General features: G+C 62.0%; 122 protein-coding genes and 1 pseudogene (2 of these 123 only partly in view). 73 read left to right on the forward strand and 50 right to left on the reverse strand.

The genetic code is table 11. The features are described from left to right. On the reverse strand, positions 1–101 hold the 5' end (the start) of the coding sequence (locus J2X76_RS05725) for a class I SAM-dependent methyltransferase (RefSeq protein WP_310213962.1). It extends 1,006 nt beyond the left edge of the window; 101 of the gene's 1,107 nt are visible here — the first part of the coding sequence; its start codon is at positions 99–101; its stop codon lies beyond the left edge, outside the window. A 194-nt stretch (positions 102–295) separates the two neighbouring features. Here J2X76_RS05725 and J2X76_RS05730 point away from each other — a divergent pair, with 194 nt between their 5' ends. Continuing rightward, positions 296–751 carry a carbon monoxide dehydrogenase subunit G gene (locus J2X76_RS05730; RefSeq protein ID WP_113125547.1) on the forward strand — a complete coding sequence of 152 codons (456 nt, stop codon included), beginning with the start codon at positions 296–298 and terminating at the stop codon, positions 749–751. Positions 752–756: 5 nt separating this feature from the next. Here the strand turns inward: J2X76_RS05730 and J2X76_RS05735 are convergent, their stop codons facing one another. The 3 genes from J2X76_RS05735 to sppA all read right to left on the reverse strand — a co-directional run bounded on the left by J2X76_RS05735 (position 757) and on the right by sppA (position 2,478). Next, on the reverse strand, positions 757–1,092 hold the full coding sequence (locus J2X76_RS05735) for a lipopolysaccharide assembly protein LapA domain-containing protein (protein ID WP_113125546.1): 336 nt from the start codon (positions 1,090–1,092) through the stop codon (positions 757–759). A gap of 103 nt (positions 1,093–1,195) precedes the next feature. Further along, positions 1,196–1,513: an integration host factor subunit beta gene (locus tag J2X76_RS05740; RefSeq protein WP_162732048.1), complete on the reverse strand. Its 318-nt coding sequence runs from the start codon at positions 1,511–1,513 to the stop codon at positions 1,196–1,198. An 8-nt stretch (positions 1,514–1,521) separates the two neighbouring features. After that, complete coding sequence (sppA, locus tag J2X76_RS05745; protein ID WP_113125544.1) at positions 1,522–2,478, reverse strand: signal peptide peptidase SppA; 957 nt, start codon at positions 2,476–2,478, stop codon at positions 1,522–1,524. Between the two features lie 204 nt (positions 2,479–2,682). Here sppA and lptC point away from each other — a divergent pair, with 204 nt between their 5' ends. The 6 genes from lptC to ptsN all read left to right on the forward strand — a co-directional run bounded on the left by lptC (position 2,683) and on the right by ptsN (position 7,845). Beyond that, complete coding sequence (lptC, locus tag J2X76_RS05750; RefSeq protein ID WP_310213964.1) at positions 2,683–3,351, forward strand: LPS export ABC transporter periplasmic protein LptC; 669 nt, start codon at positions 2,683–2,685, stop codon at positions 3,349–3,351. 12 nt (positions 3,352–3,363) lie between these two features. After that, entirely contained in the window at positions 3,364–3,918 is a 555-nt protein-coding gene (locus tag J2X76_RS05755; protein ID WP_113284935.1) for an LptA/OstA family protein, read from the forward strand. Positions 3,919–3,954: 36 nt separating this feature from the next. Continuing rightward, complete coding sequence (gene lptB / locus J2X76_RS05760) at positions 3,955–4,737, forward strand: LPS export ABC transporter ATP-binding protein (protein WP_113125679.1); 783 nt, start codon at positions 3,955–3,957, stop codon at positions 4,735–4,737. 186 nt (positions 4,738–4,923) lie between these two features. After that, positions 4,924–6,480 carry an RNA polymerase factor sigma-54 gene (gene rpoN / locus J2X76_RS05765; protein ID WP_310213966.1) on the forward strand — a complete coding sequence of 519 codons (1,557 nt, stop codon included), beginning with the start codon at positions 4,924–4,926 and terminating at the stop codon, positions 6,478–6,480. Positions 6,481–6,727: 247 nt separating this feature from the next. Further along, positions 6,728–7,303 carry a ribosome hibernation-promoting factor, HPF/YfiA family gene (gene hpf, locus J2X76_RS05770; RefSeq protein WP_113125540.1) on the forward strand — a complete coding sequence of 192 codons (576 nt, stop codon included), beginning with the start codon at positions 6,728–6,730 and terminating at the stop codon, positions 7,301–7,303. A gap of 77 nt (positions 7,304–7,380) precedes the next feature. Further along, the gene (gene ptsN / locus J2X76_RS05775) at positions 7,381–7,845 is read left to right on the forward strand and encodes a PTS IIA-like nitrogen regulatory protein PtsN (protein ID WP_113125539.1); all 465 of its coding nucleotides are present in this window, start codon (positions 7,381–7,383) and stop codon (positions 7,843–7,845) included. 131 nt (positions 7,846–7,976) lie between these two features. Here the strand turns inward: ptsN and grpE are convergent, their stop codons facing one another. Then, positions 7,977–8,618: a nucleotide exchange factor GrpE gene (grpE, locus tag J2X76_RS05780; RefSeq protein WP_113125538.1), complete on the reverse strand. Its 642-nt coding sequence runs from the start codon at positions 8,616–8,618 to the stop codon at positions 7,977–7,979. A 116-nt stretch (positions 8,619–8,734) separates the two neighbouring features. Next, on the reverse strand, positions 8,735–9,814 hold the full coding sequence (hrcA, locus tag J2X76_RS05785) for a heat-inducible transcriptional repressor HrcA (protein ID WP_113125537.1): 1,080 nt from the start codon (positions 9,812–9,814) through the stop codon (positions 8,735–8,737). Positions 9,815–9,992: 178 nt separating this feature from the next. Between hrcA and rph the strand changes: the two genes are divergently transcribed. Genes rph through hemW form a run of 4 tightly spaced genes read left to right on the forward strand, consistent with a single transcriptional unit; the run spans position 9,993 to position 12,988 of the window. Next, positions 9,993–10,709, forward strand: a complete 717-nt coding sequence (rph, locus tag J2X76_RS05790) for a ribonuclease PH (protein ID WP_113125536.1) — start codon at positions 9,993–9,995, stop codon at positions 10,707–10,709. Between the two features lie 18 nt (positions 10,710–10,727). After that, positions 10,728–11,135 (forward strand): VOC family protein, encoded by a 408-nt coding sequence (locus tag J2X76_RS05795; protein WP_113125535.1) that lies wholly within the window; start codon positions 10,728–10,730, stop codon positions 11,133–11,135. A gap of 8 nt (positions 11,136–11,143) precedes the next feature. Further along, positions 11,144–11,788: an RdgB/HAM1 family non-canonical purine NTP pyrophosphatase gene (rdgB, locus tag J2X76_RS05800; RefSeq protein WP_113125534.1), complete on the forward strand. Its 645-nt coding sequence runs from the start codon at positions 11,144–11,146 to the stop codon at positions 11,786–11,788. Between the two features lie 6 nt (positions 11,789–11,794). Beyond that, positions 11,795–12,988 (forward strand): radical SAM family heme chaperone HemW, encoded by a 1,194-nt coding sequence (gene hemW / locus J2X76_RS05805; RefSeq protein ID WP_310213975.1) that lies wholly within the window; start codon positions 11,795–11,797, stop codon positions 12,986–12,988. A gap of 6 nt (positions 12,989–12,994) precedes the next feature. Here the strand turns inward: hemW and J2X76_RS05810 are convergent, their stop codons facing one another. The 3 genes from J2X76_RS05810 to dnaA are packed head-to-tail and all read right to left on the reverse strand — an operon-like array spanning position 12,995 to position 15,787. Further along, complete coding sequence (locus tag J2X76_RS05810; RefSeq protein WP_310213977.1) at positions 12,995–13,588, reverse strand: class I SAM-dependent methyltransferase; 594 nt, start codon at positions 13,586–13,588, stop codon at positions 12,995–12,997. A 9-nt stretch (positions 13,589–13,597) separates the two neighbouring features. Beyond that, positions 13,598–14,182, reverse strand: coding sequence for a LysE family transporter (locus tag J2X76_RS05815; RefSeq protein WP_310213979.1), 585 nt, complete (start codon positions 14,180–14,182; stop codon positions 13,598–13,600). A 39-nt stretch (positions 14,183–14,221) separates the two neighbouring features. After that, complete coding sequence (gene dnaA / locus J2X76_RS05820; RefSeq protein WP_113284941.1) at positions 14,222–15,787, reverse strand: chromosomal replication initiator protein DnaA; 1,566 nt, start codon at positions 15,785–15,787, stop codon at positions 14,222–14,224. 215 nt (positions 15,788–16,002) lie between these two features. Between dnaA and J2X76_RS05825 the strand changes: the two genes are divergently transcribed. Next, entirely contained in the window at positions 16,003–16,227 is a 225-nt protein-coding gene (locus J2X76_RS05825) for a hypothetical protein (RefSeq protein ID WP_162732040.1), read from the forward strand. A 417-nt stretch (positions 16,228–16,644) separates the two neighbouring features. Here the strand turns inward: J2X76_RS05825 and rpsT are convergent, their stop codons facing one another. From rpsT to mutM, 3 genes are all read right to left on the reverse strand, one after another. Further along, on the reverse strand, positions 16,645–16,911 hold the full coding sequence (gene rpsT / locus J2X76_RS05830; RefSeq protein ID WP_007763374.1) for a 30S ribosomal protein S20: 267 nt from the start codon (positions 16,909–16,911) through the stop codon (positions 16,645–16,647). A gap of 189 nt (positions 16,912–17,100) precedes the next feature. Continuing rightward, positions 17,101–17,874, reverse strand: coding sequence for an enoyl-CoA hydratase (locus J2X76_RS05835; protein ID WP_310213985.1), 774 nt, complete (start codon positions 17,872–17,874; stop codon positions 17,101–17,103). Positions 17,875–17,920: 46 nt separating this feature from the next. Continuing rightward, positions 17,921–18,799: a bifunctional DNA-formamidopyrimidine glycosylase/DNA-(apurinic or apyrimidinic site) lyase gene (gene mutM, locus J2X76_RS05840; RefSeq protein ID WP_310213987.1), complete on the reverse strand. Its 879-nt coding sequence runs from the start codon at positions 18,797–18,799 to the stop codon at positions 17,921–17,923. A gap of 152 nt (positions 18,800–18,951) precedes the next feature. Between mutM and ubiE the strand changes: the two genes are divergently transcribed. The 4 genes from ubiE to J2X76_RS05860 all read left to right on the forward strand — a co-directional run bounded on the left by ubiE (position 18,952) and on the right by J2X76_RS05860 (position 23,581). Then, positions 18,952–19,743, forward strand: coding sequence for a bifunctional demethylmenaquinone methyltransferase/2-methoxy-6-polyprenyl-1,4-benzoquinol methylase UbiE (gene ubiE / locus J2X76_RS05845; protein WP_310213989.1), 792 nt, complete (start codon positions 18,952–18,954; stop codon positions 19,741–19,743). Between the two features lie 4 nt (positions 19,744–19,747). After that, complete coding sequence (gene ubiB, locus J2X76_RS05850; protein WP_113125525.1) at positions 19,748–21,310, forward strand: 2-polyprenylphenol 6-hydroxylase; 1,563 nt, start codon at positions 19,748–19,750, stop codon at positions 21,308–21,310. 158 nt (positions 21,311–21,468) lie between these two features. After that, entirely contained in the window at positions 21,469–22,818 is a 1,350-nt protein-coding gene (locus tag J2X76_RS05855) for a hypothetical protein (RefSeq protein WP_310213991.1), read from the forward strand. Beyond that, on the forward strand, positions 22,805–23,581 hold the full coding sequence (locus J2X76_RS05860) for a hypothetical protein (protein ID WP_113125523.1): 777 nt from the start codon (positions 22,805–22,807) through the stop codon (positions 23,579–23,581). The genes J2X76_RS05855 and J2X76_RS05860 overlap by 14 nt, the downstream gene beginning before the upstream one ends. Before the next feature lie 119 nt (positions 23,582–23,700). On the opposite strand, the gene J2X76_RS05865 is transcribed toward J2X76_RS05860, so the two are convergent. Continuing rightward, positions 23,701–24,261: a glyoxalase superfamily protein gene (locus tag J2X76_RS05865; RefSeq protein ID WP_113125522.1), complete on the reverse strand. Its 561-nt coding sequence runs from the start codon at positions 24,259–24,261 to the stop codon at positions 23,701–23,703. Positions 24,262–24,480: 219 nt separating this feature from the next. Beyond that, positions 24,481–24,840 (reverse strand): hypothetical protein, encoded by a 360-nt coding sequence (locus tag J2X76_RS05870; protein WP_310213994.1) that lies wholly within the window; start codon positions 24,838–24,840, stop codon positions 24,481–24,483. A 145-nt stretch (positions 24,841–24,985) separates the two neighbouring features. Between J2X76_RS05870 and coaBC the strand changes: the two genes are divergently transcribed. Then, the gene (gene coaBC, locus J2X76_RS05875) at positions 24,986–26,191 is read left to right on the forward strand and encodes a bifunctional phosphopantothenoylcysteine decarboxylase/phosphopantothenate--cysteine ligase CoaBC (protein ID WP_310213996.1); all 1,206 of its coding nucleotides are present in this window, start codon (positions 24,986–24,988) and stop codon (positions 26,189–26,191) included. Positions 26,192–26,194: 3 nt separating this feature from the next. Here the strand turns inward: coaBC and J2X76_RS05880 are convergent, their stop codons facing one another. After that, the gene (locus J2X76_RS05880; protein WP_113284950.1) at positions 26,195–26,989 is read right to left on the reverse strand and encodes a class II glutamine amidotransferase; all 795 of its coding nucleotides are present in this window, start codon (positions 26,987–26,989) and stop codon (positions 26,195–26,197) included. A 195-nt stretch (positions 26,990–27,184) separates the two neighbouring features. Here J2X76_RS05880 and otsB point away from each other — a divergent pair, with 195 nt between their 5' ends. Beyond that, entirely contained in the window at positions 27,185–28,000 is an 816-nt protein-coding gene (gene otsB / locus J2X76_RS05885) for a trehalose-phosphatase (RefSeq protein WP_310213999.1), read from the forward strand. A gap of 17 nt (positions 28,001–28,017) precedes the next feature. Then, the gene (otsA, locus tag J2X76_RS05890) at positions 28,018–29,394 is read left to right on the forward strand and encodes an alpha,alpha-trehalose-phosphate synthase (UDP-forming) (RefSeq protein WP_310214001.1); all 1,377 of its coding nucleotides are present in this window, start codon (positions 28,018–28,020) and stop codon (positions 29,392–29,394) included. Positions 29,395–29,479: 85 nt separating this feature from the next. Here the strand turns inward: otsA and J2X76_RS05895 are convergent, their stop codons facing one another. Then, positions 29,480–30,187, reverse strand: coding sequence for a glutathione S-transferase family protein (locus tag J2X76_RS05895; RefSeq protein ID WP_310214003.1), 708 nt, complete (start codon positions 30,185–30,187; stop codon positions 29,480–29,482). Positions 30,188–30,296: 109 nt separating this feature from the next. On the opposite strand from J2X76_RS05895, the gene J2X76_RS05900 reads away from it, so the two are divergent. Both J2X76_RS05900 and J2X76_RS05905 read left to right on the forward strand, forming a co-directional pair. Beyond that, positions 30,297–31,190 (forward strand): LysR substrate-binding domain-containing protein, encoded by an 894-nt coding sequence (locus J2X76_RS05900; RefSeq protein ID WP_310214005.1) that lies wholly within the window; start codon positions 30,297–30,299, stop codon positions 31,188–31,190. 62 nt (positions 31,191–31,252) lie between these two features. Continuing rightward, the gene (locus J2X76_RS05905; protein WP_113284954.1) at positions 31,253–32,197 is read left to right on the forward strand and encodes a threonine/serine dehydratase; all 945 of its coding nucleotides are present in this window, start codon (positions 31,253–31,255) and stop codon (positions 32,195–32,197) included. Positions 32,198–32,212: 15 nt separating this feature from the next. Here J2X76_RS05905 and J2X76_RS05910 read toward each other — a convergent pair whose 3' ends face one another. Next, entirely contained in the window at positions 32,213–33,796 is a 1,584-nt protein-coding gene (locus J2X76_RS05910; protein ID WP_310214007.1) for a peptide chain release factor 3, read from the reverse strand. Between the two features lie 98 nt (positions 33,797–33,894). Here J2X76_RS05910 and dut point away from each other — a divergent pair, with 98 nt between their 5' ends. Together dut and cysK are read left to right on the forward strand one after the other, a co-directional pair. Continuing rightward, positions 33,895–34,365, forward strand: a complete 471-nt coding sequence (gene dut / locus J2X76_RS05915; RefSeq protein WP_113125514.1) for a dUTP diphosphatase — start codon at positions 33,895–33,897, stop codon at positions 34,363–34,365. A 130-nt stretch (positions 34,366–34,495) separates the two neighbouring features. After that, positions 34,496–35,464, forward strand: a complete 969-nt coding sequence (gene cysK / locus J2X76_RS05920) for a cysteine synthase A (protein ID WP_113125513.1) — start codon at positions 34,496–34,498, stop codon at positions 35,462–35,464. A gap of 262 nt (positions 35,465–35,726) precedes the next feature. Here cysK and J2X76_RS05925 read toward each other — a convergent pair whose 3' ends face one another. From J2X76_RS05925 to rsmI, 9 genes are all read right to left on the reverse strand, one after another. After that, positions 35,727–37,262, reverse strand: a complete 1,536-nt coding sequence (locus J2X76_RS05925) for a YifB family Mg chelatase-like AAA ATPase (RefSeq protein ID WP_113284956.1) — start codon at positions 37,260–37,262, stop codon at positions 35,727–35,729. A gap of 206 nt (positions 37,263–37,468) precedes the next feature. After that, positions 37,469–38,419: a glutathione synthase gene (gshB, locus tag J2X76_RS05930; RefSeq protein WP_310214012.1), complete on the reverse strand. Its 951-nt coding sequence runs from the start codon at positions 38,417–38,419 to the stop codon at positions 37,469–37,471. 75 nt (positions 38,420–38,494) lie between these two features. Continuing rightward, positions 38,495–38,998, reverse strand: coding sequence for a cupin domain-containing protein (locus J2X76_RS05935; RefSeq protein WP_113284957.1), 504 nt, complete (start codon positions 38,996–38,998; stop codon positions 38,495–38,497). A gap of 112 nt (positions 38,999–39,110) precedes the next feature. Then, positions 39,111–40,211, reverse strand: coding sequence for a sn-glycerol-3-phosphate ABC transporter ATP-binding protein UgpC (gene ugpC / locus J2X76_RS05940; protein ID WP_310214017.1), 1,101 nt, complete (start codon positions 40,209–40,211; stop codon positions 39,111–39,113). 2 nt (positions 40,212–40,213) lie between these two features. Then, positions 40,214–41,062 carry a sn-glycerol-3-phosphate ABC transporter permease UgpE gene (ugpE, locus tag J2X76_RS05945; RefSeq protein ID WP_113125508.1) on the reverse strand — a complete coding sequence of 283 codons (849 nt, stop codon included), beginning with the start codon at positions 41,060–41,062 and terminating at the stop codon, positions 40,214–40,216. 9 nt (positions 41,063–41,071) lie between these two features. Next, positions 41,072–41,956, reverse strand: coding sequence for a sn-glycerol-3-phosphate ABC transporter permease UgpA (gene ugpA, locus J2X76_RS05950; RefSeq protein WP_113125507.1), 885 nt, complete (start codon positions 41,954–41,956; stop codon positions 41,072–41,074). Between the two features lie 66 nt (positions 41,957–42,022). Continuing rightward, a complete protein-coding gene (gene ugpB, locus J2X76_RS05955) occupies positions 42,023–43,351 on the reverse strand; it encodes a sn-glycerol-3-phosphate ABC transporter substrate-binding protein UgpB (RefSeq protein WP_113125506.1) in 1,329 nt (442 codons plus the stop codon). 123 nt (positions 43,352–43,474) lie between these two features. Continuing rightward, entirely contained in the window at positions 43,475–43,873 is a 399-nt protein-coding gene (locus J2X76_RS05960) for a YraN family protein (RefSeq protein ID WP_113125505.1), read from the reverse strand. Then, positions 43,860–44,777 carry a 16S rRNA (cytidine(1402)-2'-O)-methyltransferase gene (rsmI, locus tag J2X76_RS05965; RefSeq protein ID WP_310214022.1) on the reverse strand — a complete coding sequence of 306 codons (918 nt, stop codon included), beginning with the start codon at positions 44,775–44,777 and terminating at the stop codon, positions 43,860–43,862. Before rsmI ends, J2X76_RS05960 begins: the two co-directional genes overlap by 14 nt. Before the next feature lie 270 nt (positions 44,778–45,047). On the opposite strand from rsmI, the gene dnaN reads away from it, so the two are divergent. The 7 genes from dnaN to J2X76_RS06000 all read left to right on the forward strand — a co-directional run bounded on the left by dnaN (position 45,048) and on the right by J2X76_RS06000 (position 50,051). Continuing rightward, positions 45,048–46,166 carry a DNA polymerase III subunit beta gene (dnaN, locus tag J2X76_RS05970; protein ID WP_113125503.1) on the forward strand — a complete coding sequence of 373 codons (1,119 nt, stop codon included), beginning with the start codon at positions 45,048–45,050 and terminating at the stop codon, positions 46,164–46,166. A 117-nt stretch (positions 46,167–46,283) separates the two neighbouring features. Continuing rightward, positions 46,284–46,877: a phospholipid N-methyltransferase PmtA gene (pmtA, locus tag J2X76_RS05975; protein ID WP_113284961.1), complete on the forward strand. Its 594-nt coding sequence runs from the start codon at positions 46,284–46,286 to the stop codon at positions 46,875–46,877. Between the two features lie 2 nt (positions 46,878–46,879). Further along, a complete protein-coding gene (locus J2X76_RS05980; RefSeq protein WP_310214025.1) occupies positions 46,880–47,473 on the forward strand; it encodes a histidine phosphatase family protein in 594 nt (197 codons plus the stop codon). After that, positions 47,470–48,162 carry an orotidine-5'-phosphate decarboxylase gene (gene pyrF, locus J2X76_RS05985; RefSeq protein WP_113125500.1) on the forward strand — a complete coding sequence of 231 codons (693 nt, stop codon included), beginning with the start codon at positions 47,470–47,472 and terminating at the stop codon, positions 48,160–48,162. Before J2X76_RS05980 ends, pyrF begins: the two co-directional genes overlap by 4 nt. 105 nt (positions 48,163–48,267) lie before the next feature. Continuing rightward, positions 48,268–48,555 carry a DUF1330 domain-containing protein gene (locus tag J2X76_RS05990; RefSeq protein WP_037079589.1) on the forward strand — a complete coding sequence of 96 codons (288 nt, stop codon included), beginning with the start codon at positions 48,268–48,270 and terminating at the stop codon, positions 48,553–48,555. Positions 48,556–48,657: 102 nt separating this feature from the next. Further along, positions 48,658–49,638, forward strand: coding sequence for a complex I NDUFA9 subunit family protein (locus J2X76_RS05995; RefSeq protein ID WP_310214032.1), 981 nt, complete (start codon positions 48,658–48,660; stop codon positions 49,636–49,638). Positions 49,639–49,898: 260 nt separating this feature from the next. After that, a complete protein-coding gene (locus J2X76_RS06000) occupies positions 49,899–50,051 on the forward strand; it encodes a hypothetical protein (RefSeq protein WP_113125498.1) in 153 nt (50 codons plus the stop codon). Positions 50,052–50,201: 150 nt separating this feature from the next. Here the strand turns inward: J2X76_RS06000 and J2X76_RS06005 are convergent. Further along, a pseudogene (locus tag J2X76_RS06005) lies at positions 50,202–51,002 on the reverse strand (undecaprenyl-diphosphate phosphatase); the annotation flags it as partial. A gap of 156 nt (positions 51,003–51,158) precedes the next feature. On the opposite strand from J2X76_RS06005, the gene J2X76_RS06010 reads away from it, so the two are divergent. The 14 genes from J2X76_RS06010 to J2X76_RS06075 all read left to right on the forward strand — a co-directional run bounded on the left by J2X76_RS06010 (position 51,159) and on the right by J2X76_RS06075 (position 65,211). Continuing rightward, complete coding sequence (locus J2X76_RS06010; RefSeq protein ID WP_113125496.1) at positions 51,159–51,851, forward strand: glutathione S-transferase family protein; 693 nt, start codon at positions 51,159–51,161, stop codon at positions 51,849–51,851. Continuing rightward, positions 51,832–53,007, forward strand: coding sequence for a tRNA epoxyqueuosine(34) reductase QueG (gene queG / locus J2X76_RS06015; protein WP_310214036.1), 1,176 nt, complete (start codon positions 51,832–51,834; stop codon positions 53,005–53,007). Before J2X76_RS06010 ends, queG begins: the two co-directional genes overlap by 20 nt. Further along, on the forward strand, positions 53,007–53,879 hold the full coding sequence (locus J2X76_RS06020) for an SDR family oxidoreductase (protein ID WP_310214038.1): 873 nt from the start codon (positions 53,007–53,009) through the stop codon (positions 53,877–53,879). The genes queG and J2X76_RS06020 overlap by 1 nt, the downstream gene beginning before the upstream one ends. 382 nt (positions 53,880–54,261) lie before the next feature. Further along, positions 54,262–54,672 (forward strand): septal ring lytic transglycosylase RlpA family protein, encoded by a 411-nt coding sequence (locus tag J2X76_RS06025; RefSeq protein WP_113284965.1) that lies wholly within the window; start codon positions 54,262–54,264, stop codon positions 54,670–54,672. A 97-nt stretch (positions 54,673–54,769) separates the two neighbouring features. Continuing rightward, positions 54,770–56,059 (forward strand): RsmB/NOP family class I SAM-dependent RNA methyltransferase, encoded by a 1,290-nt coding sequence (locus J2X76_RS06030; RefSeq protein WP_310214040.1) that lies wholly within the window; start codon positions 54,770–54,772, stop codon positions 56,057–56,059. A gap of 134 nt (positions 56,060–56,193) precedes the next feature. Beyond that, positions 56,194–57,471: an imelysin family protein gene (locus J2X76_RS06035; protein WP_310214042.1), complete on the forward strand. Its 1,278-nt coding sequence runs from the start codon at positions 56,194–56,196 to the stop codon at positions 57,469–57,471. 120 nt (positions 57,472–57,591) lie between these two features. Beyond that, entirely contained in the window at positions 57,592–59,061 is a 1,470-nt protein-coding gene (locus J2X76_RS06040) for a di-heme oxidoredictase family protein (RefSeq protein WP_310214731.1), read from the forward strand. Beyond that, positions 59,061–60,164 carry an imelysin family protein gene (locus tag J2X76_RS06045; protein ID WP_310214044.1) on the forward strand — a complete coding sequence of 368 codons (1,104 nt, stop codon included), beginning with the start codon at positions 59,061–59,063 and terminating at the stop codon, positions 60,162–60,164. Before J2X76_RS06040 ends, J2X76_RS06045 begins: the two co-directional genes overlap by 1 nt. A gap of 4 nt (positions 60,165–60,168) precedes the next feature. Then, entirely contained in the window at positions 60,169–61,251 is a 1,083-nt protein-coding gene (locus J2X76_RS06050; RefSeq protein ID WP_310214734.1) for a DUF1513 domain-containing protein, read from the forward strand. Between the two features lie 37 nt (positions 61,252–61,288). Beyond that, positions 61,289–61,741: a TspO/MBR family protein gene (locus tag J2X76_RS06055; RefSeq protein ID WP_310214045.1), complete on the forward strand. Its 453-nt coding sequence runs from the start codon at positions 61,289–61,291 to the stop codon at positions 61,739–61,741. Between the two features lie 71 nt (positions 61,742–61,812). Next, positions 61,813–62,262: a PaaI family thioesterase gene (locus J2X76_RS06060; RefSeq protein ID WP_113125487.1), complete on the forward strand. Its 450-nt coding sequence runs from the start codon at positions 61,813–61,815 to the stop codon at positions 62,260–62,262. After that, on the forward strand, positions 62,259–62,912 hold the full coding sequence (locus tag J2X76_RS06065; RefSeq protein WP_113284972.1) for a 5'-methylthioadenosine/S-adenosylhomocysteine nucleosidase: 654 nt from the start codon (positions 62,259–62,261) through the stop codon (positions 62,910–62,912). Before J2X76_RS06060 ends, J2X76_RS06065 begins: the two co-directional genes overlap by 4 nt. Positions 62,913–62,973: 61 nt before the next feature. Then, positions 62,974–64,551 carry a glutamine-hydrolyzing GMP synthase gene (gene guaA, locus J2X76_RS06070; RefSeq protein ID WP_113125485.1) on the forward strand — a complete coding sequence of 526 codons (1,578 nt, stop codon included), beginning with the start codon at positions 62,974–62,976 and terminating at the stop codon, positions 64,549–64,551. A 69-nt stretch (positions 64,552–64,620) separates the two neighbouring features. Then, positions 64,621–65,211: a YqaA family protein gene (locus J2X76_RS06075; protein ID WP_113125484.1), complete on the forward strand. Its 591-nt coding sequence runs from the start codon at positions 64,621–64,623 to the stop codon at positions 65,209–65,211. Positions 65,212–65,216: 5 nt separating this feature from the next. On the opposite strand, the gene J2X76_RS06080 is transcribed toward J2X76_RS06075, so the two are convergent. Continuing rightward, entirely contained in the window at positions 65,217–65,774 is a 558-nt protein-coding gene (locus J2X76_RS06080; protein ID WP_310214049.1) for a methylated-DNA--[protein]-cysteine S-methyltransferase, read from the reverse strand. 275 nt (positions 65,775–66,049) lie between these two features. Between J2X76_RS06080 and J2X76_RS06085 the strand changes: the two genes are divergently transcribed. Beyond that, positions 66,050–66,709 carry a 2'-5' RNA ligase family protein gene (locus J2X76_RS06085; RefSeq protein WP_162732037.1) on the forward strand — a complete coding sequence of 220 codons (660 nt, stop codon included), beginning with the start codon at positions 66,050–66,052 and terminating at the stop codon, positions 66,707–66,709. 12 nt (positions 66,710–66,721) lie between these two features. Here the strand turns inward: J2X76_RS06085 and J2X76_RS06090 are convergent, their stop codons facing one another. Then, the gene (locus J2X76_RS06090) at positions 66,722–68,158 is read right to left on the reverse strand and encodes a methyl-accepting chemotaxis protein (protein ID WP_405029976.1); all 1,437 of its coding nucleotides are present in this window, start codon (positions 68,156–68,158) and stop codon (positions 66,722–66,724) included. A gap of 138 nt (positions 68,159–68,296) precedes the next feature. Further along, positions 68,297–68,461 carry a hypothetical protein gene (locus tag J2X76_RS06095; RefSeq protein WP_310214053.1) on the reverse strand — a complete coding sequence of 55 codons (165 nt, stop codon included), beginning with the start codon at positions 68,459–68,461 and terminating at the stop codon, positions 68,297–68,299. A gap of 176 nt (positions 68,462–68,637) precedes the next feature. Between J2X76_RS06095 and J2X76_RS06100 the strand changes: the two genes are divergently transcribed. Genes J2X76_RS06100 through J2X76_RS06110 form a run of 3 tightly spaced genes read left to right on the forward strand, consistent with a single transcriptional unit; the run spans position 68,638 to position 70,374 of the window. Beyond that, positions 68,638–68,991 carry an ArsC family reductase gene (locus J2X76_RS06100; RefSeq protein ID WP_310214055.1) on the forward strand — a complete coding sequence of 118 codons (354 nt, stop codon included), beginning with the start codon at positions 68,638–68,640 and terminating at the stop codon, positions 68,989–68,991. A gap of 14 nt (positions 68,992–69,005) precedes the next feature. After that, positions 69,006–69,479 carry a Cys-tRNA(Pro) deacylase gene (gene ybaK, locus J2X76_RS06105; protein WP_310214056.1) on the forward strand — a complete coding sequence of 158 codons (474 nt, stop codon included), beginning with the start codon at positions 69,006–69,008 and terminating at the stop codon, positions 69,477–69,479. Positions 69,480–69,486: 7 nt separating this feature from the next. Continuing rightward, complete coding sequence (locus J2X76_RS06110; RefSeq protein ID WP_310214058.1) at positions 69,487–70,374, forward strand: MBL fold metallo-hydrolase; 888 nt, start codon at positions 69,487–69,489, stop codon at positions 70,372–70,374. A gap of 28 nt (positions 70,375–70,402) precedes the next feature. On the opposite strand, the gene J2X76_RS06115 is transcribed toward J2X76_RS06110, so the two are convergent. After that, positions 70,403–71,215 (reverse strand): hypothetical protein, encoded by an 813-nt coding sequence (locus J2X76_RS06115; protein WP_310214060.1) that lies wholly within the window; start codon positions 71,213–71,215, stop codon positions 70,403–70,405. Positions 71,216–71,294: 79 nt separating this feature from the next. Here J2X76_RS06115 and J2X76_RS06120 point away from each other — a divergent pair, with 79 nt between their 5' ends. Then, complete coding sequence (locus tag J2X76_RS06120; protein WP_310214061.1) at positions 71,295–72,548, forward strand: aminopeptidase; 1,254 nt, start codon at positions 71,295–71,297, stop codon at positions 72,546–72,548. A gap of 3 nt (positions 72,549–72,551) precedes the next feature. Here J2X76_RS06120 and J2X76_RS06125 read toward each other — a convergent pair whose 3' ends face one another. From J2X76_RS06125 to J2X76_RS06135, 3 genes are read right to left on the reverse strand one after another with little or no spacing between them, the layout of a single operon-like run. Beyond that, the gene (locus tag J2X76_RS06125) at positions 72,552–73,145 is read right to left on the reverse strand and encodes an NAD(P)H-dependent oxidoreductase (protein WP_310214063.1); all 594 of its coding nucleotides are present in this window, start codon (positions 73,143–73,145) and stop codon (positions 72,552–72,554) included. Then, complete coding sequence (gene xseA / locus J2X76_RS06130) at positions 73,145–74,752, reverse strand: exodeoxyribonuclease VII large subunit (protein ID WP_310214066.1); 1,608 nt, start codon at positions 74,750–74,752, stop codon at positions 73,145–73,147. Before xseA ends, J2X76_RS06125 begins: the two co-directional genes overlap by 1 nt. Positions 74,753–74,761: 9 nt before the next feature. Further along, on the reverse strand, positions 74,762–75,058 hold the full coding sequence (locus J2X76_RS06135; RefSeq protein ID WP_310214068.1) for a hypothetical protein: 297 nt from the start codon (positions 75,056–75,058) through the stop codon (positions 74,762–74,764). Here J2X76_RS06135 and J2X76_RS06140 point away from each other — a divergent pair. The 3 genes from J2X76_RS06140 to J2X76_RS06150 all read left to right on the forward strand — a co-directional run bounded on the left by J2X76_RS06140 (position 75,057) and on the right by J2X76_RS06150 (position 75,980). Next, the gene (locus J2X76_RS06140) at positions 75,057–75,320 is read left to right on the forward strand and encodes a hypothetical protein (RefSeq protein WP_113125472.1); all 264 of its coding nucleotides are present in this window, start codon (positions 75,057–75,059) and stop codon (positions 75,318–75,320) included. The genes J2X76_RS06135 and J2X76_RS06140 overlap by 2 nt on opposite strands. Before the next feature lie 18 nt (positions 75,321–75,338). After that, positions 75,339–75,611 (forward strand): hypothetical protein, encoded by a 273-nt coding sequence (locus tag J2X76_RS06145; protein ID WP_310214071.1) that lies wholly within the window; start codon positions 75,339–75,341, stop codon positions 75,609–75,611. 138 nt (positions 75,612–75,749) lie between these two features. Next, positions 75,750–75,980: a hypothetical protein gene (locus J2X76_RS06150; protein ID WP_310214073.1), complete on the forward strand. Its 231-nt coding sequence runs from the start codon at positions 75,750–75,752 to the stop codon at positions 75,978–75,980. 15 nt (positions 75,981–75,995) lie between these two features. On the opposite strand, the gene J2X76_RS06155 is transcribed toward J2X76_RS06150, so the two are convergent. Next, positions 75,996–77,837, reverse strand: coding sequence for a hypothetical protein (locus J2X76_RS06155; RefSeq protein WP_310214075.1), 1,842 nt, complete (start codon positions 77,835–77,837; stop codon positions 75,996–75,998). Between the two features lie 138 nt (positions 77,838–77,975). Here J2X76_RS06155 and J2X76_RS06160 point away from each other — a divergent pair, with 138 nt between their 5' ends. Genes J2X76_RS06160 through J2X76_RS06175 form a run of 4 tightly spaced genes read left to right on the forward strand, consistent with a single transcriptional unit; the run spans position 77,976 to position 80,423 of the window. Next, complete coding sequence (locus J2X76_RS06160) at positions 77,976–78,983, forward strand: glycosyltransferase (protein WP_113125468.1); 1,008 nt, start codon at positions 77,976–77,978, stop codon at positions 78,981–78,983. Continuing rightward, positions 78,980–79,678 carry a bifunctional 2-polyprenyl-6-hydroxyphenol methylase/3-demethylubiquinol 3-O-methyltransferase UbiG gene (locus tag J2X76_RS06165; protein WP_113284984.1) on the forward strand — a complete coding sequence of 233 codons (699 nt, stop codon included), beginning with the start codon at positions 78,980–78,982 and terminating at the stop codon, positions 79,676–79,678. The genes J2X76_RS06160 and J2X76_RS06165 overlap by 4 nt, the downstream gene beginning before the upstream one ends. A 9-nt stretch (positions 79,679–79,687) precedes the next feature. After that, on the forward strand, positions 79,688–80,050 hold the full coding sequence (locus J2X76_RS06170) for a transporter (protein WP_113125466.1): 363 nt from the start codon (positions 79,688–79,690) through the stop codon (positions 80,048–80,050). 7 nt (positions 80,051–80,057) lie between these two features. Continuing rightward, positions 80,058–80,423, forward strand: coding sequence for a hypothetical protein (locus J2X76_RS06175; RefSeq protein ID WP_310214080.1), 366 nt, complete (start codon positions 80,058–80,060; stop codon positions 80,421–80,423). Here the strand turns inward: J2X76_RS06175 and J2X76_RS06180 are convergent. Beyond that, entirely contained in the window at positions 80,420–81,406 is a 987-nt protein-coding gene (locus J2X76_RS06180) for a Gfo/Idh/MocA family oxidoreductase (protein ID WP_310214082.1), read from the reverse strand. The two genes, J2X76_RS06175 and J2X76_RS06180, sit on opposite strands and share 4 nt — an antisense overlap. A gap of 192 nt (positions 81,407–81,598) precedes the next feature. Here J2X76_RS06180 and J2X76_RS06185 point away from each other — a divergent pair, with 192 nt between their 5' ends. The 3 genes from J2X76_RS06185 to J2X76_RS06195 all read left to right on the forward strand — a co-directional run bounded on the left by J2X76_RS06185 (position 81,599) and on the right by J2X76_RS06195 (position 84,042). Continuing rightward, entirely contained in the window at positions 81,599–82,549 is a 951-nt protein-coding gene (locus J2X76_RS06185) for an aldo/keto reductase (protein ID WP_310214084.1), read from the forward strand. Positions 82,550–82,611: 62 nt separating this feature from the next. Beyond that, the gene (locus J2X76_RS06190) at positions 82,612–83,607 is read left to right on the forward strand and encodes an aldo/keto reductase (RefSeq protein WP_310214086.1); all 996 of its coding nucleotides are present in this window, start codon (positions 82,612–82,614) and stop codon (positions 83,605–83,607) included. A gap of 75 nt (positions 83,608–83,682) precedes the next feature. Continuing rightward, positions 83,683–84,042 (forward strand): nuclear transport factor 2 family protein, encoded by a 360-nt coding sequence (locus tag J2X76_RS06195; protein ID WP_113125461.1) that lies wholly within the window; start codon positions 83,683–83,685, stop codon positions 84,040–84,042. 6 nt (positions 84,043–84,048) lie between these two features. On the opposite strand, the gene J2X76_RS06200 is transcribed toward J2X76_RS06195, so the two are convergent. The 6 genes from J2X76_RS06200 to infC all read right to left on the reverse strand — a co-directional run bounded on the left by J2X76_RS06200 (position 84,049) and on the right by infC (position 89,805). Continuing rightward, entirely contained in the window at positions 84,049–84,666 is a 618-nt protein-coding gene (locus tag J2X76_RS06200) for a hypothetical protein (RefSeq protein WP_310214088.1), read from the reverse strand. Positions 84,667–84,744: 78 nt separating this feature from the next. Then, positions 84,745–87,168, reverse strand: a complete 2,424-nt coding sequence (gene pheT, locus J2X76_RS06205) for a phenylalanine--tRNA ligase subunit beta (protein ID WP_310214090.1) — start codon at positions 87,166–87,168, stop codon at positions 84,745–84,747. Positions 87,169–87,181: 13 nt separating this feature from the next. After that, positions 87,182–88,264 (reverse strand): phenylalanine--tRNA ligase subunit alpha, encoded by a 1,083-nt coding sequence (pheS, locus tag J2X76_RS06210; RefSeq protein ID WP_113125456.1) that lies wholly within the window; start codon positions 88,262–88,264, stop codon positions 87,182–87,184. A 158-nt stretch (positions 88,265–88,422) separates the two neighbouring features. Then, positions 88,423–88,827 (reverse strand): 50S ribosomal protein L20, encoded by a 405-nt coding sequence (rplT, locus tag J2X76_RS06215; RefSeq protein WP_113125455.1) that lies wholly within the window; start codon positions 88,825–88,827, stop codon positions 88,423–88,425. A gap of 40 nt (positions 88,828–88,867) precedes the next feature. After that, positions 88,868–89,071, reverse strand: a complete 204-nt coding sequence (rpmI, locus tag J2X76_RS06220) for a 50S ribosomal protein L35 (protein ID WP_007751830.1) — start codon at positions 89,069–89,071, stop codon at positions 88,868–88,870. Positions 89,072–89,268: 197 nt separating this feature from the next. Further along, positions 89,269–89,805, reverse strand: coding sequence for a translation initiation factor IF-3 (infC, locus tag J2X76_RS06225; protein ID WP_113125454.1), 537 nt, complete (start codon positions 89,803–89,805; stop codon positions 89,269–89,271). A gap of 181 nt (positions 89,806–89,986) precedes the next feature. Here infC and J2X76_RS06230 point away from each other — a divergent pair, with 181 nt between their 5' ends. The 3 genes from J2X76_RS06230 to J2X76_RS06240 all read left to right on the forward strand — a co-directional run bounded on the left by J2X76_RS06230 (position 89,987) and on the right by J2X76_RS06240 (position 93,255). Then, positions 89,987–90,790, forward strand: a complete 804-nt coding sequence (locus tag J2X76_RS06230; protein WP_310214102.1) for an alpha/beta hydrolase — start codon at positions 89,987–89,989, stop codon at positions 90,788–90,790. A gap of 130 nt (positions 90,791–90,920) precedes the next feature. After that, positions 90,921–91,535 (forward strand): transglutaminase-like cysteine peptidase, encoded by a 615-nt coding sequence (locus J2X76_RS06235; protein ID WP_113125453.1) that lies wholly within the window; start codon positions 90,921–90,923, stop codon positions 91,533–91,535. 139 nt (positions 91,536–91,674) lie between these two features. After that, positions 91,675–93,255, forward strand: a complete 1,581-nt coding sequence (locus tag J2X76_RS06240) for a histidine kinase dimerization/phosphoacceptor domain -containing protein (RefSeq protein WP_113125452.1) — start codon at positions 91,675–91,677, stop codon at positions 93,253–93,255. 155 nt (positions 93,256–93,410) lie between these two features. Here J2X76_RS06240 and mbfA read toward each other — a convergent pair whose 3' ends face one another. Next, positions 93,411–94,394 (reverse strand): iron exporter MbfA, encoded by a 984-nt coding sequence (gene mbfA, locus J2X76_RS06245; protein WP_113125451.1) that lies wholly within the window; start codon positions 94,392–94,394, stop codon positions 93,411–93,413. A gap of 238 nt (positions 94,395–94,632) precedes the next feature. Here mbfA and J2X76_RS06250 point away from each other — a divergent pair, with 238 nt between their 5' ends. After that, on the forward strand, positions 94,633–95,739 hold the full coding sequence (locus J2X76_RS06250) for a TRAP transporter substrate-binding protein (RefSeq protein ID WP_113125450.1): 1,107 nt from the start codon (positions 94,633–94,635) through the stop codon (positions 95,737–95,739). Positions 95,740–95,797: 58 nt separating this feature from the next. Here J2X76_RS06250 and J2X76_RS06255 read toward each other — a convergent pair whose 3' ends face one another. Further along, on the reverse strand, positions 95,798–96,703 hold the full coding sequence (locus J2X76_RS06255) for an AraC family transcriptional regulator (protein ID WP_310214113.1): 906 nt from the start codon (positions 96,701–96,703) through the stop codon (positions 95,798–95,800). A gap of 154 nt (positions 96,704–96,857) precedes the next feature. Here J2X76_RS06255 and J2X76_RS06260 point away from each other — a divergent pair, with 154 nt between their 5' ends. From J2X76_RS06260 to J2X76_RS06280, 5 genes are all read left to right on the forward strand, one after another. Continuing rightward, a complete protein-coding gene (locus J2X76_RS06260; RefSeq protein WP_113284992.1) occupies positions 96,858–97,586 on the forward strand; it encodes an SDR family oxidoreductase in 729 nt (242 codons plus the stop codon). Between the two features lie 145 nt (positions 97,587–97,731). Beyond that, the gene (locus J2X76_RS06265) at positions 97,732–98,835 is read left to right on the forward strand and encodes a TRAP transporter substrate-binding protein (RefSeq protein ID WP_113125448.1); all 1,104 of its coding nucleotides are present in this window, start codon (positions 97,732–97,734) and stop codon (positions 98,833–98,835) included. A 365-nt stretch (positions 98,836–99,200) separates the two neighbouring features. Then, entirely contained in the window at positions 99,201–99,410 is a 210-nt protein-coding gene (locus tag J2X76_RS06270; RefSeq protein WP_113125447.1) for a cold-shock protein, read from the forward strand. Between the two features lie 175 nt (positions 99,411–99,585). Then, positions 99,586–99,825 carry a 30S ribosomal protein S21 gene (gene rpsU / locus J2X76_RS06275; RefSeq protein WP_113125446.1) on the forward strand — a complete coding sequence of 80 codons (240 nt, stop codon included), beginning with the start codon at positions 99,586–99,588 and terminating at the stop codon, positions 99,823–99,825. Between the two features lie 42 nt (positions 99,826–99,867). Next, positions 99,868–100,089: a hypothetical protein gene (locus J2X76_RS06280; protein ID WP_310214117.1), complete on the forward strand. Its 222-nt coding sequence runs from the start codon at positions 99,868–99,870 to the stop codon at positions 100,087–100,089. Between the two features lie 65 nt (positions 100,090–100,154). Here J2X76_RS06280 and J2X76_RS06285 read toward each other — a convergent pair whose 3' ends face one another. Together J2X76_RS06285 and J2X76_RS06290 are read right to left on the reverse strand one after the other, a co-directional pair. Beyond that, entirely contained in the window at positions 100,155–101,369 is a 1,215-nt protein-coding gene (locus tag J2X76_RS06285; protein WP_113125444.1) for an MFS transporter, read from the reverse strand. Between the two features lie 198 nt (positions 101,370–101,567). Next, a complete protein-coding gene (locus tag J2X76_RS06290; protein WP_310214120.1) occupies positions 101,568–101,738 on the reverse strand; it encodes a hypothetical protein in 171 nt (56 codons plus the stop codon). A 189-nt stretch (positions 101,739–101,927) separates the two neighbouring features. Here J2X76_RS06290 and J2X76_RS06295 point away from each other — a divergent pair, with 189 nt between their 5' ends. The 3 genes from J2X76_RS06295 (at position 101,928) to J2X76_RS06305 (ending at position 104,967) form a co-directional block, all read left to right on the forward strand. Next, positions 101,928–102,536 carry a TetR/AcrR family transcriptional regulator gene (locus J2X76_RS06295; protein ID WP_113125443.1) on the forward strand — a complete coding sequence of 203 codons (609 nt, stop codon included), beginning with the start codon at positions 101,928–101,930 and terminating at the stop codon, positions 102,534–102,536. 33 nt (positions 102,537–102,569) lie between these two features. Further along, complete coding sequence (locus J2X76_RS06300) at positions 102,570–103,784, forward strand: MFS transporter (protein WP_405029977.1); 1,215 nt, start codon at positions 102,570–102,572, stop codon at positions 103,782–103,784. A gap of 112 nt (positions 103,785–103,896) precedes the next feature. Continuing rightward, positions 103,897–104,967 (forward strand): alpha/beta fold hydrolase, encoded by a 1,071-nt coding sequence (locus J2X76_RS06305; RefSeq protein ID WP_310214123.1) that lies wholly within the window; start codon positions 103,897–103,899, stop codon positions 104,965–104,967. Between the two features lie 8 nt (positions 104,968–104,975). Here the strand turns inward: J2X76_RS06305 and J2X76_RS06310 are convergent, their stop codons facing one another. The 4 genes from J2X76_RS06310 to J2X76_RS06325 all read right to left on the reverse strand — a co-directional run bounded on the left by J2X76_RS06310 (position 104,976) and on the right by J2X76_RS06325 (position 107,284). Continuing rightward, positions 104,976–105,476 carry a hypothetical protein gene (locus tag J2X76_RS06310; RefSeq protein WP_310214125.1) on the reverse strand — a complete coding sequence of 167 codons (501 nt, stop codon included), beginning with the start codon at positions 105,474–105,476 and terminating at the stop codon, positions 104,976–104,978. 161 nt (positions 105,477–105,637) lie between these two features. Beyond that, the gene (locus J2X76_RS06315) at positions 105,638–106,030 is read right to left on the reverse strand and encodes a hypothetical protein (RefSeq protein WP_405029978.1); all 393 of its coding nucleotides are present in this window, start codon (positions 106,028–106,030) and stop codon (positions 105,638–105,640) included. Positions 106,031–106,140: 110 nt separating this feature from the next. Beyond that, entirely contained in the window at positions 106,141–106,662 is a 522-nt protein-coding gene (locus J2X76_RS06320; protein ID WP_113125439.1) for a GNAT family N-acetyltransferase, read from the reverse strand. A 46-nt stretch (positions 106,663–106,708) separates the two neighbouring features. After that, the gene (locus J2X76_RS06325) at positions 106,709–107,284 is read right to left on the reverse strand and encodes an XRE family transcriptional regulator (protein WP_310214128.1); all 576 of its coding nucleotides are present in this window, start codon (positions 107,282–107,284) and stop codon (positions 106,709–106,711) included. Positions 107,285–107,458: 174 nt separating this feature from the next. On the opposite strand from J2X76_RS06325, the gene J2X76_RS06330 reads away from it, so the two are divergent. Together J2X76_RS06330 and lepA are read left to right on the forward strand one after the other, a co-directional pair. Then, positions 107,459–108,712 (forward strand): MFS transporter, encoded by a 1,254-nt coding sequence (locus tag J2X76_RS06330; protein WP_310214129.1) that lies wholly within the window; start codon positions 107,459–107,461, stop codon positions 108,710–108,712. Positions 108,713–108,794: 82 nt separating this feature from the next. After that, on the forward strand, positions 108,795–109,281 hold the start of the coding sequence (gene lepA, locus J2X76_RS06335) for a translation elongation factor 4 (protein WP_113125437.1). Its footprint extends 1,340 nt past the window's final position; 487 of the gene's 1,827 nt are visible here — the first part of the coding sequence; it begins with the start codon at positions 108,795–108,797; its stop codon lies beyond the right edge, outside the window.

The raw sequence follows: 109,281 nt of genomic DNA on the forward strand, positions 1-109,281 counted from the left end.
GGCTCTGATTTCGTGGCGGCGTGCCCCCGCGAGGGCCGGCTGTCCGCCCCGCTCCGGGTCTTCTGGACCGGCCGCCTTTCCTTGTTCTTCAATGCGTTCATCCGCCTGGTTCTTGTCCTTCGCAGCAGATAACATCTGCCAACCATTCTTCAAAGCGGCCACTATCGAAGAATTCTGCCGATCACCATTGTTCGACGGATCTTACTCGAGCCGCTGTCCCTCCCTTTGTCCTACTTGGCAAACAACCGGTACCTTGCAATAACGCCTGGGAACCACATTTTGGGAGGATCATCACATGGATATGGGCGGCGAAGAACGTATTGCGGCACCTCGCGAAGTCGTCTGGGCTGCGCTGAACGACCCGGAAATCCTTCGCCAGTGCATTCCCGGTTGCCAGACGCTCGAGCAGAAGTCTCCGACCGAGCTTGCCGCAACCGTCAAGCTGAAGGTCGGCCCGGTCTCCGCGAGCTTCTCCGGAGAAGTGACCCTCTCCGACATCAATCCTCCGGAAAGCTATACGATCTCGGGGGAAGGCAAGGGCGGCATTGCGGGCTTCGCCAAGGGTTCGGCAACGGTCATGCTCGTCGAAGACGGCAGCGACACGCTGCTTCGCTACTCCACCAAAGCGCAGGTCGGCGGCAAGCTCGCGCAGCTCGGCTCGCGGCTGATCGATTCCACCTCGCAGAAGCTCGCCGGCCAGTTCTTCGCGGACTTCAACAAGGCCGTGGTCGCCAAGGCCGCCCAGGTCTGATCGATCTATTTCGAAGGAAGCTGCGCCGAAGCCGGCCGGCCGGCGACGGCAGCCTTGTGCTCGTTCTGCCAGCGAACCGCTTCGCGCGCCTCAACGCGCGCCTGCTTGCGGTGTTTGCCTTGGCTCCACCAGGTCACGAACGAGCCGATGAACATGCCGATCAGCACGGCCAGGAACAGGAAGAGGAAGAAGGGCGCGCTCACCGCCAGCATGCCGTCTTCCGGCCTGAAGGGATTGAGGGCCAGGGTGACCACCTGACGATTCGCGACAGCGAGCACGATCAGCACGATGCCAAGCGGCACGAAGACCACGAGCGAGACGATCCTTTTGAACTTATCCATGTGAATGCTCCGGCAACCGACTGCGTGCTGTTTTACCAGCGTCTGTTGCAGAATAGGCGCGCTTTATGGGGTTTCAAGGGCGGCCGAAAGCCGCGCAGGCAGATCAATCGTCTTCGTCATCCAGGCCTGGGTTCAGGCGCTCGCGCAGTTCCTTGCCCGTCTTGAAGAAAGGAACCCATTTCTCCTCGACGAAAACGCTCTCGCCGGTGCGCGGATTGCGGCCGGACCGGGAGGGACGATTCTTCACCGAAAACGCGCCGAAGCCTCGCAGTTCGACGCGATTTCCGCCTGCCAGGGCATCTGTGATCTCGTCGAGCACGGCATTGACGATGTTCTCGACGTCGCGATGGTAGAGATGCGGATTGCGAGCTGCAACGATCTGCACCAGTTCTGACTTGATCACGGTTGCCCCCTGAAAAATTTGGATTTTTAACCGCGCCCAACCTGCCAAACGGAGACAAGACCGTCAAGAAACAACTTGTCTGCCCCGAAGGTGCGAAGGGCGTCCGGAGTGATCGCCTGGCCGAAACCGGAGAGCCTGAAGAACTCGCTGACGGCGCTCGCGAACCAGAAGGACGACGAGGTGTTGCGCTCCTTCCAATCGACGACCGGCAGGTCCTTCGAAACGCCGCGCGATTCCAGATAGGCGCGAATGTCTTCCTCGCCGCCGAGCTTGTCGACCAGCTTGACGCTGAGCGCCTGTCGGCCGGTGAAGATGGTGCCGTCCGCAAGCTTCAGGACCTCGTCGCGCGGCATCTTGCGACGGTCGGCAACCAGATCGACGAACCAGGTATAGCTGTCCATCACCATGTTGCGGATCATCGTCTTGGCTTCCTCGCTCGCCGGATGGAAGGGCGACGGTTCCGCCTTCAGCGGCGCCGACTTGATCTCTTCGAGCGAGACGCCGATCTTCTTCATCACCTCGTCGATCTGCGGATACTGGAAGATCACCCCGATCGAACCGGTGATCGAACTTTCTCCCGCGACGATCTGGTCGCCGGCGGTTGCGATCATGTATCCGGCGGATGCCGCCAGCGTGCGGATATCGGAAACGACCGGCTTCTTTTCGGAGACCTTACGGATCGCCTTGAAGATGCGCTCTCCGCCATAGGTCGTGCCGCCGGGCGAGGAGATCGAGACGATCAGCGCCTTGGCCTGGCTGCTTTTGGCGATCCTGTCCAAGCGTTCCAGCAATTCCTTGTCGTCGGTGATCATCCCGGAAATTTCGACGCGGGCGACATGGGGCACGGCGGAGCCGGCGCTCTCGCCGGCAACGACCCGGTAGAGCGCAAAGCCGATGCCGACCAGGAAAACGAGGGCGACGACCCGCCAGAAACTCAGCTTGCGGCGCAGCGAACGCCGGTCCGCAATTGCCATTTGATCCATGAAATCACCCTTCGAGATGCGCAGCCGTTGCTAAATAGGCTCTCTAGCGCGTTTTGCAGCGGCTCACATCACGTTTTTATGTTGTCCGTTATTGTTTGTTGATGAATAAAAACCATATTGGCGGACAAAGCAAAGCTCCCACCCGTCTCTGCTCTATTACGAGACGAGGACGGAGACGGGCTATTAAGGAACTATCCGGCACCTATGCTGCAGCATATTCGAAAAACGGCAGGCTTTGCGGCGGCCCTGGAACCGCGTGCGGACGCCTATCAGGTGGCGCTTGCGCATTCCGCGCTCGTGCGCAAGCTCAAGATATTGCTGCCGATCCTGGCCGGCGTGATTTCGGCCGCCTTCATCGGCGTCTCGATCATCCGCGCCTACCTGCCGGAGAACCTTTCGATCGAGAACGCCCGCATCGAAAACGGCAAGATCGTCATGGAGCGGCCGGCGATCTCGGGCCGCAACAAGGACGGCATCAGCTACTCGATGACGGCCAACCGCGCATTGCAGGATATCAAGAACTCGAACATGATCACACTTGAGGACGTCAAGGCCGCCGTGCCGGTCAATGACGACGTGATCGCACGGGTCACCGCGACCGTCGCCAACTTCGATCGCGGCACCGACATGCTCGATCTCGACTCGCCGTTCGACGTCAATCTGAGCAACGGCATCACCGCCCGTTTCAAGTCCGCCCATCTCGATGTCAACGCCGGTGTGATGAATTCGCCCGAGCACGTCGATATCTCCATGAAAGAAGGCTCTATTGTTGCAGAGTCTTTAAAGATAACGGATAAGGGACACACCATCACCTTCAAAGGCCAGGTTCGCGTCCATCTCGACCCAGCCACCATCCGCAACCAAGGCAAGTAGAGCCCGGCCGTCATGACCCATCGCCGCCTTCCTATACGCAATACCGCAGTTCTGATCGCGGCAGGGGTAGTCTCCTGTCTGGCAGCGACCGCACAAGCCCAGACGACCACCAGCCAGATGGAAGGCCTGAAACTTTCCGGCGACCAGCCCATTCAGATCCAGAGCGACCAGCTCGAGATCAAGGAGCAGGAAAAGAAGGCGTTCTTCACGGGCAACGTCCAGGTCGTGCAGGGCACGACCACGGTGAAGGCCGGCAAGATGACGGTCCTCTATACCGGCGAAGGCTCGTCGGTTACCTCGGGCAATGCCAATATCGACAAGATCTTTCTCGACGACACGGTGTTCCTGACCTCCGGGACGCAGCAGGCGACCGCCGAAAAGGGCGAGTTCGACATGGCCTCCCAGACCTTCGTGCTTTCGGGCAAGCAGGTCGTGCTCTCCGAAGGCCCCAACGTCTTCAAGGGTTGCAAGCTCACCGTGCTGATGGAAACCGGCCAGGCCAAGCTCGATGCCTGCGGCGGCCGTGTCGAGATCCTGCTCGATCCAAAATCCCGGCCGAAGCAATAATAGACATCTGACGTGAAAATACCGTTCCTCTCCAGTCTGTCGGCCAGCAAGCCGCCCGCCCCAGAACCTTTCGTCGTACGCGATAAAGCGCGCTACGAGGGTACGCTGGTCGCGCACGGGCTTTCGAAGACTTACGATACGCGCCGTGTCGTCAACGGCGTGTCGCTGGTCGTGCGCCGTGGCGAGGCCGTCGGGCTGCTCGGACCGAACGGTGCGGGCAAGACGACCTGTTTCTACATGATCACCGGCCTGGTGCCGGTGGACGAAGGCATGATCGCGATCAACGGCAACGAAGTCACCCACATGCCGATGTATCGCCGCGCCCGCCTGGGCGTGGGCTATTTGCCGCAGGAAGCCTCGATCTTCCGCGGCCTGACGGTCGAGGAAAATATTCGCGCGGTGCTGGAAGTACACCAGCCCGACCGGGACAAGCGGGAAAGCAAGCTCGACGAACTGCTGGAAGAGTTCCACATCAGCCAGTTGCGGAAATCCGCGGCCGTGGCGCTTTCCGGCGGCGAGCGGCGGCGCCTTGAAATTGCCCGGGCGCTTGCGACCGACCCGGCCTTCATGCTGCTGGACGAACCTTTTGCCGGCGTCGATCCTATTTCGGTCTCCGATATCCAGAACCTCGTACGCCACTTGACGGCGCGCGGCATCGGCGTTCTGATAACGGATCACAACGTCCGCGAGACGCTGGGCCTGATCGACCGGGCCTATATCATCCATGCGGGCGAAGTGCTGACCCATGGCCGGGCGGACGATATCGTCAACAACCCGGATGTTCGCCGCCTCTATCTTGGCGACAAATTCAGCCTCTAGGCGTTGTTCCGGCCATTGCGGGACGGAAATTTACTTTCCCGCACTGCAACGCTTGACCAAATCCCTCAAAAAAGCAATTCTTGTGCCAGATGCAAATTTGGCCTCGTGGGGCTCGGCCGAAAGCGGGCTTCCACCACTCCATGACCGGGTGGTTCAAGGGGATTGCAGGGGAGTTTCGCGTCCGCCATGGGTTTATCCGCTAATCTTTTCCTACGCCAAACCCAATCGCTGGTGATGACGCCGCAGCTGATGCAATCCATTCAGCTGCTCCAGATGACGCATTTCGAACTCAACCAGTTCATCGCCCAGGAAGTCGAAAAGAACCCGCTGCTCGAAATTGCGTCAGGCGGGGGCGAAAACGACGCGGAAACAGGCTTCGATGCCGGCGACGACTTTGCTCCGACCGAAGACCGCGAGGCTTCGGCAGCAACCGAGGTCGATAGCGGCTGGTACGAAGGCTCTTCTTCCATCAGTGCGGAAAGGCTCGGCGAAGGGCTCGACACCGGTTTCGAGAACGTGTTTCCCGACGATGGTCCGGCGCGGCGCGCCGATGCGCCGGAGCTGCTCAGCCAATGGAAATCCATGCCGGGCGGAGAATCCGGAGAAGATTACGACCTCGATGATTTCGTCGCCGGTCAGGTGACGCTGCGCGACCACCTGAACCAGCAGATCCCCTTCCTGATGACCGACGCGGCCAGCCGCCTGATTGCGCAACATCTCGTCGATCAGCTCGACGAGGCGGGTTACATGCTCGGTGACATAGAGGAACTGGCAGCTCGCCTCGGGGCGAGCCTCGAAAAGGTGGAAGCCATCCTGCGATCGCTGCAGACGCTCGATCCACCGGGCGTGTTTGCCCGTTCGCTCAGCGAATGCCTGGCGATCCAGCTTCGGCAGAAGGACCGGCTCGACCCGGCCATGGATGCACTCCTCAACAATCTCGACCTGCTCGGCAAGCGCGACTTTGCTTCCCTCCGGAAAATCTGCGGCGTGGACGACGAAGACCTGATCGACATGCTGGCGGAAATTCGCGGCCTCAACCCTAAGCCGGGCGCCAGTTTCGAGCATGGCATGTCGGAGACGATTTCACCGGACATCGTCGTGCGGGCGGCACCCGACGCCAGCTGGCTGGTCGAACTCAATCCGGACACCCTGCCGCGCGTTCTGGTGAACCACACCTATTTCCAGACGGTATCCAAACACTGCCCGAAAAACGGGGACGACCATAATTTCCTTTCCGAATGCATGCAGAACGCCAACTGGCTGACGCGCAGCCTCGATCAGCGGGCCAAGACGATCATGAAAGTCGCCGCCGAAATCGTGCGCCAGCAGGATGCCTTCCTGATGCGCGGTGTCGATCATCTGCGGCCGCTCAATCTCAAGACGGTCGCGGAAGCGATCAAGATGCACGAATCGACGGTCAGCCGCGTCACCTCCAACAAATACATGCTGACGCCGCGCGGCCTGTTCGAGCTCAAATATTTCTTCACGGTGTCGATCGGTTCGGCGGAAGAGGGCGGCGACAGCCATTCGGCGGAGTCCGTACGCCACCGGATCCGGCTGCTGATCGCCCAGGAGACGCCGGACGCGGTACTGTCGGACGACGATATCGTCATCAGCCTGAAACGCGGCGGAGTGGAACTTGCTCGCCGGACGGTTGCGAAATACCGGGAGGCGATGAACATCCCCTCCTCCGTCCAGCGCCGGCGCGAAAAGCGGGCGATCGCCGGGGTGGCGGCGTTCTGATACGCCACTGGAACGCCCGGTTTCCACAGGCCTACGTAGAAATCCCGAGGCTCGCCGCCGTTGACATTTAAAACATCGGGCGCTAGAAGCCCGCCGCAACTGCACGGGACATGGCACGAAACGTATCCCATCATCCAGACAGGCACCGCTTGCAGCATTTTAGCCCAGTCGTGCGCGAACGGCTTGGATGAGGAGACGGCTTGGCGTAGACTGGAACACGCAAGTCACGACAAGAAGGAAGAACTCCATGAGTGTGCGTGTATCCGGTAAGCATATGGAAATTGGCGATTCGTTCCGTCAAAGGATCGAGGACCAAATCGGAGAAGCGGTTACAAAATACTTCGACGGAGGCTATTCAGGCCAAGTCATCGTGGAAAAGGCTGGTTCGCGCTTTTCTGCCGACTGCAAGGTGCATCTCGATACCGGGATCGTCCTGCATGCGGCCGGCGAGGCGAACGATCCGCAGATCAGTTTCGATGCCGCCGCACAGCGGATCGAAAAACGTCTGCGTCGCTACAAGCGGCGGCTCAAGGATCATCATGCCGGAAACCATATGAATGGTTATGCGGAAGTTGCCTACACTGTTATGGACAGCGTACCGGATGAAGGGGAGGAAGTGCCGGAGGATTTCGCGCCGACCATCGTCGCGGAAAGCTCGAAGCAGTTGAAGACGATGACGGTCGCAAGCGCCGTCATGGCACTTGATATGACAGACGAGCCTGTTCTCCTGTTCCGCAGCCCCGGCAAGGAACATCTGAACATTGTGTACCGCCGCACTGACGGCAATATTGGCTGGATCGATTCCACCAATATCAAGAACTAAAACTTGGGGAGAGCGTCGGAAACGACGCTCCCCTTCGCCTAGGGCACAAGCTCTTGCGGCACGAAGGATGATGAGAAATGGCATTGGCAGATTTGCTGCAGCAAGATGCGATTATTCCTGCCCTGAAGGTAAATTCCAAAAAGCAGCTGTTGCAGGAGCTGGCAGCCAAGGCTTCCAAGCTGACGGGCGTGGGCGAACGAGAAATCTTCGACATCATCCTGCAGCGCGAAAGGCTCGGCTCCACCGGCGTCGGCCACGGTATCGCCATCCCGCACGGCAAGTTGAGCAGCATCTCTTCCATCAAGGGCATTTTCGCGCGTCTTGAAGCACCGGTCGATTTCGAAGCGCTCGACGACGAGCCGGTCGACCTGGTATTCCTGCTGCTCGCTCCCGAGGGGGCAGGCGCCGACCACTTGAAGGCCCTGTCGCGGATCGCCCGCGTGCTGCGCGACCAGGACCTCGTCGCCAAGCTGCGCAAGACCGATTCCGCCTCGGCGATCTATGCCTTCCTCAACGAGGAGCAGGCAAACCACGCCGCCTGACGGCACATGCATTTCGTGGGGACGAAACGAACCGCGCGGCCGCTGATAAAGCGCCGCGCGGTTTTGTTTTCAGCGGTTGTTGAGCATCGGGCGTAGGCAAAAAGCGGGCTGACACCCGATTTTCAAAGGTCTCAGGCGTTGTTGCCGCCGGCGGCTTCTGCCGGAGCTTCCGCCTTCGGCCCGCCCTTGGCAACACCCACCATGGCCGGGCGCAGGACGCGTTCGCCGATCGTGAAGCCTGCCTGGACCACCTGGACGACCGTGTTGTTCGGTACGGCAGGGTTCGGGATCTCGAACATCGCCTGATGGAAGTTCGGGTCGAACTTCTGGCCCTCGGCATCGATCTTCTTGACGCCGTGGCGTTCCAGCGCCGACAGCATGGAGCGTTCGGTCATCTCGACACCCTCGAGGAGCGTCGTCAGCGAGGCATCGGCGGCAGCGCGCATTTCGGTCGGAACGGCGTCCAGCGCCCGGCGGAGGTTATCCGAGACTGCGAGCATGTCACGTGCAAAACCGGCGGCCGCATAGGACTTCGCGTCCTTGATCTCGCGTTCGGTGCGGCGGCGCAGGTTATCCATCTCGGCGGCCAGCCGCAGGAAACGATCGCGCAGTTCGTTATTCTCGGCCTTCAGCAATTCCAGCGGATCCGGTTCGGCGGCAGGCGCCTCGGCATTCTTCTGGCTGGCCGCGTCCTCAAGAGCAGATGCAACAGCTTCCGCCGTATTCTCCGCGGCAGCTGCGTCAGGTCCGTTCTTGTTGGTTTCGTCGGTCATGACGGTCTCCGGTTATTCTTGGCTTGATTTAAGGGCTTCGATTTGTGCCCGATATCGAGGTTAAAGGTGAAAAAATCAAGGCTTGCGGGGAAACTTGGGGCCTGCTCGTCGCGAATTCAGCGCGACAGCCTTGCAAGGAGCTGGGCGGTATAGTCCACCATGGGCACGATGCGCGAATAGTTGAGCCGCGTCGGGCCGATAACACCGACGGCACCGACGATCCGATCCTCGCCGTCGCGATAGGGCGCGACTATCAGCGACGAGCCGGAGAGGGAAAACAGCTTGTTTTCCGAGCCGATGAAAATCCGGACGCCCGGCCCCTTTTCGGCAAGGTCGAGAATCTCGATCAGGCTGTCCTTCTTTTCGAGATCGTCGAAAAGCAGCCGCAAGCGATCCAGATCGGCAACGTCCGCCAGGCCTTCGAGCAGATTGGCGCGGCCGCGCACTATGAGCTGGGTCGGCTTGCCCTCCTCGCTGTCGCCCGACCAGACCGCAAGACCGCGTTCCACCAGCTCCTGGGAAAGCGCATGAAGCTCGCCCTGAACCTGGTCCTTGAGGGTCTTCAACTGGCCGCGCAGCTCCGGCAGCGTCTGGCCGCTCAGATGGGCATTGAGGAAATTGGCTGCTTCGGTCAATTGCGACGATGTCACGCCGGCCGGCAGTTCGATGATCCTGTTTTCCACCTGGTTATGATCGCCGACCAGCACCGCGAGCGCCTTGGTCGGCTCCAGGCGAATGAATTCGACATGCTTGAGGACCGGGTCGCTCTTGGTGGTGATGACGATGCCGGCGCCGCGCGAGACGCCTGAGAGCATCCGGGTTGCTTCCGCCATCAGGCTCTCGATCGGCTGATCGCGATCCGCGGGCCGGATCTGCCGATCGATACTGGCGCGCTCTTCGGCGGACAGGTCCCCGACCTGCATGAAGGCATCGACGAAAAAGCGCAGCCCCGACTGGGTCGGAAGGCGGCCGGCGCTGATATGCGGGGAGTAGATGAGACCGAGTTCCTCGAGGTCGCTCATCACGTTGCGCACGGAAGCCGGCGACAGCGATATCGGCAGCAGGCGGGAAAGATTGCGGGAACCGAGCGGCTCTCCCGTTTCCAGATAGCTTTCCACGATGCGACGGAAAATTTCGCGCGAACGATCGTCGAGCACAGAGCCGCTGTCCCTACCCGTCGATGCCGAAAATCCCATCTAAACCTTCACCTTTCCATTGATCCTTCCGGAAAATATAGTCATTCCCCGCGCCTTAGCCAAAGGGAAAATCGCCGCCGCCACAGTCAGTCGCCCCGCAAGCTCTTACCGGCCTTTTTCTTTGCAAAAGCTTGGCCGGGGCCTTAGAAGGCGGAAACAGAAATCCAGGGAGTGAAGCATGCGGCCTTCAGGCAGACAGTTGAACCAGATGCGCAAGGTCTCGTTCGAGCGCAATTTCTCCAAACATGCGGAAGGCTCCTGCCTCGTGAAGTTCGGCGATACGCATGTGCTCTGCACCGCGAGCCTGGAAGAAAAGACGCCGCCGTGGCTGCGCAACAGCGGCAAGGGCTGGGTGACCGCCGAATACGGCATGCTGCCGCGCGCCACCGGCGACCGCATGAAGCGCGAAGCCGCTGCCGGCAAGCAGGGCGGCCGCACCCAGGAGATCCAGCGCCTGATCGGCCGCTCGCTCCGCGCCGTCGTCGATCTCGAAGCGCTCGGCGAAAAACAGATCACCGTCGACTGCGACGTCATCCAGGCAGACGGCGGCACGCGCACGGCCTCGATCACCGGCGGCTGGATCGCGCTCTACGACTGCCTGAAATGGATGGAAGCCCGCTCGATGATCAAAGTCGAGAAGGTGCTGAAGGATCACGTCGCAGCGATCTCCTGTGGTATCTTTGCCAACCAGCCGGTGATCGACCTCGATTATATCGAGGACTCCGCCGCCGAAACGGACGCCAATTTCGTGATGACCGGCTCCGGCGGCATCGTCGAGGTGCAGGGAACCGCGGAGGGCAAACCCTTCAGCCAGGAAGAATTCCTGAAGCTGCTGGCTCTCGCTCAAGACGGTACGCAGGAACTGGTGGCGATGCAGAAGCAGGCGATCGGCTAAGGCCGAAGGGAGTGCGGCTTGATCGAAGGCATTCTCGAAACTGCGCTCTACACCGACGATCTCGATGCCGCCGAGGCGTTCTACGGCGGCATTCTCGGCCTGGAAAAGGTTCTTCGCGCAGCTAACCGGCATGTGTTCTTCCGCTGCGGTCCAGGCATCCTTCTGATCTTCAATCCGGCGGAGACGGTAAAGCCGCATCCGCCCGGAGGTTTGCCCGTCCCGCCCCACGGAACGACCGGACCGGGACATATCTGCTTTCGCATGACCGGCGAAGCGATTGACTTGATCAAGGAAAAGCTCAACAAGGCAGGTATTGCGATCGAAAGCGATTTCCGCTGGCCGAACGGTGCCCGCTCAATCTATTTTCGCGATCCGGCCGGCAACAGCCTGGAATGCGCAGAGCCGAGGCTCTGGGATATCGAATAGGAAATGTCATGCGCAAGCTCGATACCAAGACGATCGTCGTGGCCAGCCACAATGCCGGCAAGATCCGCGAGATCGCCGAACTGATCGGCCCCTTCGGCTTCTCGGCCAAATCCGCGGCCGAACTGAAATTCGAAGAGCCCGAGGAGACGGGCACCACATTCGCGGAAAATGCCGCGATCAAGGCGCTTGCATCCGCCAGGGCCTCCGGCCTGCCGGCGCTGTCGGACGATTCCGGTATCATTATCGATGCTCTCGACGGGGCTCCGGGCGTTTATACCGCCAACTGGGCTGAGCGCGAGGACGGCAGCCGCGACTTCCAGATGGCGATGGAAAAGGTCGAGAAGGCGCTGCAGGAGCGCGGTGCTACGAGGCCGGAGCAACGGACCTGTCGTTTCGTCAGCGTACTGTGCCTCGCATGGCCGGATGGGCACACGGAAATGTTCCGCGGCGAGGTGGAAGGGACGGTGGCATGGCCGCCGCGCGGCAGCGAGGGTTTTGGTTATGATCCGGTCTTCCAGCCGGCGGGCTATGATATTACATTCGGGGAAATGAGCAGCGATCAGAAACATGGCTGGAAACCCGGCGAGCCCGAGGCGCTGTCGCATCGCGCCCGTGCCTTCAAGCGTTTCGTCGAAACCTGCCTGGAGGCTTGAGGCGCCTTGAATTCAGCCGCTCCTCTTTTGCGCGATACCCTTCTGCCCGATACAGGCGAGCCGGGCTTCGGCGTCTATGTGCATTGGCCGTTCTGCGCGGCCAAGTGCCCCTATTGCGACTTCAACAGCCATGTGCGCCACCAGCCGGTGGACCAGCCGCGCTTCACCGCCGCTTTCCTCAAGGAAATGGAAGTGATGCGGCGCATGAGCGGGCCGAAGACCGTCACCAGCATCTTCCTCGGCGGCGGCACGCCTTCGCTCATGGACCCCGCGACGGTTTCGGCGATCCTCGACGGCATCGCCAGGCACTGGCATGTGCCCGATGGTATCGAGATCACCATGGAGGCCAATCCGTCCAGCGTCGAGGCGACACGCTTCCGCGGTTATCGTGACGCTGGCGTCAACCGCGTTTCGCTCGGCGTACAGGCGCTCAACGACGTGGACCTCAAATTCCTCGGTCGGCTGCATGATGTCGCCGATGCGCTGAAGGCGATCAGGCTGGCGCGGGAGATCTTTCCGCGCATGTCCTTCGACCTCATCTATGCCCGGCCCAAACAGACGGTCGAGGCCTGGGAAGCGGAGCTGACGGAAGCGGTCTCCTATGCCGTCGATCACCTGTCGCTCTACCAGCTGACCATCGAGGAAGGCACGCCCTTCTATGGCCTGCACAAGGCCGGCAAGCTGATCGTGCCGGACGACGACCAGTCGGCGGCGCTCTACGAGGCGACGCAGGAGATTACCGAGCGGTTCGGCATGCCTGCCTACGAGGTTTCCAACCATGCGCGGCCGGGTGCCGAAAGCCGCCACAACCTGACCTATTGGCGTTACGGCGACTATGCGGGCATTGGCCCTGGCGCCCATGGCCGCCTGACGCGCGGCAGAACCAAGATTGCGACCTCTACCGAGCGGCGCCCGGAAACCTGGCTGGACCAGGTGGAGCGCATCGGCCACGGCATGCTGGACGAGGAAATCCTCGGCTACGAGGAACAGGCCGACGAATTGCTGCTGATGGGCCTGCGTCTGCGGGAAGGCGTGGATCTCGCCCGCTGGCAGCAGCTTTCCGGCCGCGATCCGGACCCGGTCCGCGAAGAGCGGCTGCTCGAGCACGGCTTCATCGAACGGCTTGGCAATTCGCGGCTGCGCTGCACGCCGGCCGGCATGCTGATTCTCGACGCTGTGGTGGCCGATCTCGCCTGCTGAGAGGCCTCAGGCCTTTACCGCAAGAACGTGCAGCCAGTCGGTCGGCTTGTTGTCGTACCCGCTGCCCTGCTCTTCGTCGATATGGACAGAGGTCCAGGCGAAAGCCCCGTAAGCGGCACTTAGCCAGTCCCTGGACGGATAGTTGTAGTAGCGCCCAAGGCTGTCATGACCTTCGGCCTCGCCAGCCTTGAAGCTGGCGTAAAACACCCCGCCCGACCGCAAGGCCTCGTGGATGCGGCCGAGGATGCCGCCAAGCTCCGCGCGCGGCGCATGCAGCAGGCACGCATTGGCCCATATGCCGTCGAAAGCCGAGACCGCGTCGATATCCCCGAAACGCAGCACATCGACCGGCCTGCCCAGGTTTTTCGACGCCTCTTCCGCCATCTCTGGAGTGCCGTCGGTCGGCATAATGTCGAAACCCCGCGCGATCATGACGGCGCTATCGCCCCCACTGCCGCAGCCGAGTTCGAGGATCACGGCGCCGGGCGCGAGCTTCGAGAGGAAGATATCGAGGCGGCGCATGTTCGGGGCAGAACTTGCCGCGTAGGTCACTGCGTTTTGGCTATAAAAGCTGCCTGTCGGATCTTTCGAGGCGGCCATTCATGATCCTCAGCGCTGCGACATCAGCAGCTTCGTACCGAAGCCGACAAAGACCATGCCGACGCCGAGATCGATCCTCTTCTTGGCTTTGAGATAGGCGGCCGCCACCGTGCGGTGAGTGATCAACGCGACCAGGAAAGTGTAGTAGATCGTCGAAACCGTGACCATGACGGCGATCGCCGCAAGGCCATAGAGGAAGGGGGTGCCGGCCGGCATTGTCGCGGCAAAAAGGCTGGCCACGAAGAGCGCCGATTTCGGATTGGCGAGGTTGGTCGCCAGCCCCATGCGATAGGCGGTCTTCAGCGGAACTTCGACACGCGCCGCCGCGATATCAGCCGACTGACGCGATTTCCGCGCATCGAGGAATATCTTCAATCCGAGCCAGACGAGATAGAGGCCGCCCACGACCTTGAGCGCCACATAGGCAAAGGGTGCAGCCTGGAAGAGGACATTGATCCCCAACCAGCCGGCAAGACCCCAGCAAAGCGTGCCCGTGATCGTTCCCATCGCCGCCACGATCGGCACGCGCCGCGGGGCAGTCAGCGCATAACGCATGACCAGAAGCGTATTGGGCCCCGGCGTTATGCACGCCACGGCCCAGATCGTCGCTACCGAGAGAAGAAACATGGATGTTTAAGCGTTGTTCTCGTTGATCAGCCGTTTCAGCAGTTCTACCTCGTGGCTGAGCTTCGTGTCACCCGAAATCAATTCCTCGATCTTGCGGACCGCATGCAGGACGGTGGTATGGTCCCTACCGCCGAAACGGCGGCCGATCTCGGGGAAAGAGCGCGGCGTCAGCGTCTTCGACAGATACATGGCGATCTGGCGCGGCTTGACGATGACCCGGGTGCGGCGGTTCGAGACCAGTTCCTGCCGCGACACATTATAGTGACGCGCCACGATGCGCTGGATGTCCTCGATGCGGACGCGCTTGGCCTCGCCCGCACCCACCAGATGGGCGAGCAGTTCATCGACGCGCTCGATCGACAGGGAAGGCTCGAAAGACCGACGGAACAGAAGCTGGTTGAACGCGCCTTCCAGCTCGCGACCGCTGGCGGTCACATTCCGGGCCACGTGGCTCAGGATGTCGGCGGGGATATCGAGCGACGGATCGTCCTGCCGTGCTGTCTCCAGACGACCCTTGATCATCTCGAGGCGCATTTCATAGTCCGGCGCCTCGACTTCGATCGCCACACCACCCTGCAGACGGGAGCGGACGCGCGGATCCAGCGATTCCAGTTCCCACGGCGCGCGGTCGGCAGCTACCACTACCTGTTTGGCACTGTCGAGCAGCATGTTCAGGAGATGGCAGAACTCGTTCTGGATCATCTTGCCCTGCAGGAACTGCATGTCGTCGATGATCAGCAGATCGATATTGCGCAGCGAGTCCTTGAGCGTCAGCGCGTCGTTGTCGCGGATCGCCGTCGCAAAACGCCACATGAAATATTCCGCAGTCAGATAGACGACCCGCGGCATGCGCTCGCTGCCGACCGCCGCATTGGCAATCGCCTGCAGAAGATGCGTCTTGCCGAGGCCAACGCCCGAATGAATGAAGAGCGGATTGAACCGAACCGCACTGGCGCCGGCTTCCGCGATCGTTTTTGCAGCGGCGAGCGCTACCCGGTTCGACGGGCCTTCCACGAAGGTCTCGAAGGTGAAGCGGCTGTCGAGCGGTGAGCCGAACAGCGGGCCCGGAGCCTGCGCCGAACGCGTAGGTGAAGCCGCCGGGGTCGGGAAAGCAGCAATCTTACCAATCTCGCGGGGTGCCTGAGGACGCGGAAACGAGGCAGCGACGGCCGGTTCCGGCGCAAGAGTGCGCTCTTCGCCTGCTACAGCTGTCTTGGTGCTGCGGCTTGCGCTGCGCACCAGGATTTCCACCTTCAGGATTTCCGCATCTTCCGCCTGGAAGATAGTGGTGATGAGATCGAGATAGCGGTTATTGATCCAGGATTTCAGAAAGGTGGTCGGCACCGTGAGCCGAACAACACTCTTCGAGACGGAATGCAGCTTCAAACGTCCGAACCAGCTTGCATAAACATCCTGGCCGACCTGCGCCTTAAGACGTGCGCTGAACCGCTCAAAAAGAGCATCATGCTTCATTTCCGTCGTTTCCCCTGCCGCCTGGGAGCAACTTGGATCAAATGCCTGCCGCGCGTGGTCCCCATTACCTGCACGGGCCGAGATAGTATTCATATGCATAATTCGCCGCCTTCCAAATCTCGTAGCCTGGCGGTTCTCGTTAACGCCGCCAGAACAAACTTCGTTTCAAGGCATAGCAAACCATTCCCAATCATTGAGAACCGTCGCCGCCCGTCCCCTTTTTTCAAAAACTCTCTCTCGTCCTCGCAGCCGATCAAAAGTCCCGCCCAGCCCGCCTCGTAACGGTCTGCGCTTGCAGGAGCCACCCCACATATATGAACGCCCTCACCCTCATCGTGAGCCGTCCAAACTTCTTCCACCTCCTTCATCCGGGTGCCGAACCGGATTACGTTGACAAAAATCGACCGTTTCCGGAAAATGCCAATTTCCGGACCGCAACCGATGGTTATCAGGAAAACGGGCGAGTTGATCCCGTTGCAAAGGGCAAAAGTCTGCTCGCCGTCGTACACTTGACGGTTACCGGCAGCCCTTTGAAGTAATCCCCGCGCCCCTTGCTGAAGGCCATTTAGGCAGGATCAAATGCCAAGATCAATGATGAATTTTACGCAAAATTAAGAGCCGGGCGTTGACTCCGCGAGCGTGATTTGAATGTCACAGAGGCCTTCATGGAGAATCGCTGTTGAATCAATGGGATTCAAAAATGACATACATTCTGAGCGATTGTTCACAGAAAAAATAAAAATGTTCTTGACTCGATCTGAGGGCTTTTGGCCATCGCCAAAGTCACCCACGGACTCATAGACCTCTCACAAACCATTGATTTATATCAATATTTTCTGTCACGCCGGTGACACGAAATTGTTAATGAGCCGGATAAATATAAGGAGGCCTGAGAGAATCACAAAAAGCCCGGTCAGGAGGACCAGGCTTCATTATGATACAGTTTGTGAAATTTATTAGGCCGAAAGGGCCTTCACACGTGCAGCAAGACGGGACACTTTGCGGGATGCCGTATTGCTGTGAAGCACGCCCTTGGAAGCGGCGCGCTGGATCTCCGGCTGGGCAGCCTTGAGGGCTTCGGCGGCAACGGCCACGTCACCCGTAGCAATCGCTTCCTCGACCTTGCGGATGAAGCCGCGAACGCGCGAGCGGCGGGACTTGTTGACTGCGGTACGGCGTGCGATCTTGCGGGTCGCCTTTTTCGCCGAAGTTGTATTGGCCATTTCATGCCTCTCTACGAATTCGAACCAAACTCCGCCGTTGCCGCGCCGGTCCTTGCGACCATCAATCCAGCAATTCGGGAGCAATAGAGGAAGCCATGATCAGGCTTTCCCAACTGTGGGCGGGCATATAACCGGAATACCCGCCCCAGTCAACGCGCATTTTGGCGGATGGCCCACCCCTTTTGCGATCTAGCGGTTCGAGAACTGCGGTTTGCGCTTTTCGACAAAGGCCGCCATGCCTTCCTTCTGGTCCGCAGTTGCAAACAGCGAATGGAAGAGCCGGCGTTCGAAACGCAGACCTTCGGCAAGCGTGCCCTCGAAAGAACGGCCCACCGCCTCCTTGGCCATCAGCACCGCGGCACGCGGGAAGGAGGCGATCTTCGCCGCCGCCTCGACCGCCTCGTCGACCAGCCGATCCGGCGAAACGATGCGCGACACGAGCCCCGCCCGCTCCGCTTCCGCCACATCCATCATCCGGCCGGTCATGACCATGTCCATCGCCTTTGCCTTGCCGACGGCGCGGGTCAGCCGCTGCGAGCCGCCCATGCCGGGAATGACGCCGAGCGTGATCTCCGGCTGGCCGAACTTGGCGGTTTCCGAGGCGATGATGAAATCGCACATCATGGCGAGCTCGCAGCCGCCGCCGAGCGCGAAGCCGGAGACGGCGGCGATCATCGGCTTGCGGGTGGCGGCGATCGCCTCCCAGCCCGAAATGAAGTCGGTCACATAGGCTTCGACGAAATCGATGCCTTGCATTTCCTTGATATCGGCGCCGGCGGCAAAGGCCTTTTCCGAGCCGGTGAGCACAATCGCACCGATCGCCTCGTCCTTGCCGAATGCGGAGAGCGCTTCAGTCAGCTCGGCCATCACGGTCGAGTTGAGCGCATTCAGCGCCTTCGGGCGATTGAGGGTGATGAGCGCGACGGCGCCCCGGATCTCGGTCAGCAGGGTTTCGTAGCTCATCTGGTGTCTCCTCTTTATGTTTCCGGTACCGGTATTATGGCAGCCGTTATTTCTGGCAGGCGGGGCAATAGAAGGTGGAGCGGCCCGCCTGAGTGATGCGCGCGACGGTACCGCCGCAGCCGGGCGTGCGGCAAGCCCCGCCTTCCCGGTCGTAGACGGAGAAGGAGTGCTGGAAATAACCGAGCGAGCCATCCGTCTGGATATGGTCTCTCAGCGACGATCCTCCGGCGGCGATCGCATCGGCGATGACGTCGCGGATCGACTGATTGAGCAGGACCAGTTCCTTGGTCGGCCTGCCGGTCTTCGTCACGACGCTTCCCGCGGCCCGCGTCGGCAGGAGGTGCGAGCGCCACAGCGCCTCGCAGACATAGATGTTGCCAAGGCCGGCGATCACCGTCTGGTCGAGCAGCGCGCCCTTCAGCGGCTGGCTCTTGCCCGCCAGCCGAGCCGCCAGATAGTCGGCGTCGAGCGCATTGCCGGTCGGTTCCGGCCCGAGTTCGGCGAAAGCCGGATAGAGATCGAGCTCGCTGCGCTTCCACAACTGCATGAATCCGAACCGGCGCGGGTCGTTGTAGATGACGCGGAGCGGTCTTTCGTCGCGCTTCAGATGGAACACGACGTGGTCGTGCTTCTGATCCTTCGAACGGGGATGGTGAAATTCGCCAAGCGCCTCATTCTCGATGCGGAACGACCCCGACATGCCGAGATGGCTGATCACCGTCAGATCATCCTCCAGGTCGATCAGCAGGTATTTGGCGCGCCGGCCGAGCGAGACGATGCGGCGCCCCCCGACGGCATCGGCAAAATTTTCCGGCAGCGGAAAGCGCAGGTCCGGACGATTGAGCTCCAGCCTGGCAACCACGGCGCCTTCCATTGCCGGAGCAAGACCGCGCCGGACGGTTTCCACCTCTGGCAATTCGGGCATGATTGACTAACTTCCTGTTTCAACGATATCGCGCCTGGTCTATAGACCGGACCGGATGTCGCACCCATCTTATGAATACGTGCCACAGATAGCGCGGGTTGAGCGACTTCGCTATGGTCGCCGACCAGAAGAGAGACGTTAGGAGTTCACCGATGACCGAAGCCCGCACCAGCGCCGCCCGTATAAGCGCCGAGGGTGGCATGGAAACATCCTATGGCTTCCGCAAGGTGGGGGACGGCGAGAAGCAAGGGCTCGTCAACGACGTCTTCCACAAGGTCGCCAAGCGCTACGACGTGATGAACGACGTGATGTCGGCCGGCATGCACCGCGTCTGGAAGGACGCGCTGATCGCTTCGCTCAACCCGAGAAAAGATGTCGGCTACAAAACCCTGGATGTGGCGGGCGGCACCGGTGATGTCGCGTTCCGGATCGTCGAGGCATCCGATCGCAAGGCGCATGTGACCGTGCTCGACATCAACGGCTCGATGCTGGCGGTCGGCGCCGAGCGGGCCGAAAAGAAGCGCCTTTCGGAGAACCTCACCTTTGTCGAGGCCAACGCCGAGTCCCTGCCCTTCGAGGCGAATTCCTTCGATGCCTATACGATCGCCTTCGGCATTCGCAACGTGCCGCATATCGACGTGGCGCTGAAGGAGGCCTACCGGGTGCTCAAACGCGGCGGACGGCTGCTGGTGCTGGAATTTTCCGAAGTCGAGATGCCGCTTCTCGAACGGTTCTACGAGGAATGGTCGTTCAAGGCGATCCCGCGTTTCGGCCGGATGATCACCGGCGATGCCGAGCCCTACCAGTATCTGGTGGAATCGATCCGGAAATTCCCGAACCAAGAGAATTTCGCGGCGATGATCCGCAATGCGGGTTTTTCGCGGGTTACCTACACGAACTATACCGGCGGCATCGCAGCGCTGCATTCCGGCTGGAAACTCTGAACGCATGAGCACGATCGGCGCTTATTTCCGGCTTGCCCGTGTCGGCTGGGTCCTGGTGCGTGAGGGCGTGGTCTCGGCTCTGCCGACCCAGGACATGCCTCCCTCCGTCGGCCTCGTCAAAGCGCTGGTCGAGCCCCTGGCGCGGTTCCGCTCCAAGACGCAGGCGCGCAGCGAGCGCCTGACCCGCGCGGTCGACCGGCTCGGCCCCTCCTATGTCAAGATCGGCCAGTTCCTTGCGACCCGCCCGGACGTGGTCGGCGTCGACTGGGCCGTCGATCTTGCCATGCTGCAGGACCAGATGGCCTTCTTTCCGACCGAGACGGCCAAGTCCGCGGTCGAGGCGTCGCTCGGCCGGCCGATCGGCGACCTCTATGCCTCCTTCGGCGAACCGATTGCCGCCGCTTCGATCGCCCAAGTCCACCCTTGTATCGTCAATGACCGCAAGGTGGCGGTGAAAGTGGTGCGTCCCGGTGTGCGCCAGCGTTTCGCGCACGATATCGAGAGCATGTATCTGTTGTCGCGGATGCAGGAACGCTTCATGCGCTCCAGCCGCCGGTTGCGACCCGTCGAGGTGACGCGGACGCTCGAACAGACGACCAAGGTGGAGATGGACCTGCGCCTGGAGGCGGCGGCACTTTCGGAGATCGCCGAAAACACCAAGGACGATCAGGGTTTCCGTGTGCCGCTGGTCGATTGGGAACGCACCGGTCGCGACGTGATCACCATGGAGTGGATCGACGGCGTCAAGATGTCCGATGTGGCAGGGCTTCGTGCCGCCGGCCACGACCTCGAAAAGCTTGCCGAAGTGCTGATCCAGTCCTTCCTGCGCCATACGCTCAGGGACGGCTTCTTCCATGCGGACATGCATCCCGGCAATCTCTTCGTCGATTCCGCCGGTACCATCGTTGCCGTCGACATGGGCATCGTCGGGCGGCTCGGCAAGAAGGAGCGCCGCTTCCTTGCCGAAATCCTCTACGGCTTCATCACCCGCGACTACCTGCGCGTCGCCGAGGTGCATTTCGAGGCGGGTTACGTGCCCGCCCACCACGATGTCGCAAGCTTTGCCCAGGCGATCCGGGCGATCGGCGAACCGATCCACGGCCAGCCGGCCGAGACGATCTCCATGGCGCGGCTGCTGGCGCTGCTTTTCGAGGTCACCGACCTTTTCGAGATGCAGACCCGCACCGAACTGATCCTTTTGCAGAAGACCATGGTCGTGGTCGAAGGCGTGTCGCGGATGCTCGATCCGCGCTTCAACATGTGGAAGGCGTCGGAGCCGGTCGTCGGTCAGTGGATCCGTGACAATCTCGGCCCGAAACGGATCGTTTCCGACCTGCGCGACGGCGTCAAAGCCGCCGTCAAGCTCGCCGAGGCGCTGCCGGAGATCGCAGCCAAGACGGAACAGCTGCATCAGGGACTGGTGCATATGAGCGAGCATGGCCTGCGCTTCGACCCGGAAACGGCCGAGGCGATCGGCAAGTCGGAAGCCCGCCACAACCGCTCCGGGCGCGTGGCGCTGTGGATCATCGCACTATCGCTGCTCTACCTCGCCTTCACCCTCGGCTGACGGCCGACGCGCCTCCGCCTGGTTCCCCTACGACCGAGAAACCCTGCTTCGCAGGGGCTTTCGCCATGCTGCAACTCTAAAGCGGCCTTTATTCCGCCGGGTTCTCATTCTCTGTTAAGGAATACATTCCTTTTGGAAGGGCTTTCCGGAGATAATTCATGGCGCTAGCCGCAACTCGACGCCTGCATGACGGCGTCGCCGCCGTCGAGACGATGACCCGTTTTGCGCTAGCCGTGTTGGCGCTTGCCTCAGGCGTCTACACCTATCTCGGCGCACGCAGCATTCTCGACGGATCGCCGACAGCGGTATTTTTTGCAGCAGTGATCTATTCTGCCTCGGTCTCGGTCGGCATCTATGCCTTCTGGTCCTATATGGCCCGGTTCTATCCGCATGTGACGACCCGTGCCGGCCGCACGGCCATGCTCGGCGTCATGGCGGTCGGCGCGGCGATGATCCTTGCGATGTCCAGCTGGCTGAACGCGGCGGCGCTTGCCGGTTCCGCGGCCGTCGAACAGCATCTTTCCGAAACCGTGGAAGACTATACCGCCGATCTCGACCGCGCCCATCAGAATGCGCTGGCCGCACAGAGCCTGCTGCCGGACATCCAGCGCGCTTCCGAGCGCTTTTCGCAGCTCGCCGGCGTCGAACGGCAGTCTGGTTCGCTGACCGGCACCACGGGTTCAGGCAGCGTCGTGCAGCTCCTCAGCCAGATGTCGGCGCAGATGAAGTCGCTTGCAGCCAATATCAACGCCTCCCGCGAGCAGGTGGACGATCTTTTCGCTCAAGGCCAGAAGCGGCTTGAGACGATGCGCTCCCTGGTTTCCGCGCCGGGCACGATCGAGCCGCGTGCCGACCAGTTTTCCACCGAGGCCGTGGCGCTGACCGGTGTCATCACCTCGCTGGCGCAGACCTCGATTGCGCCCTCCATCCGCCGCGCGGCGGACGACCTCTCGCTCGGCTTCATCGCGCCGGTCCCGGATGGCGGCGCGGCAGATCTTGTCAACCGCCAGAACCAGGTGATGGACACCGTCCGCGCCTCGGTCAGCGCCCAGTCCAGGGCGCTTGCCAAGGCGGCCGACGAAATCCTCAGCCGCCCACCTGTTCAAGAACGCCGCTTCGTGCCGCTCTCGTCCGCCGAAGCCGTGCTGCATTATGCGCAGGATTTCATTCCGGCCTGGGCAGGTGCGATCTCCATCGACCTCCTGCCCGGCGTGATGGTGTTCATCCTCGCCGTCGTGCATGGCGCCATCCGCCGCCAGGAGGAGAACCTGCCGTTCGCCGAGCGGATCACCGCCGCCGAGCTTCTGCGGGCGCTGGAAGTGCAACGCGCCGTTACCGCCGGCGGCGTGAACATCGAACAGGCCGTCGCCAAGGCAGAGCCGCAAAGCGAAACACCGGCGACGGTGCCCGAGCCAGGCCCCGGCTCGACGCCGGAGCAAGAACCGAACAACATAACCGCCATCGACCTCAAATCGCGCAGCCGGGACCGGTCGCATGAGGATCGGTGAGGCGATCAGGAAGCTCGATGAGGGCGTGCTGATGCGCGGCGCCTTCTATCTGCTGCTCTCGGCGGCAGCGATTTTCCTCGTCGTCGATATTCGCGATATGACGGCAATGAACGCCGCCCTTCCCGGCTTCGATCCGATGCACGAAGACCAGCCCGTGCTGCCGCCGGCCTTGACCGAGGGCGTGCCGGCCGCTCCGCCGGTGCAGCCGGCCAGTCCGAAGGAAGTGCTGCGCAAGCCTATGACATTCGAGCTCACTTCGGGCGGCGTTCTGCTTGCAGAAGGAACGATCGACCTCGGCGCCGCCGCCCGCTTCGCCAAAGAGATCGAGACGCGCGGCGAATATGTGAAGACGGTCGCGCTCAATTCCCCCGGCGGCTCGGTGGACGACGCGCTCGCCATGTCGAAGCTGATCCGCGACAGGAAGCTCGACACAAGGGTTTCATCGAAAGCCCTCTGCGCCTCATCCTGCCCGGTCGTATTTGCCGGCGGCATCGGCCGCCTGGCGGAGAAGGATGCGGTGATCGGCGTTCACCAGGTGTTCAATGGAGCCAAGAACAGGCCGTCTGCGGAACAGGCCATGTCTGCCGCACAGGCGACCACTGCGAGGGTCGCCAGGCATCTGGAGCAGATGGGGATAGGTGCGGGCCTCTGGATCCATGCGCTTGAGACGCCGCCGGACAGGCTCTACTACCTGACGGCGAAGGAAATGGCCGATTTCAAGCTGACGACCGAGCCGCTCGCCGCTGCCAGGAAGAAAATCTAGCGTCTCGATGGGATGCCCTTCCTGCAATGCGAGGACCAGCGAGAGAAACGGCATGACGTCGTTGAGCGCGCGACCGCCAAACATCCGCCGATCGCGCGCAATATGCCAGTCTTGCCTGATCAAGGCTGCGGCTTGATCTCCCGTTCGCAGAAGGTGATACGGTTGTTAAACGGGTCGATGACCGTCACCTCCAGACCCCAATCGGCCTGTTCGAGCCCCGGCTTCATATATGGGTAGTTCTTGCCGATCAGCTCCTGCTGGAAGGCCCGCGCTCCCGTCATCGGCACGAAGACCCTCGCTCCCGGCGAGGCATCGCCCGCATGTTCGGAAAGATGCATCAGCATGCCGCTTCTCGAAATCTGGCAATAGAGCGGGAAATTCTCGCCGAAGCGATGCTCCCAATCCACGGTAAAGCCCAGGAAATCGCGGTAAAACTCCATCGCCTTGTCGACGGAGAATATCCGGAAGATCGGAATGGCCGGCTGGATCGAAACCGCGTCCGGTTTCTTTTGCTGCGGTTCTGCCGCGTCTATCTTTGCAGCAAGAACGTTCCAATTGTCGTAACCGAACTGTGCCGCAACCAGCTCCAGGACCTGGCCATGCGTTAGCTCAACCTTACGCTCGGCCAGCGCCTGACGCAGACTTTTGGCCATCAGTTTTGCATCGCGGAAATCGCGCATCTCATCTTCCTTTCAACAGACGAACAGGACCCTCGGGTCCGTCAATCAGCGCCCGCATTACTGATCCGTTCGTCATCGTTGGCCGGATTGGCAAAGGATGAGAGGCGGTGGGATGCGTTCACCTTGGCGCCTTGGCGCCGCGGGCGGCTGGCCGCATCCGGCCGCCAACAGGATTAGCGCAGGCCGGAAATCGGCGCAAGATGCGCGCATTACTTCGCTTCAGTGCGTGACCGGCTCCTGGAAAATGCGCCCCGCCTTGGCCTTCGCACTTGCCTGGAAGAGGGGACGTATCGGACTGGTGACGACATCCGTGGCGGCAGCGGTTGCGCTCTCGATCGCCTCGCCGGCGACGCCTGCGGCAAGCGCCCGTTTACGGCCTTTGGTCCTGCTGGGCTTACGGATATCGGCGCGGTCATCGGTCAGGACGGCGGCTGCGGCATTGGCTGCGGCGACGAGCGCGTTGGCCAGCATCTGCCGGCCGGCGCGGCTCGCCAGCATGTTGCGCAACAACGACGACTTGCGCACGGACTTGGGTACCTTGAACCCCGCGACCTTTTTCGGAACGATCTTCTTTCTCATGACGGCTCTCCTTTGCCGCTCAACTCGCATCCGCTGCATCGGTTCCGAAGACACCGGCGACGCGGAAGGCAATTGCAACTTGGCGACCGAAAGCTTAGCTTCCGGCCACTATGGCCTTCCGGCCATTATGGCATCGGGTAACGGTATGGAACTTTCCGGCAAGCGCATCCTTCTGATCATCTCCGGCGGCATCGCGGCCTACAAGAGCCTCGACCTGATCCGCCGGCTTCGCGAGCGGGGCGCCTCCGTGCGGCCGGTGATGACCAAGGCGGCGCAGGAATTCATCACGCCGCTTGCAGTCGGCGCGCTTTCCGCCAGCCACGTTTATATCGACCTGTTTTCCCGCGAGGACGAGCAGGATGTCGGCCATATCAGGCTTGCCCGCGACAACGACCTCGTGATCGTCGCACCCGCCAGTGCCGACCTCCTGGCCAAGATGGCGCATGGACTGGCGGACGATCTTGCCAGCGCCGTGCTGCTCGCGACCGATCGGCCGGTGCTGGTCGCGCCCGCCATGAACCCGAAAATGTGGGTGGCACCTGCGACGAGGCGCAATGTCGAAACCCTGAAAGCAGACGGCATCCATTTCATCGGGCCGATGGCGGGCGAGATGGCGGAAAGCAACGAGGCCGGCATGGGCCGCATGGCCGAGCCGCTGGAAATCGTCGCGGCAGCGGTCAAACTGCTGGACGGCGCACCAAAGCCACTTGCCGGCAAAACGGCGATCGTCACATCCGGCCCGACGCATGAATCGATCGATCCCGTGCGTTATATCGCCAACCGCTCCTCCGGGCGGCAGGGGCATGCGATTGCGGCGGCACTCGCAGAACTCGGCGCGGACGTGACGCTCGTTTCCGGACCGGTGACCATTGCCGACCCGGCCGGCGTCAACACCGTGCATGTGGAGCGCGCCGAGGAAATGCTGGAAGCGGTGATTTCACGCCTACCGGCGGATATCGCGGTGATGGTGGCAGCTGTCGCCGACTGGCGCGTCGCCTCCTCGGCCGACCAGAAGATCAAGAAGCAGCCGGGCGCAGCACCACCTCCCCTGCTGCTGACCGAAAACCCCGACATCCTGAAAACCGTCGGCCATCACGAAAAGCGGCCGAAGCTCGTGGTCGGTTTTGCCGCCGAGACCCAGGACGTCGAGAAGAACGGCCGCTCGAAACTGGAGCGTAAGGGCGCCGACATGATCGTCGCCAACGACGTGTCGCCCGAGACCGGCATCATGGGCGGCACGCGCAACCGGGTGAAGATCATCAGCGCAAAGGGCGTCGACGAATGGCCGGATCTCGGCAAGGACGAGGTGGCGGAACGCCTTGCGGCGCTGATCGCCTCGAAGCTCGGATAAATTTCAGGCCGCTTCGGAGAGCGCCTTCGGCCGGAAGAGCGAGGTCTGCATCCCCTCGGCGCCGATCATGACGGAGCTTCCGTCCGGGATTTCCGCCCAGGTATCGACGTCGTCGTTCAGCGGTTCGGATACAAGGCAATAGCCTGTCTTGCCGCCCATCGGCGCCGCATAAAGCGTCGGAGGCTTGTGGTCGGTGGCATAACGCACCGCATAGAGCTCGCGGCCGTTGGAATAGGCGGCGGTGAAACGCACCAGGGCCTCGCCTGACTTTTCGAGCGACAGATCCTCGACAGTGGCGATCGCTTTCTCCATGGCTTTCAAGGGATCGGCATCAAGACCGAATTCCAGCGCGAGCAGGAAGAGAAGCTCCGAATCCGTCGTGCCGGTTCGGGCTTCGAACAGCGCATCGGAGAGCATGCCCTCCATGGATCGGCGGATGCGCTCGAAGCCGGAGATCTGGCCGTTATGCATGAAGGACCAGTGGCCCTGCACGAAAGGATGGCAGTTGTCACGCCGCGTCGCGCCATGGGTTGCCGCGCGCACATGCGCGAGGAAGAGCGGCGAGCGGATCTGCCGCGCCAGGCTCTTGAGATTGCAGTCGGACCAGGCCGGCAGGATATCGCGATAACGGCCGGGCTCCGGCCGGTCGCCATACCAGGCGATGCCGAAACCATCGCCATTCGTCGCGGTCTTGGCACGGGTTGCGCAATGGGACTGTTCGATCAGGGAATGGGCGGGCGAAGATACGAGCTCTTCGAGATAAAGCGGTTCGCCGCGATAGGCTGCCCAACGACACATGGGTCTTTCTGCTCCCGACATTGCCGCCCGTCCGCGGCCTGAAAATCCAACAAGTTCAGCGTCTCGACAAACGCTTAACGAAACATGAATTCGATAGCTTCATGACGGTTTTTTGGCAAAGCCGGTATCACTTTTTGCGACAGGCTGTGGTCTTTCGAGGTTGCCGCCGCGTTTTCGCGGCCTAGATAGGCCCCCATGTCGCGTAAAGAACAGTCGAGCCCGGACACGGCAGAAGTGCTCCCGTCGGGCGATCCCATTCTTGCCGGACTCGCGCTCGAACCGGAGCGGTGGGCCCTCTTTCTCGATATCGACGGCACCTTGATCGATCTTGCCGGGACCCCGGACGCAATCCGTATCCCACCGGATCTTCCGGAAAACCTGCATCGTCTTTCCGTGAAGCTCGGCGGCGCGCTGGCGCTGGTTACGGGCCGTGCGCTTGCCTATGCGGACCAGCTTTTCACGCCGTACAAGTTTTCCGTTGCAGGCCTGCACGGCGCCGAGCGCCGCGACCCCGCCGGCGCGATCAACAGGATCGAAGTGGATGCCGCGTTCGGGGATCTGAAGGCGGCACTGGCCCGCGAGGCGCGACAATGGCCGGGTGTCCTGGTGGAGGACAAGGGCGCCGCGGTTGCCGCTCATTACCGGCAGGCGCCGGAACAGCGGGAAGCGGTGGAGGCTGCCATGCCGCGTTACCTCGCCATGGCAGGACCGCGGTTCACGCTCCAGCATGGCAAGATGGTGATGGAGATCCGGCCTGCCCATGCCAGCAAGGGCCACGCCCTGCGGGCCTTCCTCGATCAGCCACCGTTCAGGGGCCGCGCGCCGATCGCCATCGGCGACGACGTCACCGACGAGGCGATGTTCCGCGCCGCCAACGAGCTTGGCGGCCATTCCATCCGCATTGCCGAAACCGCGGCAGAGACCCTGGCAAAATCCACCCTGCCCTCGGCTGCAGCTTTGCGCGCAGCGATCGCCGCCCTGGCGAGTGGCATAAAACCCGCCTCCGCCTGAGTTGAAAGGACAATATCTTGAGCCGACTTGTCGTCGTTTCGAACCGTGTCTCCCTTCCGCAAAAGAGCGGCGAGGCTCCCGCCGGCGGACTGGCCGTCGCGCTGCAGGCCGCACTGGAGGAGCACGGCGGCATCTGGATGGGATGGTCCGGCAAATCCAGCGGAGCGAAGGAGCCGGCGCCGCTCGATATGCAGCAGCATGGCAACATCACCTATGCGCTGACCGATCTCACCAAGACGGATGTCGAGGAGTACTACCATGGCTTCGCCAACCGGGTGCTCTGGCCGATCTGTCATTACCGGATGGACCTGGCGGAATACGGGCGCAAGGAAATGGCGGGATATTTCCGCGTCAACCGTTTCTTCGCCCACCGGCTGGCGCCGCTCATCCAGGAAGACGACGTCATCTGGATCCATGACTATCACCTGATTCCGCTTGCCGCGGAGCTGCGCCAGATGGGCCTCAAGAACAGGATCGGCTTCTTCCTGCATATCCCCTGGCCGCCGGCCGACGTGCTGTTCACCATGCCGGTTCACGAGGAGATTATGAGGGGGTTGTCGTATTACGATCTCGTCGGATTCCAGACAGACCACGACCTTGCCAATTTCGTCGGAGGGCTCGTGCGCGAAGGCATCGGCGACGCCCTGGAAGGGGGCAGGCTGAGCTCCTACGGGCGCACGTTCAAGGGCGGCTTCTATTCGATCGGCATCGAGACCGCCGCGTTTGCCGAATATGCGAAGAAAGCGGCCAGCAATATCATCGTGCGAAAAGCCAAGCAGAGCATCGAAGGCCGCGACCTGATCATCGGCGTCGACCGGCTGGATTATTCCAAGGGCATCACCCAGCGCATCGACGCTTTCGAACACTTCGTCAAATCCAATCCGGCCCACCATAACCGTGTGACCTACCTGCAGATCACCCCGAAATCCCGCTCGGAAGTGCCGGAATACGAGCAGATGCAGCGCATGGTCGCCGAACAGGCCGGCCGGGTGAACGGTGCGATCGGCACCGTGGACTGGGTGCCGATCCGCTATATCAACCGCTCGATCGGCAGGCCGGTTCTGGCGGGTCTCTATCGGCTCGCCAGGATCGGGCTCGTCACGCCGCTGCGCGACGGCATGAACCTCGTCGCCAAGGAATATGTCGCGGCACAGGACCCGGAAAACCCGGGCGTTCTGGTGCTGTCGCGGTTTGCGGGCGCCGCGCGCGAACTGCGCGGGGCGCTGTTGGTCAATCCCTATGACATAGAAGGCACCGCGAATGCGATTGCACGTGGCATCAACATGCCGATCGAAGAACGCAAGGAACGCTGGAGCCGGATGATGGAACATCTCCTCGAACATGACGTGACGCGCTGGTGCGACGATTTCCTCAAGGACCTCACCGCGGCGTAAACGGATATCCTGAACGGCAAAATCGACGAGGCCGCGGCGCCACCGAGGGCGCCGCGAAGAGACATATGCGCATCGATATCGGTCGTTACGCGGCCTGCTTCAGGGATCCGAGCGCTTCTTGAAGGCTCACGTGGCCGAGAAACCGGCCACTCGTCTGCGCCTCTTCCTGATGCTCGATGGCCCAGGCGAACCGCACTGCCGGGTCCTGCTGCAGGCGTTCGTAAAGCGCGTTGAGCGCCGGAAACTGCCGACGGTCAACGACCTGGTGGAAATCGTTCCAGCGGGCGATGCCGGCGAAATAGGCGTCTGCGAAACTCTTCTCGTCGCCGACAAGCCACTCCCGACCGGCGAGAAGCTTTTCGAGATGCAAATGCGCCTTCTCCACCTTGGCGATGCCGTAAGCGCGAAGGGCCTCCTTGGCCTGCGGCTCCATCTCGTGCTCGACAGCGTGCCAGAGCGGGCCGAAGGCATTGAAAAAACCGGTATTCAGGAAAGCCAGCATCTGATTCAGCCGGTCGAATTTCTCCGACTTCGGATCGAAGCCCCAGCCCTTGCCGACGGTACGGGCAGCGATGTGATTGAGGATCGCCATGCTCTCGCTGATCACCCGGCCGTCCGGCAGCATCAGCGACGGCGTCTCGCCGACCGGATTGACCGGCTTGTAGGTATCGCTCGAAACCACCGCCGGCATTTCGATGCGGCACAGCCGATAGGGCGCGCCGGTCCATTCGAGGGCGACGATCGAGCCGAAGGAACATCCTTCCGGCACGCCATAAAACAGGATCGGTGTCATTTGCTTGCTCCATGATTGAAACTTGGGGACGCCGGCAATATGATTTCATGGACGATGATGCGGTAGTCTTCCATTCTCCGCCTTTAAGTCCACATTTATGGAAGCTGAGATGGCGCTGCCGAACCTCAACGATCTCTATTTCTTCGTCCAGGCCGTGGAACATGGCGGTTTTTCCGCCGCCGGTCGCCGGCTCGGCGTGCCGAAATCCACGGTCAGCAAACGAGTGGCGGAACTCGAAGACCGGCTCGGCGTACGGCTGATCCAGCGGACATCCCGCAGTTTCTCGCTGACCGATCTCGGTCGGGATTTCTACCGGCATGCGCAGGCGTCGGTCATCGAGGCGGAGATGGCGCAAACGATCGTGCGCACCCATCTCGGCGAGCCGAGCGGCATCGTGCGGATGACGGCCGCGGTACCGACCGCGCAATTCGTGCTCGCCGATCACCTTGCCGAGCTGTCGATGCTTTACCCGAAGCTGCACCTGTCGCTGCATGTCAGCGACAGGTTCGTGGATATCGTGCAGGAGGGGTTCGATATCGCGGTGCGCAGCCATCAGGCGCCGCTGCCGGATTCGACGTTGCTGCAGAAGAAGCTCGCGACACACCCGTTCTTCGTGGTCGCTTCGCCGGACTATGTTCGCATTCATGGCGAGCCCTTGCGGCCGGAGGACCTGGATGCGCACAGGGCCGTGACCGCCGGCCAGACGGACAATACATGGCGCCTCGCATCCGGAGCTGGCGAAGAGGTGGCGGCAAATCCGAAACCGGTCTTTTCCGCCGACGAGCCTATGGTGATGATGAAGGCGGCGCTGGCGGGGCTCGGCCTCACCTGCCTGCCCATATCGGTCTGCCGGGGTGCGCTCGCCGAGGGCAGGCTCGTGCGCCTGCTGCCGGACTGGACCGCAGGCAGCATCACCACCACGATCCTGATGCCCCACCGGCGCGGGCAGCTTCCCGCGGTGCGTGCCGTGGTCGATTTTCTCAGCGAACGGATCGGCGGCTGAAGGGTCTTTCATTTCGGCGCTTTGCCGGATACCCATGACCGTTCCATTCCCAAGAGGCCATCATGTCGATCGAAAATACCGTCACGCCCGAACGTATCGCGGAAACCGAAAAGCTCATCCGCCCGCATATCCGCCGCACGCCGGTCATGAGCGTCGATATGCGGGATTTCGGCGCAACGCCGCTTCCGGTCGACCTGAAGCTCGAACTGCTGCAGCATTCCGGTTCGTTCAAGGCCCGCGGCGCCTTCACCAATCTGCTGACGCGAAAGGTTGAGGCTGCGGGCGTTGTCGCCGCGTCTGGCGGCAATCATGGCGCTGCGGTCGCCTATGCGGCGATGCGGCTCGGCGTGCCGGCGCACATTTTCGTACCGAGCGTGGCCTCGCAGGCGAAAATCGATCTCATCCGCTCCTATGGGGCGGAACTGGTGGTCGGCGGCGATCGCTACAACGATGCTCTGGCTGCGAGCCAGGCCTATGTCGCAACGAGCGGGGCTATCGCCGTGCATGCCTATGACCAGGAGGAGACCCTGCTCGGCCAGGGCACGCTCGGCAAGGAGATCGAGGATGACCTGCCCGAGATGACGACACTGCTGGTCGCGGTCGGGGGCGGCGGATTGATCGGCGGCATCGCCTCCTGGTTCCGCGGGCGGGTGAAGATCGTCGCCGTGGAATCCGACGGGGCGCCTACCCTTTACGAAGCCTTCAAGGCCGGTCACCCGGTGGACGCGCCGGCCGGCGGCATCGCTGCGGATTCGCTTGCGCCGAAACAGGTGGGCGAACTGATGTTCCCCGTTGCCCGGAAATTCGTTCAGCCACCGGTCCTGGTAACGGATGACGAGATCCTTGCCGCTCAGAAGGCTCTGTGGGCCGGCGCGCGCGTGGTCGCCGAGCCGGGCGGCGCAGCGGCGTTCGCCGCCCTTTTGTCCGGCAAATATGTTCCCGGCCCGCAGGAACGCGTTTGCGTGCTCGTCTGCGGTTCCAACACGACCGCGGTCAAGTTCGGCTAAAGCGGCGGAAGGATATCACGCCGCCTTGGCGACGTGATATTCCTTGATCGCGACCATCTTGATCGCCGGGTAACGCTCCGACTCGTAGCGCAGCGAGAAGCTGTCCTGAGCCAGGAAAACCGGATCGCCATCGAGATCGCGGGCAATATCGCCGCGCTTGACCGTGAGGAACTTGTCGAGATCGGCTTGATGATCCGCAGAGACCCAGCGGCAGACCGAGAAGCGCGACATTTCGAAGGACACCGGCAGGCCGTATTCGCCCTGCAGCCGTTCCTTCAGAACATCGAGCTGCAGCGCGCCGACAACGCCGACAATGGCCGGCGAGCCGTCCTCCGGCGAGAAGAGCTGCACGACGCCCTCTTCAGCCATCTGCTGCAGGGCTTCCTTGAGCTTCTTCGCCTTCATGGCGTCTTCCAGCCGCACGCGGCGGAGGATTTCCGGCGAGAAGTTCGGCACGCCCTGGAATACCAGCTGTTCGCCCTCGGTCAGCGTATCGCCGATGCGCAGCGTGCCGTGGTTCGGGATGCCGACCACATCGCCCGCATAGGCGGTATCCGCCAGCTGGCGTTGTGACGCGAAGAAAAATTGCGGCGCCGTCAGGCCCAGCTGCTTGCCGGTGCGCGATAGCCGCGCCTTCATGCCGCGCTCCAGCTTGCCGGAACAGATGCGCGCAAACGCGATACGGTCGCGGTGGTTCGGATCCATGTTCGCCTGGATCTTGAAGACGAAAGCCGTCATCTTGTCGTCGGTCGCATGCACCGTGCGGATGTCCGCCACCTGGTCGCGCGGCGGCGGGGCGAAATCGCCCAGCGCATCGATGAGATCGCGGACACCGAAATTCCTGAGCGCCGAGCCGAAGAAGACCGGCGTCATGTGACCTTCGAGAAAAGCCTTGCGGTCGAACGGGCGGCAGGCCTCGATCGCCAGCTCGGTTTCCTCGACGAAGGCGGCACGTTCGTTTTCCGGCAGGCGGTCGGCGACGCTCTGCGGGCCGTTGACCGGCGTGACCTTCACCTCGGTATCGGATCCGCGCACCGTATTTTCGGCGAGATGATAGGAGCCGCAGAAAGTCTTCGAGCGGCCGATCGGCCAGGTGACCGGGGCGGTGTCGAGGGCCAGCTTCTCCTCGACTTCGTCGAGAATCTCGAAGGGATCGCGGCTTTCGCGGTCCATCTTGTTGATGAAGGTGATGATCGGGATATCGCGCATGCGGCAGACTTCGAACAGTTTCAGCGTCCGCGGCTCGATACCCTTGGCCGCGTCGATGACCATGACCGCCGCATCTACCGCCGTCAGCGTGCGGTAGGTATCGTCGGCGAAGTCTTCGTGGCCGGGTGTATCGAGGATATTGAAGACGTTGCCGTCATATTCGAAGGTCATCACCGAGGTGACGACCGAGATGCCGCGTTCGCGCTCGATCTTCATCCAGTCCGAGCGGGTCTGGATACGGTCCTTCTTCGCCTTGACTTCGCCGGCGAGCTGGATGGCGCCGCCGAACAGCAGCAGTTTTTCCGTGAGCGTGGTCTTGCCCGCGTCCGGGTGGGCAATAATTGCGAATGTGCGACGGCGGGAAACCGCCTCGGCAATCGTTTCGGGCATTTTTTCCAGATCCTTTACGTTGCCGCGTATCTAACGTCTCCGTGGATAACTTTCAATTCGTGTTTGACCGGAGCGACCGTGGGTCGGCTAATGACGTCATGAACATCCACGCCCCATCCTCGCCGAAGCTGAACCTCATCCGTCTCGCGCATGGCGCCGGCCTCGACCTGCCGGCCTATGAAACCGCAGGCGCCGCCGGCATGGACCTGCGCGCGGCGGTCGAAGACGAGGCACCGCTGACGATCGAGCCCGGCAAACGGGCGCTGGTGCCGACCGGCTTCATCTTCGAGATCCCGGACGGGTTCGAGGCACAGATCCGGCCGCGTTCCGGGCTTGCCTTCAAGAACGGCGTCACGTGCCTCAACACGCCCGGCACGATCGACAGCGATTACCGTGGCGAGGTGAAGGTGCTGCTGATCAATCTCGGCGACGCGGACTTCATCATCACGCGCGGCATGCGCATCGCCCAGATGGTGATCGCGCCCGTTACCCAGGTGCGGGTAACCGAGATAGCGGAAGCGTCAGCTACTGTCCGCGGCGCGGGCGGTTTCGGCTCCACCGGCCTTTGACGCAACGGCATTTTCATCCTCGACCACTTCCGGGAACAAAATTTCCATTTCGCCTGCTGTCGGGTTCGGCCTTGCTGGCATTCGTGGGGAACACGCCCTAACTTCTCTTCACATCTCAGGGAGAAGCACCATGGCAGAGACCAGGAAGCCGGGCCGCGGCAGAATCTATTCCTCGATCACCGAAACCATTGGCGACACGCCGATCGTGCGCCTCGACAAGCTGGCGAAGGAAAAAGGCGTGAAAGCCAACCTGCTGGCCAAGCTGGAATTCTTCAACCCGATCGCCTCGGTGAAGGACCGCATCGGCGTGGCAATGATCGAAAGCCTGGAAGCCGAGGGCAGGATTACCCCCGGCAAAACGACGCTGGTCGAGCCGACATCCGGCAATACCGGCATCGCGCTCGCCTTTGCCGCGGCCGCCAAGGGCTACAAGCTGATCCTCACCATGCCGGAGACGATGTCGATCGAGCGCCGCAAGATGCTCGCCCTGCTCGGCGCCGAACTGGTGCTGACCGAAGGCCCGAAAGGGATGAAGGGCGCGATCGCCAAGGCGGAAGAGCTCGCCGCCTCGCTGCCGGACGCGATCATCCCGCAGCAGTTCGAAAACCCGGCCAACCCGGAAATCCACCGCAAGACGACTGCCGAGGAAATCTGGAACGATACCGAGGGCAAGATCGACATCTTCGTCTCCGGCATCGGCACGGGCGGCACGATCACCGGCGCCGGGCAGGTGCTGAAGCAGCGAAACCCGGCGCTCAAGGTCATCGCCGTCGAGCCGGAAGAATCGCCGGTGCTGTCCGGCGGGCAGCCGGGGCCGCACAAGATCCAGGGCATCGGCGCCGGCTTTGCGCCAAAGATCCTCGACACCCACATCTATGACGAGATCGTCACCGTCAACAGCGGCGAAGCCATGGAAACGGCCCGGCTGGTGGCCAAGCTCGAAGGCGTGCCGGTCGGCATCTCCTCCGGCGCGGCACTGACCGCCGCCATCGAAGTCGGCAGCCGCGAGGAGAACGCCGGCAAGACGATCGTCGTCATCATCCCGTCCTTCGCCGAGCGCTATCTCTCGACCGCGCTGTTCGAGGGGTTGGGTAGTTAGCTGCACTTCTTCAGGTCCTCATCCTCGGGCTCGACCCGAGGATCCAAGGCCAAGCCCACCGGGGTTGACTACGTTAGAGCGCGTCGCCAGGCGGATGGATCCTCGGGTCAAGCCGGAGGATAACGACGGAAGGGTATGCTATCCGCGTCTGCCTAAGTTGCGGTCCCAAGTGAAGCTTGGTCATCTGTGACGACCTGCCCTGGCTGCAGCGCAAATTCATCGCCACCTCCCGGCCCTCGCAAACCCCACCCGAACCTTCGCTTCATGCCGCCGCCGTCGCCAGCCGCTCCCCCACCATGCGGTAGGAAATCGCCTCGGCAAGATGGATACGGCCGACCGTGTCCTTGCCGTCGAGATCGGCAAGCGTGCGGGCGACCTTCAATATGCGATGGTATCCGCGCGCGGAGAACTTGAGTTTTTCGGCCGCATCCCGCAGCAACTGGAGGCCGCCCGGGTCGGGTTCAGCGATCTTCTCAATCAATGCCGTCGAGCAGCGGGCATTGGTGAGTACGCGCGGGAAACCGGCATGTTCGAAACGCTCCCGCTGCCTTTCACGCGCAGCCGCCACGCGCCTGGCAACATCCGCACTCCGCTCCGCCGGCATCGGGCGAATGAGATCGGCGGCGGACACGGCCGGTACGTCGATGCGGATATCGATCCTGTCCATCAGCGGGCCTGAAATACGGCCCTGGTAATCCGACATGCATTTCGGCCCACGCGCGCAGGAATGACCGGGTTCGCCTGCCATGCCGCAGCGGCACGGGTTCATGGCCGCGACGAGCTGGATGCTGGCAGGATAGGAGACCCGATGATTGGCGCGGGCGATGATGCATTCGCCGGTCTCCAGGGGCTGGCGGAGCGCATCCAATACCTGCGGCGTAAATTCCGGGAACTCGTCGAGGAACAGCACGCCGTGATGGGCAAGCGACGCCTCGCCGGGCCTGGCGCGCAGGCCGCCGCCGACGAGTGCCGCCATGGTAGCCGAATGATGCGGCGTGCGGTAAGGCCGGCGATCGGAAAGCTTGCCGCCGGAAAGCTGGCCGGCGATCGAATGGATCATCGACACTTCCAGCAGTTCGGCAGCCGACAACGGCGGCAGGATCGAAGGCAGCCGCGCCGCCAGCATGGATTTGCCCGAGCCCGGAGGGCCGACCATCAGGAGATTGTGCCCGCCGGCGGCCGCGACCTCCAACGCCCGCTTGGCGCTTTCTTGCCCCTTGATGTCAACGAGATCCGGCAGATTGGCGGGCAGCGCGCGGATTGCCGGCTGCGGGCGCGATATGACCTGGGTTCCCCGGAAATGGTTTGCGAGCGCGATCAGGCTGCGCGGCGCAATGATATTGATATCGGCGCCGGCCCAGGCAGCCTCCGCGCCGCTGTCGGCCGGGCAGATCAGGCCTTTGCCCAAGGCATTGGCTGCAATTGCCGCAGGAAGCGCCCCGGCAACCGGCGCAAGCGTGCCGTCGAGATTGAGTTCTCCGATCACCACATAACCGGCGAGCGCATCTGCGGGCACGGCACCGAGCGCTGCCATCAGCGCCAGCGCGATCGGCAGGTCGAAATGCGAACCTTCTTTCGGGAGATCGGCGGGCGCCAGATTGACGGTGATCTTCTTCGGCGGCATGGCGAGGCCGGAGGCGTGCAGCGCGGCCTGCACCCGTTCGCGGCTCTCGGCCACCGCCTTGTCCGGCAGGCCGACGATATGCATGTTGATCTTGCCCGGCCCGACCATGACCTGCACGTCGACCGGAACGCCTTCTATGCCCTGGAATGCAACCGTGCTGACACGCGCAACCATATCCACCCCGCCCCTAACACCATGTCCGGGACGTCAGCGATACACGCTTTCCGAGCCAGCAATTGCAATCTGGCATAGAAAAAAGAATAAAACAAGAACATTGATCGAACGACTTCGCGCGCCCGCTGCAATCAGGTTGCAGACGGTTGTATCGCGTGAACAAAGGCGAACCGTATGAGAAACGCCGGCTGCCCCTGCAGCCTGCATCAGGCGCGTTTGGCCTCGATTGCGTCCCAGAGGAGCCCGGCGACGTCAGCGCCGCCGAACTTTCTGACCTCGCGAATACCCGTCGGGGATGTGACGTTGATCTCGGTCATGTAGTCGCCGATGACATCGATACCGACGAAGATGAAGCCGCGCTCGCGCAAAGCGGGTCCGATCCGGGCGCAGATTTCCTTTTCCCGCGGGGTGATCTCCGTTGCTTCCGCACGGCCGCCGACATGCATGTTCGACCGGCTGTCATGTTCGGCGGGAACACGGTTGATCGCGCCGACCGGCTCGCCGTCCACCAGGAGGATGCGCTTGTCGCCCTTGCGCACGGCCGGCAGATAGGCCTGGGCGATATAGGGTTCGCCGCGATACATCTGGCCGAACATTTCGAGAAGCGAGGTGAAATTTCGGTCGTCGCGGGCGGAATGGAACACGCCGGCACCGCCATTGCCGTAAAGCGGCTTCAGGATGATATCGCCCATCTCTTCGCGGAAACGGGCGATTTCGCCCGGGTCGCGGCTGATCAGCGTTGCCGGCATGAGGTCGGCGAATTCGGTGACGAAGATCTTTTCCGGCGAGTTTCGCACCCAGGCCGGATCGTTGACGACAAGCGTCTTCGGGTGGATGCGCTCGAGCATATGCGTGGAGGTGATATAGCCCATGTCGAAGGGCGGATCCTGGCGCAGATGCACCACGTCCATCTCCAAGAGGTCCACGCGTTCCTTTTCGCCGAGCGTGAAATGATCGCCCTTGACGTCGCGCACCTGAAGCGGCTCGACGGCGGCAAAGATCCTGCCGTCGCGCATGGTCAGGCGGTCGGGCGTGTAATGAAAGAGCTCGAAGCCACGCGCCTGCGCTTCCAGCGCCATGGCGAAGGTGGAATCGCCGGCAATGTTGATGCCGGAGATATGGTCCATCTGGAACGCGACCTTGCGGATTTTCGCCATGACTTCAGCCCCCTAGGATTGGCCCGCCTGATGTAGGATGGCGAGCCCCCAAAGGCAACTGCAATCAGGCCAATATCACGCGGAGATGCCGACCCGCCTCTTTGCCAGCAACAGGTTGCGCAGGCGGAAAAGCATGGCAATCGGCTTCGGGAAAGGCCTACGGATGAAGGCGACCTTCTTCAGATAGGCGTCGATACGCCAGGTGGCCCAGGTCCGGCCCTTGAAATAGGCGACGTCGCCCGCCGTCAGCGTGCGCTGCGTGCCGTCATCGGCCGTCACATGCACTTCGCCTTCGAGGATCACCACCGTTTCATCCCAGTGGAAATACCAGCGGAACTCGCCCGCCGTGCATTCCCACACGCCGGTCGTAGCGCAATCGTCTTCCGCCGTGGAATGGGAGGCGGCGCGCGCCTGCGGATCGCCTGCGAGCACCCATGTGGGCTCGATCGGCATCGGCTTCATCTCCAGAGAATGCGGGCAGGCGCCGATAAACGCCTTAACCTTCGGCCTCTCGGGCGTGTCGGACTTGTATCGAAATGCGATAGCCGCTGCGGTCGCGGCGAGGACGTGCCAACTCATCTTTCCCCCGGAAGCTGTCAACTCCCGGGGACGTTAGCCGCAAACAGTAAGCCGGCTGTTCAGACCGGTGTTAGAATTTTAACGATCGGCCTGAATTTCCCGACAACCGCCTTCAGAGAACCGGTTCGGCCGGTGCGAGCTTTGCCTCGGCCGGAACGTTGCCCGGCAGGCGTTTGCCCGTATCGATCGAGAAGAAATGCAAGCGCTTGGCATCGATGGCGATGCGCATGTCCGGGGAGAGCGCAATCTCCGGAGAAACGGCGGCGGTGATCTGCTGGTCGCCGACGGTGCCGTGGATCAGGCGCTGGGCACCCAGTTCCTCGGTATATTCGAGGCGGAAGGGCAGAGCCTCTTCGTCCTCGCGGGCAATGCGCAGATCCTCGGCGCGCACGCCGATGGTGACGGCGCCGGAGGTGGGTGCAAAACCGTTGAGGGCGATCATCGCCGGGCCGATCGCCAGCTTGTCGCCATGCAGCTCGCCCTTGACGAGGTTCATGGCCGGCGAGCCGATGAAGCTTGCGACGAAGGTGGAGGCCGGCGCGTGGTAGACTTCCAGCGGCGCGCCGATCTGCTCGATCCTGCCGCCGTTCAGAACGACGAGGCGGTCGGCGAGCGTCATGGCTTCGAGCTGGTCGTGGGTAACGTAGATCGACGTGGTGCCGAGGCGACGCTGCAGGCGCTTGATCTCGCCGCGCATGGAAACGCGCAGCTTCGCATCGAGATTGGAGAGCGGTTCGTCGAACAGGAAGGCGGCCGGCTTGCGGACGATGGCGCGGCCCATGGCGACACGCTGGCGCTGACCGCCGGAAAGCGCGCGCGGCTTGCGTTCCAGATACTGGGTGATTTCCAGCACGCGGGCGGCTTCGGCAACGCGCGCGTCGATCTCCGCCTTCGGCGTGCCACGGTTTTTGAGGCCGTAGGCGAGGTTATTGTAGACGGTCATATGCGGATAGAGCGCATAATTCTGGAAGACCATGGCAATGTCGCGGTCGGCCGGTTCAACCTCGTTGACCACCCTCGCGCCGATCTTCACCTCGCCTTCGGAAATGGTTTCCAGGCCGGCGATCATGCGCAGAAGCGTGGATTTGCCGCAGCCGGACGGGCCAACCAGCACGATGAACTCGCCATCGGCGATGTTCAGCCTGATATCGCTGACCGCGCGCACGCCGCCGGTGTAAACCTTGCCGACGCTTTCGACATCGATGGAAGCCATTGTTATTTCTCCGTTTCAACCAGGCCTTTGACGAACAGGCGCTGCATGAAGATGATGACGAGGACGGGCGGCAGGCCCGCCAGGATGACGCCGGCCATCACCAGGTTCCATTGATTGTCGCCATCCAGCACGTTGGCGAGGCGTTTGATGCCCATGACGACGGTGTAATAATGCGGTTCGGTGGTGATCAGCATCGGCCAGAGGTATTGGTTCCAGCCGTAGATGAACATGATGATGAAGAGCGCGGCGATATTGGTGCGCGACAGCGGCAAAAGAATATCGCGGAAGAATTTCATCGGACCGGCGCCATCGACGCGGGCCGCTTCCATCATCTCCTCCGGCACCGTCAGGAAGAACTGACGGAAGAGGAAGGTCGCGGTCGCAGAGGCGATGACCGGAATGACGAGGCCGGAATAGGAGTTCAGCATGCCGAGATCGGCGACGACCTTGTAGGTCGGTAGAATGCGCACTTCCACCGGCAGCATCAGCGTCATGAAGATCAGCCAGAAGGCCGGCACCCGCAGCGGAAAGCGGAAATAGACGATCGCAAAGGCGGAGATGATCGAGATGGCGATCTTGCCGACTGCGATCATGATCGCCATCGCCAGGCTGTTTCCGAGCATCAGCAGGAAAGGCGGGGCACCGGCGGTCGATTCCCCGGTGCCGAGGAGATAGCCGTAATTCGCCGAAAACTGGTCGCCGGGCAGCAGCGGAACGATGCCGCTCATGAAGTCGGTCGGGCCATGGGTCGAGGCGATGAAGGCGAGATAGACCGGGAAGACCACCATCAGCACCCCGAGAATGAGGACGAGGTGGGTCAGGAAATTCAGGAAAGGGCGGTTCTCGACCATCGGTAAACCTCAATACTGCACTTTGCGCTCGATCCAGCGGAACTGGACGACGGTGAGGACAACCACGATCAGCATCAGGATGACCGACTGGGCGGCGGAGGGTCCGAGGTTCAGGCCGATGAAACCATCCGCATAGACCTTGTAGACAAGGATATTGGTTGACTGCGACGGTCCGCCGGACGTGGTGGCGTCGACGATGCCGAAGGTGTCGAACATCGCGTAGGTGATGTTGATCACCGCAAGGAAGAAGGTCGTCGGCGACAGCAGCGGGAAAACCACGGTCCAGAAACGCTTGAACGGGCCGGCGCCGTCGATGGCGGCGGCTTCGGACAGAGACTGCGGCACGGACTGAAGGCCCGCCACGAAGAACAGGAAATTATAGGAAATCTGCTTCCAGGCGGCCGCGATGATGATCAGCACCATGGCATCGCCGGTGTGGAGACGATGGTTCCATTCGTATCCGAAGGAACTCAGGAGATAAGGAATGATGCCGACGCTGGGGTTGAACATGAACCACCAGAGCAGGCCGGCAGCCGCCGGCGCCACCGCATAGGGCCAGACCAGCAACGTCGTGTAGAACCGGCCCGAGCGCAGCACGCGGTTGACCGCGACGGCGAACATCAGGGACAGGCCCATAGACAGAACCGTGACGCCGACCGAAAAAACGAAGGTCGCGCCGAGCGCATTCAGATAATCGGGATCGTCCAGCAGACGCGTGTAATTCGCGAACCAGACGAATGTCGCCTTCAGGCCAAACGGGTCCTGGCGCAGGAACGACTGCCAGATCGCTTGCGCGGCGGGCCATACGAAAAAGATGAGCGTGATGATCAGCTGCGGCGCCAGCAGGAAATAAGGCAGGACGCGACTTTGAAAAACGGTGCGCTTGGTTTGCATGGCGAGATGTGCCCAAGGAAATGCCCTCCCCGGGGATCGGGAAGGGCTTGAGGTTTAAGGCGATGCTTAGTTGGAATTCGAAGCTTCGAATTCGCGCAGGACAGCGTTGCCAGCCTTGGCAGCATCGTCGAGAGCCTGCTGGCCGGTCTTCTTGCCGGACAGGACGGTTTCGAACTGCTGGTCGATCAGGTCGCGGATCTGGGTGAGGTTGCCGAAGCGGACGCCCCTGGAGTTGTCCGACGGCGTGCCGCGGGTGATCTGCTTGATGGCGATATCGGAACCCGGGGTCTTTTCATAATAGCCCTGCTTCTGACCAAGCTCGTAGGCAGCGTTGGTGATCGGCAGGTAACCGGTGAACTGGTGCCAATCGGCCTGGACTTCCGGCTTGGAGAGGTAGGTGAAGAACTTGGCGACGCCCTTGTAGACGTCGGGGTTCTTCTGGCCGTTCAGGGTCCAGAGCGTGGCGCCGCCGATGATCGAGTTCTTCGGCTCCTTGGTGACGGTGTCGTCATAAGGCATCGGCGCGAAGCCGACCTTGAAGCCCTTGGCATTGTTGATGACGCCGGCGCGCGAAGCGGAGGAGCCCATGTAGATGGCGCACTGCTGCGCATAGAACATCGGAGCGGTTTCAGCACCGCCACCCGGGCCGCCGTACTTGAAGACCTTGGCATCCTGCTGCTTCTTCAGGTTATCCCAGAATGCAGCCTGTTCCTTGCCGTTGAACTTGAACTCGGTCTTCAGGCCGCCGAAGCCGTTCTGAAGCGTGCCGTAGGGCAGGTTCTGGATGGCCGAGTAGTTTTCAAGGCCAACCCAGGTCGCAGCGTAAGACAGCGTGAAGCCGCAGGCAGCAGCGCCGGAATCGACGATCTTCTTGCCCATGGCGGCAAGTTCGGCCCAGGTCTTCGGGGCAACTTCCGGATCGAGGCCAGCCTTCTGGAAGACGTCCTTGTTGTAGTACATGATCGGGGTCGAGGAATTGAAGGGCATCGACAGGATGTTGCCCTGGGCGTCCGAATAGTAACCTACGACCGGGGCGAGGAAGCCCTTCGGATCCCAAGGCTCCTTGTTGTCGGCCATCAGCTTGTAGACCGGGTAGACGGCACCCTTGGCGGCCATCATCGTGCCGGTACCGACTTCGAAGACCTGAACGATGGCCGGCTGCTGGCCAGCGCGGAAGGCGGCGATAGCGGCGGTCAGGGTTTCCGGATAGGTGCCCTTGAAGACCGGGACGACCTTGTAGTCGCTCTGGCTGTCGTTGAACTTCTGAGCGATCTCTTCGAGCTTCTTACCGAGCTCGCCGCCCATGGCGTGCCACCAGGTGACTTCGGTCGCGGCAAGCGACGAGGTCGCGGACAGGGCGACCGCGATCGCGGCCATCGAAAGCTTTTTGAACATTTTAACGTCCTCTCCACCGTTGTTGGGGTGAGGATCGCAATAGGGCCCGGCTGTGACAGGCCCTTAACAGTTTCGTGTCAGAAATATTACATTGCACAGCCATGCAAAAATTTCACATGAGCGTCAGAAAGCGTTCGCAAAATGCCGCGGCAGGCGGCCGGGAAGAACCGCGACCACATCGTAACGCCGTGACAATCTTGCGGCATCCTTCCGTTTGGAAAGCCAGAGGTCACTTGCCGCGCGAATGCGCTTCTGGGTCGTGAAACCGACGGCATCGACAGCCGCCTGTTCCCCAACCCGCGCCTTGACCTCGACAAAGGCCACCAGATCGCCCTTTCGGACGATGAGATCGATTTCGCCGAGCCTGGTGCGGTAGCGGATCGCAAGAACCCTGTAGCCTTTGGCCAAGAGATAAAGTGCTGCAAGATATTCCGAGACATGGCCCCATCGCTGAGCCTTCCGCCTTTCGGCAGCTTGCCGGTCGGGCCGGCGGCGTTTCAGGCCTCGGTCACTCTCCGTCACCTGCCTCGCCTTTCAGGTTGAGGAGCCGCTGGTAAAGATCCTTGCGCGGAAGTCCCGTGATGCGAGCAGCCTCGGCGGCGGCCTTGGCGGTCGGCATAGTCGCCGAAAGCCGCCGCAGCAGCGCGTCCACCTCGACCTCGCCGGGCGGCTCCTCGGCTTCGGGCGGCGCCAGAAGCAACACGATCTCGCCCTTCACGACGCGATCGTCATTATAATAGGCGGCAAGCTCCTCCAGCGTGCCGCGGCGGAACTCTTCAAACGTCTTGGTCAATTCGCGGCAGACCGTCGCGCGCCGGCGAGCTCCCAGCACTGCTGCTGCGGCGGCGAGCGTGGCGCCGATGCGATGCGGTGACTCGAAAAAAATCAAGGTCGCCGGCACTTTCGAAAGCTCCGCCAGCCGGTCGCGGCGGCCCTTGTCCTTGACTGGCAGGAAGCCCGCGAACAGGAACGCATCGGAGGGCATGCCGGAACCGACGAGGGCTGCGAGCGGCGCGGAGGCGCCGGGGACGGGCACGACCTTGTGACCGGCCTCGATCGCCATCTGACCAAGCCGGTAGCCGGGATCGGAGACCAGAGGCGTGCCGGCGTCGGAGACCAGTGCCACGGACTTCCCCTCCTCCAGCGCGGCGATGAGCTTCGGGCCGACTTCGTCGGAATTGTGCTCGTGATAGGCATAGGGCCGGTTGACGATGCCGTAGCGGTCGAGCAGCACGCGGGTGACGCGGGTATCCTCGCAGGCGAGCACATCGGCGCCGGACAGGGTTTCGAGTGCCCGCAGCGTGATGTCGCCGAGATTGCCGATCGGGGTTGCGACCAGATAAAGCGCCGGCTCCAGCGGCCGCGCGGCTACGAAAGTATTGGCGACGCGATAGCCGCGCTGGCTGCTCTTCAGGTCATCGGTCAAGGGATGTCACGCGCAAAAGGATGGTCATGCGCCTTTATGGGCAAGCCGGCCGGCTTCGGCAAGTAAAGCGCAACCTGTTGAGAACGCATATTTTCTGTGTGCAGTGCATGGGACATATATGAAATGGCTTGCTAACGCCTTGCTCACCTCTTGCTTTTCGAACGTGTTGTCTGCCATTTTGCCGGTCCACATCATCCGGCTGGTCCCAAGCCGGCAGAATATCAGGGGTCCGGCCCTGCCGGATCGCCACGGTCGAAAGCGATAGCGTCCATGCGTATTACTCTTGAGCGGTCAAACCTTCTGAAGTCGCTGAACCACGTGCATCGCGTGGTGGAGCGTCGGAACACGATCCCGATCCTCTCCAACGTGCTGATGCGCGCGTCGGGCGCCAGTCTCGACCTGAAGGCGACCGATCTCGATCTTGAAATCACCGAAGCCCTGCCGGCCATGGTCGAGACTGCTGGTGCCACGACGGTTCCCGCACACCTGCTTTACGAAATCGTCCGCAAGCTGCCGGACGGGTCGGAAGTGCTGCTTGCCACCAATCCGGACGGCGGGTCGATGACCGTGCAGTCCGGCCGCTCCAAATTCTCGCTGCAATGCCTGCCGGAATCCGACTTCCCGGATCTCACCGCCGGCAGCTTCACGCATACGTTCAAGCTGAAGGCGACCGATCTGAAAATGCTGATCGACCGCACCCAGTTCGCGATCTCCACCGAGGAGACCCGTTATTACCTGAACGGCATCTTCTTCCACACGATCGAAGCCGGCGGAGACCTCAAGCTTCGCGCGGTCGCGACCGACGGTCACCGCCTGGCGCGCGCCGATGTGCAGGCGCCCTCAGGCTCGGAAGGAATGCCGGGCATCATCATTCCCCGCAAGACGGTCGGCGAGCTGCAGAAACTGGTCGACGATCCGGAAGCGGTCGTCACTGTCGAAGTCTCGGATGCAAAGATCCGCATAACGCTCGGCACCGTCGTCATGACGTCCAAGCTGATCGACGGCACTTTTCCCGATTACCAGCGCGTCATTCCCTCGGGCAACGACAAGGAAATGCGTGTCGATTGCCAGAGCTTCACCAAGGCAGTCGATCGCGTGTCGACCATCTCCTCCGAGCGTGGCCGCGCGGTCAAACTGTCGCTGACCGACGGCCAGCTGATGCTGACGGTCAACAATCCGGATTCGGGAAGTGCTACGGAAGAAGTTGCGGTCGGTTACGACAATGATCCGATGGAGATCGGCTTCAACGCCAAATATCTGCTGGATATCACCGCCCAGCTTTCGGGGGACGACGCGATCTTCATGCTGGCGGATGCCGGTTCTCCGACATTGGTACGCGACACGGCAGGCGACGACGCGCTTTACGTATTAATGCCGATGCGCGTTTAAATCATCAGAGGCGGCTGGAAAATCCAGCCGCCTTTTTCATGCGGTTTTCCCGGTGCGACATTTTTCCTTGCTTTTGCGGCATGAAGGTCCACATGGGACGAAAGGAGAGGATAAAAAATGGAACTGCGCCTGAAGGAGCGGCTTGGCCGCAAGTTCGACGATGAGATCCGGTTCTTCAAGGGCTGGATCGACGGCCCGAAACGGGTCGGCGCGATCTGCCCCACCTCCTCCGTCACCGCCAAACGCATGGCAAGCGTCATCGACACGGCCTCCGGCCTGCCCGTCCTCGAACTCGGACCCGGCACGGGCATCATCACCAAGGCAATCCTGAAGCACGGCATTTCGGCGGAAAACCTGGTCTCGATCGAATATTCGACCGATTTCTTCCAGCATCTTGTACGCACCTATCCGGGCGTCAACTTCGTCAATGGCGACGCTTTCGATCTCAATCGCACCTTGGGTGCCTGGAAGGACAAGACCTTCGACAGCGTGATTTCGGCGATCCCGCTTTTGAGCTTCCCGATGGAGCGCCGCATCGCGCTGCTGGAAGACCTGCTCGACCGCATTCCCGCCGGCCGGCCCGTGATGCAGATCACCTACGGCCCCGTCTCGCCGATCATCGCCCAGCCCGACCGCTACCGGATCAAGCACTACGACTTCGTCGTCCGCAACATTCCGCCGGCGCAACTCTGGACTTATACGCGCGGCTGACCATGGCGTTCGGTCTCTACATCACCCATCCGCAGGTCCGCATCGACCCCGATGTCCCGGTGCCGCGATGGGGGCTTTCGGATCTCGGCGCCGCCCGAGCCCGTGAGGCCGCACAATCCGCCTGGGCACGGAAACTCGGCCGGATCATTTCCAGCGACGAGGTGAAGGCGATCGAAACTGCGGAAATCCTTGGCTCCGCGACGGGGATTTCGATCGAGATCGCCGGGGACACCCATGAGAACGACCGTTCGGCGACCGGCTTCCTGCCGCCGCCGCAGTTCGAGGACGCCGCAAACTGGTTTTTCGCCCATCCCGAGGATAGTTTCCAAGGCTGGGAGCGCGCCGTGGATGCGCAGAAACGCATCGTGACCGCCGTCACGAGAATTCTCGCCGATCACGATCATCGCGTGCCGATCGCCTTCGTCGGCCATGGCGGCGTGGGCACGCTTCTGAAATGCCATCTCTCCCGCAAGCCTATCGCCCGCGACCGGGACCAGCCGGGCGGCGGCGGAAATCTCTTCTGCTTCGCCCTTGCGGATCGGACTGTCTCATGCGACTGGACGCCCATCGAAAAATGGGAAGGGTTCCAGGCATGAACGCACGCGACCGCCTCATCGTAGGCCTCGACATCCCGACGATCGGCGAAGCCGAAAAGATGGTTTCCGCGCTCGGCGACACCGTTTCCTTCTACAAGATCGGCTACCAGCTCGTGTTTGCCGGCGGTCTCGAATTCGCCCGCGACCTCGTGAAAGACGGCAAGCAGGTCTTTCTCGACATGAAGCTGCTCGACATCGACAACACGGTGGCGAAGGGCGTGGAGAACATCGTCAAGATGGGCGTGACCATGCTCACTCTGCATGCCTATCCGAAGGCGATGCGCGCCGCCGTCGAGGCCGCCAGGGGCTCGGACCTGTGCCTGCTCGCGGTGACCGTGCTGACCTCGATGGATGAGACGGATCTCGTCGATGCCGGTTACGAATACGACCCGCATACGCTGGTTCTGCGCCGCTCCGAACAGGCGCTGGCATCGGGCATGGGCGGTATCGTCTGCTCGGCCGAGGAGTCCGCCGCGGTGCGCAAGATCGTCGGCCCCGACATGGCGATCGTCACGCCCGGCATCCGCCCGGCAGGCTCCGAGGCCGGCGACCAGAAACGAGTGATGACGCCAGCCGATGCGCTCAACGCCGGATCAAGCCATCTTGTCGTCGGACGCCCGATCGTCAAGGCGCCCGATCCGAAGGCCTCGGCGCAAGCGATCCTTGCCGAAATGCAGGGCGTGCTCTGACGCGAACGATGCGGGAGTGCCGACATGGCGGCCTCCGTTCATATTGACTCGCCCGGGAATTTGCCTGAAGTCATCCGAACCGAAAAACGCATTGGAGGAGATACCATGGCCAAGGGATATTGGGTCGCCCGCGTCGATGTCCGCGATCCGGAACGCTACAAGGATTACATCGCAGCGGCCACGCCCGCCTTCGAGAAATACGGCGCCAATTTCCTCGCCCGTGGCGGTGCGATGGCGGCGATGGAAGGCAAGTCCCGCGCCCGCAACGTGATCATCGAGTTTCCCTCGATGCAGGCCGCGATCGACTGCTACAATTCGCCGGAATACGCGATCGCCATCAAAATCCGCCAGGAAGTCGCGGATGGCGAAATCGTCGTCCTCGACGGTCTTTGAGATCCGCATATCGCGTGCGGTGCGGCAGTGGAGACACTTCCACCCGTGCCGCGATTCGGTTAAACACCACTCATCTCTTCCCCTAGGCTCCCGGAGCACGCCATGACCGTCAACAACCTTCCGCCACTCGTTACCGTCTTCGGAGGATCGGGTTTCGTCGGCAGGCATGTGGTGCGGGCGCTTGCAAAGCGCGGCTATCGCGTCCGGGTCGCCGTTCGCCGCCCGGATCTCGCCGGCTTCCTGCTGCCGGCAGGTTATGTGGGCCAGATCTCGCTGATCCAGGCGAACCTGCGTTACCGCCAGTCGGTTCTGCGCGCTGTCGAAGGCGCTTCGCATGTGGTCAACTGCGTCGGCATCATGTTCGAGAGCGGCCGCAACACGTTCGACGCGGTCCAGGATTTTGGCGCCCGCGCGGTCGTGGACGCAGCCCGTACGGCCGGTGCCAAGCTCACCCATATTTCGGCCATCGGTGCCGATGCCAATTCGGAATCTTCCTATGCCCGCAGCAAGGGCCGTGCCGAGGCGACGATCCTCTCGACGCTGCCGGACGCCGTGATCCTGCGCCCGTCGATCATGTTCGGCGCGGAAGACAGTTTCTTCAACAAATTCGCGTCCATGGCCCGCACTTTCCCTGCCCTGCCGCTGATCGGCGGCGGCAAGACGAAATTCCAGCCGGTCTATGTCGAGGATGTCGCCGAAACGGTCGCCCGTTCCGTTGACGGCACGATCGCGCCCGGCCAGATCTATGAACTCGGCGGCGGCGAAGTCATGACTTTCCGCCAGTGTCTCGAGACGATGCTGCGCGTCACCAACCGCAGCAATGCGCTGGTCTCGCTGCCCTTCGGCATCGCATCGCTGATCGGCAGCATCGCGTCGCTCATCCCCTTCATCCAGCCGCCGATCACCAGCGATCAGGTAAAGCTGCTGAAGACCGACAATGTCGTCTCAGACGCTGCCGCCACGGAAGGCCGCACTTTGTCGGGGATAGGCATCCGGCCGACGCTCGTTTCCTCCGTCCTGCCATCCTACCTTGTACAGTATCGTCCGCAGGGCCAGTACACCGGTTCGGGCCGCGCGGCCTGATATCATTAACCATATCCGGCGATTTGTTTCGCCTCGACACGGCAGCACTGTCCCGCTGAAAAATCGGGCAGCCCTTTGTTGTCGCTCATGTTTCGGGCAAGGATAGTGGCACAAAGGTCGCAGTGGCCGAAGCAGTGGCGTTAACGACCGGTTCAGCAAAATCCTTTATTGAATTCTTCTAATCCAACCCATAAATCCACCCTCACGAGACAAGCGGCGCAACCGTGACGATAAAATCATCCATCGAAAGGCATTCCTCCATGGGCAAGCCCATCGCCCTCTTTTTTGCGTGTGCAGCACTGATCATCCTCGCGGGCTCTTTCATGGCCCCGACGACGGGAGCCGCCGGCAAGAGCGAATGCACGCCCGCATATGGCGTCGATCCGTGCAGCACGGCATCCATCCGTCACTGAGCGTTCAACGCGCAAAAAAAAGGCCGCTTCTCAGCGGCCTTTTTCTTGCCGAAGCTAAGACGATCCTCACTTTACCAGTGCGGGACGCAGGGCAGTATCGGCAGGCGCCCCAGCGCTTGAGACCACCGCATTCTGGCCACCGTGCTGCGGGACCGATCCCAGGGCGATCAGGCCAAGAAGCAAAAATCCAAGAATGATTCTGTAGATAGCAAAAACGGTAAAGCGGTTACTGCGGATATAAGTCAGCAGCCATTTCACTGCGACGAAGGCAACGATCGTCGATACGACGAAAGCCACGCCGAGAGACGTCCAATCCTCGTGCCCGGCGCTGCCGTCCTTGAGCGTCTTCACCAGCTCGTAGCCACTTGCCGCATACATGGTCGGAATACCAACGAGGAAGGCGAACTCCGTGGCCGCAGCCCGGCTTCCCGTACCGGCCAACATGGCGATGAAGATCGTGGCGCCTGAACGCGATGTTCCGGGGAAGACGCCGGCAACGACCTGGGCAATACCGACCAGGATGGCGACGAGCCAGGTTATCCGGGTGGAAGCCGGCCTGCGTGCGGCCGCCCATTCGGCAAAAATCATCCAGATGCCGCCGATGATCAGCGCCCAGGCAATCGGTGCCGCGTCGTTGGGAAGCGCGAATCCGAGCTTCTTTACGATCAGGCCGAGAACTGCGGTGATCAGGAAAGCGACGATCAGCTTGGCGGCATAATCGCGGTTTTCCGGTTCGCGCCAGCCCAGCAGCAGATTGAGCAGGCGGCGCCAGTAGATGATGGTCACGGCGATGATGGCGCCTGCCTGGATGACGATGTTGAACGTATCAGACCGGTGGCCCAGCCATTGCTCTGCGATGATGAGATGGCCAGTGCTGGAGATCGGCAAAAACTCGGTAATACCCTCGATCACACCGAGGATGAGCGCACTGATGATGGACTGATCCGCCATTCTTAATCCTTTATTGAGTAGATAAGGGCAGTTTTAAGCACTTTATGAGGCCTTGCTTGTCTTGGGCCTACCAAATCCATATAGCTGCCATATGTCAGGCGGGCGCGTGAGGCGCCCCTACCCCTCCTATACGAAGTTCGTGAAGTTCAAGTATCCATGCCCACGCTCTATCATCATTCCATGTCTTCGGCCTCGCGGTTCGTCCGGCTGATCCTTGCCGAATACGGCTTCCAGGCGGATCTGGTTGAGGAGCAGCCGTGGGAGAAGCGTCGGGAATTCCTGACGCTCAATCCGGCGGGCACGCTTCCGGTCTATGTCGACGACAGCATGAGAGTGCTTTGTGGCCCTTCCGTGCTCCTGGAATTTCTCGACGAAACGCATGGCGTGCTGAAGCGCGACCGCCGGCTGCTTGCCGAGGACCCGTGGCAACGGGCCGAGATCCGGCGCCTGACGGAATGGTTCCTGCAGAAGATGGAACAGGACGTTACCCGGCCGCTGACCCGCGAACGGGTCTTCAAGCTGCAGATGACGACGGCCCAAGGCGGGGGAGCGCCTGATTCGAAGGTACTGCGCACATCCCGCGCCAATATCCGCCAGCATATGAAATATCTCTCCTGGCTTGCCGGTTCGCGGCCCTGGCTTGCGGGCGACCGCTTGAGCTATGCCGACCTTGCCGCCGCCGCCTCGATTTCGATCCTCGACTATCTTGGAGAGATCGACTGGTCGGAGACGCCGGTCGCCAAGGACTGGTATCAGCGGCTGAAATCCCGCCCTTCCTTCCGGCCGATGCTTGCCGAGCGCATCCGCGGCCTTACCCCGGTATCCCACTATGCGGACCTTGATTTCTGACGCGCCCGCGCGCGAGGAAGAAAAGGCGCTTCGGCGGCGGGAGAAGCTGACCGCCTTCATCCGCGAGGAAGCGGCGGCCCAGGGATTCGATCTTTGCCGCATCACCGGCCCGGACAGCATTCCGCAGGCGCCTGAGCGGCTGGAGATCTTTCTGGCCGACGGACACCACGGCAGCATGGACTGGATGGCGGAGACGAGGCTGCGCCGCGCCGATCCAAAAGTGCTGTGGGATCAGGTGCGTTCGATCGTCATGTTCGGGCTCAACTACGGCCCGGACGAAGACCCGCGCGGCATTCTGGAAAAAACGGACAAGGCGGCCATCTCCGTCTATGCGCGCAATCGCGATTATCACGATGTGATCAAGGGGCGTCTCAAGGAGATCGCCACACGTTTTGCCGCGCGTGCCGGCGAGGACGTCAAGGTTTTCGTCGATACCGCGCCGGTGATGGAAAAGCCGCTGGCGGCGGCGGCCGGACTTGGCTGGCAGGGCAAGCACACCAATCTCGTCAGCCGCACCCATGGGTCCTGGCTGTTCCTGGGCAGCCTGTTCACCACGGCGGACCTTATTCTGGATGAGGCCGAGACAGACCATTGCGGTTCCTGCCGCGCCTGTCTCGATGCCTGTCCGACGGCTGCCTTTCCGGCGCCCTATCGGCTCGATGCCCGCCGCTGCATCTCCTACCTGACGATCGAGCACAAGGGGCCGATCGAGCCGGAGTTCCGGCCCCTGATCGGCAACCGCGTCTATGGCTGCGACGACTGTCTTGCCGCCTGCCCCTGGAACAAGTTCGCCGCCAGCGCCTCGGAAATGAAGCTGCAGGCACGCGAGGACCTCAAGGAACCGTCGATCGCGTTTCTGCTGACCCTTGACGACGCGACCTTTCGAACCTTCTTCAGCGGCTCGCCGGTCAAGCGCATCGGGCGTGACCGTTTCATCCGCAATGTGCTGATCGCCGCCGGCAATTCCGGTGATGCCGGGTTCATCGGGCAATGTCTCGTCCTTGCGGGCGACCCCTCGTCCGTGGTGCGCGGCATGGCTATATGGGCTCTGAAGCGGCTGATGACAGAGGACGATTTTGCACGGTTCGCCAAGGCACGTGGTGCGGAAGACGATCCGGAGGTACGGGAAGAATGGCGACTGGCGGGAGCGGCATAATGAATGTGATGATCTTCGGGTGCGGTTATTCGGGCCAGGCGATCGCCGAAGCTTTTGGATCCGAAGGCCATCCGGTCTCCGGCACGGTCAGGACGGCCCACAAGGCGCTGGAGCTCACGGCCCGGGACGTCAAGGCATTCGTGTTCGACGGCAGCCCGTTCAGCGATGAACTTCTGGCGGAACTGCGGGCGATCACGCATCTGGTGCAGTCGATTCCGCCGGGCACGGAGGGCGATCCGCTGCTGAAGCTCGTCTCCGGTCGGCTGCGGGAACTCTGCCCGAAACTCGAATGGATCGGCTATCTCTCGACGGTCGGCGTCTACGGCGATCACGGCGGCGGATGGGTCACCGAGGAAACACCGGGCAGTCCGATCCAGGGCCGTTCGATCGAGCGGGTGGATACCGAGGAAGCATGGGCTGCCGAAGGCAAAGCCGCGGGCATTCCCGTCGCCAGCCTTCGTCTCTCCGGCATCTACGGACCGGGCCGCAATGCCTTCGTCAATCTCGCACGCGGCACGGCGCGGCGTATTATAAAGAGAGACCAGGTCTTCAACCGGATCCGCGTCGAAGACATCGGCGGCGCGGCGCTCTTCCTCGCGAAGGGCAACACGGGTGGCATATATAATGTCACCGACGACGAGCCCGGTCCCCCGCAGGATGTCATCGTCGAAGCGGCGCGGCTGATGGGCGTCGAACCGCCGCCGGAACTGGATTTCGAGACCGCCGACATGACGCCGATGGCGCGCTCCTTCTATGGCGCCAACAAGCGCGTTTCGAACGCCAAGATCCGCGCCGCAGGCTTCGAATTCCGCTTCCCTACCTACCGGATGTCGCTCACGGAGATGTGGCACTCGGACCGCTGGCGAGGGTGAAATTCCCATTTTGAAACGGTGGAAATTTCCATCCTGATCGGTCGATCTAGTTATTATTTCTTAAGACTTACGGCTGAGCGTCACAAAATTTGCCCAAATGAGGCATTAAATCTCGCCTCGCGATAAATTTTTTTCTACGATTTTCGTGATCGGCAGCTCGTCGCGAGTCGCGCTGAAACGGTATTCCGCTTTCTGACTGTTTTTAAAGGTTTTCTTCCGCAGAAGGTTAGCTGGCTTCTTAAAAAGATTCGCCAAATTATAATCACGAATGTTACAGTCCGTAACGTTCCGTGATCGAAAGACCCACTTTTTCGCCACTTTTCGCCCCGCTTAGCCGTTTTGCACGCAACGTGCAGGGACAAAACGAACGGGGACGACCGACTTGACAACAATTCGACGCTCGACTTTCGCCGCGGCCTCCATTGCTGCTTTTGCAACTCTCGGCGCCGCGCAGGCCAATGCTGCGCCCGGATGCGGCCACGCATCCTGGTATGCCCTCGGATCCAAGACCGCATCCGGGGAACGAATGAACGCCTCTCTCATGACGGCGGCGCACCGGACGCTGCCGTTCGGCACCAAGGTGATGGTGACGAACAAGCGCAACGGCAAAAGCGTTGTCGTGCGCATTAACGACCGTGGCCCCTTCATCCGCGGCCGCGTCCTCGACGTCTCCAAGGCCGCAGCCAAGGACATCGGCATGATCAGTTCGGGCACCGCCCAGGTCTGTTATCAGATCGTCGATGCCGCCGACCAGAAAGTCCCGGGCAAGGGCCAGAAAGCGATCGACGGCTGAGGCCGGTCAGAGAGACCGTTTAGGCCGACCCCTTGCCCTGTCGCGCAATCGCGGTTACGACCCCTGCCATACGGGTGCAACCGACACGGAGTGTGACATGCGATTGGGCGGACGAATTGCCGGCGCCATAGAAGTGCTGGCCGACATCGAGACGCGCAAGCGCCCTGTCGCCGATGCCCTCAAGGACTGGGGCCTCGCCCATCGTTTCGCCGGTTCCGGCGATCGTGCCGCGATCGGCAACATCGTCTACGACGCGCTGCGCATGCGTCTTTCGCACGCCTGGCTCATGGACGACGACAGCCCGACCGCCCTGGCTTATGCGGTCCTCATCCGGCAATGGGGCCTTACGCCCGAGGCTCTTCAGGCCGAATTTGCCGACGACCGCTTCGCGCCGCCGGCCTTGACCGAGGCGAACCTCTCGTCGCTCGCCTCCCGCAATCTCGACGACGCGCCCCTCCATGTTCAGGGCGACATCCCGGACTGGATCCAGCCATCCTTCGAAGCCAATTTCGGCGAGGACTGGCTGATCGAGGCCAAGGCTTTGGCCGGCCGTCCGACCCTCGATCTGCGCGCCAACACGTTGAAGGCGTCTCGCGAGAAGGTCGTCAAGGCGCTGGAACGCTCGGCCGCGAAACCTTCGCGCATCGCCCGCAACGGCATCCGGATTGCCGCCGGCGAGGGAGCGTCCCGCCTGCCCAACGTCACCGCCGAGCTTTCGTTCCAGAAAGGCTGGTTCGAAGTTCAGGACGAAGGCTCGCAGATCGTCGCCGACCTGGTGCAGCCGGGCGAGCACCATCAGGTCCTCGACTATTGCGCCGGCGGCGGCGGCAAGACGCTCGCCATGTCGGCCGCCATGCACAACAAGGGCCAGATCCACGCCTATGATGCCGACCGCAAGCGGCTGGCGCCGATCATCGAACGGCTGCGCCGTGCCGGCACCCGCAATGTGCAGGTGCATGACGATGCGCGGCAGCTCAACGGCCTGAAGGGCAAGCTCGACGCCGTTCTGGTCGATGCGCCCTGCACCGGTACAGGCACGTGGCGCCGTCGCCCGGACACCAAATGGCGGCTGACGCCGAAAAACCTCGACGAACGCATCACCCAGCAGCAGGAGGCGCTGTCCGAAGCCGCCGTCTTCGTGAAGCCCGGTGGCGCCCTGCTCTATGTTACCTGCTCCATCCTGCCGGAGGAGAACGATGCCCAGGTTTCCCGCTTCTGTGCCGAGAACCCGCAATTTTCGATTGCGCCTGCCGCAGAACACTGGGGCGGTATTTTCGGGAAAGACGCCCCGCAGCCTCGCTCGAAAGATGCGCTGACGGTGACGCTGACGCCCGCAAGTACCGATACGGACGGATTCTTTTTCTGCCGCATGCAACGCAAAGCTTGAGCGCATCAGGGGCAAAGTCAAAGTCGAGTTCTACTTTCAAATTATTCTAAACTAGATAGTTTGACACCAGTTTCCAATTGCGCGATGAACCCTTTGACGGCCGGGGAGAGATCCGGGCCGTGAAGGAGAGGGACATGATCCGCAAGACCGTTCTTGGCGCCGCCCTGGCGCTTTTCGCAGCTTCCGCGGCGTTCGTCGTGACAGAGGCTGAGGCCGCCACCACATCCGCCGCCGTTCTCAAGCATTATGCCGAACTGGCGCATGCGAAATACGAGGATTCGCTGACGACCGCGCAGACGCTCGACAAGGCCGTCAATGCGCTGATCGCCAAGCCCAGCGAAGAGACGCTGAAGGCTGCCAAGGACGCCTGGATCGCCGCCCGCGTTCCCTATCAGCAGACGGAAGTCTACCGGTTCGGCAACCCGATCGTCGACGATTGGGAAGGCAAGGTGAACGCCTGGCCGCTCGATGAAGGCCTGATCGACTATGTCGATGCCTCCTACGGCACCGAGAGCGACGAGAACGCGCTTTATACCGCCAATGTCATCGCCAACCCGAAGATCAAGGTCAACGGCAAGACGCTCAATCTTTCGAAGTTCGACGCCAAGACCCTGCGCAGCCTGAACGAGGCCGGCGAGATCGAGGCGAATGTCGCGACCGGCTACCACGTCATCGAATTTCTGCTCTGGGGCCAGGACCTGAACGGCACCGGACCGGGCGCCGGCAAGCGTCCCTATACGGATTACGACAAGGCCAATTGCACCAATGGCCATTGCGACCGCCGCGCCGAATACCTGAAAGCCGCGTCCGCCCTGCTGGTCTCCGACCTCAAGGACATGGTTGTCGCCTGGGCTCCGAAGGGCAAGGCCGCCAAGAACGTGCAGGCCAATTCCAAGAAGGGCCTGACCGCCATCCTGACAGGCATGGGCTCGCTCTCCTACGGCGAGCTTGCCGGCGAGCGCATGAAGCTCGGCCTCCTGCTGCACGATCCGGAGGAGGAGCATGACTGCTTCTCCGATAACACCTACAACTCGCACCTCAACGACGCGATCGGCATCAAGTCGGCCTATACGGGCGAATATACCCGCGTCGATGGCACCAAGATGACCGGTCCGTCGCTTTCCGAGCTGGTTGCGGCGACCGACAAGGCGCTCGACACCGAAATGCTCGGCAAGCTCGACGCGACGCTTACCTCCATGAACGCCATGGCCGACCGCGCAAAGAAGGTCGAAGCCTATGACCAGATGATCGGCGAAGGCAATAAAGAGGGCAATGCGGTCGTCCAGAAGGCGATCGACGGCCTGATCGACCAGAGCAAGAGCGTCGAGCGCGTCATTGCGTCGCTGAAGCTTGGCAAAGTAGAGCTTGAAGGTTCCGACAGCCTCGATAATCCTGACGCCGTCTTCAAATAAGCAATGAAAAGGCGGGCCGCGGCTGACCTTCAGCCTGCGGCCCGATTTCCCATGAGAAAGCCCAAGTCTTTCGTCTTCCTGTTGCCGTTGCTTTCGGGCGCCCTGCTTCTCACGCCGCTGATGGCGATCGGTGGCGATGCTCTTTTCCCGAACACCCGCACGGATCTCAATCCGAAGGACCAGAAACGCGTCGAGAGCGTGACCCGCCCGACGACGGATTTCTCCAAACCCGAGCCGTTCGAGACCATGTCCGGCGGGGCTGCGACCAGCCGCGCCGACGTCAATGGCGATGCCTTCTCGCATTTCTCCGCCAACATCACCTTCGAGGAAGAAGGGACGTTCAAGCTCGGCAATGCGCTGTTCACGAAACTCTGGGTCTCGGCACCCTCCTCCACGCAGGCGTCCGACGGGCTCGGTCCCCTCTTCAATGCGCGCGCCTGCCAGAGCTGCCACCTGAAGGACGGCCGGGGGCATCCTCCCGAGGGCGGTGCCGACGCGACGTCGATGTTCCTCCGCCTCGCCCGCCCTGCCCGCACCGACAACGAGCGCGAGGCCATCGCCGACTACCGGAAACTCAATTTCCCTGACGCGACCTATGGCGAGCAGTTGCAGGACCTCGCGGTACCGGGTCTTTCAGCCGAGGGCCGGATGAAGATTTCCTACGAGGAAATCCCGGTCAAGCTCGGCGACGGCGAAATCGTCAACCTGCGCAAGCCGACCTATTCGGTCGCCGACCTCGGTTACGGCGCGATGGAGGGCGACGTGACGCTGTCGCCGCGCATCGCGCCGCCGATGATCGGCATGGGCCTCATCCAGGCGATCCACGACGCCGATATCCTTCGCCTGGCCGATCCCGAGGACAAGGACGGTGACGGGATTTCCGGCAAGCCGGCCATGGTGCGCGACCACAAGACCGGCGAGCTGAAGCTCGGCCGCTTCGGCTTCAAGGCGCAGAACGCCTCTGTCCGCGATCAAAGCTCCTCTGCCTTCGCCGGCGACCTTGGCATCTCCACGCCCGACAACCCGTTCGACCACGGCGATTGCACCAAGGCGGAGGCCGCGTGCCTCGCGATGCCGACCGGCGTGCAGGAACGGCTCGGTCCTGTCGAGGCACCGGATCCGGTTCTGCCCCTCGTCACCTTCTATTCCGAAAACCTCGCAGTGCCGGCCCGGCGCGACATCGCCGACAAGACGGTGCTGAAAGGCAAGGAACTCTTCTACCAGTCCGGCTGCACCGCCTGCCACGCGCCGAAATTCGTGACCAGCCGCGACGCCGGGAACAAAGCGCATGTTTTCCAGCTCATCTGGCCCTATTCGGACTTCCTTCTGCATGACATGGGCGAAGGGCTGGCCGACAACCAGCCGGTGGGTGTCGCTACCGGCAGCGAATGGCGCACCCAGCCGCTCTGGGGCATCGGGCTGACCGAAACCGTCAACGCCCACACATTCTTTCTGCATGACGGGCGGGCGAGGAACCTCACCGAAGCCGTTCTCTGGCATGGCGGGGAGGCGCAGAAGGCCCGCGATGCATTCGCCGCACTTTCCAGGCAGGATCGTGCCGCCCTGGTCAAATTCCTGGAGTCGCTCTGATGCGCAAGATTGTCTTTGCCGGACTCGTCTCATTGCTTCCCGCCGCCGCCTTGGCGCAGGAGGGCGATGCCGCCCCTTCCGTGGACCTGCCGATGGCTGAGGTCACCAAGGTGATGACGGCCGCGGTCGATGGGTTCATCCGGCCGGGTTACGACGCCTTTCACGAGGCTTCCGGCAAGATGACGACCGCGATGAAGGCGCTCTGCGAGGCGCCCTCCAGGACGAGTTACGATGCCGCGAAAAGCGCCTTCCGCGATGCGGCGGTGAGCTGGGCGCATATCGAAGTGGTCCGCGTCGGGCCGGTCATCGAGCAGAACCGCTTCGAACGCATCCTCTTTTATCCCGACCGCAAGAGCACAGGGCTGAAGCAGGTGCAGTCCGTATTGTCCAAAGCGGACGAGACTGCCACCGATCCTGCGACACTCGGCACCAAAAGCGTCGCCATGCAAGGATTTGGCGCGCTGGAATATGTGCTTGCCGGCACCGGCTCCGAGGAGCTCCTGAAAACCAAGAACGGTTACCGCTGCCGCTATGGTGCCGCGATAGCCGGCAATATCGCCAATGTCGCGAAGGAACTGTCCGATATCTGGGACGCACCGGACGGCATCCAGAAGGCGTGGGAGCAACCGGGGCCGGACAATCCCAGCTTCCGCACCAGCGGTGAGGCGATCACGGCGCTGCTCGGCATTCTGGTGCATGGCGCCGAAGCGGTGCGCGACCAGCGGATCGAGACTTTCTACAAGGGCGAAGACAAGGCGAAGTTTCCGAAACAGGCGCTGTTCTGGCGCTCGGAAAACACCTGGCCGACCATAAGGGGCAATCTCGAAGGCCTTTCGACCCTGCTGGAAAAATCCGGCATGGTCGCGCTGCTGCAGGAAAAGGACCGGCCGATCGTCGCCGCTACCCAGGCGCAGCTGAAATCGATGATCGAGCTTTCGGCCAAGGTCGCGCCCGACCTCGAAAAGGCAGTCGAAAACGCCGCCGAGCGCAGGAAGCTCGACAAGCTGCTGGCCGACGGCAAGGAGGTCATCGCCAAGCTGAACGACGGTTACGGCGGCGCGATCGGCCTCAGCTCCGGCTTTTCCTTCTCGGATGGCGACTGAGGCCATGTGGCGCGGCGAGGCCATCGACCGGCGCGGCTTCCTGAAGGCGGCGGGGATCACCTTTACCGCCGCCCTTTCGCCGCGCTCGCTGATGGCGCTGGAACGGGCCGATGCTGTTTATGCTTCCGGTTTTCGCGCCCCGGACGGCTCTTTCGGGGTCGCCACGGTCTCGGAACGCGGGGAGATCATCGACCGCGTGGCGCTTCCCGCCCGCGCCCATGGCATTGCCTATAGCGCCGCCACCGGCCGGACCGTGGCCTTCGCCCGGCGGCCCGGCACCTTCGCCATGGTGTTCGATCCGTCGCGGCAGGCCGAACCGGTGATGATCAGCTCGCCGGAAGGACGGCATTTCTACGGCCACGGCCATTTCTCGCCGGATGGAAGCCGGCTTTATGCCAGCGAGAACGATTTCGACGGCAATCGCGGCATGATCGGCGTCTACGATGCGCGTGACAAATTCCGCCGCATCGGCGAGTTCGACGCCCATGGCATCGGCACCCATGACATGACCGTGTCCGACGACGGCGAGCTGCTCGTCATCGCCAATGGCGGCATCGAGACCCATCCGGATTTCGGGCGCGCCAAGCTGAATGTCGATCGCATGGAGCCGTCGCTGGTCCTGCTTGATGCGAAGACCGGCGCGCTCATCCAGCGGCACACTCTGCCCGTTTCGCTGAGACAGCTCTCCACCCGCCATCTCGACATTGCCGAGGATGGCCGCATCTGGTTCGCCTGCCAGTGGGAGGGCGAACGCAACGCCCTGCCGCCGCTCGCCGGCTGGTTTTCGAAGGGCGACGACCTGTCCTTCGCCAAGCTGCCGGAGGAGACCACCATCCGGCTCGGCAATTACGTCGGCGCGATTGCCGTCAACCGCCGCGACGGCGTCGTCGGCCTTACCTCGCCGGTTGGCGGGGCCGCGGTCACGCTCGATGCGAAAACCGGCACGGTGGTGAAGGAAGAGGCCGTCCGTGAGGCTGCGGGCGTCGCGCCCGCCGCACATGGCATCGCTGTCTCCTCCTATGACGGACGGTTCAACGATACCCGCAGCAAGGTCGCCTGGGACCAGCATATCATTCGGCTGGGCTGATCTGGCCAGCGCAACAGTCCGCGCTATCTGCGGCGGCATGATCAAGATCCTCGTCACGATAGTCTTCATCGTCGCCTGCGTCGCGCTCGGAGCCTTGAGCGGCGCGAGCAATGTACCCGGCGAATGGTACCAGTCGCTCGACAAGCCATTCTTCAATCCGCCGGGCTGGATCTTCGCGCCGGTATGGACGGTCCTCTACGTGATGATCGGCGTCGCGCTTTCCGCCATCTGGTTTGAGGAGGACAATCGCCGGCTTCTTGTTCTCTTTGCCATCCAGGCGGCGCTCAACCTTCTGTGGTCGCCGGCATTCTTCGGCCTGCACAGCCCGGTTCTCGGCCTGGTGATCATCGTGCCATTGCTCGTCACGATATTGATGTTCATCGCCGCAGGCTGGCAGAAAAACCGGACCGCGGCCTGGCTTTTCGTGCCCTATGCGCTCTGGGTCGCCTTCGCAACCGTCCTCAACCTGTCGATCGTGCTCCTGAAATAAGTACGTGCCATCCGACGGCTTGCCGAACATCGCCCGGCATGCCAATTTCGCAACTGCGAAAGGGATGGGACATGAACGGTAAAGATACGGGCGACTTCCGCGAGCGGGTGCGCCAAAGTTTCGGCCGCCAGGGCGCGATGGCGATGCTCGGTGCCGAGCTGACGCGCGTCGAACAGGCGATGGTCGAGATCGAGCTTCCGTTCGACGTCAAACTGACCCAGCAGCACGGTTTCCTGCATGCCGGCGTGATTTCCGCGGCGCTCGATGCCGCCTGCAGCTACGCCGCCTATACGGTGATCGAACCGGAAGCCTCGATCCTGACCATCGAATTCAAGGTGAACCTGATGTCACCCGGCCGCGGCGAACGGTTTCTGTTCCGCGGCGAGATCACCAAGCCGGGCTCGACGATCATCGTCGCCGACGGCCGCGCCTATGCGATCGGCGACGGGCCTGCCAAACTCATCGCTTCCATGACCGGCACCATGATGGTGATCCGCGGCCGAGAGGACGTAACCGGATGACTTCTTCCCTTCCGCTCGGCGAGCCGAGCCTCGCGGGCGGCAAATCCATTCTTTTCGTGATGGCGGTCGATGCCGAATACGGTCCGGCGCTGCAATCCCGCATCAAGCCGCTGATGACGGGTGTCGGCCCGGTCGAGGCGGCCGTGGTGCTTTCCCATGCGCTGACGAGGCTGGAAGCGACGGGCGACCTGCCCGATCTCGTCGTCTCGCTGGGTTCAGCCGGCTCCCGCAACCTCGAGCAGACGGAAGTCTATCAGGCCTCGTCGGTCGCCTATCGCGACATGGACGCCTCGCCGCTCGGGTTCGAGAAAGGCCGCACGCCCTTCCTCGACCATCCGGCTGTCATGCCGCTGCCCTTGCGCATTCCCGGCGTCAGGCAAGCGTCGCTCTCGACCGGCGGCAATATCGTTTCCGGCGCGGCCTATGATCTTGTGAGCGCCGACATGGTCGATATGGAGACGTTTGCAGTGCTGCGCTGCTGCCAGCTTTTCGATCTGCCGCTGATCGGCCTGCGCGGCATTTCCGACGGCAAGGAAGAGCTGAAGCATGTCGGCGACTGGACCGAATATCTTCATGTGATCGACCGGAAGCTGGCGGATGCGGTCGATGCTCTGTTCGAGGGGCTGGAGGATGGCGAGATCGCGCTCTGAGCGCATGATTTTCGCCTTATTCCCCGTTGCCAGAAAGGGGAAGTTTCTTTAAAGGCTCGGCATGACCCAGATAGCTCATCCCGACAGCATTCTCATCATCGATTTCGGCAGCCAGGTGACGCAGCTCATCGCGCGCCGCATCCGTGAAGCCGGCGTATACTGCGAAATCCACCCCTTCCAGAACGCGGCCGCTGCGTTCGAGAAACTTCATCCCAAGGGCGTGATCTTTTCCGGCGGCCCGGCATCGGTGACCACCGAAGGCAGCCCCCGCGCACCGCAGGCAGTATTCGACAGCGGCGTCCCGATCCTCGGCATCTGCTACGGGCAACAGACGCTCGCGACCCAGCTCGGCGGTGTCGTCGAAGGCGGACACGCAGCTGAATTCGGCCGTGCCGACGTGGAGATCAAGGCAAGGAGCCCGCTGTTCGAGGGGTTCTGGGAAGTCGGCGGCCGGTATCCGGTCTGGATGAGCCACGGCGACCGGGTCACCAAGCTTCCTGAAGGTTTCGAGGTCATCGCGACGTCCGAGAACGCACCTTTCGCGATCGCTGCCGACGAGAGCCGTCACTACTATACGACCATGTTCCACCCGGAAGTGGTGCATACGCCCGACGGCGCCAAGCTGCTCTCCAATTTCGTGCACAAGATCGTCGGCCTGAAGTCCGACTGGACGATGTCCGCCTATCGTGCCGAGATGATCCGCAAGATCCGCGAGCAGGTCGGCAAGGAACGGGTGATCTGCGGCCTGTCCGGCGGCGTCGATTCCTCCGTCGCGGCCGTGCTGATCCACGAGGCGGTCGGCGACCAGCTGACCTGCATCTATGTCGATCACGGCCTGATGCGGATGGGCGAAACCGAGCAGGTCGTCGGCATGTTCCGCGACCACTACAACATCCCGCTCGTGCATGTGGATGCGTCCGATCTGTTCCTTGGTCAGCTTGAGGGCGTTTCCGACCCCGAAGTGAAGCGCAAGACGATCGGCCGGCTGTTCATCGAGGTATTCGAGGCGGAAGCCGCCAAGATCGCCGCGGACGGCAAGGGTTCTCCGGCCTTCCTCGCGCAGGGCACGCTTTATCCGGATGTGATCGAAAGCGTCTCCTTCTCCGGCGGACCTTCGGTCACCATCAAGAGCCACCACAATGTCGGCGGTCTGCCCGAGCGGATGAACATGAAGCTCGTCGAGCCGCTGCGCGAACTCTTCAAGGACGAAGTGCGCGCGCTCGGCCGCGAACTCGGCCTGCCGGACAGCTTCATCGGCCGCCATCCCTTCCCGGGTCCGGGACTTGCGATCCGCTGCCCCGGCGGCGTCACCCGCGAAAAGCTCGACATCCTGCGCAAGGCGGATGCGATCTATCTCGACGAAATCCGCAAGGCCGGTCTCTACGATACGATCTGGCAGGCCTTCGCCGTGCTCCTGCCGGTGCAGACCGTCGGCGTCATGGGCGACTACCGCACCTACGATTTCGTCTGCGCGCTGCGCGCCGTCACCTCGGTCGATGGCATGACGGCGGATTTCTATCCCTACGACATGAACTTCCTCGGCCGGACCGCGACCCGCATCATCAACGAAGTCCGCGGCATCAACCGCGTCGTCTACGATGTGACCTCGAAGCCGCCCGGCACGATCGAGTGGGAATAACCAAGCGCTTCCGGCGGCCGCAGTTTCCCTGCGACCGCCGAACCTCTGGTCACTACGGGATTCCCACCCATGCTCCGCAGCCTCTACAACTGGACGATGGCGCTCAGCGCCCGCAAATCCGCGGCGGTATGGCTTGCCGTGATCGCCTTCGTCGAAAGCTCGGTCTTCCTGGTGCCGGCCGACGTGTTGTTCCTGCCGATGGCGCTCGCCCGGCCGCAGCGCGCCTGGCGTTATGCGCTGATAGCCACCGTCTTTTCCGTGCTCGGCGGCATCGCCGGATGGGGCATCGGGTATTTCGCCTTCGATGCGCTTGCGGAACCGATCCTGCGTTTCTGGGGCAAGCTCGATACTTTCAACGAACTCAAGGCCGGCATCACCTATGAAACGGTCGTGCTGCTGCTGGTCACGTCAGGTTTTGCGCATCTGCCGCCGATCAAGGTGGTGACGATCCTGTCCGGCGTGGCGCATGTCAATCTCGGCCTGTTCGTCATATCGGCGATCGTCACCCGCGGGGCGCGGTTCTTCCTGCTCGCCTGGCTGCTGCGCCGATATGGCGAGGACATCCGCCATTTCATCGAAAAGCGGCTGGGGCTCATCACCATGGCAGTGGCGGCGCTGCTGATCGTCGCCTATGTCGCCTATAAATTCCTGACATACTGAGCGGATCAGAACCCGAGCGATTGCTGCGCAGGCTCGGGCGGCGTCAGGCGCACGCCCTCGAGTTCCAGCATGCGGGCCTTGGACGTGGATCCGCCGGGCGCTGAAAAGCCGCCGATCTTGCCGCCGGCGGCGAGCACGCGGTGGCAGGGAATGATCAGCGCCACGGGGTTCTTCGCCATCGCCTGACCGACATCCCGGGCGGCCTCGGGACCGGCGCCAAGCTCCCTGGCGATCGCGCCATAGGTCGTCGTGTGCCCCCATCCGATCCGGCGGGCGGCGGCGTAGATCCGCCTGAAGAATTCATCCTGGCCTTCAAGGTCGAGCTTCACCTTCGAGAAATCGACCTCCTCGCCGGCAAAATAACGCTTCACGACGTCCACGGCTTGGCGCACCTCGGCAGATGGAGCGCCGGGCTCGGCCTCCGGCAGCCGGCGCAGCAACAGCTTTTCGGTCGAATCCGCGCTCCTGGTCGGCAGCTGGAAACGGGTGATTCCGACATCATTCCAGGCTATGCCGCAGAAGCCGCCCGGAGTTTCGAAAATCAGGTATTGATGCGTTGTCATGAGGAAACCTCCGCATTTGGATCGACTATAGAATCGGGCCTCGGCTTCAAGGATTCAACCCGTTTCTTGCCGCAATGAGCGCTGCTCTCTCAGAACTGTTGGCCGACGTCGCCGTCCATCGCTTCTTTGACCAAGCTATCCCTTGAAATCGTTAGAGAATTCACTTTCGGATTAACCATGATATCAATTGTTCCGCGTTTGTTCTTTACACATGTTCGCAGTGCCGCTAGGCTTCATTCAACGGCATGAGGTCGCATTACTATGACGGTAGCAAGATGAGCTTGCGCAAGCACGCCGGCCAGCCTTCGCTCCCCTTTGGCGAAGGCTGGCTTCCCACACCGGCCCGGCCTGTTCGCTCAAAGAGCAAGCTGATGTTCGTGCTGAAGCCGTCCACCCCTATGGGTCTGATCATGCACGGCGACGCCATGCATCACGCGGCGAACCAGAATACCCGCGATGCCTATCCCGCCCATCTTCTGCATATGAGCCTGCTGTGCATGGAACAGTTCGACGAACCGCCCATGGCACTGATCGAGGCAACCAGAATGGTCGCGGCCACTCTCCATGCGAGGCCGGTTCCGGTCACACTCGACAGCAGCGGCCTGTTTGGAGGCAAGCGGCATCTCGCCCTTTACCGAGCCAAAGGCAATCCGGTGGTGAACCAGTTCGCGCAGATGCTGCGGAGCGCCCTTTCCCGCCATAATTTGCCGAGCTACCGGATGGCCGATGCAACTCCGCACGTGACGCTGATCTACGGCTGCGGGCGCATAGAAACCATGCCCGTCGAACGGAACTACGCATGGATCGCGGGGGAATTCATGCTGGTCTATAGCCATTATGGCGAGACGCGGCACGAGGAATTCGGGAGATGGAGCTTCGATCCGAACGCCCCTGCCTATCCGGCGCTGCCGCAACAGCTCCGCATGCCGATCTGACCGAAAAGAACTTCAGACCTTGATCGCGAGACGCAGCCCGCCCCAGTGACGCCCGTTGACGGTGATCGGAGCGGAAATATCCTTCATCAGCACGAACTGGCCGCCGCCCATGTCGCGGCGGTAGGTCTGCAGCAGGAAGGGTTCCTTGTTGCGGCCCGCCGCGAGGCCTACGCGGTCGTTGAAGATACGCCGGTTGCGGCAGTTGGCCGTGTTCCATGTCACGTCGCCCGGACGCTGGCGCTGCGAGAACTTTCGGTTGTGGGTGGGCAGGTAGCCATTCTCGTCGACGGCAGCGCAGAAAGCGACCCGAGCGTCGCTTTCTGCGGCGCGTTCCTGGATCGGCGGCAGGACGTTGTCGGTGAATTCCGTAAAGCGCGTCATGTACTGGACGGGATCGCTGCCCGGGATCGGAGCGTATTGCCGGTCGAACAATGCGCCAAGGTCGATGCGGCCGGATTTCACGCCTGCCTCGAAGGCCGACGAAACCTCTGCGGCATAGGCCATCACCGCACTGATATAGGGACTGTCCGGGGTCTCGATGCCGGCACTCGCCGTCGTCTGGATCATCCGCTCGGAAATCGTCACGACCTCGCCGACACGGGACGAGGTCTGCTGCAGCTGGTCGTTGGATTTCAGGATCGCGGTTGCCGCGGATGCGATTGAAGAGGCGAACTCGCCGCATTGCCGGTCGACGGTTTCGGTCGTCCCGGCAAGCGAGGACGCGTTGTCGAGGATCTGGGTCATGACGCCTTCGACGCCCTTGAATGAACCCTGGACCTTCATCGCGGTCGTCTTGACCCCCTCGGCCGAATGGCTGGCACCTTCACCGGCCTTCACCAGCCGGTCGATGCGGCTGTTGAGCTGATCGAGCGTGGCCTGGATCGAACTGGTGGTCTGGGACGTCTGCAACGACAGGGCCCGCACTTCCGCGGCGACCACGGCAAAGCCCTTGCCCGCCTCACCGGCACGCGCCGCTTCGATCGCGGCGTTGAGGGCCAGAAGGTTGGTCTGCCGCGCGATCATGCCGATCGCGTCCGCCAAACGTCCCACGTCGCCAAGCGCCGTGGAGAACAGCTTGATCTCGGCGCCGATTTCCTGTGACGCATGCACCATGTTGTCGATCGCGGTGATCGAGCCGGAAAGCTGCTCCGCCTGCTCGCCGAGCACCTTGCGCGCGTTCGCCGTCAGCTTGTCGGATTCCTGAAGGGAGCGGGCAACGTGGCCGTTGGCGTCCGCAATCGACTGAGCGGACTGGGTAAGACGGCCCAGCAGTGTTGCATGTGCAGAGGACTGCGACGCGGTATCCTGGATGGCACCGGCAATATCAACCAGATGCAGGCCAAGCGCCGAAGCCTCGCTCGCCAGCTTGGCGACGGAATGCTTCAGCACTTCGCCGTCGACAGGCACAGGCCCCGACGGCGCTTCTTCCTTGATGACCAGCGCAACCAAATCCACACCTCCCGGAATATTAGGAGACTATAGGATAGCCATGGTTAACGGTCAGTTTACGCGAGTATCCCGCGAAGACTTATACTTAAGGCTGAGATAGCCACCCGATCCCGGCCGGGTAAGGCCGGGAAAAACAAATCAGCCCAGACGATCGAAAGCTTTGGGATCGATACCCAGCGTGTTCAGATCGCGGTGGCTCGGACGACGATGGTTTTCGACGGCTGCCGAAACCGAAATTGCAGCGCCCATGACTGCGAACGCGCGGCTGATGATACCACGACGGCTCTTGCTCTGTACGGACATGTGAACTCTCCTTTTTGGTTCTGCTAAAATATGAGGTTTGTGCTGTTTTTGTGCAATGCACAACAGAACAGGGTAGCCATGCAACCGTCACATAACAACGGTTAACCACGCCGGGGCGGCTTGCATGGCGAGGGTTGCACTTGGTATCGGTCAGGTCTGGAAATGAAGAGGCTTCGATGGCAATCACGATCTACGGCATCAGGAACTGCGATACGATGAAGAAGGCGCGCGACTGGCTCGACCGCAAAGGCGTCACCTATGCCTTCCATGACTACAAGGCCGATGGCATCGACCGAGCGCATCTGGATACCTGGACGGACCGGGCTGGCTGGGAGATCGTGCTCAACCGCGCCGGCACAACGTTCAAAAAGCTCGAGGAAGCCGACAAGGCTGACCTCGATCGGGAAAAGGCGATCACGCTGATGCTCGCTCAGCCCTCGATGATCAAGCGGCCGGTCCTGGAGGCGGACGGAAAGCTGATCGTCGGCTTCAAGCCGGAGATTTACGAAGAGGCTTTTGCTGAAATCTGAACCAGGATTCGCCTATGTCCAAGACAACCCGTGCCACCCAGATGCTCGAAAAGGCAGGCGTCGCCTTTGTCACCGTCACGTATGACTACGATCCGAATGCGGATCGGATCGGGATGCAGGCGGCGGAGGCGATCGGGGAGGAACCGCGCCGTGTTTTGAAGACGCTGATGGCGGAAGTGGATGGCAAGGCGGTCTGCGTGGTGGTGCCGTCCGATCACGAGGTTTCGATGAAGAAGCTCGCGGCGGCGTTCAAGGGCAAGTCGGCGAACATGATGAAGCCCGCCGATGTCGAACGGGCGACCGGCTACCATGTCGGCGGCATCAGCCCCTTCGGCCAGAAGAAGCTTGTGCCGACGGCAATCGAGATCACCGCCCTCGACGAGCCGCATGTCTTCATCAACGGCGGTCAGCGGGGGCTTCAGGTGAAGCTTGATCCCAGGGCCGCCCGGGATGCATTGAAGGCGGTCGCCGCGCCGCTGGTGGCGTGATGCGATCATGCGTGAAATGACTGCGACCCTTCGAATTCTCGAACCCCATCCCGGCATCTTCGCCTATTACGACGGCCGGGTGCCCGGCAGACGGCTGCATGCGAAAAGCGCGAACTGGCTGGATGACGGCGCCTATTCGCTTGGCGTTGCGTCCTATGCGATCGTCGATCAAGGCGAGGCGCTGGTCTATGATACGCATATCTCGCTCGGCCATGCGAAAGCGATCCGCACGCATCTGGAAGCGTTGGGCGTCGCAAAAATCCGCGTCGTGCTCAGCCACTGGCACAAGGATCATATCGCCGGAAATGCGATCTTTTCCGATTGCGAGATTATCGCGCTCACGCTGACGGCCGAGAAATTGAAAGAGAACCGCGAGAGGATCGAAAGCGCCAATCCGCCGATCTCGCCTCTCGTTCTGCCGACCACACTGTTCGATGAACGGCTGGACCTGACCGTCGGGCGCCGCAGGGTCGAACTGCACCATTTCGCCATCCACAGCGCCGATGGCAACGTGATCTGGCTGCCGGAAGAACGGCTTCTGCTCGCTGGCGATACGCTGGAAGATACCGTCACCTATATCTCGGAAGCCGCTGAGATCGGCACGCATATCGCCGAGCTCGCTCGGATGCGCACCTGGCCGATCGCCAAGATCCTGCCGGCGCATGGCGACGCGGAACGCATCGCGTCAGGCGGTTACGGGTCGAGCCTGATCGATGCCAACCGCGCCTATCTGCGCCGCATGGCAGGTTCAATCGCCGCCGGACACGACATCGACCCTTCGTTGAAATCGTTTGCGGCGGAGGAGATCGCCTCCGGTGTCGCGCTTTATTTCGCGCCTTACGAAGATGTTCATGCCAGCAACATTGCCGCAGTGAAGGCGGCGCTGCAGCGTTGACCGGCCAAATGCGGCTCAGGTCAAACCATCATGGCCACTTCGCCGACCATTGCTTGAGAGCGGCCAGCGCGGGCGCGGGCCATCTGCGGATCGCCGGGCGCAGGATGATCTTCTTGCCCGCAGGCTTCCAGGCAAGATAAAGCTTTCTCGCCGAAATATCGGCGGCAATCAGCGCCTCGGCCTCGGTGCACATATGCGGCCTGCAGGCTTCGCCGATATAAAAGCCGTTCCTGAACGCTCCGGTGCCGGGTCCGGTGATAGAGCTCTCGAATTCCTGCCGATGCTCGCCGAGCATCGTATTTGCCGTATCGGCGATCGGGCCTATGCCGAGAAGTTCCGATGGGTGGCCCACCTTCTTCATGTCATCCCAACCCATCGTCGCATTCGGCTGGAAAGCGACCTTGTCGGCCTCGGCGAAACCTCTTCCGGGCGTCCAGGTCCAGCGCAGGCTTGGCTGACCGGGAATGGCTTCGGTCGCAAGCAGAAGGTGGTCGCCCTCCACGACAATCGAGGCGGCGCCGCGGCAATCGTCCATCGGCTCGTCGACGCGCGGCTCCGCGCCTTGCGGAAACGAGACGACCAGAGGCGAACCCGGACATGCGTTGCCGCCGTCCGAACTCACCACCACGACGAACGGCACGCCCGCCACCAGGCCGACATTGTCGATCAGCAGAAACCGGTTGGAATGAACCTGCCTGCCGTCGATCGTCAGTTTCTCCTCGTTGTCACGGGATGCGATGGCCACCTGATGATCGAACATGGTCGCCGCAAAGTCAGCCGGGAAACAAGGCGAGGCCGAAGCGCCAAACAGAACGGCGCATAGGGTCAAGGCGGTTTTCATGAACATGGATCCCTGAGCTTCAATTTTGCCCCAAACCTCTTTAAGTCTCTTCGATGACAGAAATCAGGTGAGGTCTACCATGACAATCGTGCCGAATTTTCAAACCGTCGTCGATCCTCAAAAGCTCGAAAAGCTGGCAGAAGTGGCCATCAAGGTGGGCCTGCGCCTCGCGAAAGGCCAGGATCTGGTGATCACGGCACCGATCGCCGCCCTGCCGCTCGTGCGCCTGATCACCAAACACGCCTATATGGCCGGCGCCGGCATCGTCACGACTTTCTATTCCGACGAGGAAACGACGCTGGCACGTTACGAACATGCGCCCGACGGCAGCTTCGACAAGGCGTCGGACTGGCTTTACGAAGGCATGGCCAAGGCCTATGCCAACGGCGCCGCGCGGCTTGCCATCTCCGGCGACAACCCGATGATGCTGTCTGCCCAAGACCCTTCCAAGGTGGCGCGGGCCAACAAGGCCAATTCAGTGGCCTACAAGCCGGCGCTCGAAAAGATCGCCAATTTCGACATCAACTGGAACATCGTCTCCTATCCCAACCCTTCCTGGGCGCGCCAGGTCTTCCCTGACGTTCCGGAAGACGTCGCCGTCGGCAAGCTGGCGGACGCGATCTTTGCCGCTTCGCGCGTCGATCTCGCAGATCCGATCTCGGCCTGGGCCGAGCACAACGGCAATCTCAAGAAGCGTTCCACATGGCTGAACGGAGAGCGTTTTGCCGCGTTGCATTTCACCGGCCCGGGGACGGACCTGACGGTCGGTCTCGCCGACGGTCACGAATGGCATGGCGGCGCCTCAACCGCCAAGAACGGCATTACCTGCAACCCGAACATCCCGACCGAAGAGGTCTTCACCACCCCGCATGCGCTGAGGGTCGAAGGTCATGTCTCCAGCACCAAGCCGCTGTCGCACCAGGGCACGCTGATCGACAATATCCAGGTGAAATTCGAGGGCGGCCGGATCGTCGAGGCCAAGGCTTCGAAAGGCGAGGAAGTGCTGAACAAGGTTCTGGATACGGACGAAGGCGCCCGCCGGCTCGGCGAAGTGGCGCTGGTGCCGCATTCCTCGCCGATCTCGAAAAGCGGCATCCTGTTCTATAACACCCTGTTCGACGAAAACGCCTCCTGCCACATCGCGCTCGGCCAGTGCTATTCGAAATGCTTCCTCGACGGCGCATCGCTCAGCCAGGACCAGATCAAGGCGCAGGGCGGCAATTCCAGCCTGATCCACATCGACTGGATGATCGGCTCCGACAAGGTGGATATCGACGGCATCAGCGCCGACGGATCGAAGGTGCCGGTGATGCGCAAGGGCGAGTGGGCCTGATCCTCACCTGAATTTCTGGAGCGCGGCCTCGACGCGCTCCAGATGCCGCCTGCGCTTCTCGTCCGTGGCGCGGTCCATGTCGTGCAGGGCCAGCATGCGGAAATCGACGTTTTTGTTGCAGAAGATCGCGATACCACGCCGGAGCTGCCGGCGGACCGGATCGCCCATATAGAACTTCACCACCCACCACGGCGAGCCGGTCGTCGTGAAAGCCCAGAAATGGCGGATGTTGGTCAGCAGCGGGATGATCTTTCCGCCTGCCTTGTCGTGACGGAAAGCGACGCCCGGCGCAAAGACCCGGTCGAAGAAACCCTTCAGAACCGCCGGCAGGTTGAACCACCATTGCGGAAATACGAGTACCAGCGCCTCGGCCTTCTGCAGCCGCGCGACGAGATCCCCGACTGCGTATGTGTCGTAAGGATCGTCGAAATAGCCATGCCGCTCCTTTTCCGTCAGCCGAGGATCGAAATCCTCCGCATAGAGATCGAGAAGGTCGACGCTATGACCCTGCCCCTCCAGCCTCTCGCGAACGGTACGCGCTACCGAATGCGCAAAGCTTTCCGGCAGCGGATGGGCGAGCACCAGGAGGACATGCATCAGAATAGGGTGCCCTGTTTCGGAGCCTCGGCGCTCGGCTCCGGTTTCGCCGGCCTCCTCTTCGGCTGAGACGGCGCAACGGGAGGATCGGCACTCTCGCCGCCCTCGCCCGTTACGGCGGCAATGCGGCCGTCGGCGAATTCCACCGAGATCGCCAGCCCTTCGCCGATGCCGGCGGCGCGTGTCAGCGGCCGGTCATCTTCGCCGCGCACCACCGCAAAGCCCCGCTTCAGCACGTTCTTGTAGGAGAGCGACTGCAGCACGCGGTCCTGCGCGGTGATCGCCGCGCGGCTGCGGACCAGCGTGTGCGAGATCGCCGTGTCGGCGTGGCGGGCCATAGAGGTGAGATGCTGGCGTTCGCGCTGCAACTGGCCGAGCAGCCGCGCGGGCAGCGCCGAAAGCGACGCTGTCGCCCTGGCAACCCGGTTGTTCTCCTTCAGCAGCTGCCGCTCCAGGCAGCGGTCGCTACGCGTCAGCCGCTCGGCCAGCAATTGCCGCTGCTGGGCAAGCCGGTTGGTCAGGAGTTCCAGCCGCAGCCCGGACGAAGCCCGCTCGAAGCTGCGGCGCTTGACCACCGTCGTGCGTTCCAACCCACGGCCGAGGCCGGCCGCCGCTTCGTCGAAACGCCGGCGCGGCAGGGCAAGCAACTGGTCGAGCGACGGTAGCGCACGAACCAACGCACGCACGGATTGGCGACGAATATCCATCTGGCGGCTGGCGGCACCCCGCAGGCGCGCGGTGAGGTTTGCGAGTTGCGCTTCGAGATCCGCCTTGACCGGAACGGCCATTTCGGCGGCCCCGGTCGGGGTTGGCGCGCGGACATCGGCGGCGTGGTCGATCAGCGTCCAGTCGGTTTCGTGGCCGACCGCCGATATCAGCGGGATCTGGCTTTCCGCCGCGGCGCGGACCACCGCTTCGTCATTGAAGCTCCAGAGGTCTTCCAGGCTGCCGCCGCCGCGCGCGACGATCAGCACGTCGGGCCGCCTGATGGCACCGCCCGGTGCCATTGCATTGAAGCCGCGGATCGCGGCCGCCACCTCGTCGCCAGATCCTTCGCCCTGCACCTTGACCGGCCAGACGATGACATGCACCGGAAAACGGTCGGCGATACGGTGCAGGATATCGCGGATGACAGCGCCGGTCGGCGAGGTCACGACGCCGATCACCTGCGGCAGGAAGGGCAGAGGCCGCTTGCGGTTCTGGTCGAACAGACCTTCTGCGCCCAGCCGGCGCCGGCGTTCCTCCAGCAGCGCCATCAGCGCGCCGGCGCCTGCCGGTTCCAGGTTCTCGATGACGATCTGGTATTTCGAAGAACCGGGGAACGTGGTGATCTTGCCGGTGGCGATCACTTCCATTCCCTCTTCCGGGCGGAACTTGATCCGCGGGAAGGTGCCCTTCCAGATCACGGCATCGATCCGGGCACGGTCGTCCTTCAGCGAGAAATAGGCGTGGCCGGAGGAATGCTGGCCGCGATAACCGGAAATTTCGCCACGGACGCGCACGTGGTCGAACGCGTTTTCCACCGTGCGCTTGATCGAGCCGGACAGTTCCGACACCGAAAATTCGGTGAGGTTGGTGGGCGAATCGTTGTCGAGCAAACTGGTCATCCTTCCCTTCTAAAGGAAGAGAGCGGCGATTTCACCAGTTCCAAGCAGCCGAAACGGGGACGATGCAGGCAGCAAAAGAGCCGGTTCGACAGGCTCTCTGGGCGACGGATCGGGTTCTCTCCATTCGCGCTTTCCGCGTCCAAGCATTTGACGCTGCACCTTTTCTTTTGTCGCACGCGCCACATTTCCTTTTCTGGAGAGACGGGGAATTTCCTGCATCGCGCTTTTTTTAAAGCACCGCATTTCCCCGCCGGAGAGAGGAGAGCGACAATGACGGCGAGCGATATTCAAGGAGATTTCGTCCATGCCCGACCGTTTCGCCAATACCCAGGCCTCGCTTTCCGGACCCGCCTCTTCCGGTTTCGCGATCACGCCCAGCGACAGCGCCGACCTGCCGGAGACGACGCGCGCCCTCTATGTGGGAACAGGCGGCCATCTTTCGGTGCGCATGCTGTCCGGCGAAACGCTGACGCTTTCGAACGTACCGGCCGGCGGCCTGCTTCCGCTGCGGGTAAACCGCGTGCTTGCCACCGGCACGACGGCGATGGCGATTACCGGGCTCGTCTGAGGGAATTGGCGGACAGCGATGCGGCGTGAACCTTTGCTGTTGCGCTTCGAAGACCGGCGGCAAGCCATATCCGTGCTTGGCGAGATCGGCATAGCGTTCGACGCCGTCTCGGGAGACGGCATCATCCGCAAACCGACCGGGGAAACAGCCGAGTTCGAGGGCGAGGTCGTCGCCCTCACCTGTCCCGTCTCGGGCTACCATGTCAGGCTTGTCTGGCGAGGAGAACTGCCGTGCTCCTTGGCGCCATATCTTGTGGATCGTGGTGCTTTCGGTCAAGACCAGAGCCACTAAGGGTGGCGAAGCCGCGTCGAATCAGGTCGTATCGCAGCCATCGCGTGGCGCACGAATGCCCGCCTGCCGGAACGAAAGCATTTATTAGCACGTTGCTCATACGCTCGTTTCCTTGAAGGCCGATGAGGAGATATCCGGTTGCTTTTCCTGACCGCCGTATCGATAGGCATTTGCGTTGGCATGATGCGGTCGGCGTTTTCGATCGCCTTCGTCGCCGTCATGATTGCCGCAACATTCGCGCTTGCGACCGCCGTTTCGCCCGGCCCGGCATCCTATTTCAATCTTCTGATCGCGATCCTCGGCTACAATGCCGGACTGATAACGTTCCTTGGCGCTCTTTTCGCCCTGAACAGCCGCCGGGCGGCATAACCCGGCTCATTCCGTTCACTTCCCGTCCGGCAGCACCTTGTAGAGGCGGAAGCCGTTCTTGCTCGGCTGCCCGAACGGCTGGAGATAATCGGGTACATTGCCCCGGGCGAGGTTAGCGTAGAGACCGTCCGGCTTGCGCCTGATCAGCGCGTCGGTCTGCGGGTCGGTCTTGCAGAAGGCAAGCGCCGTCACGCCGGCCCCTCTCAGGAAGGCTTTTGCTTCGCCGGGTTGGGCCAGGCCGATATAGAGTTCGGTCAGCATGCCCTTCTGGTTGCGATGGTAAGGCGCCGTCAGGACCCGGTGCGGGGTCCAGCGCAGGATATCCGCCCCGCTGTTGGAGGGCGCAGCTATGATGCCCGTTGCCAGCGTGTTCAATGCGGCCATGTCCGTCTGGTCACCGCATTCGCCCACTTCGCCATTGGAAAAGCCGGCGCTCGAAAGCGTCCGCATCTCGGCTGCCTGTTTCCAGCCATGCACAGCAATGACGCCGCCCAGAGCCCAGACGACGGGCACGGACATCAGTACCGTGCTGATATAAGCGAAGGCCGCGCTTGGATTTTCAGGATCGGCCGCAGAGGTGCGCCGCAGATCGGCGATCAGCAGTGATAGTGGCAAGATGGCCAGCATGTTGGAGAAGAAGGCGCCGCGCACCTGCAGCAGCGCGATGCCCCACGACGCCCCTATGAGCGCCAGAAGCACCAGATAAAGTTCCCTCTCCTCGCGCCTCAGGCTGCGGACAAGGCAGACCACGATTGCAAAGAGCCCGACGGCATAGAAACCGCCCACCATTTCCGGCTCGAACTGAGCCTCGGCCAGAAACGAACGGGCCTCGGTCACCCCGTTCAGCCAAAGCTCGACCAGCAGCGGATCGAGCGTGCCCAACGGATCGCCCAGGCATTGCGGGGCGATGATGCGGGCCGTCAGAAGAAGTAATCCGCCGGTGGCACCGGCCAGGCCGACGCGGACGAGACGGCCCGGTTGTGTGGGCAGGCTCGCCAGCAGGAACAGCGCCGCCCCACCAAGTGCCGAAAGGGCGTAGAAGCCGAGCGAAAAGTTGTCGCAGGTGACGACCGCATAGGCCCGCGGCGGGATCGTCAGGAAAAAGGCGGCGGAGACGGAAAGCGCCAGCGACAGGCCGAAGAACCGGGCCGGCCGGGAAAACGGCTGGCCGTGCCAGACCCACTGAAGTGCGACGCAGACGCAGACGACGGCAACAAAGGGTGTCGTTTCGACGCCGATCGCCAATGCCAGCGCACAGGCAATGCCGGCGACGATATAGCTCGAAGCCCGCCTCCCAGGATCGACCAGCATGGCCGAGATCCACATGACGAGCGTGAGCTGAACGTTGTGATGGTCGATGGAACCCGGCTTGAAACGGACGCAGCCGAGAACGAAGAGTGCGCCAAGGCCAAGCGCGATATGCATGGGCGCAACGCCGGCCAATCGGCGAACGGCGAGGCCGAGCGGCAGGAGCAGAAGCGGCACCAGAAGGAGGGGCCAGATGGTGACGACGACGGCCTCGGCCCTGTCCGGCGCCAGAAAGAGGGAGAACAGCCGGATCAGGGTCGCGATCGGCAGATCGATCAACCGCGACCAATGCATCAGCGTGCCGCCGTCGAGACCGAGCCGATATTGGATGAGATCGAACCAGTTCTGGCCGCCCAGGAAATCCCTGACCTCGACGAGTCGCATGACGTCGTCATTATCTGCTCCGACGTAATCCGTAGCTCCGGGCAGGAAGAATGCGAGGGCTACAGCGGCGGCAACAACTGAATAAAGCACCACCGCAGGCAGGAGCCGCGATAGAAGCGGCTCGGCGGTCTGGCCTGTGTCCCTCGGAAAGGATCTGTCTGCCATGTTTTCCGTCATCTTCGTCCGGACTTTTCGCCTGTTTCGAGGGTGGAGGAAACCTAGCCTTAACCTTCCCAAGAAATAGTAAAGTCCGCGGCACGGGAGACTTCCCGCGTTCGGTTTTCCGTGTATCGAGTGAAAAACATGACCGATGCCCTGACCGGCCATTTCGACATCGCGATCCTGCTGCCCTGCTATAACGAAGCGATGACGATCGCGGGCGTGGTGCGCGGTTTCCGCGAGGCGCTGCCGGGCGCGCGGGTCTATGTCTACGACAACAATTCCACAGACGGCACCGCATTGCAGGCCATGCTGGCCGGCGCCCTCGTCATGCGCGAGCGCCGGCAGGGCAAGGGCCATGTGGTGCGGCGCATGTTCGCCGACATCGAGGCGGACGTCTATATCATGGCAGACGGCGACGGAACCTATGCGCCGCAGGATGCGGAAGAGCTTGTCCGCACGCTTTTGACCGAGCGCGCCGACATGGTGGTCGGCACCCGCCGCGGTGTGCATGCGGATGCGGGCAGGCAGGGCCACGCAGCCGGCAACCGGCTGTTCAACTTCCTCTACCGCACGATGTTCGCCCCTGATTTCACCGACATCTTCTCCGGCTACCGCGCCTTCTCGCGCCGGTTCGTGAAGAGCTTTCCGGCCGTTTCCGGCGGCTTCGAGATCGAGACCGAAATGTCGGTGCATGCCTCGCTGCTCAAGCTTCCGGTCTGCGAGATCGAGCTCGACTACGGAAGGCGCCCGGAAGGCTCGCATTCCAAGCTCTCGACCTTCAAGGATGGCGCCAGGATCCTCTGGATGTTCGCCATGCTGATGAAGGAGACGCGGCCGTTCGCGTTCTTCGGCCTGATCAGCAGCGCCTTCATGGCGACAAGCCTGGTCTTCATGGCACCGGTGCTGGTCGCCTATTTCCAGACCGGCCTCGTGGAACGGATGCCCACCTGGGTCTTCTCGCTGGTGCTGATGCTGGTTTCACTGCTGATCTTCACCGCCGGGCTGATCCTCGATTCCGTCTCCCGCGCCCGGGCCGAACAGCTCCGTATCCACTACATGAGCCTGCCGGCAAGCGCCCATGCGGCCGAACCCGCGCAGGTTCCCGCCCGGCCCGTCAAGACCGAGAGGCGCAGGACCAAAGCGGCATGAACAGGGAAACCACCAACCGCATCCGCTTCGTCATCGAGGACCTGCTGCCGCCAATCCTTCGGGATTCGCCGCTTTTCCTGTGGCTCGCCAAGCGCGTCTGGGGCGATCATATCAGCCACCTCGCCAGCTTCCGCGAACGGGCGCCGTTCCTGACGGCCGAGGAATATGCGGATCTCTACCGCAACCATCCGCGTGTCCACGAAGGCACGGACAATTCGGCGGCCTGCATCCGGCGCATCAATTCCATGATCGCCGGGGCGAGCGTCTGCGACGTCGGCTGCGGCACCGGCGCCCTGCTCACCCATATCCGCGCCGCGCATCCCGAACTCACGCGTCTCGTCGGCGTCGATTTCGTCATCAATGACGCGGCCGATATCGAGGGCGTCGAATATGTGGCCGCCAGGATCGAGGATCTGCCGTTTGCCGACGGCGAATTCGACACCGTGGTCTGCACCCACGTCATCGAGCACGTGCTGGAATATCAGAAGGCGATTGCGGAACTGCGGCGCATCGCGAGAAAGCGGCTGATCATCGTCGTGCCGCGCGAGCGGGAATCCCGCTACACGTTCAATCCGCATTTCAACTTCTTCGCCTACACGCATTCCTTCCTGCGCGCCGCGCATCCGGTGCCTGAAGTCCATGTCTGCGAGGATATCGGCCGCGACATCTTCTACAGCGAAGACCGGCCGGGCTGAGGAGGTCTGATGTTCGCCTCGCTTTCACCCGTCACCTGGCTTGGCCTTCTCGGAACGCCGCTGCTGATCGCCATGGGACAGGTCCTGTTCAAGATGACCAGTTCCACGGCCGGCGATTTCTCGCTGCGCGGACTGCTGGCGCTCGCCGCCAATCCGGTGCTGATCGCAGCCCTGGCGCTCTACGGGTTCGGCACGATCGTCTGGATCTACGTGCTGAAGTCCGTGCCCCTGACGCTTGCCTATTCGTTCATGGGGCTGACATTCTGCTTCGTGCCGCTCCTGGCGCAATTGTTCTTCGGCGAGCCGCTGACGTTTCGATATGCGCTCGGAACCCTGCTGATCTTCGCCGGCCTGCTGGCCATCAACGGCTGAGGGCGTGATGACCCGCCGCGCCCGGTTTGCCCTTCTCCTCGCGCTGATGATCCTCGTCGACGCAATTTCGCTGCGGATGCTGACGACGATGACCGAGGCGGGCACGCTTGTGGACCGGCTGCTGTCGCTCGGGGCGGGTCTCGTTGTCGCGTCGATCCTGCACCGGGTGATTCCTGCCGCCGGGAATCAGGCACGCCAGCCGGGGTTCTGGCCGCTCGCCGTGATCGGTCTCGTCCTCAATTACGGGATTTTCGCAGCACTGGCGTCGCGCGCGCCGCAGGTGCAGCCGCTCGTGCATCTCGGCTTTTCGTGGGTCTCCACGCTGTTCTTCGGCGGCTTCGGGCTCTATCGCATCCGCCGCTGGCGCAGCTAGATGTTTTCCCAGCGGTCATGACCGGCGGCGCGATAGATCGCGTCGATGAACCTCTGGTTCTTCAGCGAGTTCTCGAGCGTCACGACTTCGACCGTCTCACCCTTGGCCGCCTTCGCGAAGGCTTCGGCCTGGCGTTTGTACTGGCGGCTGTCCGGGAAGCGGAATATCTGCGACACCGCATGGTTCTGGTTGGTGAGTTCGATCTCCTCGGCACCCCATCGGCCGGCGTTGAAGGGCGACTTGACCTCGATGTAACCTTCCGTGCCGTGGAAAACCATCAGCTGGCGGGCGGCCATCTGGGTGGCGATATAGAAGGTCATTTCGAACGAACCGAAATCCGCCTTGACGCTGGAATAGATGTCCGTGCCGAAACCGGGATCGCGATCCACCCGCGCCTGCACCCGCTGCGGCTCCTGCCCGGTGACGAAACGGGTCGTGATCGTCGGGTAGACGCCGATGTCCGGAAGAGCCCCGCCGCCGAGTTCCGGGATGTTGCGCATGTTGGACGGGTCACGGTTGAAATAGGTGAACGAGCCCTGCACGTGCTTCAATTCGCCGATTGCCTTCTGGCTCAGGAGTTCGCGCACCTTCAGCCAGACCGGCGCGTAAGTGACCATGAAGGCTTCGCAGATCAGCATGCCGGTGCGGTCGCGCACCTTGATCAGATCCTCGATCTCGCTTGCCTTGATGGCGATGGGCTTTTCGGAAAGCACATGCTTGCCGGCTTCGGCCGCCTTGATCGACCATTCGACATGCTGGCTGGACGGCAGCGGGATGTAGACGGCGTCGATGACGTCGGATGCCAACATCTCGTCATATGAGCCGAAGGCATGCGGAGCGCCGAAACGGTCGGCGAGCGCCCGGGCTTTGGCGAGGTCCCGGCTGGCGAATGCGGTGACGACGCAATTCTCCGCGTCCTGGATCGCCGGCACCACCTGCTCATGACCGATCCTGGCGGTCGACAGAATTCCGAAACGCAGCATGCGAGCCTCCCTATGGTGTTGTTGCCGCACCTTATTGGCCTGTCGGCAGCCACGCAACGGCACGCCGTACACGGCGCTTGAAAAAGTGATCGCCCGCCCAAAATAGGGAGTGGCCGGCAGCGGAACATCGGCTAATCTCAGGCTCCTTTCCAAAGCTCATCCACTCACTTTAAAAAATTTCGGAGGAATATCATGGAGCTGCGCGCACTCGGCCGGACCGGCCTTTCCATTTCGCCTGTCGTCCTCGGCTGCAACGTGTTCGGCTGGACCGCCGACGAGCAGACCTCCTTCGACGTTCTCGACCGTTTCTTCGGCGCCGGTTTCAATACGCTGGATACGGCCGATTCCTACAATCGCTGGGTGCCGGGCCATGTGGGCGGCGAATCCGAGGCGATCATCGGCAAATGGCTGAAGAGCCGCGGCATGTCCCGCGACAAGGCCGTCATCGTCACCAAGGTCGGTTCGGACATGGGCCAGGGAAAGAAGGACCTGTCGGCCAAGTGGATTCTCGAAGAAGTCGAAAATTCGCTGCGCCGCCTGCAGAGCGACTATATCGACCTCTACCTCGCCCACTGGCCGGACGACACGGTCAGCCACGAGGAGACGCTCGGCGCCTTCGCCAAGCTGAAGGAACAGGGCAAAATCCGTGCGATCGGTTGCTCCAACTACGACGCCAAGCTGCTGCAGGAATCTTTCGACGCTGCCAGGAAGGCCGGCCTGCCCCGCTACGACGTACTGCAGCCGCAATACAATCTCTATGACCGCGACACGTTCGAAGGTCCGCTTGCCGATCTGTGCGTCAAGGAAGATATCGGCGTCATCAACTATTACGGCCTCGCCTCCGGCTTCCTCTCCGGCAAGTACCGCGACAAGGCCGATACCGAAGGCAAGGCGCGCGGCGGCCGGGCGCTCGGCTATCTCAACGACAAGGGCCTGCGCATTCTTGCCGCCCTGGACGAGGTTTCGGTCGAAACCAATGCCGAGCCCGCCTCGATTGCACTCGCCTGGCTGATCCAGACCCGGGGCGTCACCGCGCCGATCGCCAGCGCCACCAGCGCCCGCCAGCTCGACGCGATCATCGCTGCCGGTAACCTGACGCTGTCTGCCGACCAGATGACACTGCTGAACGAAGCCGGCGCCTGATTCATCCGGCGGGTGCCACGGAACGCCCGCCGCCTTTCCTCACGATCTGAAAGGGGAGTCCCATGAAAATGAGGAAGCTCGGAAAAGAACTGACCGTCTCTGCCGTCGGCCTCGGCTGCATGGGCATGAGCCATGGCTATGGCGGCCAGGACGAACAGGAAGCGATCAGGACGCTGCACCGCGCCGTCGATCTCGGCGTCAACTTCTTCGATACGGCCGAAGTCTACGGTCCTTTCAAGAACGAGGAACTGGTTGGCAAAGGTCTGAAGACTTTCCGCGACAAGGTCGTCATCGCCACCAAATTCGGCTTCAGGATCGATCCGCACGCGTCCGATTCCAAAGCGATGTCCGGCCTCGACAGCCGGCCGGAGCATGTGCGCGAAGTGGCGGAAGCCTCGCTGAAACGCCTGGGCGTAGAAGTGATCGACCTCTTCTACCAGCATCGCGTCGACCCGAACGTGCCGATCGAGGATACGGTGGGCGCGATGGCGGAACTCGTCAAGGAAGGCAAGGTGCGTGCGCTCGGACTTTCGGAAGCCGGCGCGGCGATCATTCGCCGTGCCCATGCGGTGCATCCGATCACCGCGCTGCAGAGCGAATATTCGCTCTGGACCCGCGAGCCGGAAGGCGAGATCCTCGATACCTGCCGAGAGCTCGGGATCGGCTTCGTGCCGTTCAGCCCGCTCGGGCGCGGCTTTTTGACCGGGAAGATCCAGAAACCGGAGGATTTCGGTCCGGACGATTTCCGCAACACGCTGCCGCGCTTCAGCGCCGAAAACATGGCCGCAAATGCCTCACTCGTGAAGCTTTTGGAAGAGATGGCGACTGAGAAGGGTGTCACCGCCGCGCAGCTGGCTCTCGCCTGGGTTCTCGCCCAGGGCGATTTCATCGTGCCGATCCCTGGCGCCAGAAAGATCCCGCACCTGGAGCAGAACGTCGCCGCCACCGAGATTTCGCTATCGGCAGACGAGCTGAAGACCCTCGGCGACATGCTGGCGCCCGAGAAATTCTCCGGCACCCGCTACGCGGCACAGGCGATGGCGTGGACGAACCGTTAAATTTCCACTTGCTAAGGTAACCTTGCGCTTCCATCTTCCGTGTTGGCATGTCGGAGCTGACACGGGAGAAGGTCGATGTCCGAAGAGCGAGCCGTTCAGGCGGTGATCCATCTCTATGTTGACGGAATGACGTTTGCGCATGAGGCGGCGCTGCGGAAGGCATTTCATCCGAAGGCGTGTATCATCGGCAATTACGATGGCGCCGTCGAGTGGCTGTCGCTCGACGATTTCATCGGAGCGGTTACCTCGGAAGGTGCGGCACCCGCCGGGACGCAGCCCCTGATCCAGATCGAGGCACTGGACGTTACCGGCGATGCGGCGACGGTGAAGGTCGTCGATCAATTCGCCGGTATGCGGTTTTCGGACTATCTCTCGCTTCTGAAGATCGACGGGCGCTGGATGATCGTCAACAAGCTCTATCACCTGCATTCCTGAGCAGGCTCAGCGCCGCAGTTGCGGAAACCCGACGTAATGTTCGGAATGGTCGCCTTCGTTGTTGGACATGCCGATCTTGGTAAGCACTCCGCGCGGTTCGGCGAAGCTGCGGATCCGGCGGGCCGGCTTTTCGTGCCACTGGATGTTCATCGCCCAGAATTTCGGGAAGACCATGATCGACGAATAGGGCAGATGGTCGTGGATCCACCAGGCGAGCTTCCGCCAGTCGCCTTCCCGTTCATGATTGTCGATCAGCCAGGGCACGACCACGCAGGCGGTGGCGCCCATGAACCCCTTGGTGTCGCGCCGATCCCAGATATGGTCGGCGGCGGTGTTGGCATTCGACGAGCAATTGAGGTTGTTCCGGTTGCCGAATTCGTTGACCTTAGCGCAGCGATATCCGGAGCGCAGATGCAGCCGCCCGAAGGTCGCCTGCAGCGGCTCCAGCAGTTCCTCGCAGAGGTGCCGACCGGCTTCGATCGCCAGGTCCGGGTCTTCCGGCATGTTGGGGATCGCGTAGAAATTGGCGATTTCCGAAAACAGGAAATCGCGGAAGAAGAAGTTCTTCGACAGCCGCACACGGCCGAGTTCCTCAAGCCCCTTCATCGATCCCGGTATGCGCATTGTTCCTCCAACAAAAAAGCCTGCCTCACATCATCCGTGAGGCAGGCTATCCTTGGGAGATGATTCAGACCACCCGTTTCAGGCCCGGAGAACCCCGCCCGTGGTCTTTTCGACATTGGCAACGATCTTGCCGGTCAGGGCGTCGAAATCCTCGTCAGTCAGCGTGCGCTCGACCGGCTGGATCAGCACTTCGACGGCAATCGACTTCCGCCCATCGCCGAGCGATGCGCCTTCGAACACGTCGAACACGTTGACGCCGGTGATCAGCTTGCGGTCGGCGCTCGACGCCGCCTTGACGATCGCGCCAGCCTCGACGTCGCTGGAAACCACGAAGGCGAAATCGCGCTTGACCACCTGGAAAGGCGAAAGCTCGAGCGGCGGCTTGGTGCGGGTCGCCTTCTTCTTCGGCTCGGGCATGGCATCGAGGAAGATCTCGAAACCGCAAAGCGCGCCGGACACATCGAGAGCTCCCAGCGTCTTCGGGTGGAATTCACCGAAATAACCGAGCACGACCTTCGGGCCCATCTTGATCGTGCCGGAGCGGCCCGGATGATACCAGGCGGGGGCGCCCTTCTCGATCTGGACATTGCCCATCGGCAGGCCACAGGCTTCGAGCACCGCCAGCGCATCGGCCTTGGCGTCGAAGACATCAACCGGCTTGCCGCCGCCCTTGGCATTGTTCGACCAGAGACGGCCGGCGCCAATGATCGAGGCGGTGCCGCGGCGGATGCCGCCCGCAACCCGGCGCTGGCCTTCCGGTCGGTCGCTTTCGTAGGTGCCGGAAACCTCGAAGATCGCCACGTCGCCGAAACCCTTGTCGGCATTGCGCTGTGCCGCAGACAGCAGGCCGGGCAGCAGCGACGGCCGCATGTCGGACATGTCGGCTGCGATCGGGTTGGCGAGCTTCAGCGCCCGCGCCCCACCGCCGAAAAGCTTTGCCTGATCTTCCGGAATGAAAGACCAGGTGACGGCTTCCAGCATGCCGCGCGAGGCGAGTGCACGCTTGGCGGTGCGGGTGCGGATCTGCAGCGTGGTCAGGATTTTGGCGTTGACGCTCGACAGTTTCTCGATCGGCTCCGGCTTGATCTGGTCGACGCCGTGGATGCGCATCACCTCTTCGACGAGATCGGCCTTGCCGTCCACATCCGGCCGCCAGGAGGGAACGGTCACCGATACGCGCTCGCCGGAACCTTCGACCACGAAACCGAGGCGCGTCAGGATATGGCGGCTTTCCTCGGTCGAGACTTCGAGACCGGTCAGGCGCTTGACTTCCGAATAGGGGAAATCGACGACCTTCGGTTCGTGGCCCTTGTAACCGACGACTTTCGCTTCCGCAGCCGTGCCGCCGCAGAGTTCCAGTACCAGCTGGGTGGTGCGGTCGAGACCGGGAACCATGTATTCCGGATCGACGCCGCGCTCGAACCGGTAACGGGCATCGGTGATGATGCCGAGTGCGCGGCCGGACTTGGCAATGTTGATCGGGTCCCAGAGCGCCGACTCGATCAGCACGTCGACGGTATTCTCGTCGCAGCCCGAATGTTCGCCGCCCATGATGCCGCCGATCGATTCCACGCCGTTATCATCGGCAATCACGACATTGCTGGGATTGAGCTTGTATTCGCGCGTATCGAGCGCCAGCACCGTCTCGCCGTCCAATGCGCGGCGCACCGTCAGGTCACCCTTCACCTTGCCCGCGTCGAAGACGTGCATCGGCCGGCCATGGTCGAAGGTCATGAAATTGGTGATGTCGACCAGCGCGTTGATCGGACGCAGGCCGATCGCCTTCAGCCGCTGCTGCATCCAGGCAGGGCTCGGGCCGTTCCTGACGCCGCGCACGAGGCGCAGGCCGAAACCTGGGCAGAGCCGTTCGTCATCGAGGACGATCTTCAGACCGGTCGAGGTCTTTCCTTCGGTCCTGAAATCCGGCTTTGCCTGCGGCTTCAGCGTGCCGAGGCCGGACGCCGCCAGATCGCGGGCGATGCCGTGGATCGAGGTACAATCCGGACGGTTCGGCGTGAGGTTGATCTCGATGACCGGATCGTCGAGGCCGGCATAGGAGGCGAACGGCGTGCCGACCGGCGCATTTTCGGGCAGATCGATGATGCCGTCGTGATTGTCCGACATGTCGAGCTCTTTTTCCGAGCACATCATGCCGTGGCTTTCGACGCCGCGGATATTGCCGACGGCAAGCGTCACGTCGATGCCCGGAACGTAGGTGCCCGGCTTCGCGAAGGCGCCGACCAGACCAGCCCGCGCATTCGGCGCGCCGCAGACGACCTGCACCGGCTTGCCGTCACCGGCATCCACCATCAGCACCTTGAGGCGATCCGCAGACGGGTGCTTTTCGGCAGACAGGACCTTGGCGATGACGAACGGCTTGTAAGCCGCCTTGTCGTCGACATCCTCGACTTCGAGCCCGATCGCGGTCAGGCGCTCGCAAATCTGGTCCAGCGTCGCATCCGTTTCCAGATGATCCTTCAGCCAGGAGAGTGTGAATTTCATGGTCGTTTCTCCCTTACGCGCTCAACCCGCCGAACAGCGTCGGCATGTCGAGCGGGCGGAAACCGTAATGGTTCATCCAGCGGACGTCCGCGTTGAAGAAGTCGCGCAGGTCCGGCATGCCGTATTTCAGCATGGCGATACGGTCGAGGCCCATGCCCCAGGCAAAACCCTGGAACTCGTCCGGATCGAGCCCGCCGGCGCGCAGCACGTTCGGGTGCACCATGCCGCAGCCCAAGATTTCCATCCAGTCGGTGCCCTCGCCGAACTTGACGATCGGGCCGGAGCGGTCGCACTGGATGTCCACTTCGAAGCTCGGTTCGGTGAACGGGAAGAAGGACGGGCGGAAGCGCATGGTGACGCTGTCGACCTCGAAGAAGGCCTTGCAGAATTCTTCGAGGATCCAGCGCATGTTGCCGACATGCGACTTGCGGTCGACGACAAGGCCTTCGACCTGGTGGAACATCGGCGAATGGGTCGCATCGCTGTCCTGGCGATAGGTCTTGCCGGGGATGATGATGCGGATCGGCGGCTTCTGCGATTCCATGGTGCGCACCTGCACCGGCGAGGTATGGGTGCGCAGAACCTTGCGCTCGCCGTTCTCGTCCGGCTGGAAAAAGAAGGTGTCATGCATCTCGCGGGCCGGATGGCCTTCCGGGAAATTGAGCGCCGTGAAGTTGTAGTAGTCGGTCTCGACGTCCGGGCCTTCGGCGATCGAAAAGCCCATGTCGCCGAAGATGGCGGTGATCTCGTCGACGATCTGGCTGATCGGATGGATGCGGCCGCGCTCGGCGGGCGAGGAGCGCACGGGCAGCGAGACGTCCACCGTCTCGGCCTTGAGGCGAGCCTCGATCGCCGCGTCCTTCAGCACCGTCTTGCGTTCGGCGATGGCGTCGGTGATCTCGTTCTTCAGCGCGTTGATCGCCGCGCCGCGGGTCTGGCGCTCTTCCGCCGACATCGAGCCCAGCGTCTTCAGGAGCTCGGAGACGGAGCCTTTCTTGCCAAGCGCACCAACGCGCACGGCCTCGATCGCCGCCTCGTCGCCGGTGCCGGCGATTTCCGCCAGAAGCGAAGTTTTCAGGTTTTCCAGATCGGACATGGTTTCTTCCGTTTGATGCTCGGCGAGATGTATTGCGAGGTCGTGACGGCTGTTTGTCGGAATGACGTGCGGGAGTGCCAAAAGAAAAACCCGCGCCAGCCGTAACCAGCGCGGGTTTCCCAAAATCAGTAAAGCTCAATAAGCTTGGGAAGCGCTGGTTAACGAACCGCGCTTTCAAACTCGTTGGTGGTGCCGGCTTCCTTGAGATACTCAAGTGCCTTCTTCGAAGCGGCAACCAGAGCACCGAATGCTTCCGGCTCATGGATTGCCATGTCGGAGAGAACCTTGCGGTCGACTTCGATGCCAGCCTTGTTGAGGCCATCGATGAAGCGGCCGTAGGTCAGGCCGAATTCGCGGACGGCAGCGTTGATACGCTGGATCCACAGAGCGCGGAAATTGCGCTTCTTGACGCGACGGTCGCGCGTGGCGAACTGACGCGAACGATCGACGGCAGCCTTTGCTGCGCGGATCGTATTCTTGCGGCGGCCGTAGAAACCCTTGGCTGCCTTCAAAGTCTTGGTGTGCTTGGCGCGGGAAGTGACGCCCCGTTTTACGCGTGCCATGTCATGATCTCCTTAACTGATCCAAAAAGTGACGAGGGTCTCAGAGACCGTTCGGCAGGTAGTTCTTGATAACCTTCTTGCCATCGGGTTCGGCAAGGATCATCGTTCCGCGCGCATCGCGGATGAACTTGTTGGACCGCTTGATCATGCCGTGGCGCTTGCCAGCGGCGGCTGCAACGACTTTGCCGGTCGCGGTGATCTTGAACCGCTTCTTGGCAGCCGATTTCGTCTTCATCTTGGGCATTTTGCTACTCCAGTTTTGTATCGAAACCGCAGACGAGGCTGGTTTCAAGCATTTAGAACAGCCACGGCATGCCCTGCCGGACCGTTCGGAACGCGCGCTTATAACCGCAGTCGGTGGAAAGCGCAATGGGAAAGAAAAACGCGGCAAAAGCCCGGCCGAAATGCCGGCAGATCCGCGAAAAGCAGGAAGTGCGGCGCTTATTTCGGCGCCAGCACCATCATCATCTGGCGGCCTTCGAGCTTCGGCTCGGCTTCCACCTTGGCAATTTCCGTGGTGTCGTCCTTCACCTGAAGCAGAAGCTTCATGCCGAGTTCCTGGTGGGCCATTTCACGGCCACGGAACTTCAGCGTCACCTTGACCTTGTCGCCGTCTTCGAAGAAGCGGTTCATCGCCTTCATCTTCACGTCATAATCATGCGTGTCGATGTTCGGGCGCATCTTGATTTCTTTGATTTCGACGATCTTCTGCTTCTTGCGGGCCTCGGCGGCCTTTTTCTGGTTCGCGTATTTCAGCTTGCCGAGATCGAGGATCTTGCACACCGGCGGTTCGGTGTTCGGCGAAATCTCGACAAGGTCAAGGCCGGCGTCCTCGGCCATCTTGAGGGCCTGCTCGGTCGGAACGATGCCAAGGTTGACGCCTTCGGCATCGATAAGCTGGACCTTCGGGATACGAATTTCCCGGTTAGAGCGCGGCCCGTCCTTAACAGGGGCATCGGTTTTGAATGGTCTGCGGATGGTCGTATTCTCCTAGATTGTTTCGGACCGCAGCGACACATCGAGAGCGTCCGGCTTGCGGCCGACGGCAATGTCGTGATCGCTACGGCGAAGTCAATAGCACAGCCCATCGAAAAAATCACCTGCTGTCCGCATGTCGCGAATCTGTTTTATAAGCGCTGCCAAGCGCAAGGATTCCGCCATGACAGAAGCCGCCAACATCACCCAGAAAACGACCACCGTCGGCTCCGGATCCTCGGCGCGGGAGATCGCGATCATCCATCGGGCGGCGCGCAGGAAGAAGCCCGGGCCGGCCTTCGTCTGGCTCGGCGGCTACCGGTCGGACATGGCGGGCACCAAGGCAGTCGAGCTCGATGCATTTGCAGGCGAACTCGGGCTTGCCGCCATCCGGTTCGACTATTCCGGCCACGGCATTTCCGGCGGCGTCTTTCGCGAGGGCACGATCTCGCGCTGGCTGGAAGAGGCGATCGCCGTTCTCGACGACATCAAGCCGAAGCGCGTGATCCTGGTCGGCTCCTCGATGGGCGGCTGGATCGCACTGCGCCTGGTGCAGGAATTAAGGAAGCGCAAAAAGGCCGCGAAGATCGACGGCATCGTGCTGATCGCGCCGGCGCCGGACTTCACGGCGGAACTCATCGAGCCCAGCCTCACCGACAAGGAACGGCAGTCGCTTGCCGAACGCGGCTATTTCGAGGAGCACTCCGAATACAGTCCCGAACCCAATATCTATACGCGCGACCTCATCGAGGACGGCCGTCGGAACCTGGTGATGACGGGCATTATCGAGACCGGCTGCCCGGTTCACATCCTGCAGGGCATGAAGGACCCGGACGTGCCTTATACGCATGCGCTGAAGCTCGTCGAATTCCTGCCGGCCGACGATGTCGTCCTGACACTCATCCGGGACGGGGATCATCGGCTTTCCAGGCCGCAAGACATCGAAAAGTTGAAAACTGCCGTGTCGGGACTAATACTTAATGATTAAATTTTGGGCTGATACAAAAATGTTGCAGCCTTAACCATAATGCCAACGGCGACCCGTTAACAAAAGTCACCGATTGACTCTTTCTCCCGTCCGCCCTTAACCTTTCATTAGGATTTGAAGGGACGGGTCCATGAAGATAGCCTTGCAGGCACGGCGTTTCGCCGTGATCCTAGTTAGCGTACTTGTACCAGTGAGTGCTGCAGTTCCGGCTCCAAGGCCAATGGCCGCGATGGTCACCGGCGCAGTTACATCCCAGCCGATCGGCCACTACGAATTCTGCCAGAGATATGCGGCGGAATGTTCGATCAAGAGCCGCTCCGCTCCTTCCCCCAAGATCAGCGCAAAAGGCTGGGCGACCGTCCGTCAGATCAACCGGGCCGTGAACGCCCGCTACATCGCCAAGACCGACAAGGAAGTCTACGGCCGCGAAGAGGTCTGGAGCTATCCGACGAATTTCGCCGACTGCGAAGATTATGCGCTCGAAAAGCGCAAGGAACTGGCGGCCCAGGGCTTTGCCCTTTCCGACCTGCTGATGACCGTCGTCCGCAAGCCGGACGGCGAAGGCCATGCGGTCCTGACGCTCCGCACCTCCGAAGGCGACTTCATCCTGGACAACCTCGATAACGAGGTGAAGCCCTGGTATGCGACGCCATACACTTTCCTGAAACGTCAGGCCTCGTTCAATACGGGCCGCTGGGTCACCATCGAGAACGGCCGCGACCTCCTGGTCGGCGCGCTGAAATAAATCGCACCATTCAGTATCGGTTAATATTCGCCCGCAACCATTGAGATTGCGGGCGAATGTTTTTAGTATCGCCTTATGGAAGACATTTCCTCAATGGGTCCAACCTGCTAGGAGGAAATCTCTGAAACCGGAGCGGGTTGTGCGTGACGAGGTGATGACAGGTTTGCCACGCGCGGCCCGTGCGACCAGGCCCACCCTCCCGATCTTGCTGACCGGCGGCTTCCTCGTTGTCCTGCTGGTGGTCGCCGGCCTCATTGTCCTCGAGAACTATCGAAATGCCCTGAAAGAGGGCGAAGCGCGTGCGCTCTCGTCCGCACATGTGGTCGCTGCTCATCTGGAATGGATGATCGAGGCAAGCGACCAGGCCCTGCGGCGCGTCGAAACCGCGATGGACGGCCGGCCGGTCGATGGCTCGCCCGCTCTTGCAGCCGACCTGTCGCGGGCTGTCGGACAGTTACCGGCGGGTTTCCAGTATTCGCTTCTGGATGCCGCCGGCATGGTCCGCTTTTCCAATACCGGCAACAATACCGCTGCAAACGTATCCGACAATCATAGCGAACGCGCCTATTTCGAGAGGTTGAGGGATAGCCAGGAGCTGACCTTCACCCGGCTGCTCGACAATGAGCGTGCCGGAAAACCCTCCTTCACCATCGCACGACGGATCGACCGAGACGGGATTTTCCAGGGCGTCGCCAGCATTACCATCCCGAACGAGAGCCTGGACGTGTTCTGGGCCTCGATGGGGCTGGGGCCGAACTCCACGATCTTGATCATCAGGGATGACGGCTGGCTGATGGCCCGGCGCCCGGCGACCACGCGCGCCATCGATCTCAGCACCACCCCCTGGTATCCGATGACCCGTCAAATGTCCTCGGGCTTCTACCACAACCCGGTCTCGCCGATCGACGGCCATGCCCGCATCGTCGCCTTCTGGAAGGTCTCCGGCTGGCCACTGATCGCCCTTGCGGCGATCGACCGGCAGGAAGTTCTCGACCAGTTCTGGCGTAATCTCATGTCGGACGCATTGATCATGCTGCCGTTGATGGCGCTGCTGGTCGTCGGGGCTTTCTGGATCAACCGTCTTCTTTATCGCACCGCAGCGCGCAACGAGGATCTGGAGCAGGCGGTGGAGCGCAACCGCTTTCTGCTGCGGGAGATCCATCACCGGGTGAAGAACAATCTCCAGGCGGTGCTGGCGCTGGTTCGGCTGCAGGCGCTGCCCGTCGAAGCACGCGACGACATGGCGAGACGCATCGCAGCCATGATCGCCGTGCACGAACAGATCTACCAGAACGACCAGTTCGAGCAGGTCGAGGTGGCGCCCTATGCCACCAAGCTGATCACCGACATCGCATCGAGCTACGAGACGCCTGTCGCGCTCGACCTCAGGCTGCAGGCGCTTACCGTCGATCGCGAACAGGCCCTGCCGCTTGGAATGATCATCAACGAGGTCGTGTCCAACTCGTTCAAATATGCCTTTGCCGGCCGTCAAAGCGGCATGCTTTCCGTTGAGCTGCGCGAAGACGGCGACAATCTGAGCCTGGTCATCCGCGACGACGGGCCGGGCATCGAAGCCTTCAGCCGGGCGGGAGGCATGGGCAGCAAACTGATCGCCAATTTCGTCAAGCAGCTCGGCGGGCATTTCACCACCCGCAACGACGGCGGGGCGGTGTTTTCGCTCGAGGTGCCACGGACACGGGTGCCGCAGGCAGCGGCTTGAGAAACGTTTTGAGCGTTTCAACAATAGACTTCCGGCTACTCGTTTAAGCTCAGGGAGTTTGCCGCACCGTATCCCGGCCTTTCGCCTCAGGCTCAGGGCGTTCAACGCTCAAAACGCTCCACTGGAGCGTTTTGCCGGCTTGCAGCCGTCGCGCTTCACCCATTCCCGATCAGAATGCCCGCGGCAAGCACCAGCGAACCGCCAACCACGACCTGGAAGACAGCCCGCAGAAACGGCGTTTCCATATAGCGGTTCTGGATGAAGGCGATGGCCCAGAGTTCGAAGAAAACGATGATCGCGGCAACGATGGTCGCGGTCCAGAAATGCGGAATGAGGTAGGGCAACGTGTGACCGAGGCCGCCGAGTGCCGTCATGATGCCGGAAGCAAACCCGCGCTTGATCGGCGAACCGCGTCCGGAAATCTTGCCATCGTCATGGGCGGCTTCGGTAAAGCCCATGGAAATGCCCGCGCCCACCGAGGCCGAGAGACCGATCAGGAAGGTCGACCAGGTGTCACCGGTGGCAAAGGCAGCCGCAAAGATCGGCGCCAATGTCGAAACCGAACCGTCCATCAGCCCGGCGAGGCCCGGCTGCACATAGGTGAGGATGAACTGGCGGCGGGCGGTCTCGTCCTCCTCCGTCTTCGCGTCGTCCGTCACGTGCTTGTCGCCGAGCATGCGGGCGATATCCTCATGGCCCTGTTCGGCGATCGCCAGATCGCCCAGCAATTGCCGCGTCGAGGCATCGGAGACCTGCTTTGCCGCTTCGGTATAAAAACGGAAAGCCTGTTGCTCCATGGCTTCCGCCTGTTCCCGGATATTGTCGAGCGGCAGGTTGCGGGTCAGCCAATCCGGCTTGCGTTCGTAGAAACCGCGTACATGCTCGCGGCGGATCAGCGGGATGCGCTCGCCGAAGCGCGAACGGAACATGTCGATCAGCATGTTCTTATGGGTCTGCTCGACCTCCGCCATGTCCTCGAACACCTTCGCGGATGCCGGAAACTGGTCCTTGAGGTTGTCCGCATAGGCAAGATAGATGCGCGCGTCCTCCTCTTCGGAAGCGATGGCGAGCGCCAGAATTTCCTTCTCGTCGAGAGAGGCGAATGGGCGCTTGGAGCTGGAGAGAAGACGGGCGAGCATGAAAAACCTCTTATTAGAATAATTCTAAACTAAGGCCTGGCCGGAAAACTTCAAGGGAATTCTGCCCTCCCGTCGATCGAAAAACGGGAGGACCGGCAACGCAATATCCGGAAAGCTTTGCTGCAGCGCAGCGTAATCTTCTGGATTTTTTTCTTGCTGTTCCCGAAATGAAAGGATTATGAGCGGCCCGCGCGGGCACAAATCCGGGCACCTCCCAAAGTTTAGAAGGCATAATCCCATGAACCGCAGAAACTTTTTCCGGCAGGCAGCGACCGCCGGCGTGGGCGCCGCTGCCGCGACCGCGCTTGCAGCACCGGCCATCGCCCAGGAATCCCCGAAGATCACCTGGCGGATGACCTCGTCGTTCACCAAGAACACCGACATCCTCTGGTCCGCCACCACCGACATCGCCGAAAGCGTCAAGGAAGCCTCGGACGGCAACTTTACGATCCACACCTTCGCCGCCGGCGAAGTGGTGCCGGCTCTCCAGGCGGCAGATGCCGTTTCCAACGGCACAGTCGAAATGGCGCATACCTGCGCCTATTACTATATCGGCAAGGACCCGACGTTTGCGCTCGGCACCGCCGTTCCGTTCGGTCTCAACGCCCGCCAGACCAATGCATGGTTCTCCGTCGGCGGCGGCAACGAGCTCCTCAACGAATTCCTCGGCAGCTACAATCTCTTCGCCTTGCCGGCCGGCAATACCGGTGCCCAGATGGGCGGCTGGTACCGCAAGGAAATCAACACGATCGAAGACCTGAAGGGCCTGAAGATGCGCATTGCCGGCCTCGCGGGCCAGGTGATGCAGAAGCTCGGCGTCACGCCGCAGCAGATCGCCGGCGGCGACGTCTATGCCGCTCTCGAAAAGGGCACGATCGACGCCACGGAATTCGTCGGCCCCTATGACGACCAGAAGCTCGGCTTCGTGAAGGTCGCGAAGTACTACTATTATCCGGCATGGTGGGAAGGCGGCCCGGCTGTCCACGCCTTCATGAACAAGGAAAAGTTCAACGCCCTGCCGAAGAGCTACCAGCGCATGATCAAGGATGCATGCGCCAATGCCAACCAGAACATGCTCTCCCGCTACGACACCAGCAACGCCAAGGCGCTGCGTCAGCTCGTTTCGGAAGGCGCGGTCCTGAAGCCGTTCAGCCCGGAAATCCTCGAAGCCAGCTACAAGGCTTCACAGGAAGTCTATGCCGAGCTCAACGCCAAGAACGCGGCCTTCAAGAAGATCTACGACAGCCAGCAAGCGTTCAAGAAGGAAGGCTATCTCTGGAACCAGATCGCCGAATACAGCTACGACACCTTCATGATGGTGCAGCAGCGCAAGGGCACGCTGTAATCAGCACCCGTTCGTGACGTCAAAAGCCCGGAGCATCGCTTCGGGCTTTTTTTGTTTGTCAGCCTTCGACAAGTTCGACGTCGCCGGCCATCCTGTCCCGCAGGCGCCCGACATCGCGGGCCGGCGAGGCCCCGAACTGGCGGGAATATTCGCGGCTGAACTGGGTGACGCTTTCGTAACCGACCGAAAAGGCGACCCGCGCCGTATCGCCCGCCTCGGCCAGCAGACGGCGGCGGGCTTCGTGCAGGCGGATGCTCTTCTGGTACTGGATCGGGCTCATGGCGGTCACCTCCTTGAAATGGCGGTGAAACACCGAGGCGCTCATGCCCGCAAGCCGCGCCAGTTCGTCGACCCTGAGCGGCGCATCGAAATGTGTGCGGATATGGCCGATCGCCCGGCGGACATGGCCGAGCCGGCTTTCCGGCCGCGCCAGCTGGCGGATCGCCGCGCCCGGCGGCCCCTGCAGCAGCCGATAGAGGATTTCCCGCTCGATCAGCGGGCCGAGCACACGAACATCCTGCGGCCGCTCGATCAGCCGGGCAAGGCGCAGGAAGGCATCGGCCAGTTCCGGCGTTACGGGACTTGTTCCGAAACAAGCGCCGTAGCAGACGACAGCGTCATCCGGCATATCGATCAGGATTTCGGCGATCGCCGCCATATCGAGCGTCAGGCTGAGCGCAAGATAGGGCTGTTCCGGGCTCGCATCGACAATCTGCCCGGAAGCCGGCACCTCCACGGAGGAGACGAAATAGCTCGCACTGTCGTAGTGCATCGCCTGGTCGCCGATCACCACGCATTTCGATCCCTGCAGAACGAGGCAGAGCATCGGCTCGTAAACGCTTGGCAGCATGCCGGTCGGGTTGTCGCCCTTCATGATGACAAGCCGGGGCACCGGCGTTTCGGTGCGGCGGCCGACAGCGCGTCGGGAAACAAGATCGCGGATTTCGTCCATGGGCTTGGTCATGCCCATGAAATGCCGATTGGCCGGCGCTCGCGCAAGAGGCCGAGCCGTTTCGACGATGCGGTCGGGAGGATTAGGCAAGAAATCGGCAGTTCTTGGCTCACGCCCCGGGGCTGCGCGCTGCCATCTGTGGCCGGCAACCACAGGAGTTTTGCACATGACCAAACAGAAGACAGCACTGATTACCGGCGCCAACCGGAGCATCGGCTACGAAATCGCAAGGCGGCTGGCGACAGAGGGTTACCGCGTCTGGCTCGGCAGCCGCGACGTCGGCCGGGGCGAAGAAGCCGCGAAAAAACTGCGCGACCAGGGGCTCGACGTGCATGTCCTGCAGCTCGACGTCACCAGTGATCAAAGCGTCGCCTCGGCGATCGCTGAACTCAGCCGCCAGACCGATCATCTCGATGCCCTCGTCAACAATGCCGGCATTGCCGAAAGCTTCACGCACCAGCCCTTCGACGAACCGATCGAGGTCGTCAAAGCGGTCTACGAGGTAAATACGTTCGGGCCGATCCGCCTCACCCAGGCCGCGCTTCCCCTGCTCAAGGCATCCGGCGCCGGGCGCGTGGTGATGCTGAGCAGCGAGCTCGGTTCGCTGAATTCCCTGCTCGATCCCGAAAACCAGTTCTATGGCATCAACGCGCTCGGCTACAATTCGTCAAAGACGGCGCTCAATGCGGTTACCGTCTCGCTCGCCAAAGCCGCAGAACCCTTCGGCATCAAGATCAATGCAGCCGATCCGGGCTATACCGCCACTGACATGAACGGCCATACGGGCTATCGCACCGTCGAACAGGCGGCAGAAGCGCCGGTGCGGCTTGCCACGCTCGGCCCGGACGGTCCGACAGCGGGCTATTTCTTCGACGACCAGACACTTTCCTGGTGAATGCCGCGGCCCGGTCGGCCCGAGGGTGGGCCGGGTACCGGTGCGAGATTTTGGAATTTCCTTGCCGTTGCCGAAATGAAAGGATTATGAGCGAAGCCGACAGGGCCGGTATGGCAGCACACACTTCGTTTCGAGGAGGATTTTCATGGACCGCAGACATTTCTTCAAGCAGGCGGCCACGGCCGGGGTCGGAGCAGCAGCGGCAACCGCATTGGCTGCTCCGGCGGTCGCGCAGGAAAGCCCACGCATCAGCTGGCGCCTGACATCGTCCTTCCCGAAAAGCCTCGACATCATCTTCAACGCCGCCAACCAGATCGCCGACAGCGTCAAAAACGCGACGGACGGCAAGTTCACCATCCAGACTTTCGGGGCGGGCGAAATCGTGCCGCCGCTGCAGGCGGCCGATGCGGTCGCCAACGGCACGGTCGAGATGGCGCATACCTGCTCCTATTATTACATCGGCCAGGATCCGGCCTTCGCGCTCGGCACTGCCATTCCGTTCGGCCTCAACGCACGCATGACCAATGCCTGGTTCGCCAATGGCGGCAACGACCTGATCAACGAATTCCTGGCGCCGCGTAAACTCTACGCCCTGCCCGCCGGCAACAGCGGCACCCAGATGGGTGGCTGGTTCCGCAAGGAAATCAATACGGTCGAAGACCTCAAGGGTTTGAAGATGCGCATCGCCGGCCTGGCAGGCCAGGTCATGCAGAAGGTCGGCATCACCCCGCAGCAGATCGCTGCCGGCGATGTCTACGCCGCGCTCGAAAAGGGCACGATCGACGCGACCGAATTCGTCGGTCCTTACGACGATCAGAAGCTCGGCTTCGTGAAGGTCGCGAAATATTACTATTATCCCGCCTGGTGGGAAGGCGGCCCGGCCATGCATGCCTTCTTCAACCTTGAGAAATTCAAGGGCCTGCCAAAGAGCTACCAGCAGATCCTGACCGATGCCTGCGCGGCCGCCAACATGAGCATGCTCGCCAATTACGACGCGCATAACGCCACCGCGCTCAAGAAGCTGGTCGCCGAAGGTGCGGTCCTGAAACCCTTCAGCCGCGAGATCATGGATGTCTGCTTCAAGGCGGCCATGGAAACCTATGCCGACCTCTCGGCCAAGAGCCCGGCCTTCAAGAAGATCTACGACAGCCAGCAGGCCTTCAAGAAGGATGCCTATCTCTGGGCGCAGATCGCCGAATATTCCTACGACACCTATATGATGACGCAGCAGCGCGCCGGTACGCTCTGACCGTCGCCGCAAAGACATGCAGAGCCCGGAGCGACCCTTCGGGCTTTTTGTTTAGAAGGCCGCTCGTTGCACCTCTGATCCGTGCGCTACGCCGGGCGCTCCGGCTGCGCCGAGAGGTCGCGCCGACAATATTACATTGTGAAATCAGGCCATTGAGCGAGAAAATCCGCCATGCGGGCAAGCCTCCGGAAAATTAAATCGCCGCGGGAGCATTGATTATCAGCGCACGAAGCCTATATTGACGTTATCGAAAATTGCTTGCGACCTTTGCATCCGGGCCAGGTGCCCAGTCAGATTTCCTATCAAATATCGATTAAAGCGGGCGAAATACTGTCCGCAATCTCTGGCGTTGAAAGGAAATCGTCATGAATACTGGGACCGTGAAGTGGTTCAATAGTACCAAGGGCTTCGGCTTCATTCAGCCTGATGACGGTGCAACGGACGTTTTCGTTCACGTTTCGGCTGTCGAACGCGCCGGCATGTCTTCGCTGACGGAAGGTCAGAAGATCTCCTACGAGATCGTCCGCGACCGTAAATCCGGCAAGAATTCGGCCGACAACCTTCGGGCCGCATAAGGATGTCATTCGCCTCTGCTGACCACGGATGTACTGGCGGCGACGGCTTGAATGACGGGAAGAGGTCGGGGTAGCGCCCGGCCTTTTTGTTTTGCTCCGGCCTTCGGCCGGTCCAGGCAAGCAGTTCGGCCCCGCGATTTGACGCGGGATCCACTCGCAATAGAAAGGATATAGTTTGCAGGTTCTAGTCCGAGACAACAATGTCGAGCAGGCACTCCGGGTGCTGAAGAAGAAGATGCAGCGCGAAGGCGTGTTCCGCGAGATGAAGGCGCGCAGCGCCTACGAAAAGCCCTCCGAAAAGCGGGCGCGCGAAAAGGCCGAGGCCGTGCGGCGTTACCGCAAGCTGGCCCGCAAGAAGATGCAGCGCGAAGGCCTGCTGCCGGCTCCCAAGAAAGTGGTCCGCCCCGCGCGCTGATCGCTCTGACCGCACGGACATCCCACCAGGAAGGAGGATATTATGGCCGCCACCAAGGACGAATTCTTCAATCCCACCAAGCTTTCCGCGCGTGACAAAGCTGCCGCGACAGATCTTACCGCGCGCTCCATCATTTCGGCGGAAGCGACCCAGCGGGAAAAGAAAACCGAGAAATTGCGTCAGCTTCGCCTCGAACGCGAAGCTGCCGAGCCGACCCCGGCTCCGGTTCGAGCCAAGGGCCGCAAGGCTCCGGCCGAGCACTGAACGTCAAAAAGAGCCCGGGATTTTCCGGGCTCTTTTTGTTTTCGGGCTGCGCATGTCCGAACGGCTCAGGCGGGCTGAAGCTGTGCCGGCTGGCGCGGCAGCGGCGGAAAGGCGAGAGCGATCGCCACGGCCCCGAGGCCGACCAGCGCCGACCCAAAAAACAGCCAGTCGTAATTGGCGAAATGGTCGAAGGCCCAGCCGCCGGCAAGAGGCCCGAAGGCCATGCCGATGCTCGACAGCATGGTTGCTGCGCCGAACACGGTGCCCATGATCTTCGGCCCGAAATAGTCCCGCGCCAGCACCGCATAAAGCGGCATGACACCGCCATAGGTGCCGCCGAAAATCACCGCCAGCATGTAGAACTGGCTGAGATCGCTCGCCATCGTATAAGCCGCTATGACCGCCGCCTGGATCATCAGCCCGCCGATCAGCACCGGCTTGACGCCCAACCGGTCGGCCAGCACGCCGAAGAGGATGCGACCGCCGAGGCCTGCCGCCCCTTCGACGCTGTAGATGCTGACCGCCGCCATCGGCGCCACGCCGCAGAACATCGCATAGCTCACCATATGGAAGATCGGCCCGGAATGGGCCGCGCAGCAGGCGAAGAAGGTAAATCCGAGCACCAGGAACTGCGGCGAGCGGAACACCCTCGCCAGCGGCATGCCGGCGCCTTCAGCGCCAGGCTCCGAAACCGTGCCCTCCGCAACGGTCAGGACCGGTGGATTGCGGACGAAGAAAGCGGTCGGCAGGAGCAGGATCCAGGCGCCGATGCCGATGAAGAGCATGGCCAGACGCCAGTCGTCGTAGGCGGTAATCAGCCAGCGGGCGAAAGGCGAGACGGTCATCGGCGCCATGCCCATGCCGGCCGATACCAGCGAGACCGCCAGACTGCGATGTTCGTCGAACCAGGACATGGTGACGGCGATCATCGGTGCGAAAAAGGCGCTGGCGGCAAGCCCGACGAGGCAGCCGTAGATCAACTGAAAGGCGATCAGGCTTTGCGTCTGACTGGCGAGTACCAACGCCAGACCGAGAAGTACCGCCCCGATCAGCACAACGATCCGTGCGCCGAAGCGGTCGCTCAACGTGCCCCACATGAAGCCGCCGAGGCCCATGACGACGAAATTCAGCGTCATCGCGCTTGAAATGCCGGCATGCGACCAACCGGTCGCCCTGGCGATCGGCTCCAGAAAAATGGCAAGCGAAAACATCGTGCCGACGGCAACGCAGCCCATCAGGGCGCCGGCTGCGACGATGACCCAACGATAATTGCTACTCATGTCTACTCCCCATTGTCACAGGTTCCGAGATCAGGACGGATGGCGCTACATCGCAATGCCATCCTTGAACCCAGGACGCGTGAGCGCCTCCCCTCCCGACAGACGCAACCGATTTTTTTTCGCAACCGGATTTGGAGATCATACAACAAAAGCCCCGCACGCGGCGGGGCTCTTCAAATCTCCTGATCCTGGTGACGTCTAGCTGCTGCCCGTGTTGGGACGGTTCTTGCCGACATTGGTGTTCGTCGACGCCGTCTTGCCGTCGGGGTTCTGGCCATAATAGGTGCCGCCGAGGTGGCCACCGGAACTGGTGTTCTCGACCTGCTTCTCAGCGCGTTTCACGGCCTGTTGCACATCACTCTTGCTCATGTCTGCCTCCAGCTTTTGGGGTTGGTGACAGAGGCGTAACCGCTCGGTAGCCGAAGTGTTCCCACTCATTTTTCGACCGGGCGCAAGCGCCTGCACCGAGGCTTCGCACGCGGTAAACAGGCTTTGCTCTTGACGAAGCGCAAACATGCTTCTATTGGGGAACGATCGTTTCCAAATTAAGCCGCCATCATGGATATCAATGCTACGACGCGCCCGCCGGGTCGTCCCCGCGAATTCGAGATCGAAGAGGCCCTCGACAAGGCGATCGTCGTCTTTTCCGAGAGGGGCTATCATGCGGCCTCGATTTCCGAACTCAAGGACGCCATGGGGCTTGCCGCCGGCAGTCTCTACAAGGCGTTCAAGGACAAGAAGGCGATCTTTCTCGCGAGCTTCGACCGTTACAAGCAAGTCCGCAACGCCGTCCTCGATGAGGAATTGGCCGGCGGCGAGAACGGCCGCGACAAGGTTTCCCGCATGCTGCGCTTTTACGCCGAAGCCTCGCATGGAGAGAACGGCCGGCGCGGCTGTCTGGTCGTCGGAACGGCGATCGAGCTTGCGGTCTACGATGCCGAGGCCGCCGAGCGGGTCGATCGCTCCATGGCGCGCAGCGAAGCCCTGTTCGAAACCCTGATCCGCGAGGGCCATGCGGATGGCTCCATTCCGACAACAACCGATCCGGCCGCCACCGCACGCCTTCTGCTGTCGGTAACCCAGGGGCTCAGGGTGCTGGGCAAGACCGGCCCGAGCCGTGAGCGGGCCCTTTCCGTGGTCGACACGGCCATGAGACTTCTCGACTGATTTTATCCGATCCTTCCTCCCAAGGAGCTTTCCATGACTACCAATACCGCAACGATGGCCACGCCGGCGGCCACTTCAGGACTGTCCGCCGCCATGACCTTCGTGATGGCCGCAGCCTGCGGGCTCGTCGCCGCCAACCTCTATTATTCCCAGCCGCTCGCAGGCCCGATCGCTGCCTCGATCGGCCTGCCGGCACATGCCACCGGCCTCATCGTCACGCTGACGCAGATCGGCTACGGCCTCGGCCTGCTGCTGGTCGTGCCGCTTGGCGACCTTCTCGAAAACCGCCGGCTGATCCTCACCATGATCGGCGTCGTCACGCTGGCGCTGCTCGGTGCCGGCCTGTCGACCGCGTCGGTGCCGTTCCTTGCCGCGTCGCTCGCGATCGGCATCGGCTCCACCGCCGTGCAGATGATCGTGCCGTTCGCTGCGAGCCTCACCAACGACGCCAATCGCGGGCGGGTGGTCGGCAATGTCATGAGCGGTCTGATGATCGGCATCATGATGGCCCGTCCGGTTTCAAGTTTCGTTGCCGAAATCTCCTCCTGGCATGCCGTCTTCTTCCTGTCGGCGGCGGTGATGATCCTGCTCGGTTTCGTGCTTGCCGCCCGGCTGCCGAAGCGCGTGCCGCAAACGAAGCTCTCCTATGCCGCTCTGCTTGCCTCGATGGGGAGCATCTACGCCAGCCAACCGGTCCTGCGCCGCCGGGCCTTCTACCAGGCCTGCCAGTTCGCCACGTTCAGCCTGTTCTGGACGGTGACGCCTTTGGTTCTCGCCGGTCCCGCCTTCCATCTCAGCCAGGCCGGTATCGCGCTGTTTGCGCTCGCCGGCGTTGCCGGCGCCATCGCCTCGCCGATCGCCGGACGCCTTGCCGACCGCGATCTCGGCCGGCCCGCGACGGTCTTCGGCATCGCCGCCGTCGCCGTCGCCTTCCTGATCACGCACATCGCGCCGGAGGGCTCGGTCGTCGCGCTTGCGCTTCTGACCCTTGCCGCCATCCTGCTCGATTTCGGCGTGACGATGACGATGGTGATCGGCCAGCGGTCGATCTACAATCTCGGCGCGGACCTGAGAAGCCGGCTCAACGGCCTCTATATGGCGACCTTCTTCTGCGGCGGCGCAATCGGCTCGGCCGTCGGCGCCTGGGCCTTTGCCGAGGGCGGCTGGCTGCTCGCCTCCTCGATCGGCCTTGCCCTGCCTGTTGTGGCCTTCCTTTATTTCCTGACGGAAAAGCGCATCCGGATCTGAGCCGATAGGACAAGATCACGTTTAAGGACGACCTCGAACGTGATCGAGGTCGTCAACCTGCCCTCCCCCTGCCAGGGATCAGCCTTCTTTTCCCAGATCGAAAGAGGCTCCCATGCGACCCACCCTCCATCTTGTTGCCCTTGTGCTTGCGGGTATCGGCAGTTCGCCCCTTCTTGCCGCCGATCCGGTCGGTGTCCGGAAAATCAGCGTGGTTTCGCCCGAGCGCGACCGGGCACTTGCGGTCACCGTCTGGTACCCGTCAAAGGGTGACGGCGAAAAGACTTTCATCGGCGACAACCGGATTTTCGAGGGATCGCCTGCTTCCAAGAACGCGTCCCTCGAAAGCGGCCGCTTTCCACTCGTGCTCCTGTCCCATGGCTCCGGTTCCCGCGCCGAAGGCATGACCTGGATTGCCACCAAGCTTGCCGAAGCGGGTTTCATCGTCGCCGGCCCCAATCATCCCGGCACCACGAGCGGCGATTCCACGCCGGCCGCCACGCCCAAGATCTGGGAACGCACCCAGGACCTCTCCGACGTCATCACCGCCTTGACCGGAGAAGCCCCCTGGAAGACGGCAATCGACGCGGAGCATATCGGCGTTCTCGGGTTCTCGCTCGGCGGCAGTACGGCGACTGAGCTTGCCGGCGCCCGTGCCGATCTCGATGCCTACAAACGATATTGCGACGACTATCCGGCCATGATGGATTGCACCTGGTTCCGAGGCGGGCGCGGTTTTGCCGATGGCGAACAGGTCGCGGTCGAGACATTCGCTCTCGAAACCGTCGACAGGACACGCTTCGAACGATCGAACCGCGATCCGCGCATCACCGCGGCCGTCATCGTCGATCCCGGCCTTGCGATGGCTTTCACGGCAGCCAGCGTGAGTGCCATCGATATTCCGGTGACCTTTATCAATCTCGGCGGCGCCGGCAAGATTCCGGCTGCCGTATACGCCCGACCATTGGCCAGCCAGGCACCTGACGCCGCTTACGCGCAGGTCGAGAATGCCGACCATTTCAGCTTCCTGCCCGTCTGCAAACCGGATGCGGCGGAATTCCTGAAATCTATCGGCGAGCAGGATCCTATCTGCGATGAAACCGGCCGGCAGCGTGCCGAAATCCACCGGGAACTGACCGGGCTGATCGTCACCGCATTCGACAAGGCGCTGAAATCCGGCGATTGAGCGAGAGGCTATTTTGACGGTTTGGGAATACCGGAAAGTGCCGTGCCATCCTTGGCCCGGCTCGTAAGATGTAGGAAGGTGCCGTCCCTAAACTCGAAGAAGTGCGCACCTTTGGGACCTTCCTCATTGAGTACGCCGGAGAAGACGATGAGCCGGCTATCCTTCCGGTAATAGAACGGATCGCCCTCGCCCCAGCAACAGACGGAATAGGGAAGAAAGACGACCTTACCGCTGCGGGCATCGATCACCGCGCCGCCGAGACATTCCGCCCCGCAGCCCCAGGTGGCGAGGATATAGTGGCCGGCGAAGTTCACCGGCTGGGTGGCCGCCTGCTTCAGCCGCGTCGCGAAAGCCCGATCGTCCTTGGTGGCCAGTCTTACCGGCGCATGCGGACCCGCATAGACCTCTTCGGCGAACTGGAGGAATTTCGGAGCGTCCTGCGCCGCTGAGGCGAAGGAGAAACCCAGCCAGATAAAAGCGATCGATGCAAATCTGAGAAAACCACGCATCATCTTTCCGATACCTCCCGGCTCTGGAGAACCACGTCCTGAAAGCGGTGCATTGGCAGCATGGGATGTTGCTCGAAACGGCGATCGCCGCTTTGCGAGAGCCCCCGGTTTCCCGGGAATAGCGGGACCGGCCGATGGCCGATCCACTGGCTTGCGGAACTTCATTCGACCAGATTGATTTCCTCGGTCTCGCCGCCTTCGCAGACGTAGCAGCAATCTTCGCAGACTTCCTTGTTGCCCGGGCCCGTGCCCCAATAGGTCTGCTTGTCGCCGGAGACCCAGGCGCCGTAGCAGATGTTCTCGCCCTGCTGGCAGGACAGATGGATCTGCTTGGTTTCGCCGTCATCCAGATAATAGACCTGGTTGCCACCGGGCCAGACATGCTTGCGGTCCTGGCTGTAGAGCTCGACTTCGACGGCGTTCGGATGCTCGTTGCGCATCATGAAGCTCACGTCGGCAGACAGGGCCTGTCCGGCCGCGGAGCAGATGGTTGCGGTAAGAACAGCCATCAAGGCTGCGCGGCGCATCGCCGGCAGCGAATTAAAAATCAGCATAACGTCCCCCATGAAAGCGCCTGATCAATCGGCGCAGGTTCATATGCCCTGATTTGCAAGAATAAATCGAGCTGGATGGACTTCTCTTGCCGGATTTTTTCTTCGCGGCCTCAAGCAACGCGCTTGTAGAACAGCGTGGTCCCGCAGAAACCGCCTTGCGGCCACATGGCATAATCCGGGATAACGCCGACCCGCTCCCAACCGAAGCGCGGATAGATCTTTTCCGCGTCGCTGCCGGTCGCGGTATCGAGCACCAGAAGCGTGCGGCCGCGCCGCGCCGCCTCCGCTTCCACCGCGTCCATCAGCTTGCGCGACAGGCCGAGCCCGCGGGCGGAGCGATGCACCAGGAGTTTCATCAGGTCGCCGCGATGCGGCTGGTTCGGCTTGGCGGCAAGGCCCACCTGCACGGTGCCGACAACCCTTCCCTCCACTTCAGCCGCTGCGAGGATGATGCCGCCTTTTTCGACCGCATCGGCAATCTCCTGCCAGTAGCTGACCGCGTCCTGTGGCCCGAAGGGCAGCATGAAGCCGAGCGAAGCGCCGCCATTGACGCAGTCGGACAAGGTCTCGGAGAGATCGGCTATCGCGGCGCGGGTTTCGCCGGCATCGAGGATGCGAATGGTGACGTTCATCTTGAAATGGCTCCTGGCATCTTAAAAATCCCCTGATGAAAAGTGTTCAGCGGCCGCGGTCGAGAACGACGGCGTAACGGGCTGGCTGGTCGGATGGATTGTGGAAATCGAAGGCGTTGCCGATATCCATGTAGAGGCAATCGCCGGGATGGAGTGTGTGGACCGTCTCGCCGATGATCATCTCCAGCACCCCTTCGAAGAGCCAGACATGCTGGGTCATCACCCGGCTTTGCTCGCGCGGCGGGAAACTCACCCGCGCATGCGCCGGGAAGTCCACCTCGACGATATCGACGCGCGATGGCGTGCCCGGCGGTGAAACCGAGCGGCGCAGATAACCCGTATGCGGATCGCGCCAGAGCTTCTGTTCCGCCCTGCGGATGAGCGGCGAATTGCGGGTGTCGTCGTCGGCGAAGAAGGCGGAAAGAGAAAGCCCGAGCGCTTCCGAAAGCCTCGCCAGCAACGCCGCAGTCGGGCTCGCCTCCGCCCGCTCGATCCTGGAAATCATCGCGCGGCTGACGCCGGAACGGTTCGCCAGTTCGTCGAGCGTCAACCCGGCGCGGGCGCGCAGGCTCTTCAGCCGGTCGCTGATGGCGTTTTCGATGTCATGATCCGTCTGTTCCATGATCTGAGAATTGCATTCTCCTATCATAGAATCAAGTGGGACGATGGTGGAAAGGCGAATTTTACCGGCGATGGCGCTTCCGCGATAGCTCCTGTCATGTTCCATCGGCTATGGAGCAGTATCAGGCTTCAAGTCGGCGGAAATCGCCGACGCCTGCGCCTCCGGAGAAACGAGATGAACGGCCAGACAATCGAGACGGCGTCGCCCCTGTCGATCGCGAGCATCGTCGTCTCGATGACGATTGCCGCCATCGGCAGCGGCATCATGTCCGCCTATGTTCCTTTCGTGCTGACGCAGACGGGCGACACCTGGGCCGCCGGCGCCGCCGTCCCGACGCTCGCCTTCGGCGGCCTCATCGGCTGCATCGTCGGCGGGCCGCTGATCCGCCGGGTCGGCCATGCCCGCCTGTTTCCCTGCTCGATGGCGATGGTCATCATCGCTGCCGTGCTGATCGCCATCAACCCGCCGCCGATCTGGTGGGTCTTGGCGCGCGGCGTCTATGGAGCGGCCTCCAACGTCAATTTCATCATCGCCCAGAGCTGGCTCAACCACGCCGCTTCGAATGAATGGCGCGGCCGGGCGATGTCCTTCTTCTACATGGCCTTCGTGCTCGGCCTCGGCGCCGGCGCCTGGATTTTCGGCCGCATTCCGACAGACGGCAACCTCGCGCCGCTTGCCGTCGTCTTCGTCACCGCGCTGTCGATCCTGCCGATCGGGCTCACCCGCCTGCCCAACCCGCCGGCACCCGCCAATGTCAATGTCGACATCAAAATGGCCTGGCGGATCTCTCCGGTCGGGCTGATCGGCGTGCTCGCTTCGGGCGGGCTGTCGATGGTGGTGCAGGGCTTCGTGCCGATCTACGCCACCACCAACCACGTGGCGCAGGCGGACGTCGCGCTTTTGATGCTGGTGATGCAGACCGGGCTGCTGTTCGTGCAATATCCGCTCGGCATGCTGTCGGACCGTATCGACCGCCGTTTCGTGCTCCTGATCACCTGCGGGCTGATCGTCGCGGCCGGGTTGGCGGCGCTGTTCGTGTCCTTCTCGATGATGATCCTGCTGATGCTCGTCTTCCTCGTCTTCGGCGGCGCGGTCGAGACCGTCTATTCGGTCGCCAATGCGCATGCCAACGACCGGGCCGATCCCGGCGATTTCGTGCCGCTCTCCTCGACGCTTCTGGTCGCCTGGTCGACGGCGGCCACCATCGTGCCGCTCGGGGTGACGCTGCTTACCCCCGTTTTCGGCCAGCATACGTTCATCTATGCGGTGATCCTGGTGGCGATCGCCTATGGGGCTTACGTGATCTGGCGCCTCAAGGAGCGCGAGGGCGTGCCTTCCGACGAGCGGGAGAATTTCGGACTGCGCAGCGCCCAGCTTCCGAACGCCTCGGTCATGACCGGTCCGGAGGCGGAAAAGCCCGGCAAATAGCCTAAGCCGAAGGGCTTTATCCTCAACGAAAGGTTATCTTTCCGCTTTGCGGCAGGGATTCGCGCTGCTATATGCGCGAGCCATGAGCACCAATTCCACCCGCACTCCGCTTGACCATATCCGCAATTTCTCGATCGTGGCGCATATCGACCACGGCAAGTCGACGCTCGCCGACCGGCTGATCCAGACGACCGGCGGTCTTGCCGAGCGCGACATGTCGGAACAGGTGCTGGACTCGATGGATATCGAGCGCGAGCGCGGCATCACCATCAAGGCCCAGACCGTGCGCCTGCACTACAAGGCGAACAACGGCGAGACCTATATCCTGAACCTCATCGACACGCCCGGCCATGTCGACTTCGCCTATGAAGTGTCGCGGTCGCTGTCTGCCTGCGAAGGTTCTCTTCTCGTCGTCGACGCGTCTCAGGGCGTCGAGGCGCAAACGCTCGCCAACGTCTACCAGGCGATCGACAACAACCACGAGATCGTCACCGTCCTCAACAAGATCGACCTGCCCGCCGCGGAACCCGAGCGGATCAAGGAGCAGATCGAGGAAGTGATCGGCATCG

This window comes from Neorhizobium sp. 2083 (genome assembly GCF_031455615.1).
GTDB lineage: Bacteria > Pseudomonadota > Alphaproteobacteria > Rhizobiales > Rhizobiaceae > Neorhizobium.

Bases quoted from the DNA above. Each gene is read 5' to 3' on its own strand.
- J2X76_RS05730 (WP_113125547.1), top strand. From the start codon at position 296: ATGGATATGGGCGGCGAAGAACGTATTGCGGCACCTCGCGAAGTCGTC.
- J2X76_RS05735 (WP_113125546.1), bottom strand. From the start codon at position 1,092: ATGGATAAGTTCAAAAGGATCGTCTCGCTCGTGGTCTTCGTGCCGCTT.
- sppA (WP_113125544.1), bottom strand. From the start codon at position 2,478: ATGGATCAAATGGCAATTGCGGACCGGCGTTCGCTGCGCCGCAAGCTG.
- lptC (WP_310213964.1), top strand. From the start codon at position 2,683: ATGCTGCAGCATATTCGAAAAACGGCAGGCTTTGCGGCGGCCCTGGAA.
- J2X76_RS05755 (WP_113284935.1), top strand. From the start codon at position 3,364: ATGACCCATCGCCGCCTTCCTATACGCAATACCGCAGTTCTGATCGCG.
- rpoN (WP_310213966.1), top strand. From the start codon at position 4,924: ATGGGTTTATCCGCTAATCTTTTCCTACGCCAAACCCAATCGCTGGTG.
- hpf (WP_113125540.1), top strand. From the start codon at position 6,728: ATGAGTGTGCGTGTATCCGGTAAGCATATGGAAATTGGCGATTCGTTC.
- ptsN (WP_113125539.1), top strand. From the start codon at position 7,381: ATGGCATTGGCAGATTTGCTGCAGCAAGATGCGATTATTCCTGCCCTG.
- grpE (WP_113125538.1), bottom strand. From the start codon at position 8,618: ATGACCGACGAAACCAACAAGAACGGACCTGACGCAGCTGCCGCGGAG.
- hrcA (WP_113125537.1), bottom strand. From the start codon at position 9,814: ATGGGATTTTCGGCATCGACGGGTAGGGACAGCGGCTCTGTGCTCGAC.
- rph (WP_113125536.1), top strand. From the start codon at position 9,993: ATGCGGCCTTCAGGCAGACAGTTGAACCAGATGCGCAAGGTCTCGTTC.
- rdgB (WP_113125534.1), top strand. From the start codon at position 11,144: ATGCGCAAGCTCGATACCAAGACGATCGTCGTGGCCAGCCACAATGCC.
- J2X76_RS05810 (WP_310213977.1), bottom strand. From the start codon at position 13,588: ATGGCCGCCTCGAAAGATCCGACAGGCAGCTTTTATAGCCAAAACGCA.
- dnaA (WP_113284941.1), bottom strand. From the start codon at position 15,787: ATGCATATGAATACTATCTCGGCCCGTGCAGGTAATGGGGACCACGCG.
- J2X76_RS05825 (WP_162732040.1), top strand. From the start codon at position 16,003: ATGAACGCCCTCACCCTCATCGTGAGCCGTCCAAACTTCTTCCACCTC.
- rpsT (WP_007763374.1), bottom strand. From the start codon at position 16,911: ATGGCCAATACAACTTCGGCGAAAAAGGCGACCCGCAAGATCGCACGC.
- J2X76_RS05835 (WP_310213985.1), bottom strand. From the start codon at position 17,874: ATGAGCTACGAAACCCTGCTGACCGAGATCCGGGGCGCCGTCGCGCTC.
- mutM (WP_310213987.1), bottom strand. From the start codon at position 18,799: ATGCCCGAATTGCCAGAGGTGGAAACCGTCCGGCGCGGTCTTGCTCCG.
- ubiE (WP_310213989.1), top strand. From the start codon at position 18,952: ATGACCGAAGCCCGCACCAGCGCCGCCCGTATAAGCGCCGAGGGTGGC.
- ubiB (WP_113125525.1), top strand. From the start codon at position 19,748: ATGAGCACGATCGGCGCTTATTTCCGGCTTGCCCGTGTCGGCTGGGTC.
- J2X76_RS05855 (WP_310213991.1), top strand. From the start codon at position 21,469: ATGGCGCTAGCCGCAACTCGACGCCTGCATGACGGCGTCGCCGCCGTC.
- J2X76_RS05860 (WP_113125523.1), top strand. From the start codon at position 22,805: ATGAGGATCGGTGAGGCGATCAGGAAGCTCGATGAGGGCGTGCTGATG.
- J2X76_RS05865 (WP_113125522.1), bottom strand. From the start codon at position 24,261: ATGCGCGATTTCCGCGATGCAAAACTGATGGCCAAAAGTCTGCGTCAG.
- J2X76_RS05870 (WP_310213994.1), bottom strand. From the start codon at position 24,840: ATGAGAAAGAAGATCGTTCCGAAAAAGGTCGCGGGGTTCAAGGTACCC.
- coaBC (WP_310213996.1), top strand. From the start codon at position 24,986: ATGGAACTTTCCGGCAAGCGCATCCTTCTGATCATCTCCGGCGGCATC.
- J2X76_RS05880 (WP_113284950.1), bottom strand. From the start codon at position 26,989: ATGTGTCGTTGGGCAGCCTATCGCGGCGAACCGCTTTATCTCGAAGAG.
- otsB (WP_310213999.1), top strand. From the start codon at position 27,185: ATGTCGCGTAAAGAACAGTCGAGCCCGGACACGGCAGAAGTGCTCCCG.
- J2X76_RS05895 (WP_310214003.1), bottom strand. From the start codon at position 30,187: ATGACACCGATCCTGTTTTATGGCGTGCCGGAAGGATGTTCCTTCGGC.
- J2X76_RS05900 (WP_310214005.1), top strand. From the start codon at position 30,297: ATGGCGCTGCCGAACCTCAACGATCTCTATTTCTTCGTCCAGGCCGTG.
- J2X76_RS05905 (WP_113284954.1), top strand. From the start codon at position 31,253: ATGTCGATCGAAAATACCGTCACGCCCGAACGTATCGCGGAAACCGAA.
- J2X76_RS05910 (WP_310214007.1), bottom strand. From the start codon at position 33,796: ATGCCCGAAACGATTGCCGAGGCGGTTTCCCGCCGTCGCACATTCGCA.
- dut (WP_113125514.1), top strand. From the start codon at position 33,895: ATGAACATCCACGCCCCATCCTCGCCGAAGCTGAACCTCATCCGTCTC.
- cysK (WP_113125513.1), top strand. From the start codon at position 34,496: ATGGCAGAGACCAGGAAGCCGGGCCGCGGCAGAATCTATTCCTCGATC.
- J2X76_RS05925 (WP_113284956.1), bottom strand. From the start codon at position 37,262: ATGGTTGCGCGTGTCAGCACGGTTGCATTCCAGGGCATAGAAGGCGTT.
- gshB (WP_310214012.1), bottom strand. From the start codon at position 38,419: ATGGCGAAAATCCGCAAGGTCGCGTTCCAGATGGACCATATCTCCGGC.
- J2X76_RS05935 (WP_113284957.1), bottom strand. From the start codon at position 38,998: ATGAGTTGGCACGTCCTCGCCGCGACCGCAGCGGCTATCGCATTTCGA.
- ugpC (WP_310214017.1), bottom strand. From the start codon at position 40,211: ATGGCTTCCATCGATGTCGAAAGCGTCGGCAAGGTTTACACCGGCGGC.
- ugpE (WP_113125508.1), bottom strand. From the start codon at position 41,062: ATGGTCGAGAACCGCCCTTTCCTGAATTTCCTGACCCACCTCGTCCTC.
- ugpA (WP_113125507.1), bottom strand. From the start codon at position 41,956: ATGCAAACCAAGCGCACCGTTTTTCAAAGTCGCGTCCTGCCTTATTTC.
- ugpB (WP_113125506.1), bottom strand. From the start codon at position 43,351: ATGTTCAAAAAGCTTTCGATGGCCGCGATCGCGGTCGCCCTGTCCGCG.
- dnaN (WP_113125503.1), top strand. From the start codon at position 45,048: ATGCGTATTACTCTTGAGCGGTCAAACCTTCTGAAGTCGCTGAACCAC.
- pmtA (WP_113284961.1), top strand. From the start codon at position 46,284: ATGGAACTGCGCCTGAAGGAGCGGCTTGGCCGCAAGTTCGACGATGAG.
- J2X76_RS05980 (WP_310214025.1), top strand. From the start codon at position 46,880: ATGGCGTTCGGTCTCTACATCACCCATCCGCAGGTCCGCATCGACCCC.
- pyrF (WP_113125500.1), top strand. From the start codon at position 47,470: ATGAACGCACGCGACCGCCTCATCGTAGGCCTCGACATCCCGACGATC.
- J2X76_RS05990 (WP_037079589.1), top strand. From the start codon at position 48,268: ATGGCCAAGGGATATTGGGTCGCCCGCGTCGATGTCCGCGATCCGGAA.
- J2X76_RS05995 (WP_310214032.1), top strand. From the start codon at position 48,658: ATGACCGTCAACAACCTTCCGCCACTCGTTACCGTCTTCGGAGGATCG.
- J2X76_RS06000 (WP_113125498.1), top strand. From the start codon at position 49,899: ATGGGCAAGCCCATCGCCCTCTTTTTTGCGTGTGCAGCACTGATCATC.
- J2X76_RS06010 (WP_113125496.1), top strand. From the start codon at position 51,159: ATGCCCACGCTCTATCATCATTCCATGTCTTCGGCCTCGCGGTTCGTC.
- queG (WP_310214036.1), top strand. From the start codon at position 51,832: ATGCGGACCTTGATTTCTGACGCGCCCGCGCGCGAGGAAGAAAAGGCG.
- J2X76_RS06020 (WP_310214038.1), top strand. From the start codon at position 53,007: ATGAATGTGATGATCTTCGGGTGCGGTTATTCGGGCCAGGCGATCGCC.
- J2X76_RS06030 (WP_310214040.1), top strand. From the start codon at position 54,770: ATGCGATTGGGCGGACGAATTGCCGGCGCCATAGAAGTGCTGGCCGAC.
- J2X76_RS06035 (WP_310214042.1), top strand. From the start codon at position 56,194: ATGATCCGCAAGACCGTTCTTGGCGCCGCCCTGGCGCTTTTCGCAGCT.
- J2X76_RS06040 (WP_310214731.1), top strand. From the start codon at position 57,592: ATGGCGATCGGTGGCGATGCTCTTTTCCCGAACACCCGCACGGATCTC.
- J2X76_RS06045 (WP_310214044.1), top strand. From the start codon at position 59,061: ATGCGCAAGATTGTCTTTGCCGGACTCGTCTCATTGCTTCCCGCCGCC.
- J2X76_RS06050 (WP_310214734.1), top strand. From the start codon at position 60,169: ATGTGGCGCGGCGAGGCCATCGACCGGCGCGGCTTCCTGAAGGCGGCG.
- J2X76_RS06055 (WP_310214045.1), top strand. From the start codon at position 61,289: ATGATCAAGATCCTCGTCACGATAGTCTTCATCGTCGCCTGCGTCGCG.
- J2X76_RS06060 (WP_113125487.1), top strand. From the start codon at position 61,813: ATGAACGGTAAAGATACGGGCGACTTCCGCGAGCGGGTGCGCCAAAGT.
- J2X76_RS06065 (WP_113284972.1), top strand. From the start codon at position 62,259: ATGACTTCTTCCCTTCCGCTCGGCGAGCCGAGCCTCGCGGGCGGCAAA.
- guaA (WP_113125485.1), top strand. From the start codon at position 62,974: ATGACCCAGATAGCTCATCCCGACAGCATTCTCATCATCGATTTCGGC.
- J2X76_RS06075 (WP_113125484.1), top strand. From the start codon at position 64,621: ATGCTCCGCAGCCTCTACAACTGGACGATGGCGCTCAGCGCCCGCAAA.
- J2X76_RS06080 (WP_310214049.1), bottom strand. From the start codon at position 65,774: ATGACAACGCATCAATACCTGATTTTCGAAACTCCGGGCGGCTTCTGC.
- J2X76_RS06085 (WP_162732037.1), top strand. From the start codon at position 66,050: ATGAGCTTGCGCAAGCACGCCGGCCAGCCTTCGCTCCCCTTTGGCGAA.
- J2X76_RS06095 (WP_310214053.1), bottom strand. From the start codon at position 68,461: ATGTCCGTACAGAGCAAGAGCCGTCGTGGTATCATCAGCCGCGCGTTC.
- J2X76_RS06100 (WP_310214055.1), top strand. From the start codon at position 68,638: ATGGCAATCACGATCTACGGCATCAGGAACTGCGATACGATGAAGAAG.
- ybaK (WP_310214056.1), top strand. From the start codon at position 69,006: ATGTCCAAGACAACCCGTGCCACCCAGATGCTCGAAAAGGCAGGCGTC.
- J2X76_RS06110 (WP_310214058.1), top strand. From the start codon at position 69,487: ATGCGTGAAATGACTGCGACCCTTCGAATTCTCGAACCCCATCCCGGC.
- J2X76_RS06115 (WP_310214060.1), bottom strand. From the start codon at position 71,215: ATGAAAACCGCCTTGACCCTATGCGCCGTTCTGTTTGGCGCTTCGGCC.
- J2X76_RS06120 (WP_310214061.1), top strand. From the start codon at position 71,295: ATGACAATCGTGCCGAATTTTCAAACCGTCGTCGATCCTCAAAAGCTC.
- J2X76_RS06125 (WP_310214063.1), bottom strand. From the start codon at position 73,145: ATGCATGTCCTCCTGGTGCTCGCCCATCCGCTGCCGGAAAGCTTTGCG.
- xseA (WP_310214066.1), bottom strand. From the start codon at position 74,752: ATGACCAGTTTGCTCGACAACGATTCGCCCACCAACCTCACCGAATTT.
- J2X76_RS06140 (WP_113125472.1), top strand. From the start codon at position 75,057: ATGCCCGACCGTTTCGCCAATACCCAGGCCTCGCTTTCCGGACCCGCC.
- J2X76_RS06135 (WP_310214068.1), bottom strand. From the start codon at position 75,058: ATGGACGAAATCTCCTTGAATATCGCTCGCCGTCATTGTCGCTCTCCT.
- J2X76_RS06145 (WP_310214071.1), top strand. From the start codon at position 75,339: ATGCGGCGTGAACCTTTGCTGTTGCGCTTCGAAGACCGGCGGCAAGCC.
- J2X76_RS06155 (WP_310214075.1), bottom strand. From the start codon at position 77,837: ATGGCAGACAGATCCTTTCCGAGGGACACAGGCCAGACCGCCGAGCCG.
- J2X76_RS06160 (WP_113125468.1), top strand. From the start codon at position 77,976: ATGACCGATGCCCTGACCGGCCATTTCGACATCGCGATCCTGCTGCCC.
- J2X76_RS06165 (WP_113284984.1), top strand. From the start codon at position 78,980: ATGAACAGGGAAACCACCAACCGCATCCGCTTCGTCATCGAGGACCTG.
- J2X76_RS06170 (WP_113125466.1), top strand. From the start codon at position 79,688: ATGTTCGCCTCGCTTTCACCCGTCACCTGGCTTGGCCTTCTCGGAACG.
- J2X76_RS06175 (WP_310214080.1), top strand. From the start codon at position 80,058: ATGACCCGCCGCGCCCGGTTTGCCCTTCTCCTCGCGCTGATGATCCTC.
- J2X76_RS06180 (WP_310214082.1), bottom strand. From the start codon at position 81,406: ATGCTGCGTTTCGGAATTCTGTCGACCGCCAGGATCGGTCATGAGCAG.
- J2X76_RS06185 (WP_310214084.1), top strand. From the start codon at position 81,599: ATGGAGCTGCGCGCACTCGGCCGGACCGGCCTTTCCATTTCGCCTGTC.
- J2X76_RS06190 (WP_310214086.1), top strand. From the start codon at position 82,612: ATGAAAATGAGGAAGCTCGGAAAAGAACTGACCGTCTCTGCCGTCGGC.
- J2X76_RS06195 (WP_113125461.1), top strand. From the start codon at position 83,683: ATGTCCGAAGAGCGAGCCGTTCAGGCGGTGATCCATCTCTATGTTGAC.
- J2X76_RS06200 (WP_310214088.1), bottom strand. From the start codon at position 84,666: ATGCGCATACCGGGATCGATGAAGGGGCTTGAGGAACTCGGCCGTGTG.
- pheT (WP_310214090.1), bottom strand. From the start codon at position 87,168: ATGAAATTCACACTCTCCTGGCTGAAGGATCATCTGGAAACGGATGCG.
- pheS (WP_113125456.1), bottom strand. From the start codon at position 88,264: ATGTCCGATCTGGAAAACCTGAAAACTTCGCTTCTGGCGGAAATCGCC.
- rplT (WP_113125455.1), bottom strand. From the start codon at position 88,827: ATGGCACGCGTAAAACGGGGCGTCACTTCCCGCGCCAAGCACACCAAG.
- rpmI (WP_007751830.1), bottom strand. From the start codon at position 89,071: ATGCCCAAGATGAAGACGAAATCGGCTGCCAAGAAGCGGTTCAAGATC.
- J2X76_RS06230 (WP_310214102.1), top strand. From the start codon at position 89,987: ATGACAGAAGCCGCCAACATCACCCAGAAAACGACCACCGTCGGCTCC.
- J2X76_RS06235 (WP_113125453.1), top strand. From the start codon at position 90,921: ATGAAGATAGCCTTGCAGGCACGGCGTTTCGCCGTGATCCTAGTTAGC.
- mbfA (WP_113125451.1), bottom strand. From the start codon at position 94,394: ATGCTCGCCCGTCTTCTCTCCAGCTCCAAGCGCCCATTCGCCTCTCTC.
- J2X76_RS06250 (WP_113125450.1), top strand. From the start codon at position 94,633: ATGAACCGCAGAAACTTTTTCCGGCAGGCAGCGACCGCCGGCGTGGGC.
- J2X76_RS06255 (WP_310214113.1), bottom strand. From the start codon at position 96,703: ATGACCAAGCCCATGGACGAAATCCGCGATCTTGTTTCCCGACGCGCT.
- J2X76_RS06260 (WP_113284992.1), top strand. From the start codon at position 96,858: ATGACCAAACAGAAGACAGCACTGATTACCGGCGCCAACCGGAGCATC.
- J2X76_RS06265 (WP_113125448.1), top strand. From the start codon at position 97,732: ATGGACCGCAGACATTTCTTCAAGCAGGCGGCCACGGCCGGGGTCGGA.
- J2X76_RS06270 (WP_113125447.1), top strand. From the start codon at position 99,201: ATGAATACTGGGACCGTGAAGTGGTTCAATAGTACCAAGGGCTTCGGC.
- J2X76_RS06280 (WP_310214117.1), top strand. From the start codon at position 99,868: ATGGCCGCCACCAAGGACGAATTCTTCAATCCCACCAAGCTTTCCGCG.
- J2X76_RS06285 (WP_113125444.1), bottom strand. From the start codon at position 101,369: ATGAGTAGCAATTATCGTTGGGTCATCGTCGCAGCCGGCGCCCTGATG.
- J2X76_RS06290 (WP_310214120.1), bottom strand. From the start codon at position 101,738: ATGAGCAAGAGTGATGTGCAACAGGCCGTGAAACGCGCTGAGAAGCAG.
- J2X76_RS06295 (WP_113125443.1), top strand. From the start codon at position 101,928: ATGGATATCAATGCTACGACGCGCCCGCCGGGTCGTCCCCGCGAATTC.
- J2X76_RS06300 (WP_405029977.1), top strand. From the start codon at position 102,570: ATGACTACCAATACCGCAACGATGGCCACGCCGGCGGCCACTTCAGGA.
- J2X76_RS06305 (WP_310214123.1), top strand. From the start codon at position 103,897: ATGCGACCCACCCTCCATCTTGTTGCCCTTGTGCTTGCGGGTATCGGC.
- J2X76_RS06310 (WP_310214125.1), bottom strand. From the start codon at position 105,476: ATGCGTGGTTTTCTCAGATTTGCATCGATCGCTTTTATCTGGCTGGGT.
- J2X76_RS06315 (WP_405029978.1), bottom strand. From the start codon at position 106,030: ATGCTGATTTTTAATTCGCTGCCGGCGATGCGCCGCGCAGCCTTGATG.
- J2X76_RS06320 (WP_113125439.1), bottom strand. From the start codon at position 106,662: ATGAACGTCACCATTCGCATCCTCGATGCCGGCGAAACCCGCGCCGCG.
- J2X76_RS06325 (WP_310214128.1), bottom strand. From the start codon at position 107,284: ATGGAACAGACGGATCATGACATCGAAAACGCCATCAGCGACCGGCTG.
- J2X76_RS06330 (WP_310214129.1), top strand. From the start codon at position 107,459: ATGAACGGCCAGACAATCGAGACGGCGTCGCCCCTGTCGATCGCGAGC.